Here is a 115,343-nt window from a genome sequence, read left to right on the forward strand (position 1 = left end):
CCACGGAATGACCGCCTGCAAATTACGTAAAATGTTAGGCTCATCATCCGCCAAAATCGCTTTTAGTCTCACAGGCTCGCCTCCTTTGTTTTGGGAATGACAATCTTCATCGTCGTCCCGTGTCCTTCCATGCTGCAAATAAAGATGCCATAATGCAGGCCGTACTGGATCCGTATGCGGTCGGCTACATTGCTGACGCCCAAACCTCTTCGCTCTTCATTGACATTCGCATCTAAAATTTCGTGAAAAGGCGTCTCCAGCTCTGTTTTATAATGAAATTTCGCTAACTTCTCATTGGAGATGCCGATTCCGTTATCCGAGACATACAGGCCGATCCGCTCCCCTTCATCGAGGACTTTGATCGAAATTACCCCCATGTAATCAATAGGTTCAAACCCATGCTGCAGCGCGTTTTCTACCAGCGGTTGGAGCGTAAGCTTCAGAATGCTGTAATCCAATATCTCCGGGTCCGATTCAATTTCATAACGGAATTGGTCTTCGAAGCGGAATTCCTGAATTTCGAGGTAACTTTTGAGATGATCCAGCTCTTGTTTAAGCGAAATCTCTTCCCTGCTCTCCATGCCGATCCGCAGCAAATTGCCAAGTCGATACACCATTTGACTAACTTTCTTCCCTTGGTTTTGGATCGCAAGCACATTGATGGACTCCAGTGTATTAAAAAGAAAATGCGGCTTGATTTGCGCCTGCAGCAGCATGAGTTCCGCTTTGTTTTTGCGGTCCTGCTGACGTTTGACTTCGTCCAGAAGGTCCTCGACCCTCTCAACGAGACTATTAAAGCCTCTGACCAGCGCCGTAGTTTCATCCTTGCCGCTTTCCTCCATACGTGTCGTCAGGTCGCCGCGCTCTACTTTTTTCATGGAACCCAGCATGCGCAGAATTAACTGAACAATGCGGCGAACGAATACTAAATTGTAGACCAGGGCAAAAAATAAGCATACAAATGTGATCCCGGCGACCAGCTTCATAATCGTTTCGATTTCTCCCGCCACGTATTTCCAAGACGTTATCGATACGACGCTCCAATCCTGCACGCCCATTTGATTAATATTTAAATGATAGAGAGATACCAGACTTTTTTCATTTTGAAAATTAGCTTGAAAGCTTCGGTTGCTTTGCTGTAGATCCAGCTTGCCCTGCAGCAGCTGAAGCACATTGGCGCCTTCCAAATGCTGCTTATTGTCATAGAAAATAAGTCCGCTTTTATTCACGAGCAAATAACGCTTAGAGCTGTCTTCGTTCGTATTAAAAGATTTAAAAATTTGATCCAGCTCATTAAATTTAAATTTCAACAGCATGTAGCCGAGATTGTCCATTGTCCAGAAATCTTTAACCATCCTCGCCTGATAAAACTCCCCACGGCCGGCTCCCAGCTCCTTGTATTCAGAGGGGCCAATCCACATGGGACTCCCATTCAGTTCCTTGATCTGTTCAAAAGCCGTGCTGCTCGACAACGTTTTCCATGGCAGCGCATTCCCGCTTGTTCTCCCCGCGCTGAAGGACTTGCCGACATTATTGTAAATGACGACTGATTGAATCGGCGAATATGTCAAAATAGAGCCGCGCAGCAGCGTATCGAACGTATTCAAATCATACGACGACGGAGCTTCTTCATTCGGCCTGACCTCATCGATCGTCCGATAAATGCCCTGAATGCTGTCTTTGACCATCCAGAAGTCTGAGAAATAATTCGCTTCCTTGAACATGTAATAAATGTTCCGGGAAATCGCTTGCAGCGTAACCTCGGTCAAGTCACCGTATTTCTTCTCAATGAGTTGTTGGGATACGGTGTAGACGGCGGTGCCCAGTACGAACAAAGGGATAATAATAAAAAATAAAAATCCGATAAACACCTTTTTGTTCAAATTCATCGACGTTTGGCAGACCCCTTCTAACCCGAATCAGGCACCATCCTGTGTGCTGGTGCCTTTCATTGCTTTTTATTATTATAATTGACCCGTCTTTACGTCACCTAGGGATAGGTTCGGATGGAGGAGGGATAAAATCCTCTATTCTAGTTCGGATCGAATTTCGGGTTCCACCGTCACTTCCACATTGCCTTTTAGCGCTTTACTGATCATACATGCCTGCTCAGCCCGATAGGCTGCTCTGCTTATTTTATCCAACTGATCCGGAAGAGTATGAGCGGGTACTGAAATGTACGGTCGGTGTATGATCCGATTCACCTTCATAGCTGGCGTATTCTCAACATAAATCTGCGATTTCAGCTCAAGGGAGGTAATGCCCTGCCGCTTAATCAGCATGCCAAGCGTTATGAGATAACAGGTTGCGGCTGCTCCGAGCAGCAGCTCTTCCGGATTCGTGCCGATGCCGGGCCCATCTAACTGGTTTGGCACTGAAATCGATGCGTCCAGATTACCCGCTTGAATGCGGCCTGTGCCGTCCAAACCGCCGGTCCACTCTGCTTTCAAATCAAATCGATGCTCACTCATCCGTATCACTCCTTATTTAATGTAGCCGCGGATTGCTCTTGGGGATTGCTGGACTGCGCTTTCGCTTGCGATTGCGTCTGGGCTTCGTCTCCGCCACTTATATGCAGCCCGATGACGCCTAAAATGATGAGAACAATGGAAATCACTTTCAAAGTGGAAACGGACTCGTTAAACCACCAGATGCCGATGATCGTTATAAGTGCCGTCCCTACCCCAGACCAAATGGCATAGGCCAATGAAACCTCAAGCTGCTTCAAAGCCAGTGTAAACAACGTGAAACATATGATGTAGCAAATCCCCATCACAACTGCCGGACCTACCCTCGTGAAACCAGATGACATCTTCATTGCCGTCGTGCCAATCGTTTCAAATAGGATAGCCAGCAGCAGAAATGTCCAATTCATATTCCAAATCATTTCATCCATCCTCTACTGATCTTGTTGCTCTCATTGTAAAGGAATGGAAGGCGTTTCACCAGTTCGTTCGGCGTGAAGTTGTCCGAGGGCAACAGAAGGAACAATAAAAAATGGCTGCACGCGGCAGCCATAGCTATTTTGACAAACCAATTAAATTTTAGGCAAATTTGTTACGAAGCCTGTCTGCCATCTTAAGGCATACCTCCCATAAGTCAGACACTGGCTCGTTAGAAAATGGCATCGTATGCATGTAACCGGGAGGCCCGAATTCCGGTGTAATCGTTGTAGATGCGAAACCTCTGCTTAATCGAGTCTTCCATATATGTTCCCACCACAGTTCATGTGCCTCTAGTTCCCGTTTATATTCAGGTGCATCAGGATGGGGAACTTGCGGTCCATGCGCGTAGCCTACCCTTGCATGGATATGTATGGTCCGCTCAAAGGCGATCTGCAAATTCTCCTGTTGATCCTCTAAAAGCGATTCACAAACGCAGCACCAGTGGCTGAAATCCGCTGTGATTTTCAAATCAGGGATGGCTTGGAGCAGTCTGGCCGTTGTCCACGGGGTGAACATGGCGCGATGCCGGTGTGTTTCATGGCCGACTGGAATGCCATAATGCTTCTCTGCTTCGACGGCATGCTCAAAAAATTGCAATTGCCGCTCCTCACTCATGTTATCCCGAGCACTATGGGAAATAATTAACGTCGGATCCAATGACGCCGCAGCTTCGAGATTTAACTTGAACGAGTCCTCATGATTCCCGGATGTACTAATAAGTGCAATATAGTCCAGATTATACTCCTGCAAGAGTTGAGCAAACTCTGTACGATGTTCCTTCATTGGGACTCCTGCTTCCACACCTGAATATCCCGCTGCCGCTATTTTGCCAAACGCTTCTCTATAAGTATAAGCTTCCATCCCCCACAACGATTTAAACAACTTCATTTGCATGGCCATTCCTCCAACATTCATTTATTCAAAGTTTAACGGAATAGGAAGCGTTGAATCCATGGATGCCCGTATGCTTTCATGTATTATAGTTCGTCATGCGTAAAAAACGAATCGCACTACTCATGAACCGTTGGTTCCCCCCTCACTGGAGAGGAAAAACCGTTGGAGGAGCTAACTTCTCCTCCGTAACTTAGCTTGTTAAGAGCCCAGTAGGAGCGAATTTTGGGGGTGGAGAACACCCAGCTTGGTCTACGATATACCCTTGAGGAACTACAGTCCTCTATTCGAGCAGATGCAGCCCGTTTCCGTGTTTCAACGGAACTACAGGGCTTTATTTGACCGCCTCATCCCGGTTTCATTAAGAAAACGGGCAAATAGTGGCTCACAGTTCCCCTACACTCGGAAAAAGGTCTATTTTGATGAAATAGCGCCATGTAGTTCACCTAGGACAGGGAGAGACTCCAGAACCGCAACCCTTACATTGAAAAAACCGCCCCCGCCCTGTAATCAGGGCAAGAACGGTTCTATTAGCGCAATGGATGAAGGCTGCTCACTTCGTGTGATAGGCTCTTCTATAGAATTGCGAATATTGATCTCTATGAAAATGCAAATTTCATGTGTTGGAATCAAAACAATGAAAGCCCTACCTCTCTTCCATCCTTGCGGCTCCAATGACCGCGCCAGTGCGAATTGCTTAACAAACACCTGCTGCCGAAACACGATGACACTGCCTCGGGTTTACCATAAAATGAGCTGATTTTACTGCGTCATTGGGAGAAATAACAAACAAGGAGAGGGGGTTACTTTCTACTCGCTAATCGTCCGTATGGGGGTAAATGAGGTTTAGCCTAAAGTGTTTATATGGTTCATTTCAATCAATCCATCTAATATACACGAAAGTTATGAGCGTGTCAATAGGACTATCCACAGTAAACTAGTTATGCTAGAATGGAAAATAATTCCAATCGGTTGTGAAGCACACGCCACTTTTCTAGATCCAGCATGGACTGCTGAATCCAGAGAGGCGGCTTATTTTATTCATATATGAAATGGAGTGTATTAACATGGATGAGCAATTTCGCATTGCATTAGTGAATTTTCTTACTAAGCATCTTGCTAAAAGGGAAGGAGAACGTCATCGCAGACTCAAAGAGGGCCATGGCCACGCTGAACAATTATTTCTTCGGCAGGTTTGGTGGCCAGCCTTCGGCGGCTTCACGGATTTGCACCCTGAGTACGAGGTGAAAGACTTTCGGGATGGGACTCGCTTTCTCGACTTTACTTTTATGCGGCACTCCCTGAAGCTAGCCATCGAAATTGATGGATACGGACCTCACGCCTCCCAAATGAGCCGCACCCAATTCTCCGACCAATGGATCCGCCAAAATCATCTCGTCATAGACGGTTGGAAAATCCTCCGCTTTTCCTATGATGATGTCAAAGACCGCCCCCGCATGTGTGAACAAATCCTGCAGCAATTCATGGGACGCTTTCTGGGCCGCGACGCTTCAACAAATGTGAAATTGAATTACGTGGAGAAGGAAGTCATTCGTTTTGCACTCAACATTGACAAAGCTATAAAGCCAAACGATGTATCGGCTTTGCTGGACGTTGGTTCACGTAAATCCTATCAAGTACTAAAAGCAATGACAGATAAATCGTTACTTAAGCCTGCCGGCAGTGGGCGAAAGTGTATTCGCGGTTACAATTTGCATGAACAAGCACAAGCAATTTGGGAGAAAAACAACCACTAAACCCTGCAGGAGCGAAAATTTCTGCTGAGGCGGCCATTTCGGACGGCTCGATCTCATTTTCCTCCGCTCCGCCTCCGGAGACAGCCTTTTTGGCTTTCTCGGGCGCAGTAATCCACGCCCCAAGTAACATAAAAACCGCGAGCCTAAGCCCGCGGTCAAAATTACACCGTAAATTTCTGCAGCGAAATTTGCAGCTCCTCAGCTAGTCCTGCCAGTGACTTAGCTGAATTCTCGATCTCCTCGGTCGTGGACATCTGCTGCTGGCTAGCCGCGGATGTCTCCTGGCTGACGGAGATGCCCGTTTCCGAAACGCTGCTGACAATGCCCATCACCTGCTCGATGCGGACATTCGCATCCACCAGCTGGTGAATGTTCTGATTCACACTCTCCACCTTCGCGTTGACTTCGTCAACGGAAGTCTCGATGTGAATAAACGACTCTTGCGCCTCGCCGGAAATCGTTAATCCGGCCTGCACTTTGCCAGCTCCATCTTGCATGGAGCTTACCGCGTGGTTGATCTGTCTCTGAATCGTCGAGACCAGATGCGTAATGTTGCGCGCTGATGAAGCAGATTGCTCCGCCAGTTTGCGCACTTCGCCAGCAACAACCGCGAACCCGCGGCCCGCTTCCCCCGCACGCGCTGCTTCAATCGCCGCATTCAGAGAGAGCAAATTGGTTTGCGTGGAAATTTCATTGATGACATTGACAATCTCCCCAATTTTGTGTGCATTTTTCCCTAAAGCTTCAATGACGCCATTTACTTCTTGCACGGCTTCCGAAATCTCGCCCATCTGGCCTGCGATCGATACGACAGAACGTTTACCGTTTTGCGCGGCAGCCGTGGCTTGTCCAACAAGTCTGGCTACTTCTTGCGCTGATTCATCAATCAGCTTCGTACTCGTAAGCATTTGCTGCACAGCTTCATTCGCTTGATTCACACCCGCAAACTGCTTCTCGAAATCCTCCGAAAGCTGCTGGCTGGAAGACGCAACTTGTTTGGCCGCTTGCGAGCTTTGCTCCGAGCTTGCTAGTAGCTCTTCAGAGCTTGCCGAAAGGGTTAACGCATTATCTGCGATTTGGGATACCAAGCTGCGTAGACTTCCTGTCATTACATTAAAGGAACCGGTCAGTTTACCGACTTCATCCTCATAAGGATAGTCTCCTTTTACAGAGAGATCTCCGCCAGCGGCTTTCTCCATATGCTCCTGCAATCTACGAATCGGAGTCGTAATAATCATATTTAATGCCATTGCGTTCACCGTCATAATAACAATAGCAATAACAATCGTAAGAATGATGAACCAGTGGGAGGTTTTAGAGTCGTTGCTGCTCGTTTTTTGGAAATTTTCAGCCGCGGTCTCTTTAAGCTGCACCAATTTATCGAGTGCCACGATCGTTTTATCCCCATGCGGAGACACTTCATTATTATAAACTTGGTAAGCCACTTGATTATTTTTGGTAGCATGATCGATCGTCATTGCAACGATCTCACGATACTTTTTATTCAGCTCTTCAAAATCCTTGAAAGCAGCCGCCTCTTCTTCCGTCAACCGAATACCTGACAACTTCGTGACAAGCTCCTGATTCATCGCGCTGTTTTCGTCAAGTTTGGCCTTGAGCTTACCTTTATATTTCACATCTACGGATAACATCATTTCGAGCAAATTTGATTCGGTTTCATTGAAGTTCGTTTTTAGCTGATTAATCCATTTGACAGATAACAGACTTTCCTCGTACATTCTAGTAGAATTACTAGACATCTTATCCATGAAGTAATAACCCGTAATACCTACAATAAGCAGGAATAAAATAGCAATAGCATTCATGAAGAGCAGTTTGTAACGCAGTTTAAGGTTGCGAAGGACGGACAGGTTGACTTTCACATTTCTTGCCTTCTTTTGTTGACTTACATTCAAACTCATGTTGAATTTCAAAGTCCTGTTCTCCTCCCGACATGCAGATAATCCTCTAACCAATGTTAGATTACCTTACACATAAATGATTAATTTACCTATGGTTTATTTTACAAACAAGTGAACATTATGTAAAGATAAAATTCGTCAAAAAACGTGCAGCTATAGAACTTTTTTCCTAGTAATTTACTACTATTTTCGCTACGGATCGGGGATATTTGCCAGATAATCAATAGTCTTTATTGTGAATCCGATTTCAGCCGATGGCAGAGGAGCTAACATCTGGAAGAAGAATAAAACTTATCCGGGGCAGAACCAAATTCCCTATGCGGCTAAAATAACGCAAAAAGCTGGCGAAGCCAAAGAGCTCGCCAGCTTTCTTATCTAGGAACATTCGGTTGCCATACGATTGGCCCCGTCTTAGATCACCGTTATTTGCTAAATGGAAAGTTTCAACCTCTCACGCTGTACAATCAAATACACGACAAAACCGGCAAGGATACACGCAATCCCCGTAATCGACAGGTCCGGTGACAGCCCATCCTTGGAAATTTGCGTATAGAGACCGACTCCGGCAAGCATCATCGCATTTTCCAGGAAGTTTTGAACCGCTATCGTTTTCCCTGAACCTATCATTCCCTGACCTCTATCTTGCAGCACGGCATTCATAGGTACAATAAACACCCCGCCGCTGAATCCTACAAGTAGAAGCAGCCCTATTGTTAGATACAAATTGGTGATAAGCGGGAACAGCAAGATGCAGATGATCATGAGAATGCCGAATATAAATGAATTATAATAACGCTTTGCTGGGACCAGCTTCGGTGTCATCAGCGCCCCAATCATGATTCCTACGCCGGTTACAGCGACAAGCATAGAGATTTGATCGACCGACTGGATACCAAGGTGAGCAGGCACCCATGCGATGATCGCCAACCGGACAACCGAGGACGTCATCCAGAACGAGCCCGTGCCAACAAGCGAGAAACGGGTAGCTCGGTCTTTTAACAAGAAACTCATGTCGGAAACGAACGTTCTCGCTGCCTTGCCATAGCGGATCGTCCTATCGCCTTGCATCTTCGGCATTTGCAGCGTCAGTTGCAAAGATAACAAATACAGGGCTAGGCAGGCGATCATCGAACCTGATAGCGACATTTTCGCCAAAATACCACCACAAACAGATCCCAGCAAAATGGCCATGATCGTATACCCTTCCATGCGCGCATTAGCTCTAAGCAGCTCATGATCGGAATGGGTAAGCGCAGGCAAAATACCGTATTTGGCCGGTGAATAAACCGCGGCGCCGATGCCGACGATCCCATAACTGACAGCCGGGTCCACATGAAGGAACATCGCGATAATACCGATGCTTTTGATGGCATTTCCAACGAGAAGTACGCGAGATTTGGAGTGCTTATCAGCTATCGCACCGACAAAAGGCGCCAACACGACGAAGGCAACTAGAAAAGAAGCTTGAACAACACCGATGTAATAGTCAGGAAAAGCATTCATCTTAATAATCGCCAACGTAATGAAGAGAATCATATTATCGGCAAAAGCGGAAAGAAATTGGGTCAAATTGAGCGTCTGAAGCGGTTTCATTTTCATATCATTTCTCTCCCTTAGGATGCATGATGCTCCTCAAGCGCAATCCGCTTAATGGTTACATAGTCTACTTTCCCACTGCCCAAAAGCGGCAATTTCTCTACATATCGCAGCTCCGAAGGCATATAAATCCCCGGATGCCCTTTCTGTTTCATCCATTCTTTAAGAGACTGCAGCTGCATGTCCGGGCTATTGTGGTACACCACAATTCGTTCTCCCTTTCGAGCATCCGGAACTGCAACGGCTGCGCAAACGGCTTGATGCGGCAGGCTTGGCAATACGAGTTCTTCGACCATTGGCAGTGATACTTTTTCTCCGCCAATCTTGGCAAAAGACTGCATCCTCCCTTGAATTGACAGGTAGCCTTCATCATCGATTTGCACAATATCGCCGCAGCTGTACCATTCTGGGCAAGGGACAAAGCCCTGTCCATGAATCAAATATCCTTTCATCACATTAGGACCTTTGACAAGCAAATTGCCGCCAAGCTCGATGCCATCCACTTTCTCGATTCGAACCTGAATACCTGGCAGTACACGGCCTACGGTTCCTTTTTTAACATGCATAGGCGTATTAAGCGAAATGACAGGCGCTGTCTCCGTGGTACCGTAACCTTCCATAATCCGAATGCCGAATTTATCGATCCAGGTTTGACGGACTTCCTCTTTCAGCTTCTCGGCGCCAGCCACGACATATTTCAACGCATAGGCAAAATCATAAGCATGTGCCGTTCTCGCGTAAGCCGATAGAAACGTTGACGTACCGAACAAAATGGTAATATTGCGATCGTACACTATCTCTGGAATAACTTTATAATGCAGTGGATTGGGGTACATGACCACTTTCATGCCCGAAAGTACCGGCAGCATCGTCCCCGCTGTTAAGCCGAAAGAGTGAAACATAGGCATCGCCCCAAGAAGGATATCCGCCGCATTGAAAGCAATCACAGCTTTGGCCTGCTGAAGATTAGCAAAAATATTGCGGTGCGTCAGCACAACCCCCTTCGGTTTGCTTTCACTCCCGGATGTGAAGAGAACGACCTCATTCTCCCCATCTCCGACTGGACCTTGCACTTTCATCAAGAGATTACGAATTCCTACCCATTTATGTTGAAAAGTAATACTCTCTCTAACCTCTTCAAGATAGATAACCGAGTAAACTTCACTGGCACTGTTGATAAAATCAGATAACCCCGCTTTCTCGATAAAAGCCCGAGACGTAATAATCGTCTTCGCCGAAACGGTTTCACAGGCATCCAGCATGGCGTGTTTTCCTGCCGTATAATTCAGAATCGCCGGTGTAATGCCTAAGCGGAATAAGGAAAATAAAGTCACGACATGCGCCGCCGCATTCGGCAATAGGACAGCTGTTCGCTTCTGGTTACCAAGCAGCTCCTTCAAACGCTCCGCCATCGTATAGCTGCTTAATAGCAGTTTGCGGTAACTTATCGACGTATCTGATAGGATGTCTTCACAAATAATTTTGGAAAAGCCATGCTGCTTGGCAGCTATGAGCATCTCATTGAATAAATTAAGCTCCGGTTTCATCCGGCTTTCCACCAAATGACTCTGCATTCGGCTGCCGATGAACTCTGTTGCCCGCTCCTTCTGAACTCTTCTCGTCAGCTTTTCATTTACAGGCACTTGAAAAGACTCCCCAATTGTGAAGGTTACGGCCGGAAACCAAATCTGTTTCATTTTGCCACGAAGATACGATAATTTGGAATGCTCCAGTCCGTTAATCGCAATCGGCACCATGTGAGCCTGGGATCTTGACGCAATATAGCCAATGCCGCCGTACACCTTCATCATGCTGCCCGTGGTCGATATCCGCCCCTCCGGAAAAATGACAAGCGGCGTACCGCTCTGCACGGTTTTGAGCATTTTCCGTACGGAGTAAGGGTTGAGTGGATCTACTGGAATATGCGTACGGAAATGGAGCGGCCAAGCAAAACGTTTGGCCATTCGTGTATTCACGACAAAGGCCACTTCCTCGGGCAGAATCAACGCTAGCAGAACAGCATCCAACAATGAGACATGGTTAGGTATGAGCACTGTTTTATCTGTCAAATCAAGCTGCTGCATTCCCTTCACTTTTACGCGAAAACTAGCTAGTATAACAGGGCGCAAGATTGGAAGCAGAAGCTTTAACAGTACAATAAACAACCATTTGATCATGGTGACTCCTCCTAAGCGTTCGCATGGCAAATCTGAGAAAACCTTGGTACAACGTATTAAGCATCCGTTTATTTATTGGGCTTCTCTTAATACCAGGTCATAATCCCATTGTATGCATTTGCTGCGATTCTGATAGTACTAACTTTACCTAGTACTACTCTCAACCACCCGCTGGATTCGTACTGCAGCTACCTTTGTTTCACTCCTCTCCCACTATTAAAAAAGGACCACAGCATCCGTATGCAGCGGTCCCTTTTGCACGTTATTTAATTCGAAACTTCACTTGTTAGTGCTAGTGTATTCCCCTCGGAGTCCCGGAAGAACGCCATCCAGATATTCATATGATCCATTTTTGCAACGACATGTGGTTCGCTAATAAAGGTAACACCACGTTCGATGAAAGCTTCGTACACCTGTTTAATGTCTTCCACCTTATAATAGATGACCGATCCTGGATGATTAAATTCAGGTTTCTCCGGAAGGCTGAGCATCAGACGGATGCCATTGCAATCAAAAAAAGCCATTTGCCCAGCTTGAAACATAAATTTCATGCCCAAGGTGTCGCGATAAAAAGCAACAGCTCTTTCAACATCAACGACATTGATAGAAATTTGTGCTATTTGCGTTAAGATGTTCTCGTTCATAGATATCCCCTTCCAAACTGGTATACCCATATTTTACCACACTCGTATAAGGTGCGATAGAACATCCATCTGTACGTCCGTGCGCCTACCGCTTATTCGCCTTTTAATAAAGCGTTAAGCTTCCCTGGAAAATCCGTAATAATGCCCGTAACACCAGCATCGATCATCTTCTGAAAATCCCTTTCAACGTTCACTGTCCATGGATACGTGGCTAATCCTGCTTCTGCCACCGATACCCCATCTTCTTTTTCAAAATGATGATGTTGAGGGTGCAGAGAGTGTACCTCAACCCCGATTAGCTGGGCATAAGCCGCATGGTCAATCAGGTTGGCGCCATACAGAAGCCCAACTTTCACTTCAGGTTCGGCCAACTTGATCCGCTTAATCACTTTGTGATCGAAAGAGGAAATAACGACGTCTTCCATCCTGCCGCTTTCACGCAAAAAGGCGAGCAAGGCTTTCTCCATTCGCCCTTCATACGCATACTTCACTTCCACATTGATGAGGAAACCACGTGGCACAAGCTCAAAAACCTCACGCAGCAAAGGTACTCTTTCCCCGATGAAATCCTCGGAAAACCATGAACCGGCATCGAGTTCTTTGATTTCATCCCAGTTTTTTTCGCAAATTAGCCCAGAACCATTCGTCGTGCGATCCAATGTACCGTCATGACAAACGACAATTTCGCCGTCTTTCGTCAGGTGAACATCCAATTCAATACCTTCCGCTCCTTGCTCGAAAGCTAAAGCGAAAGATCTTAACGTATTCTCCGGTGCATCCCCGGCTGCTCCTCTATGGCCTATTACAAGTGGTTGTTTGCTCATTATACGTAACACTCTCCTAACCTCATTAACTGCTTACCCTCAAATTATAGTAGAGCAGCTCCGCTTTTGCCCAGTAAATCTTCGTAAATATTATGTAAACAACGAGGTGAAATTAACAAATCATTTAAACCTATTTAACATTGGTCAAATAACTGGACGTTAACCTTATAGAGATCGAACTAGCCTAATAATCTTTATGGAGGTCAATGCATGAGTACGCTGGACCAGGATTTAACCTTAACAAATGCACCAAAAAAAATAACAACACGTGCTGAACTCCCCCGTCGTTCTATGTTCTTCTCGAATTGGGCGGAGACGCTGCTTGGTTATATTTTCTTATTTCCGTCATTGCTGCTATTCGGTGTGTTTCTGTTCTACCCTTTGATTCAAACCTTTTATCTCAGCATGCATGAGACCGATCCCAGAGGTAGGGTGGCTTCCTTCGTCGGCTTCGATAACTTTACGGCTATCTTCACGTCGGAGAAGTTCTACAAAAGCTTGGAGGTCACAGGTTTATTCACCATTCTGACGGTACCGACAAGCATCGCCCTTGCGCTTCTGCTCGCAGCTCTCACACACAATCAGCTAAAAGGGATGCGTTTTTTCCAATTTATTTTCTCGCTGCCTGTCGTTCTGTCTGTGGGAACATCTTCTGTCATCTGGATGATGCTATTTCATCCTAGTGTCGGCATGCTTAACTACCTGCTGCAGCTTGTTGGCTTAGAGCCTGTGGCTTGGCTAACGGATCCTCGGTGGGCACTGCTTTCCGTGTCCTTGATGACTGTATGGATGAATCTTGGCTTCAATTACATCGTCCTGTTTAGCGGACTTCAAGGCATCCCGGATGAAATCTACGATAGCGCAAAAATCGACGGATCCGGTCCGGTTCGGACGTTTGTGCAAATCATTTTACCCCTGCTTTCACCTACGGTGTTCTTCGTCACGATTGTATCAATTATCGGTGCTTTCCAATCCTTCGGACAGATTCACATTCTGACCAAAGGCGGTCCGATCAACTCGACGGATGTGCTCGTTTATAACTTGTATCAAGATGCTTTCATTAACTTCCGGTTCGGAACTGGAAGCGCGCAGGCCCTAGTACTGTTCACCATCATCCTGATTTTCACCTTTGTGCAATTCAAAGTGTTCGAAAGGAATGTGCATTATCAATGAACCGTCCCTTACAAAAAACAGCCGTTTATGTTCTGTTGGCGATTGCAGCCGCACTTGTGCTGTATCCAATCTTTTACACATTTTCCGCTACGTTCATGACGCCAGATGAGGCTTCGGCTTATCCGCCGCGTTTCTTGCCAAGCAGTTTCTATGTGGGCAGTATAGTGGCCGTTTTTCAACTCGTTCCGATCGCCAAATTTATTACAAACAGCTTTATCGTTTCACTAATCATCATGATTGGGCAGCTGATGACCTCCTCGATGGCCGCTTATGCTTTTGCCAATATCCGGTTTAAAGGAAAAGCTTTCATCTTCTCATTATTCATGGCGACGATGATGATTCCTTGGGAAGTCACGATTATACCGAATTATCTAACGGTCAAAAAATGGGATTGGCTCGATAGCCTGCAGGGCCTAACGGTTCCTTTCCTGGCAACAGCTTTCGGTACCTTCCTGCTGCGCCAATTTTTCCTGCAGCTGCCCAAAGAATTGTTCGAAGCGGCGCGTATCGACGGATGTGGTCACATTCGCATCTTTTTCCGGATCGTGCTGCCTTTGGGAAGACCTGCGCTGGCTACACTAGCTGTCTACGCCTTCCTGAACGCGTGGAACATGTACCTATGGCCGCTGCTCATTACGAACAGTGAAGCAATGCGAACTGCACAAATCGGCATCGCCATGCTGCAATTCGAAGAATTAACCGTGTGGAACCTCGTTTTGGCAGGTGTCACCATCGTCCTCTTGCCATCACTTATTTTGCTCATCCTTGGTTTAAAGCAGCTCGTCCGTGGACTCACCGCTGGAGCTGTGAAAGGTTAATCTTGTTGGCTGCTCTGACAGGCTATATTAGCTGAATCAGATTTCCATAAATAAAAAAAGTTAAAAAAGGGAGAGAAACAAATCAATGAAATCTGTAAACATAAGAACTTCCGTTCTCGCAATGACAGCACTCACCATGGTGCTCACTAGCGCATGCGGCAAAGCCGAAGTAACGCCAGCTAGCAGTACTGCACCTGCAAGTTCAACTGCCGCTTCAGCAGCTCCGACCAAAGCCGCAGAGCCGGTCAAAGTCATCTGGTGGCACTCCATGAGCGGTGAACTTGGCAAAGCTGTTGACAAACTGGTTGCAGACTTCAATGCTTCCCAGAAAAACGTGCAAGTTGAAGCTGTTTTCCAAGGTACTTACGATGAAAGCTTGAACAAAATGAAAGCTTCCATGGATACAAAAAGCGGCCCATCCCTCATTCAAGTTTACGAGATCGGTTCCCGTTTCATGATCGATTCCAAGGCGATTACACCGGTTCAAAAATTCGTTGATGCCGATAAATTCGACCTTTCCCAACTGGAAGAAAACATTTTGAATTACTACAAAGTTGACGATAAATTGAATTCCATGCCTTTTAACACATCCAACCCAATCCTTTATTACAACAAAGATATGTTCAAAGCCGCTGGTCTAGATCCGGAGAAGCCGCCAACAACGTATGAAGAAATAACAAAAGCCGCGCAAGCGCTGAGCAAAGACGGTAAAGCCGGCGGATCCTTCGCGATTTACGGTTGGTTCATGGAGCAGTTTTTCGCTGGACAAGGCGCAGAATTCTTAAACAACGGAAACGGCCGTACCGCTGCAGCTACGGAAACTCTTCTTAACAATGAAGCAGGCGTCAAAACGTTGACTTGGTGGAAGGACATGGTCGATAACAAATCCCTAATGAACCTTGGCCGTAAAACCGATGATACGAAAAAAGCTTTCCTAGCTGGTCAAATTGCAATGACACTTGATTCTACAGCTTCTTTACGTGGTATTGTTACTGGTGCAGAAGGCAAATTCCAAGTTGGAACAAGCGTTATGCCTAAACCAGCTGATGCCAAAGACGGCGGTGTTGTTGTTGGGGGCGCAAGTCTCTATATCTTGAACAACAAATCCGAAGCTGAGCAAAAAGGCGCATGGGAATTCATCAAATTCTTGACGAATCCGCAAACACAAGCATGGTGGAACGTGAACACAGGATACTTCCCAATTACGAAAAAAGCCTATGATGAGCAAATTTTAAAAGATAATTTAGCGAAATTCCCGCAATTCCAAACGGCAATCGACCAACTGCACAACACAAAAGCGAACAAAGCAACGCAAGGCGCGGTCATGGGTGTATTCCCTGAAGCACGTCAACTCGTTGAAACAGCTATCGAAGAAGCACTCACAGGTAAAAAATCACCAAAAGATGCCTTGGATGCAGCTTCAAAAACCATCGCTGAGAAGCTAGCTGCTTATAACAAAACAGTAAAATAAAGCATTGACCTTTTCAAACAAGAAGCATATACTTTTATTCAACTTCTATATTCGATCGTGCCTATGATGAGAATCCAACTCGGAGGCGTTATCGCCAAGCATGCTTGTTGGATGTAGAGTCATGCTAAGTTAACCGGCACCGCCCGTTACCGCGGAACCAAGTGGAGAAACATGCACGTCATGTTTCTTAAATTGGGTGGCACCGCGAGCAAACGCTCCTCGTCCCAATCGGATGAGGAGCGTTTTTTTGTTGTCCATAATTCGGTTACGGGAGGCAATCACATGAACCAAACAAAACGCAGGTACAATTTCAATCCAGGACCGGCCGCACTGCCTATAGGCGTTCTGGAAGAAGCTCAGGAGCAATTTGTCGACTATGAGGGTAAAGGCATTTCTTTGCTTGAAATGTCGCATAGAAGCCGGGCAGTCGAGGAATTGAATCACGAAACGCAGCTTCTCTTACTTTCCCTGCTGGATTTGCCCAAAGGATATGAAGTGCTCTTCATGGGTGGTGGGGCAAGTACGCAATTCGCTCTTCTTCCGATGAATTTCTTAAGCCCCCAACTAACAGCTAACTATGCCTTAACAGGCAGCTTTGCAGAAAAAGCCTATAAGGAAGCCGCGTATCTTGGTCGTACCCATGTCGTAGCAAGCTCCAAAGCACAAGGTTATCGCGCCATTCCTGCCTGGGACGCACAGAATCTCAGCCCAGATGCTGCCTATGTGCATATCACGATGAACAATACCATTGAAGGATCGCGTTATGCGGAGATACCCGAAGTCGGCAATATCCCTCTCGTTGGCGATATGACCAGCGAAATCCTGAGCCGCAGGCTGGATCTCACGAAGTTCTCCATGATCTATGCCGGCGCACAAAAAAATCTTGGACCCGCGGGTGTCACCGTGGTCGTGATCCGCGAAAGCTGGCTGGAACAAGCTTCAGGCGAGATTCCGGAAATCATGCGATACAGCACATTTGCCAAGAACAAATCCCTGTTCAACACGCCTCCCGTTCACGCCATTTATATGACGAATTTGGTACTCAAATGGACGCAAAAGCAAGGCGGCGTGGAACAATTAGAACGCCACAATCTTGCAAAAGCCGGCCTCCTTTATGAGGTCATCGATGCAAGCCGCGGCTTTTATCAAGGCATCATCGATGAGAAAGACCGTTCCCCCATGAATATCACTTGGCGTATGGCTAATAGTGAGCTTGAACGCCGTTTCATCGCGGAATCCGAGACCCATGGCTTTGAGGGCTTGGCCGGACACCGCAGCGTTGGCGGTCTGCGCGCCTCCGCCTACAACGCGGTCCCTCTCGAAGCCTGCCAAGCTTTAGCGGACTTCATGCTTGATTTTGCCCGCAGAAACGGATAAACAAACAAAATAAAAGAGTCCCGTAGAGCGGCTTGCGCCATGCTCTCGGGACTTTTTATCTAAAGGTATTGGAAACCGCTCTGATGATGCTTATTTACCAAGTTGGTGAATCGGGTGTCCAAGCGCACCTTCAGCTGCATCCATGATCATTTCTGTCAATGTTGGATGTGCGTGGATCGTGAGTGCGATATCTTCCAGGTTAGCTCCCATCTCAACGGCAAGAGCAAGCTCTCCAATCAAGTTCGAAGCTTCTGGACCAACAATTTGACCACCAAGCAGTTGGCCTGTTTCTTTGTCGCCGACAAGTTTCACGAAACCTTGACCTGCGTTCAAAGAGTTAGCGCGGCCGTTAGCTGCGTAAGGGAATTTCCCGATCGTTACGTTGATACCCTGAGCTTTTGCTTCTGTTTCGCTCAAGCCTACGCCGGCAATTTCCGGATCGGAGAACACAACAGCCGGCATTGCTTTGTAGTCAACAATGCTGGAATGCCCTGCAATCGCTTCTGCCGCCACTTTTGCTTCATAAGAAGCTTTGTGAGCCAGGGAAAGACCAGGCACAACATCACCAATCGCAAAGATATGCGGAATGCTGGTTCTACCTTGGTTATCAACTTCAATCAAACCACGGTCCGTCATTTTCAGGTTGATCAGATCAAGACCAAGCTCGCCGTCTGTGTTCGGACGACGACCGACAGTTACAAGCACGTAATCAGCGGTAACTTGTTTCTCTTCGCCTTTCACTGTGAACGTTACGGTTACGTCGTTCTCTGTTTTCGTGCAGGATTGTGCCAGCGCTTCTGTATGAACTTCAACGCCAACTTTCTCCAGGTTGCGTGCTACAAGCTTCGTCAGATCTTTCTCGAAGCCTGGCAATACGTGATCCGAACCTTCCAGTACAGTTACTTTCGTACCAAATTTCGCATACGTTTGGCCAAGCTCGATTCCGATGTAGCCGCCGCCGATCACGATCATGCTTTTCGGAACTTCAGGCAAGTTCAAAGCTTCCGTGGAAGAAATGATTCTTCCGCCGAAAGGGAATGCTTTCAGCTCAATCGGACGGGAACCCGTCGCGATAATACAGTGCTTGAAGCGATAACGCGGAGCTTCTGCATCATTGAACACACGCGCTTCGTGCTCGTTGATGAACATCACTTCGCCTTGGAACGTTTGGATTTTGTTGCCTTTGAGCAGCGCGCCAACGCCGCCCGTTTGTTTAGCAACAATGCTGTTTTTCCAAGCTTGTACCTTTGCAAAGTCCACTTTCACGTTCTCTACAGAGATACCCATGCTGTCAGCGTGCTGCGCATGCTCATATGTGTGAGCAGCAGAGATCAACGCTTTGGATGGGATACAGCCGCGGTTTAAGCAGACGCCGCCCCATTCCGATTTATCTACAATAAGGACGCTTTGACCAAGTTGAGCCGCGCGAATGGCAGCTACGTAACCCCCTGGTCCTGCACCAATAACTAGCAAGTCAATATCAAGAGAAGCATCTCCTACTACCATGTTGTTACACCTCCAAGACGAGAAGCTCTGGATCAGCCAGGAGCTGTTTGATGTAGTTCAAGAAGCTTTGTGCTGTCGCTCCGTCAACGATACGATGATCGAAGCTCAAGGAAAGAGCCATTACCGATGCGGCAACGATTTGACCGTTTTTCACGACAGGTTTTTCAGTAATGCGGCCAGCACCCAGGATCGCAACTTCAGGGAAGTTGATAACCGGTGTGAAGAACATACCGCCTACGGAACCAATGTTTGTGATGGAGATTGTGCCGCCCTTCATCTCGTTTGGAGTCAACTTGCCGTCGCGTCCGCGAGTAGCCAAGTCTTTGATGGAAGAGGCAATCGACCATACATTTTTGCGGTCTGCATCATGGATAACAGGAACAAGCAAGCCGTTCTCTGTATCTGTTGCGATACCGATGTTGTAGTACTTTTTGTAGACGATTTCTTGCTTTTCTTCGTCGATCATTGCGTTCAACGCCGGGAATTGACGGCAAGCCGCTACCAGTGCTTTCACGATGAAAGGAAGGTAAGTCAATTTCACGCCTTTTTTCTCAGCAAGAGGCTTCGTGCGCTCACGCAGAGCGACTAACGCGCTCACATCGATTTCGTCCATCAGTGTCACGTGCGGTGCCGTGTACACGGATTTCACCATCGCGTTCGCGATCACTTTCCGGATTCCTTTGAACGGAACCCGCTCTTCAACGCGATCGCCCACAGCGACCTGCGTGCTAGCCGCAGGTGCTGCGCTGCCAGCTGCTTCCGCTGCAGCTGGTGCTGCTGCCGGAGCCGCGGCGTTGCCGGCTCCTGTAAAGCCGAGCACGTCCTCGCGTGTTACGCGGCCGTGCTTACCTGTAGGCGTCACCTCTGCGAGTGTGATGCCTTTTTCTCTTGCGAGCTTGCGTACGCTAGGCGTCGCAAGCACTTCGCGGCCGCCAGCGCTTGGCGCTGCTGGCGCAGGTGGAGCAGCAGCTACTGCCGGTGCTGCTGCAGGAGCCTCTGCTACGGCTACCGCTGTAGCAGCAGGTGCCGCTGCGGCTGCGGACGCAGCGTTGTTAGAGCTGCTGTGATGCATGGACTCAGCCGGCATCTCGCCTGTTACTTCGATTGTCATCACGAGCTCGCCAATCGTACAGATTTGGCCGTCTTTAACAGCGACGCTAACGACTTTACCTTCTACCGGACAAGGAACTTCAACAACAGCTTTGTCGTTTTGTACTTCCATAAGAATGGTTTCGTCAGTTACGGTGTCACCCGCTTTAACGAGCATCTTAACGATTTCGCCTTCATGTATGCCTTCTCCAAGCTCTGGGAACTTGTATTCAAACAATGCCACGTGTACTACCTCCTGTTACCTTCGACTATGAATTAGAATTCGAGTACTTGTTTAATACCGGCAATAACACTTGCTGGGCTAGGCAACCAAGCATCTTCGATTTGTGCGAACGGATAAACGGTATCCGGAGGCGCAATACGCAGAACTGGAGCTTCCAAGTGCAGGATTGCTTTTTCATTAATTTGAGCAATAACCTCTGCGGCTACTCCAGAAGTTTTTTGTGCTTCTTGTACGATAATTGCACGGTTCGTTTTCTTGATCGAAGCGACAATCGTGTCGATATCAAGCGGAAGCAGCGTACGAAGGTCGATGACTTCAACTTTCACACCTTGCGTTTTCTCGATCTCTTCAGCCGCTTTAACGGATGTATGAACCATTGCTCCGTAAGTAATGATCGTTACGTCAGAACCTTCACGAACTACGTTCGCTTTACCAAGTTCAATCGTGTACTCGCCTTCTGGTACTTCTGCGCGGAATGCGCGGTATAAGTTCAGATGCTCCATGAAGAAGACAGGGTCATTATCGCGAATCGCGGAAATGAGCAAGCCCTTCGCATCGTAAGGGTTGGAAGGAACAACAACTTTAATCCCCGGAGTTTGCACCAAAAGACCCTCTAGTGCATCCGTGTGAAGCTCAGCTGCTTTAACACCGCCGCCGTAAGGCGTACGGAATACGATTGGCGAGTTGTAACGGCCGCCGGAGCGGTAACGCATACGAGCTGCTTGCACACAAATTTGGTCAAGCGCTTCGTAAATAAAACCTACGAATTGAATCTCAGCGATTGGACGGAAGCCTTGAACGCCAAGACCTACAGCAAGTCCGCCGATAGCAGACTCAGCAAGAGGCGTATCGAATACGCGCTCTTCGCCGAATTCTTTTTGTAAACCTTCTGTAGCACGGAATACGCCACCAACGTGGCCAACGTCTTCGCCGAACAAAATTACATTTGGATCTCTTTCCAGTTCAACGCGCATTGCGTCTTTAATCGCTTGAATCATCGTCATTTGTGCCATGACTTCTCCGTGCCTCCTAAGAGTTTTTGCCAGATTTTATTTATACGCTTGTTTCTGTTCTTCGAGATGGGAAGGTGTAACTTCGAACATGGAATCGATTAAGCCCGGAACTGTCATTTTCTCAGTTTCCTCAGCCTTTTTAATGTGCTCAGCAACAGTTGCTTTTGCCTCTTCTTTCACTTTCGCCTCTTCTTCTTCGCTCCATAGACCTTTTTTGGTCAGGAAGATACGCATGCGCGTAAGCGGATCTTTCGGCTCCCAATCGGATTCCTCGTCTTTGGTACGGTATTTCGTCGTATCATCGGCCAAGGAGTGCGGACGGTAACGGTACGTCAATGCTTCAATCAATGTAGCGCCTTCGCCTTTGCGGCCTCTTTCAGCAGCTTCAGACACAGCTTGAACAACAGCCAGAACGTCCATACCATCTACTTGCACGCCTTTGATACCTGCAGCAAGTGCTTTATGAGCAACAGAAAGTGCTCCTGTTTGTTTGGAGTAAGGCGTTGTGATGGCATAACCATTGTTTTGTACAAAATAAATGGCAGGCAGCTTGAATGCTCCTGCAAAGTTCAAACCTTCGTAGAAATCTCCTTCAGAGCTTCCTCCGTCCCCTGTGTACGTAATCGCTACACGAGGTTGGTTACGTTTTTTGAACGCCATCGCTACACCAGTTGCGTGCAGAATTTGTGCACCAATGATGATTTGCGGCATAAGAACGTGAACATCCTGCGGAATTTGACCGCCATGTTGGTGTCCGCGGGAATATAGGAATGCTTGGTAAAGCGGAAGTCCGTGCCATACGAGCTGCGGCATATCGCGGTAACCCGGGCAAATAAAGTCATCTTTATTTAAAGCAAATTCACTACCGATCATGGAAGCTTCTTGTCCGGATACCGGCGCATAGAAACCAAGACGTCCTTGACGACCGAGATTTACGGCTCTTTCGTCCCAAACACGTGTGAATACCATTCTTCTCATTAACTCTCTTAATTGGTCATCGCTAAGTTTAGGCATTTTGTCGGGATTTACAACTGTGCCGTCTGGAGCCAGTACTTGTAAAGGCTCAACCTTTTCTGTGGTCACTTCGTAATTTGCTTGGCTGACAAGTGGCTTACTCATACCATTTCACCTCTTATATGATTTTGATGCCTGCTAGCTACACTTCTGTTATAGTATTATTATAAACCTGTTTTTGTGAATTGTACACCGCTATCCTTATGATATATGACCTTTTTTCGCGGAAGCGAATAGTACAGTTTAGGAAAATATATAATACAGTTAACATGAAATTTACAACTGCTATAATACACCTTACCCAATCCATTTCCAACTTACGCTTCACATACCATTTTTCCCCACAAGGATATAAAGGAGATTACTCGATGTCTGATGACGCTCGCTATTACCAAAGAACGATTGTGAAAGATGAACTCACCTCGGACCTGCTTCAAGAAACACGCCAACTTCGCGTTTATTTGCCTCCCGGTTACAATGAACTGCTCTCCTATCCGGTTATCTATTGTCAAGATGGCGAGCAATTCTTCAATTTCGGACGCATTGCCACAACCATTACCCGCTGCATATTAGATGAAGACCTGGAGCCAGCTATTGTGGTAGGTGTGGATGTGAACGCGGCTAACCGCACGTCCGAATATGCGCCGGAGGGTGAGCGTCATGACGCTTACTGCCGCTTTTTCGCCGAGGAGCTGCTTCCTTATGTGGAAAGCCGCTATCCTGTAAGGACGGAGCGCAGTGAACGCATTGTCGCAGGTGATTCTCTCGGTGGGACCGTTTCCTTGCATCTCGCCTTAGATTATCCTAGCCTTTTTTGCCGCGTTATATCCTTGTCTGGCGCATTTTTCGACATTACCCGCGAACGCCTTAAAGCGGTCGACGATTTATCCTGGCTTGAAATGTACATGTTGATCGGCTTGGATGAAACGGATGTCAAAACGGAGCGCGGAACCTTTGATTTCGTCAGAGAGAACCGTTTGGCCAAGGAAGATCTCGAAAGGAAAAATGCCGTGCTTCATTATATCGAGAAACCTGGCAAACATTTGTGGGGATTCTGGCAAGGGGAATTGAGCGCGGCGCTGCATTATTTTCTGGGGTAAAACTATCACATATAAAAAAAACGGTCCCGCTTCTGTCAGATGACGAAGTCAGACCGTTTTTTTACTGCTTGATCGCGTATCGAGCTTTCATCAGGTCCACCATATCGCCGATTTGCCCGTCCGTCGGATATCCTGGGATTGCTTCCGGAGTCTTCACTTGCAGCCCTCTCGCCATCATGACTTCAACCAAGTTCGCAGTAAACTGCTCAGCTGTTAAAGGAATATTCAAGCATTCCGCCAAACTCGCCATACTCCCCGGCGCCACGGCAGGGTACTCGCTTGGGTCTGCCGATTGCGCCGCGCGCTCGTAGAAGCCTCTAGCCAGCGCAGCTTTCGCCTCGCCTTCACCTTCGACGATAATAAACGCTTGGACCGACAAAGCCAGCTGCTGCCTGCGCTGTGCGATTCCGCAGAACTTACGGCCGCCTACACTGAGATCGAACTCTCCCGGGCAAAAGGACCCCATCACCTCACCTTGATCAATATGATCGGTAAGTTTGCTCATCACTTCACGGATCAGGCCCACCATGGCTTCAAAATCTTTGCGATGCTCCATATCCCCTGCTTCTTTCGGCAGCAGCAAAGAAACATTCACAACGCTTAGATCCAGCGGAACCGCTGCGCCTCCTGAATTTCTAACAGCCGTATCATACCCTTGGTCAAGCAACCATTGGTTAGCAAGTGCCGCTTCCGGGAGCCGGCTATCCCGCAGCCCCATGACAAAAGCTCGCGGATGCCGCCATATATGGAGAATCGGAGGCGCCATTTTCCCAATCGATCGGCAAAGAAGTTCTTCCAGCGTAAAAGCATATAAAATCGATCTTGAGGTCGTTTCCTGTGTTCGGTCAAGGATGACCATAGAAGAAGAATGGGGTATATTCGTCATTTACATAATCTCCTGAGCCTGCTATTTATGTTCATCTTCCGAATTGTAAGCGAATCTAGCGTTAGCCGCAATGTAAAAATCGCTGCTTTTCGCCAAAAAACATCAAAATTTAGGATACATTTCGAAGGAATTCCAAGTTTTGTGTCGAATAAAAATCTGTGTCGAATAAAAAGTGGAACATCAAATTTTTGTTAAGTAGGCGAGATCTTTGAACATTTTTGACGATTTACTCCTGAATATCCTTGTTTTAACCGTCCCCATTGTTTTAACTCACATCTTTTGGCTCGAAAAACCCGGCTCTCTAGACAGTTACGATAAATATCGTCAAGTATTTCTTCTATTTATCTGCACACTAGCCGCCATTTTTTGCGTGACCCATCCTTTTTTCAAACCCATAGGCAATCATTTCGATCTCCATATTATTCCCGTACTCATCGCTTTCTTATATGGCGGCATACGCTCAGGACTAGCGGTTTCCGGATTCATACTCGCCTATGTGTACATCATGAACGGCCCGAATTTCGTGTGGATCGTCACCTTACTAGCTCTTCTCATCCCCTTCATCGTGGCTTTCATTGCGCTGAGCAATTGGAAGCACCTAACCCCCAAAGTGATGTTTCCCACCCTGCTTGCTTTCATCAGTGCTCTAGCAACTTTCTGTATCACCCTGCTGTATAGAGTCGGTTCTTTTGCCACCGTAGATCGTACTTTTTTGCTATATGGAATAGCGTATTGTCTCGTTCATTTATTTACGATGTGGCTCCTTACATACTTAATTGCCCGAATCCGCGAAAATATCACATTGCGCCAAGAAATCCAGCGCTCTGAGAAGCTGAATGTCCTCAGTGAATTGGCGGCTTCAGTCGCCCATGAAATTCGCAACCCTATGACGGTAGCCAGGGGATTCATGCAAATCCTCAGTCAATCGCAGGTCACTGAAGAGAAGAAACATATATACACTGCCATGGTCATCGAAGAAATTGACCGCGCCCAAAGCATTATTACCGACTATTTGTCCTTTGCCAAACCCGAGGCAGAGAAGCTCGAGCCGCTTAACTTATCTGACTTGTCATTCAAACTAAGCAATCTGATACTTCCATATGCCGCACTGCGCGGGGTTGATGTACAATTCGATATGAAATCCCCGTTGGTCATCCAAGCAAATGAAGAAAAAATCATGCAATGCCTGCTCAACCTAACCAAAAACGGCATTGAGGCTATGACGGACGGGGGCGCACTGCAAATCATAGGCTTCAAACGAGGCCCTCACATTATTCTGCAAATTAAAGATACAGGCATCGGGATGACAGCCGAACAGATTAACCGCCTTGGAACCCCTTTTTATTCCACCAAAAACAAAAGCACTGGACTCAGCATGATGGTCTCCTATCGCATCATCCGCACGTTAGGAGGACTCATTGAAGTTACGAGCGAGCCCAACCAAGGTACCTGTTTTACGATATCACTGCCGGCCGTTTGATTGGCTCGCAAGGATATCCATGATCCCTTTGAACAAAGGTATGGCCTTGTTGCTTTCCGTTGGATCCGTATTTTTGATAACAACGGATACTGCATACTTGGGAGAAGCCACCGGGCCATATCCGATAAACCATTGATTCACTTTTTCCTGCTTGCCGACTATCGTTTGCGCCGTACCGGATTTCCCTGCGAGCTGCCACTTTGCATCCTTCAACCCTTGGCCGGTTCCTTCGGTCACGACTTCTCTCATCCAGCTCAAAAGCGTACGGCTTGTCGCCGCGGACACGTATCCCTCTTCATCCTTTCGCGTTTGTGGTTCAAATTTCTCCATCACGCGATCGGTCTGGTAGCGGATTTCTTGGACCACTCTCGGCGAGTAGCCTTTTCCATTATGCAGTAAAGTAACAATCATATTAGACGCCTGCAAAGGGGTCATCATCACGTCTCTTTGCCCGATGGCTGTCTGCATAAGAACACCTTCATCATCGTGCGGCGTATGAGCGCCAAAGAGCTGTCCAGTCTCTTCGCTATCTAATTGATGGAGAAGGATCTTCGTGTCCGTCTTCCCTGTCCATCCCACTTCATCCAGCACGCCAAGCTTATGCGCGAAGCTTTCCAGTTGGCCAGCCGTTAAGCGCTGCATGACTTTGGCAAACACGATGTTGCAAGACTGTGCGAACCCTTGCTCCAAGGTTAAGGGGCCATGTCCCTCTTTCCTCCAGCAGGTAAAACCATACTTGCCAAGAGCTCCTTCACAAGTGAATGTCTCTTTGGGATTAACCACACCTAAATCCAGCGCAGCAGCAGCCACAACGGTTTTGAAAATAGAGCCGGGAGCCGTTGCTTTAAGCGCATAGTTGCTCCAGCTTTTACTTGCAAGATCCACGGACGTGGGATCATAGTTGGGTCTGCTCGCCATGGCGACGATATCGCCTTGTGCGACTTCCTGAACGACGGCGGCACCATCCCGGATTTTCAATTTATCCATTAGCGCCTCAATTTGCTGCTGAACGTTTACATCAAGAGTCGTAACTAATTTAACGGGATAAAAAGCATTATTAGGCGCAATCATACGCGCATCCAGTCCGGTTAACGGCCTTTTACCGGCATCCATAAAATAAGAGATCGATGTCTCCCCGATGCCGCGAAGCCAGAGATCGAAGGTCTTTTCAAGACCCGCTCCGCCAATCTTCGTCGTTAGCGCAACCTTACCTTTTTCCAGATCCGCGCCGTATAAGTTCATTACACGATCCGGATTTTGCCCAATGAATCCGATTAGCTGCCGCGCAGTCATTCCAGTCGGGTAGCGATCTTCCATCTGCACCACCTTCACATTCGGCAAGTTCAGTGCTTCAATCTGCTCTTCCTGCCCATCCGTTAACATGGCAGGCTTGCCCCCACTGGCTTGACTCCACACTTGCGGTTCTTTCAGATCCTTGGTGAATCCACGCCAAGACTCCGCATTCGTCCGCAAAATCTGGACAAGTTGATTTACCTGCTGGGGGCTTGCTTGAAGATCATTATTGATGGGAAACACAACGAGGGATTTCACAATCTTCCCAGTCATCGGCTGCAAATTCCGATCTAATATTTCGCCTCTGCCGCTCTCCAGCACTAGCGCACGTTGTCTTTGAACGACTGAGTTTTTAAGCAAATTAACGCCGTGTGAACTGTAATTTTCCGTTGCTTCAATTTGTATCCAGAACAGCTTACCCGTTATGCCAATAAACAGGAGTACGATGGTAAGAAGAACAAGAAAAATACGGCGTTTTTCAAGTGAAGATAACTGTTTGACCCTCATACATCTAACTCCTAACGATATCATTCATCCTAAACTTAGATGTTATCAGTATCGTCACTCCTGCACGTAGACAAACCGTCGAAATACCTTCTTAGAAATAAAAAAAAGCCCACCCTCTTAAACAGAGAGTGGACTTCGAATTGTATACAACTAGACTTCGAATTTGGATAAGGTGTCGGTAAGCGATTTGGAAAGCAGATCCAGCTTGTCCGAAAGTTTCACTAAACCATCGCTGATGCTAAGCTGCTCGGAGCTCAAGGAAGCAACTTCCTCCGAAGTAGCAAGAGATTCCTCCGCTACCGCACTTACATTCGTCATAGCGTCCGAAAGAACGACTTGCGATTGTTCCAAAGTTGAGATCGAATCGCTGACCGTGCTGAGCTGCTCAATGAAGCCGCCCATGTGGTTCGTTACTTGTTTGAAAATAATATCGGCTTCCTTCACCGCCAGAATCTGTTCTTTGAAGATCGGCGTTGCTGTGGAAAGCACCTTCACCGTTTCATCGATTTCTTTCTGGATCGTTTCGGTAATTTGACCTACGACGTCAATCGATTGACGGGATTGGTCTGCCAGCTTCCGAATCTCATCCGCAACAACCATGAAGCCTTTGCCCGCAGCTCCGGCACGCGCAGCTTCAATTGTCGCATTCAAGGACAAGATATTCGTTTGCTTGGTCATATTATTCAGAACATCCAGGATTTTACGAATCGAACGTGTGCTGTCTTTCAAGTTGTCGACTTTATCCACCATGGAACGGATCATTTCTTCCGTCAAGTTCGTCTTCGAAATGAGCTCGGACATATATTTCGTTCCTTGCTCACTGGAGCTCTGCACGTCCGCTGCAGCTGTTCCCATCTCCAGGTTGGCTTCGATAACCTGTTTCATCTGGATACCAATATGATGAGTCAGCTCATTGCCTCTCTCGGATTCTGTCGCCAAACCTCCGGCACCGTTGGAGATTTCATCCGTAGCTACAGCAATTTCTCTAGCCGCAGTAGCCGTCACCTTGGAGGAGTTCGTTAACTCTTGCGCCGTTTCAAAAACCGCTTGCGCAGAGGTGCTGGTTTGTTGAACCAAAGTTGTAATCTGCTGCATCATCACATCGAAGCTTGCGCCCAACTGACCAATCTCATCTTGCGTTGTATAGTTGGCACGCACGGTTAACTTGCCTTTCGCGCCTTGCTGCATCAAGTTGCGAAGATTAATCAGCGGTCGTCCAATCATTCTGGCAACGAATAATCCGATTAACACTGCCGCAATAGCCGCAAATAAAGCGATTAAGAGCGTGTAATTGAAAATCTTCTTAGCATCCTTCACAAGCGAGCTAACTGGAATATCCCCGACTAGATTCCAACCGGATAAAGATGATTTGTAATAGGCTACCAAATGATCATCTTTTGTTACAAAAGAGCCATTTTCTTGATCCAATTGCTCTTTCGTTAACTGGATAGCTGCATCTTTTTCGAGCTCAGAAATATTCGCAGATGCAATATTCTTATTCTCAGCATTCGTAATGACAACCTTGCTGTCGTCTCCGAGAGACATGCCCGTAATTTCTTTATTCAAGAGATCCGTGCTAAGCTCCAACATTAACACGGCAGTCGTGCTGTTCGTTAGCGTATTTCTCATAAGACGGCCAATGGCAAATGTATTCGTGGAAGAACTGGAGTATCCTTTAACTTTACTATCCAACCACGCTACTTTTCCCCCATTGTCCACAATTTTCTTAAACCAATCGGTCGATCCTGAATTTTCGCTTAACGTGCTTCCGCCAGAACCTGTAATGACAATCAGCTTGCCGTCTGGTCGATAAAGATGAAGCGTTTTAATTGACTTGTTAGCGAAGGTCACCACATTTAATTTATCCGTTAATTGGCGAACAACTTCCAGTGATTCGTACGAAGTAGGATCTAACGTAGGAACTTTCTCCAGAAGGTCCTGCAGCTCTTTGTTCAGCATAATTTGTAAAGATGTGTCTTCGAACGTCTGATAAAGGAAATCCAGCTTCTGGCCTGCTTGTGTAACAGTTTGCAAGGAGGATTCTGCCACTTTGTTCTTAATGACATTTTTGGACACGCTGTAAGAAATCATACCCACAATGAGAACGAAGAACAAAATGCTGATAAAAAACATTAAAAACAGCTTCATGCCTACGGACTTCACCGGATTTTCCAGCTTAACCTGCCTCATTTCTTTGAAAGCGACTGTACCCATTTCCTTAGATGTCTTTCCTGCCGCTCCCGCCACGCGACCCCATGGCACATTTCGGAATGTTTGCGCGACAGCTTTGTTTACAAATGCGAGAATACTTTGGAGTCTCTTCTTCATCTTTTCACCGCCATTAGTTTCTGTTCATTGTACCCGTACTTTCGTCCTAAAATGAAAAGGGTTACAATTCATGTTTTTTATTCAATTCGACAACATTTAACAATTTCCTTTAATATTCGCTCTAAACGAAAATAAAAAAAAGAAACTTTCTCCAATATAACCCAGTCTGGAGAAAGCTTCCATGGTACTATTTTCCTGTTTTCTTACGCATCATATCCCACTTTTTTACAGGAGATTCTGTTTTTAGTTTAATGACTTGAAGCGGATGCCTTGCTGCATCCAGCTCCTGCCCCTCTTCATTCCAGATGACGCCAACCTTTTGTTTAAAATGCGTTCCTTCTGGTCCGAAGAATTCAATTTCCTGCCCCGGCTTGAAATGATTTCTTTGCTGAATCAGCGCAGTGCCTGTTGTCTCGTCATAGGACAGCACCAGACCGACAAAATCAAAGCCGACCACTTTATCCTCCGGTTCGAAAATATGATCTTCAGGTCCGGGCGTATCGTAGAAGAAGCCCTCGTTCAAAGGACGGTTCGCCGCTTTGTGGATCTCCTCCTGCCATACAGGATTGAGTTTGAAATGTTCCGGATCCTCAAAGTAAGCATCAATGGCTTGACGGTACGCATTAACAACCGTCGCTACGTAATGAATGCTCTTCATTCTTCCTTCGATTTTGAAGCTGTCTACACCGGATTCAATCATATCGGCAATATGCTCAATCATGCTGAGATCCTTCGATCCCATCGTAAAGGCATCATCTTCATCGCCAAACAAAGGCAAATCCGTCGCCAATGGCGCTGATTCCGGCTGATCTTTGGCAAACAGATCATATTTCCAACGGCATGATTGCGAACAGCCTCCGCGGTTGGAGTCACGATCCGTAAAATGATTGGAAAGCACGCATCTGCCGGAGTAGGAGCTGCACATCGCGCCATGAATGAAAGCTTCAATCTCAACATCGACATGCGCTTTAATTTGATCAATTTCTTCCATGCTGACTTCGCGAGCCAGAACGACGCGCTCAATGCCTTGGTCTTTCCAGAACTTCACGGTTTGCCAGTTCATCACCGACTGCTGCGTACTCACATGAACTTCCAGTTTAGGCGCCACTCTTCGGCAGGTTTCCATAATCAGCGGGTCCGCTGCAATGATGGCTGAAATCCCAACCTCTTGTAGTCCTCGTAGGTACTCATCCAGCCCTTCAATGTCCTCGTTATGTGCATAAATGTTCGTTGCTACGAACACTTTGGCTCCGTACCCATTCGCAAACTCAACCGCTTCACGCATTTCTTCAAGTGAAAAGTTGTCTGCGCTGGAACGTAGACCATACTTCTGTCCGCCAATATATACCGCGTCAGCACCGTAATGAATAGCAAATTTCAATTTTTCCAAATTGCCCGCAGGGGCAAGTAATTCCGGTTTATGCAGTCTAACACGCTTCCCTCTCGCTCGTGCTTCTAATGCTGTCGTCATCTCGAAAACGCACCTTCTTCCATCTATCAATATACCTGTTCTTTATAGAAAAACCCGTACGACAATTCGCGTTCAGGGTCCTGCAATTCTGTTATCGCATCCAGCCATTCTTGCTGGAACTCAAATTCTTCCGGGTTGGCGGCATAAGCGTCAATGACAGCACGGTAGCTGCGAACAACTGTTTCGTTATACGCGGTCGATTTCAGGAGGCCTTCGATTTTGAAGCTATCGATTCCGCCGTCCATAAGCTCAGGTAAATTCTCCAGCATGCAAAAATCCTCAGAACTCATGATGTGCGTACCGTTACTATCCTCATACACAGGGTAACGCTGATCACGGCGTTCGTGCTCGATAAGAAACAGTCCGCGTTCAATGGAACGATCCTCCGTTGATACGTCTTTCCCTTGGTGTTCGATATAATTTTTCACTAGCTCTCGCTTAGAGTGATAAATATTGGTAATCCCATGCACTTGAACTTCAACCGCTAACTCCGTATTCTCTTTAAAAGCCAATACCTGTTCCATGTTCAGCTCTCTAGCCAGCACAACGCGGGTTGCCCCTTGTCTGCCCCAATAATTCGCAGTTGCGAAATTGGTAGAAGTCATCTCCGCATTCCAGTGCAGCGCTAGCGGCTTTGGTAACGTGCGCGCAGCCATAAGGACAGCGGGATCACCAAAAATAACGCCATCCACATTGAATGCCTGCAGCTTGCTTAAATAGTCTGACAGGCCCTCCAAGGAGTTGTTGTCAAAAATCTTGTTCACCGACACATACACCTTTGCCTGTTTCTCATGTGCCCAAGCTACTGATTCTCCAATCTCCTCTAGCTTCATATTTCCAGGCAGTCGCATAGCATAACGCTCTTCTCCAATTATGACACTGTCCGCGCCGGCTTCAATCATTGTTTTCAATTCAGCGCTACTACCGCAGCTTATTACTAACTCTGGTTTTTTCACTTGCTTACCCTACCTTCTGTCAGCTTCCTAACGTGGTATTAATTCGCGGCCTTTTTACTTTCCGCAATATTTTTCTTGTGTTCTTCATAGGTCTCCGCGAACAAATGCCCTTTCGTGCCGTCTTTCTTTGTTACATAAAACAAGTACTTCGTTTCTTGCGGATAAATCGCGGCTTTCATCGAGGCAAGGCTCGGACTGGCAATAGGCCCCGGAGGCAGGCCTGTATTCAAGTACGTATTATAAGGGCTTTGTATTTGCAAATCCTTTTCCAACAACCGTTCCTTGGACTTATCAAACAAATATTGCACCGTTGCATCAATTTGCAGGGGCATGTTCTGTTTCAACCTGTTTTGGATAACGCCGGAAACAAGAGCCCGCTCTTCATCCACAACAACCTCTCGCTCAATTAAAGAAGCGATCGTCAGCATCTGATGCACGCTAAGTCCACGCTCTTTGAGTTTATCCTTCCAATCTGGCGGCAGCGTAGCAAGCTTCTTGTCCAATTGCTGCAGTGTTCGCTCAATGAACTCCTCTTCCGTCGAACCTTTTTTAAACTCGTACGTTTCCGGGAACAAATACCCTTCAAGCCGGTGTTTCAAATTCTTATTATCCGGAATGCCGCTCGCGGCGGTATCTACCGTCAAGCCTGCAGGCGCATCTGCCAGCTTCAAGAACACATCTTTATTCCATGGCGTCTGTTCACTTAATTTAGAAGCAATTTGTTCAACGGTGTATCCCTCAGGAATCGTTATACGAATAACCTCTTCCTTTACCGTTTCCCCTTTATTGAGCTTTTCAATCATCTCATCAAAGGTTAAGCCGGGCTTCATGTCATATTCGCCAGCTTGAAACCTGGAGCCTTGCTTTTTTACTTTTAAATAATACGTAAAAATGGATGAGTTCTTAATAAGGCCCTTTGTTTCAAGCTCTTTCGCGATTTGTCCAGATCCGGCGCCTGGGGGAATGGATACCCTCACTTCTTGCTCCGAGGCTTCAACCGGCTGCAGGCCGTTCGCAATATATAATCCTATACCGCTTGCTGTCCCGATAACAATAAGCAGAAACGTACCCACTATAAGAAGTGTTAGCTTCAGCTTCTTTGTTTTCGTCGTCTTCCCAGCGCTTTCTTGATCAAGCATGTTGTTCACGATGATCCTCCTAAACGTTATGCAGCAGCAAAAAACAAAACTCTGCTATCGCAAGCTCTCCAAGCAAACAAAAACGAGCGGATGCGCTCCGCTCGGTTGTTTGCTTCTTACAAGTCATCCTGCTCTGGAAATACCATCTCATCGTAGAGCTCCGAAACAGTTTCGTATTCGTCGTCATCTTCAATGGTTTCCAGCTCGTATTCGCCGTCCGCATTCTGCGTCACCCGGAAAACCGCAACCTCGTCTTCCTTCTTGAGTTCATCGGATTGCAAAACCGCATACATTCTATTGTCATAAACGAATTCTTTAAGAAGATGATAAACCGTTGATTCATTTTGCTCATCAAACAAAATAATATCATCCCCGTAAGCTTTGCGCAATACGTCAGAAAGCGTCGTACTCATGCTTCTTCTTCCTCATCGAATTCTGCCATTAATGTGTTAAACGTTTCTTCCACGATATTCCACTCTTCTTCATCGTCGATGGTGAACAGCTTCAAATCTTCGCCGTCATCATCTTCTTCATAACGGAAGGCATACACTTCGTCGGATTCTTCGTCTCCTCCGTCCGTAGGCACCACCATCATGTATTTCTTGTCAGAACCGTCCACTTCGAATTTCATGATAACCTCGAACTCTTCTTCGTTGCCTTCATCGTCCGGGATGTAAATGATTTCTGGTTCCTCTTCACGCAATTCTTCTTTGGACATGTTCATTCACCTCTTCATATTGGCATCCATATACCCTTGCAGGATGATTTGCGCGGCCATTTTATCAATGACCTGCTTCCGCTTCTTCCGGCTCACATCTGCTTCAAGCAGTGTGCGAGTCGCTGCCACGGTCGTTAGACGCTCATCCCACAAGTGTACGGGTACACTTAGTTTTTGTTCTAGCTCTTTTGAAAACTCGATGGCCAATTCGCCACGAGGACCAATCGTGTTGTTCATATTTTTGGGTAAGCCAACGACAATTTGTGTGACACCGTACTGCTCCACAATCGCAACCAGCCGGTCAATGTCTTCTCCTGGCTTACGACGATGTATGACTTCCAGCGCTTGTGCCGTCCATCCTAGCTCATCGCTCATCGCTACACCGATCGTTTTATCCCCGTAATCCAAGCCTATCCATCTCATGCGGTTCTCATTTCCTTCTATTTGTGTTGACCCAGATAAGCGCGAACCAACTCTTCAATCAGTTCATCGCGTTCCCGTTTACGAATGAGGCTGCGCGCATTATTATGCCGTGGAATATAAGCAGGATCTCCGGAAAGCAAGTACCCGACAATCTGGTTGATCGGATTATACCCTTTTTCCTGAAGAGCATCGTACACCGCTAATAACACATCTTTGGGCGATGTCTCTATTTCTTCTGCTTTCACGTTGAACTTCATCGTTTTATCCATGGAACTCATCAGGAGCACCTCACTTTCCTTGTGAAACCATTTGTAAAAATTTGATAACTGTTCGTGTATACTGGTTTATATTCTCTATGGGTTTAAAAATTCCTGTCCCCCAAAAAAATAATTATGCAAATTGCGACAGAAGTCCCTCAACACCGGAAAGCGCAGCCTGTAATTTGGAAGCGTCTTTACCGCCTGCTTGGGCCATATCCGGTCGGCCTCCACCGCTTCCGCCAACTGCTGCAGCTACTTCTTTAATAATTTTACCGGCATGGAAACCTTTTGCAACAAGATCCGGGGTAACAGCTGCAACCAAATTGACTTTATCGTCAGCCACAGCGCCTAGAACGATAACCGCAGATCCCAATTTTGCCTTCATTTCATCGACAATGTTGCGAAGTGAGTCCATATCCGCTGCGTTCACTTGGGCAGCTAGCACCGAAACACCGGCAGCTTGCTTCACTTGATCCGTTAAGGATCCCGCTTCAATGCGGCCAAGTTTGCCGCGCAGCGACTCGTTCTCACGTGCCTGCTCTTTCACTTGCTGCAGTGCCGCTTCGACACGCTTCGGAACGTCTTGAACGTTCGATTTGAGCATGCCTGCTGCTTCTTTGAGCAATTGCAGCTGCTGGTCAAGATATTCATACGCGCTGCGGCCAGAAACTGCCTCGATTCGACGTACGCCCGATCCGATACCGGATTCGCTCACGATTTTGATTAGACCGATTTGGCCCGTGTTCTGAACGTGACAGCCTCCGCACAGCTCTAAGCTGTAATCGCCGACTTGCACGACGCGCACGATATCGCCGTATTTCTCGCCGAATAGTGCCATTGCTCCCATCGCTTTCGCATCAGCAATTGGTTTCAATGAAATTTCGACATTGATGTTATTCCAAATTTGACGGTTCACGCGCTGCTCAACATCCTGCAATTCTTCGCTGCTAATGCTGCCGAAATGCGAGAAGTCAAACCGCAAACGATCCGGTTCTACCAGGGAGCCTGCTTGGTTAACATGCGAGCCCAGAACTTCTTTCAGCGCTTTATGCAGCAAATGCGTAGCCGTATGATTTTTGATGATATCGCCGCGCTCAGCAGATGCTACGATAGCCTCTACCGTGTCGCCTTTGCGCAGAACGCCAGACTCCACTACGACTTTGTGAACATGCTGCCCATGAGGCGCTTTAATGACATCTTCAACCTTCAGTGTAACCTGGCTGTTGCGGATGGTTCCGAAGTCGCTCACCTGACCGCCGCTTTCCGCATAGAAAGGTGTGCGGTCCAGAATAACCTGGCAAGTCTCGCCTACGCCAACGATATCCACAAGCTCGTTCTCATGTACGATGGCTTCAATATTAGCAGTAACTACCAATTCATTATATCCAACAAATTCGCTTTTAACCGTCAATTCGGACAGCGGGCCGCCTTGTACCTTCATTCCACCTTCTTTTTGACTAGCCGCTCTTGCACGGTCACGCTGTTCCTGCATCGAAGCGTCGAACCCTTCACGGTCAACCGTCAAACCTTTTTCTGAAGCAAAATCCTCCGTCAAATCGAACGGGAAACCATACGTATCATATAATTTAAAAGCATCCGGTCCGCTGATTTGATTCGTACCGGCTTGACGCGTCTTTTCGACCATCTCCGCCAGGATAACCAAACCATCGCTTAACGTTTCGTGGAAACGTTCTTCTTCGGTACGAATAACCTTCTCGATAAATTCATGTTTGTCTACAACCTCTGTGTAGTAAACGCCCATGATCTCACCGACGGTAGCAACCAGTTTGTACAGGAACGGTTTATCTTGCCCAAGCACTTTCCCGTAACGCACAGCACGACGCAGCAAACGACGGATAACATAACCGCGTCCTTCATTAGAAGGAAGTACGCCATCGCCTACGGAGAAGGCCACCGTACGAATGTGATCGGCGATTACTTTCAGCGCCACATCGTGATCATCGTTCACATGGTACGTTACACCTGTAAGCTCACAGGTTTTATCGATAATCGGTTTGAATAGATCCGTGTCAAAGTTGGAATCTACATCTTGCAGAATCGAAGCGAAACGCTCCAGTCCAGCGCCTGTATCAATGTTTTTGTTAGGAAGCGGTGTGTAGCTGCCGTCCTTATTATGGTTGAACTGTGTGAATACTAGGTTCCACACTTCCAAGAAACGTTCGTTTTCTCCCCCAGGCCAGCACTCCGGATCGGATAAATCACCGTATTTGTCGCCACGGTCATAGAAAATCTCCGTACAAGGACCGCATGGACCTTCGCCGATGTCCCAGAAATTATCTTCTTTGAGCTTGTAGATGCGCTCTTCCGGGATACCGATTTGTTTGTGCCAAATCTCAAAAGCTTCTTCATCATCTTCGTGCACCGTAACGGAAATACGATTCGGATCAAATCCGATCCATTGCGGATCCGTCAAAAACTCCCAAGCCCATGGAATAACTTCTTTTTTAAAGTAGTCACCGATAGAGAAGTTCCCTAACATTTCGAAAAATGTATGGTGACGGCGCGTTTTCCCGACATTCTCAATATCGTTTGTACGAATACATTTCTGAGCATTCGTAATACGCGGATTTTCCGGAATTTCCCGTCCATCCAAATATGGCTTTAACGGCGCAATACCGGCGTTAATCCAGAGCAACGACGGATCATTATGCGGAACAAGCGAAGAGCTGGGCTCTACTTTATGCCCTTTACTTGCGAAGAACTGCAACCATTTGGAACGAATTTCACTTGCCTTCATCTCACTCAAGCCTCCATATTTACCTATAATGTTTGAAAACAAACAAAAAACGCCCCTGTAACATACAGGGACGAATCATCGCGGTACCACCCTGGTTATTGCGTTTCCCTCCCACCGAACCTGCGGCAGAGGAAATCAGGCAATCTCCTTGTGCGGATCTGTAACGGGTCCATCCGGTGGAGTTCATCCACACTCCGAAATTAGCTTTCAGCCATCCTAGCACCGAGAGGTTCTTCCAGCCGGATTCGCGCAAAAGCCGCTCACCGGAACCTCATCTCTGACAGTGGACTATGACTTACTTCAATTTCATCAACGCTTTTGCAGTAGATCTAGATAAGGCAAATTATAACTTTATGCCTGAACCGTGTCAATATTGATCCCTGTTCATGGAACCAGTTTGGTGTGGGCATCGTAAGTACATTACAATACCGTTCCAACAAACTCGAGAGGAAGTGATGCTAATGGATTTATCAGCTCTTACGCTGCTAGCGCTAATTGCACCTGTTTTTGTACTCGTGATCTATATTATGGCCAAAACGCTCATTAAGAAAGAAATTCCGGATAGCCGATATAATCCTTTCGATTATATAACAGGTCAAACCCGCGTTGAATTTCAAGAGCAAAAAGAGGAAAAAGAAGAAAATACCGATCAAGGAGACGACAAAGATAAAGGATTAAAATCATAGTTGACAATCGTTCTCAATGGCGATATACTAAACTCATTGATAATGATTTTCATTATCGAATGAAGCAACATAGAATCAACGTTTAATTCATTCCGTAGCCCATTCGATGGTTTACGTATGCCACACCCTTTAATATCCTCAACCCTCGTGCAAAACCCCTGTGTACCATGATCCCGCAAGTCATGATGCACGGGGGTTTTGTGCGTCTATTTGTACGTCTTTTTATGATCCTAGCCCATCCTTAGATCCCGCTAAGTCGTGGGTTTATGGACATAATGCAAGAAAACATGCTGAATAATCACCTTCATGACCGCGAAGAACGGTACCGCTAGGATGAGTCCCACTATACCCGCTACTTCCCCGCCGACCAATAAGGCAAAGATAATAACAAGCGGATGCATATGCAGCTTTTTGCCTACCACTTGCGGTGAAATGACATTCCCCTCAAGAATTTGCACGGCTAAATTCACAATCGCGACAAAAAGCACCATTTTTAGCGAAATCGTTGAGGCCATAATGATCGCCGGCGCGGCTCCAAAAAACGGGCCAAGATAGGGAATAATATTGAAAACCGCCACAACACTGGCGAGTAAAAGCGCATACGGCATATCGATGAGCCAATACCCCAAGTAAGCAAGCCCTCCAATAATGACGCAAACCAACAGCTGGCCGCGAATATAATTCCCAAGCGCAGTATCGATATCGATGAGAAGCTTAACTGTTTTCTTGCGATGCTCCTTCGGTACGATGGCAAGCGCCGTCTTCTCGATGATTTGAAAGTCTTTCATGATATAAAAAGCAACGAATGGCACGATAAAAGCGATAAACAGCATGGAGATCGTGCTTCCAATTTGATTCATGTAGTTCGATATCGCCATGGAGATGCTATTTTCCAACTTCGTTAACGAGTGGTTAAAGCCGTCTCGCACACTGTCCGGCAGCAGTCTGTTCTGGTTAAATCCGTCCACAATGGATTGCGCGCGAATTTCCATCTGCGGCATGTGCTCGTTCAACTCCGCAATTTGAGTCATAAATACAGGAGTCATATTCATGATTATGACCGTGAGCGAGGATATAAAAACACAATAAATCAACAGCACGGCAATCGTTCTCGGAACTTTGCGCTGGTTCAGCATGTTCACGACCGGGTTCAAGATATAGGAAATAATTACCGCGATGAAAAATGGCGCTAATATCGCTTTTAAAAAAGTGAATAAGCTTAGTAAAATTGGTTTGATCAGCAGCAGCATATAGATACAGGCCAGTGCCAAAAGCAAATACACCAGCCCTACAAACCATCGATTTCTCCAAAAACGTTCCATCTCGTCCACCTCAGTGATTCTAAATATATCTACGCTCATACAGTATATGTACATGCTGGTCAAATTAACCTTGTAGACGAAAACAAAGAGACGCCACTTCACAAGCACGGGTGTGCCCATAAGTAACGTCTCCTGTTTGCTATTATGATTAATTTGCGTGTTCTTGGATCAATGGCATTTCTTCTTCAAAAAATAAATCATCCAGAGAACTTAGCGTTCCGTCTTCTTCTACTTGATACACGGACATTTTCTCTCCGTTGACGCTGAGTTCGATAAAGCAACCCCAGCAATAAAACTGGTGGGAACCGATCTTTCCAATATCTTTGGAATTACAGTTTGGACAACGCATCTTGCTCACCCTATTCTTCTTTGGATACGAAGAGTTCTTCTACTTCCTGAGAGCAATGTACAGGCACTATAATGGCATCTTCACCTTTGGTTGCCGAATCCGGCATGGGAAGCCATTTACGCCCTTCCTTTAAATCAGAAATAAACCCTTCGGACAATTCATAACCTACTATTTGTTTACCCCAATCTTGGGTTAAATAAACATCTTCTACCACGCCTAATTTGTCTCCGCCGACAGTAACGACTGGAAGACCTTTAATCGGGTGGCTTCCTTCCAGAAAAGCATGGCATTCAACTGCCTGCTCAAACTCGACTATGACATTTTCGTTCGGTATGGTAACGGCATCTTCACCTGCAGCGACAACTCCATCCCACGGTACGTACCGTAAGGAGGAAAACCACATCTTTGCTTCTAGAATAATGCCTCGTATGTTCCATTCAGGGTCAATCATCAAATCTTTCACTTGGCCTAATTGTTTACCGGAATCTACCGTCAGAACGGGAAGTCCGATTAAATCATGCGCTCTGCGCAAGGTGCTTTCCTCCTAGAACCACCCGGTACTAATTATTACGCAGCCGTTTGACAATGGTTGCAATTTTCTGGGCAGCTGTTTCAATTTGATCTTTAGAATTCCCCATTCCAAAGCTAAATCGAACGGCAGAGGCTGTAACATTTTCTGGGAGTTTCATTGCTTGTAAAACGTGAGACACTTCAAGTGAACCTGAGGTGCACGCAGAACCGCTTGCTGCAGCCACATCTTCCAGGTCAAGACTCATAAGCAGCGTCTCTGTGGATACGCCAGGAAAGCTGATGTTCAGAATATGCGGAACTTGTTGTTCGGCATGTCCATTTATCGTAAATTGATCACGGCCTATTTGCTGCTCCAAGCTAGCAATCATGCACTGTCTAAGCTCTGCAGCTTGCTCGTAAAGGGTTTCCGTCATAGGGAGAATCATCTCCATCGCCTTGGCAAACCCTGCTATGGCAGCTACATTCTCCGTTCCCGCGCGGCGTTTTCTTTCCTGCGCACCGCCAAATACATGAGGAACCAGCTTCGTATTCTTGGACACATACAATGCACCCACACCATTAGGACCATATATTTTATGAGCAGACAAGCTAAGCAAATCAACCGGCAGTTCATGAAGATTCAGCGGTAATTTACCTAAAGCTTGAACGGCATCAACATGAAAAGGAATATTCCGGCTTCGTGCTAACCGGCCAACTTCTGCAATCGGTTGAATCGTGCCTATTTCATTATTCACATACATGATAGAGATGAGAGCCGTATCGGGACGAATAGCCGACTCCACATCTTCGACTTGAATAAGACCAGTCGGACCTACTGGAAGGTAAGTGACCTCGTAACCGAGGTTCTCCAGCCGCTCACAGGGATGCAGGACAGCATGGTGCTCAATCTCTGTCGTAATGATATGTTTCTTGCCATTATTGTTCGCATGGATGATCCCAAAGATCGCCATATTGTTGCTTTCAGTCCCGCCGCTCGTAAAGATGAGTTCACCAGGCAGACAGCAAAGTGACTTCGCCATCGCGTCACGAAAGCGGTTCAGTGCTGTTCTCGTCGCTCTGCCGAAGCTATGCGTGCTGGAAGGATTGCCAAAATAAGCTGTATAAAAAGGAAGCATAGCTTCCATAACGTCGGGATGCACCGGCGTGGTCGCCGCGTGATCAAGATAAATTGGATTCATAAATCACCTTAAATGTAAAACATGTAATTGTCGTGCTGACCTGCGTCTTCAAAGGAAATCAGGTTCGCAAGCGTTGTAGAATCAAGCACTTCCGCGATGCTATCGCGGATACGGATCCATAAATCGCGCTTCGCCGGGTCATCTTCCTCCGTAAAGTCGACAGGACTAATCGGTCCTTCCAACACGCGAATCACTTCACCCGCTGTCACTTGATCAGCAGGCTTGGAGAGAATATATCCACCGTACGCTCCACGAATACTTTTGACCAATCCCGCGTTACGCAAAGGAGCAACTAGCTGCTCGAGATAATGCTCGGATAGCTGATGCTTTTCGGCAATACTTTTGAGTGAAGTCGGACCTTCACCAACTCGATTGGCCAACTCCATCATGATCGTTAGACCATAGCGGCCTTTTGTGGAAATTTTCAAAATTTACACCTCATTCAACATTTATGCCATCAAGGGGGCTAATTGATATTACGAAAAATTGTGAGTTGTTTACCTACTGCTTTGTCCACATTCAGACAGTATGCTCGTCCCTATCTAGGTAAACAGCGTTTCCATTTTTAACAAAAACATTCCTAAACATCCGTATATCGTATCTATGTTATCATAATTCCTTGTTCTGTGGGGGAAAAACAATGACATTCTCATGAAATATTTTAATTTTTAACTAGAGAGATGTATAATAGGAAGAGTTTCAAAGATAAACGACTAAGTCTCACAGGATAGAAAAGAGGAACACAAGCCATGAATAAAAAAACACGTGTCATTCTGGGTATGTCCGGGGGTGTCGATTCTTCTGTTGCCGCACTGCTCTTGAAAGAGCAAGGCTATGAAGTCATCGGCATTTTCATGAAAAACTGGGACGATACCGATGAGTTTGGCAATTGCACAGCCGAAGAAGATGCAGAGGATGTCCGAAGAGTATGCGACCAGCTCGGAATCCCTTTTTATACAGTTAATTTTGAAAAACAGTACTACGATAAGGTGTTCGCTTATTTCTTGGACGAGTACACCAAAGGTCGCACGCCGAATCCGGATGTGATGTGCAACAGAGAAATCAAATTCGGTGAGTTGCTCCAGAAAGTCATAGACTTAGGCGGCGACTATATCGCTACTGGCCACTATGCCCAAGTGAAAGAACAAGACGGCGAGTATGTGCTCCTGCGGGGCAATGACCCTGGCAAGGATCAAACTTACTTCCTCAACGTGCTTACGCAGCAGCAGCTGTCCAAAGCGATGTTCCCGATCGGCCACCTGCCGAAACCGGAAGTACGTAAAATTGCCGAAGCAGCCGGTCTTGCAACAGCAAAGAAAAAAGACAGCACAGGCATCTGTTTCATCGGAGAGCGCGATTTCAAAGAGTTCCTCAGCCAGTACTTGCCTGCCAAACCCGGCAATATGGTTGATATCCGCAATGGCGAGGTTAAAGGCCGTCATGACGGGCTGATGTACTACACGCTAGGTCAAAGACAAGGTCTTGGCATTGGTGGTTCAGGCTCAGGCGAGCCATGGTTCGTAGTGGATAAAAACTTGGAAACCAACGAATTGTTGGTGGTTCAAGGCGAGCAGTACCCTGGACTTTACTCCAAAGGGTTAACAGCGACAGATGTAAACTGGATTTCTCCGAAGAAACCTCAAGGCTCATTCGCCTGCACAGCGAAATTCCGTTACCGCCAGCCTGACCAAGGCGTCGTTCTGACTTTTCAAGAGGACGGAACTGTTGAAGTAGTTTTCGATTCGCCGCAGAAAGCTGTCACGCCTGGACAATCCGTTGTTTTCTATGACGGTGAGGTTTGTTTAGGTGGCGGTGTGATTGATAAAGTTCATAAATAATACAAGACAAAATAGATGGTTCAAGAAAGAAGGATGATCAGTTTGATTAAAATGATTGAGGCGGACATGAAGGCTGCTACGTACGAGGATGTGACAAAAATCGTGAAAGAAGTCGGCATTCTACCTCTCTCTTCTTTCATACCGGATCATCCTTCACTTGAATCCATGACAACACAAGGGCAATGGCATACCGGGTTGGAGACGGATCCTTGGCTTTGGCGGGACCGCCTGCCAGGTGACGGATTTGCCGCCTATGGTCGTTTTTTCGCTAAGAAACCTTTATTAATTTCAGCGGACCTTTTCCCTTTGGTAAAAAATCTGTTGGAAGATCCCTACTCCGTGGAAGAACGCTATGAAGACGGGCTGCTTCCCAAATCAGCCGTCGAGCTCTTCCAGGCGGTTGAGGCGAACGAAGGCATTGATGTTAAAGAACTTCGGGCTGTTACCGGAATGAAAGCCAAAGAGTCCAAAAGTGAATTCGACCGTGCGCTCATTGAGCTCCAGAGCAAAACGGATCTTGTGATTGCAGGCATCAGCGAGCGTTTGAATGCCAATGGGACAAAAAACGGCTGGAACAGTACCTGCTATATGACAGCCCTGCATTGGATGGAGCTTCACGGCCTAGCGGTGAACTCATTACCAACACCTGAAGCGAAAAATCAGTTTAGAACTTATATTCAGGAGCGTTATAGCTCCAAGGCTGTTCAATACCTTGGGAAGATTTTTAAGTTATAAGGAAAAAAAAGCAAAGGGCCTCTTCTTCTTAGGAGGTTCTTTTTTTATCCCCTCAATCTGCAAAAAGTGCCCTAATTTACCTCAGCATCTATAAGTATGCCTCCTCGCGCCTACGCGAACCCTATAGGCGAAAGGTGTGAGCGAATGAGTAAACTCTCAGCCGTGCTTCTCCTGCTTGGACTAAGCTGGTGCGGCACAGCACAAGCGAGCATGGAAGATGACATCCTGGAAGCTATAGCCCGACAGCCAGCTCCTTCTCAAGATCCTGACCCCCTCTATGCCAAATGGAGCCGAGTCGCATTCCATGAAGCTGGCAAAGTATACACGTTGCTAGATTATAAGTATTTGGGACATTCCCGTGTAGCGCCAGGGGTGGATCAGCAGCAATTTCGCTTCTGGGTTCGACATCAGGGCGTTGAATTCCCGCTGATCGTATCCATACGATATGACCCTGTGTCGGAAAAACTTTTTACCATTCAAATGGAACAAGAAAGAAGAGGGAACTTACAGATCTTATAGATCTGCAGGCTTCCCTCTTCTTTTGTGCTGATTCTGCCGCATCTTGTCTTCCGTTCCCTGCTCGCTGGCCGCAAAGATGATTTCATGTTTAATTTCATCCGGTAAATACTGCTGCTGCACATAATGCCCCGGATAATCATGCGGATACATATATCCTTTGTGCCCGAGCTTCTCCGCTCCTTTGTAGTGCGTATCGCGCAAATGAAGCGGCACGTCCGCAGATTTAACGCGCTCCATCATCTGTTCGGAACGCGAGATTGCAATCGGGATGGAATTCGATTTGGGACTCTCCACCGCGAATAAAATTGCCTGGGAAATGACGTACTTCGATTCCGGCCAGCCAATCTTGTGGTACGCGTCCATGGCCGTCACAGACTGCACCATGGCCTGTGGGTTGGCCAGGCCGATGTCTTCACTACTAGCGACGATAAGGCGCCGCAGGAAGGTCATAGGGTCCATGCCGAGCTTCTCGACGGCATACAAGAACCAGAACAGCGCGGCGTCACTGGAGCCGCGTACGCTCTTGTGAAAAGCGGACAAGACGTCATACTGCGTCGACTCGTCCGCTTTCACGATGGGGCGGCGGATCGACTCTTCCGCCACCTCCAGCGTGATCCGAACCGTACCATCCGGTTCGGGCGAGGTCGTGAGCGCTGCCAGCTCCAGCGCGTTCAAAGAGCGGCGGATGTCGCCAACGGCCATCTGCGCGATATGCTCCAGCGCCTCCTCGTCCACGTGGAGGCGCATGAAGCCGAGCCCCTTGTCGGGATCGGCGATGGCTCTTCGCATGGCGATGAGCGCATGCTCCGCCGTGAGGGGCTCGAGCTGAAACAGCGTCGAGCGCGACAGCAGAGCCCCGTTCACATGGTGAAACGGGTTCTCTGTGGTCGCCCCGATGAAGATGAGGATGCCCTGCTCTACGGCAGGGAGCAGCGCATCCTGGCGCGAGGTGTTGAAGCGGTGCACCTCGTCCAAGAACAAAATCGTCTTGCGGCCGTACATCGCTTTATTGGTCTTGGCGAGCTCGATGATCTCTCGCACATCTTTGACCGAAGCATCGACCGCGTTCAGCTTCATGAACTCTCCCTTTGTCCGGTTCGCGATGATATTGGCGAGAGTTGTCTTCCCTGTGCCCGGCGGACCATAGAGCAGGATGGAGCTCACCTGATCGGCTTCAATGGCTCTGCGCAGCAGCTTGCCTTTGCCGACAATTTGCTCTTGCCCGATGTATTCGTCCAGCGTTGTTGGCCGCATACGGTCGGCGAGCAGCTTGCCGGTCGGTTCTTGCGATGAGGCATATGTAAACAAGTCCATGTTGGTTATTCCTTTGCTTTGGGTTTAAATAGACTGTTTCCATTATACGCCTCATGGGGTAGACTGTCATGTCTTGTGTGAGGTGGCTACTGAGCTGGTGTTTAAAATGAAATTCTTCAATTCCTACAGTAAACAGCTAGGAATTACTTGGAAATTGGGCATTCTGTCGGAATTTGCTGCTTGTTGAGAATTTCTCTGGTCTAACGGACTGAGGTAACTCTATTTGCTGCTTTTGGGACAAATTTTACTTCTAACGGACTCACGAGTCGTTAAACGCCTTGGAATTGCCTGAAACTACAACAAAACCATTAAATAACGCCTCCTCAGTCCGATAGTTCTACAATTCTAGCTCATTTGGCTAAAATAACGGCTGCTGAGTCCGTAAAAAGAATGGCTACTCTCTAAATAACGTGAGGTAGGTGTAGAGCTGGGTCGAGGGGTTTACATCTAGCGCTTGCAAGCTGCACGCGGCTCCCGAATGCAGCAACTCCTTGTTCCAAAGCACCACGCCTCCCCACCACTTTCCAAAACAGAAAGGGGCTACCTCAACAGATCATCCCTGACCTGTTAAGATAGCCCCTCATCTTTATTTCTTCGAACCAATCTCCAGAAGATCTTTCACGGCCACGCTGACCATGATCAATCCCGCCACCGGAGGAACGAAAGCGTTGCTCGCCGGAGGCTGCTTCGCTTTGCGAATTTCTGGCGCATTCGCTGGTACGATTTGTTGCGTAACGTCTTCACGCGGCTTCATCGGCTCTTCGGTGGAAAAGACGACCTTTACGCCTTTTTTGATGCCTTCTTTGCGCAGCTTCTGGCGCACGACCCGAGCGATTGGATCCATGCTTGTTTTGGAAATATCCGCAACTTTGAATTGCGAAGGGTCCATTTTGTTAGCGGCTCCCATGCTGGAGACGATCGGAATCTTCCGCTCCAGGCACTGTTTGATCAGATGAATTTTATAGGAAATGGTGTCACTGGCATCGAGCATGTAATCGATGTGATGAGCGAACACTTCCTCGTAGGTTTCCTCTGTATAGAACATCCGCATCGAAATAACATCGCATTCCGGATTAATCAGTTTGATCCGATCGCGCATCAGATCAGCTTTGGGCTGCCCTACGGTCGTTGTAAGGGCATGAATCTGACGGTTAATATTCGTGATGTCGACAACGTCCTTGTCGATCAGAATAAGCCGTCCGACCCCTGTACGCGCCAATGCTTCTGCAGCGATTGAACCGACACCGCCAATGCCTAGGACAGCGACGGTGCTATTTTTCATAATATCTAGACCTTCAGGGCCAATGGCTAGTTCAGTCCGAGAAAATTGGTGAAGCATAGAAACACGTCCTCTTCTATGTTCTTAGGCTTTAGCAGGTTGCTTAAGCGCTAAGCGAATCGACAATTGATCAAGCTGTTTGTCATCTACAGTTCCCGGTGCATCCATCAACAGGTCCGTCGCGCTTGCTGTTTTCGGGAATGCAATCGTTTCTCTCAAGTTGGTACGGCCTGTGATCAGCATCACCAAACGGTCGAAACCGAAGGCGAAACCGCCATGTGGTGGCGTTCCATATTCGAACGCATCAAGCAAGAAGCCAAATTTCTCTTGTGCTTCTTCATTTGAGAAACCAAGTGCTGCGAACATTTTCTCTTGCACTTCACGTTGGTAAATACGCATGGAACCGCCGCCTACTTCATAACCGTTCAAAACAAGGTCATACGCTTGAGCGCGAATTTGACCTGGGTCTGTGTCAAAGAAGTGAATGTCGTCTTCATTAGGACGCGTGAACGGATGGTGCTCTGCGACATAACGTTTGGCTTCTTCGTCGTATCCAAGCAGCGGGAAGTCTACGACCCATGCATACTTGAACTTGGAGTCGTCGATAAGTCCGAGTTGACGACCGATTTTCAGACGAAGGTTGCCTAGAACATCGGCTACGACTTTCTTTTTATCCGCGGAGAAAAGAAGTAGATCTCCTTCTTCAGCGCCTAGACGCTCTGTCAGAGCAGCAATTTCAGCTTCGTTAAAGAATTTCACGATAGGCCCTTTGAATTCGCCGTCTTTGACTTGAATCCAAGCTAAGCCTTTGGCCCCGTAACGCGCCGCGAATGGCAGCAGGTCATCGATCTCTTTACGGCTCCAAGTACCGCAGCCTTTGGCATTCAGCGCTTTCACTTGGCCTCCGCCTTTAACCACATTCGCAAATACTTGAACGCCGGAAGTTTGCACGATATCCGATACATCTTCAAGCTCTAGCCCGAAACGAAGATCCGGTTTGTCTGAACCGTATTTCGCCATCGCATCCGCATACGTAATCCGTTGGAAAGGACGCGGAATTTCGACTTGTGCCGTCTCTCTCATCAAGTTCACGACAAGCTCTTCCAAAATATCCAGCAATTGATCTTGCGCCAGGAAGGAAGTCTCAATGTCGACTTGTGTAAATTCCGGTTGACGGTCTGCACGAAGGTCTTCGTCGCGGAAACAACGTGCGATTTGGTAGTAACGTTCCAGACCACTAACCATCAATAGCTGTTTGAAAATTTGTGGAGATTGCGGCAGCGCGAAAAATTCACCCGGGTGAACACGGCTTGGCACCAAGTAATCACGAGCGCCTTCCGGTGTGCTTTTTGTCAAAATCGGTGTTTCCACTTCTACGAATCCTTGGTCATCCAAGAAATTACGGAAAATTTTGGACGCTTTTGAGCGAAGCATTAACGTTCTTTGCATTTCCGGACGGCGAAGGTCCAAATAGCGGTATTTCAGACGAACGGCTTCATCTACTTCCACACCGTCTTCAATGAAGAACGGAGGTGTTTTGGCTGCATTCATGATTTCGATTTCCGTTACTTGAATTTCAATTTCACCTGTCGGGATATTTTTATTAACCGTTTCGGCATCACGCTCTACGATTTTCCCTTTTACAGCAAGCACATATTCGTTACGTGCACGGTCAGCAATCGCTAGAGCATCCCCTGAGAAATCCGGGTTAAATACGGTCTGTACAAGCCCGCTGCGGTCGCGAAGATCAATAAATAATACCCCGCCTAAGTCACGTCTTCTTTGTACCCACCCGTTTAGAATAACAGTCTGTCCTACCTGATCTTTCGTAAGCTGCCCGCAATGATGTGTTTTGAGCATCATAATGTTGTTGCCTCCTCATGAGTAATTAATCATTAAATACTATCTATTCGAATAGTGTCTTTGCAGCATTTGAAGCAAGATCCACTAAACTTACAATGACTTGAGAACCTGTTTCCATCTGCTTCAGCGTAATTTCGCCGCGGGCTAACTCATCGTCTCCGAGAATCGCCACATATTTCGCTTGAAAACGATCTGCTGATTTCATTTGCGCCTTCAATTTGCGCCCTTGGTAGTCCTTCTCGGCTTTGAGGCCTTGAACCCTTAACTGGTGCAGCAGCTTCGTGACTTCCTTCTCGGCAGGCTCGCCTAATCCGATCAGGTATACATCAAGCGGCTCCGGTTTCGGGATCTCAACACCTTGCGCCTGCAGCACAAGCAGAATGCGTTCCAGACCTAGCCCCAAGCCTACCCCTGGCTGATCCGTGCCATGCCCGCCAATTTGCTCAACGAGACCGTTGTAGCGCCCGCCGCCGCCAATTGTATCGATAGCCCCAATACCGGCTGCTTTGTACTCAAAAGCGGTGTGTGTGTAATAATCAAGCCCGCGCACTAGGCGAGGATTCACCCGATAGGGAATGTCCATAGCGGTTAAGTGCTCGCGAACCTGTGCAAAGTGTGTCGAACATTCTTCGTCCAAATAATCCAGAATCTCAGGAGCGCCTACCCCATACTTCTGATCGGTTTTGCAGTCAAGGATGCGCATCGGGTTGCGATCATAACGGGACTGGCAATCTTTGCAAAGCAAGTGTTTCACTGGTGCAAAAAATTCCTGCAGCTTCTCGCGGTAAACCGTTCGAACGGAAGGCGTGCCCACGGAGTTAATTTCAACGGTTACTTCTTTTAACCCAATTTCCTTGTAAAACGTGTATCCCAGTGCAATGACTTCGGCGTCAATGCTTGGATCTACGGATCCGAAAGCTTCAATCCCGAACTGGTGGAACTGACGGTATCTTCCGGCTTGCGGCTGTTCATAGCGAAACATCGGTCCCACATAGAACAGCTTCGTCAAATCTGGCACTCCATATAGCTTATTTTCTACATAAGCCCTAACAACGCCGGCTGTCCCTTCCGGACGCAAGGTCATGCTGCGATCGCCTTTATCCATAAAGGTGTACATTTCTTTCTCGACAATATCCGTCGTTTCTCCGACACCTCTGGAGAAAAGCTCCGTACTTTCGAAAATCGGCGAACGAATTTCTTTGTAGTTAAATCGTTGACATAAGTCTCTTGCTTTGCTTTCCAGGTACTGCCACTTCTCCACTTCGCCGGGAAGCAGGTCCTGCGTGCCTTTTGGCTTTTGAATGCTCATGTGTTCAACCTCCCTTTATCTGTCGCTCTTGGTTATATAACAAAAAAATCCCCCACCCCCGACGTTCGTCAGGGACGAGAGATTTGATTAACAAATTCACCCGTGGTACCACCCACATTCAGATCGTCTGTTCTCGCACCATAGGCACAATAAACAGAAATCTGCTCTTTACGGTTAACGCCCGCGAATACGCACTGCCACTACTAGACGGTCATAAATCGACATGTCGTTCCCAACAGGTCCTCGGGGAGGTCTTTTCGTTCGCTCATCATAGGAAGCTCGCAGCCTGGACTTCCTTCTCTGATAATGTGGAGGCGAAATACTTTATCCCTTCAACGGATCACAAAGGTATTGAATTATTGTTTATTGTAAACATTGGCAGAAGTAAAGTCAAGAGATATACGTCCACTTGACTTAGCGCCGCCTTCATCTAATTAATGAGAGTCTGCCCATTTTTGCAACTCGTCCATAACAGGCTTAAGTCCTTTTCCTTTAGCTGTCAATTCATACTCAATACGAACCGGAGTTTCCGGGTACACGTGTCGGACAATGATCTCTGCAGCCTCAAGTTCTTTAAATCTCTCCGAAAGCATGCGATCGCTCATACTTGGGATAAGCACGGATATATCTTTAAACCGCTTCGGCCCCGTCAACAAGACATGTACGATGAGCCCCGTCCAACGCTTTCCCAGAAGTTCAAATGCATTTTCGAATTTCGGGCACAGTTGGTAGTCTTCCATATAAATCATCTCCTTATAAACAATTTTAACATAGTCGCTTGACAAAAGTAAGTGCTGCGTAATAATATACTAACATAAAGTAAGTAATTAAATAAAATTTATTTAAAGAGGAGTAGTTAGTCATGGCTTTAGGTCTTCTTCTTATTCGTTTGGTGTTAGGTTTAACAATAGCCGCGCACGGCACACAGAAAGTATTTGGATGGTTTGGTGGGTATGGACCAAAAGGCACTGGAGGCTTTTTCGATTCCATCGGCATTAAGCCCGGTGTCCTGATGGCCGTCGTTGCCGGTTTGTCGGAAATTGCAGGCGGATTGCTCTTTGCTGCAGGGCTTTGGACACCATTTGCGGCTGCACTTATTATCATTACTATGCTTGTTGCTATTGTAAAGGTTCATAACAAAAGCTATTGGTCCACTTCTAATGGGTTCGAGTACAATTTGCTTTTGATTGTGGCGGCACTGGGCGTCGCGCTTATCGGTGCAGGCGACTATTCTCTGGATGCTTTATTGTAAAAAATGAAGAAATGGGCTATCTCCTTAAGTCAGAAATGACTCGATGGATGATAGCCCTTTTCTATTTCGATGGCGAAACATGAGCCCATCTTACAAAAGAAAATAGCCTGCAGCACGAGTGGCGGCAGGCCTCTAGACAATATATAAATTAAAGGGGGTCGAGCTTTATTATATCCATGGTTGATTAACGCAGTATGAAATTTAAATTACAATTTCATTACAGTGTTTTCCCTGTATTTTCAATCATTTTCATTTTGCTCCCCTCGTATATTCAGCCTTTTTTCCACATATACATTACAACAAGGCAAATGGCCTTGAATTTATCATCAGGAGGCTGTAACAATGACAACACAAAACGAGTTTCAAGAGGAACGGCAGGATCTAGTGGTGCTCTTCTCTGAGGAATCCGAAACCGAAGCTGAAGTTGAAGACGATGTAGCCGAAGAAGCTGAAGCAGCCGAAGAAGAGGCCATTGAGGATTCGGACGAAGCCGAAGAAGCTGAAGAAGCAGCTGAGGAAGAAGAAGTCGAAGCGGAAGAAGAAGCGGAAGTTGATGCCGACGAGGAAGCCGAAGTAGATAGTGATGATTCTGCCGAAGAAGATGCGGAAGAATCTGCGGAAGCCGAAGAGGATGCATCAGAAGCTGACTGAATTTTGTAAGCGCAGTCAAAACTTCCATTGGCTTCGAAAAAAAAGATAAGAGCCTTATCGCCACATGCAACTACGGCGTAATAAGGCTCTTATTTGTTATTTATTAAGGTTTGCCGGTTAGGCCAACCTTCAGATCTTTGATAAGCAAGTATACGTCACCGTTCGTTAACTTTTGATTGTCTGCTATTAGCTTCAATGAAGCATCGGTCAACAGCTTATTCTCTATTAGCTTTGCTTGCGCCTCTTTGGATGTAGCCGTCAGTCCCAAAGCTTGTGTTATCGTATAAGTGGCTTGTTCAAGCGATAACGGGATTTTATCAGCATTCTCCATCTTCGCGATGGCCTGCGATACATCCCCTTTGAAGGCATCAGGCTTCATTTTTTTCGCGCCGCTCACGAGATTGACCATCCGTTTCGGATTCGCGGGGTCATCCAAGTGAAAATTGTTGTCGTACGCACCGGAAGCCAAGCCAAGCATAAGAGCGGATTTCAGCCCCTCGTAAGCTTTATGCTCCATAAAAGGCTGCGGCTTGAGCGTTATCGGATGAATCTCCATCCCTTGTTTGTTCAACTGCTCCTGCAGCTTCGCAATCACTTCTTTGGATGCCGATAGCTGGCGGAACGTCATCTTCTCCTGCTTCGCGAACATCGCTGCAGCTCCTGCGGCTTCCCCTTCGGCCATGCCTGTAGGCATAACGCGCGCGCTTCCATGCGGCAATGTATCGTAACTGGCGGCTCTACCTACTACAAGCAGTCCATCCACCTTCTGAGGCACTAGGCTGCGGAACGGGATCGCGTACTGCTTCGGTTTACACACAACGTTACCGTTATCGGTGGGAGAGATCCTTTGAATATCCACTGGATAAGAACCGAATCCAATTCGGTCCCATTGATCATTGTTCGTACAAACGTCAACAATGCTCAGTCGGTATTCCCCTTGCATATGACGCGTTTCCCGAACATATAGCTCTGGTGCAGATCCATCTAGTTCAAGGCTTGCAAATTCAGGGAAGTTTTTTTGCATATAAGATAAAATATTAGGCAGTTCTTTTTTCCCGATGTCAAAAGCTTCTTGAACAGCTTTCGGATCAAAGGTATCAACTCCGAAAATTTGCAAGGCATTAATAAGGACGGTATTGTCATTTTCCCTACCCATATTAAGCCCTCTCATCTTGGCTCTTTCTTTGTTAAGAGGCGGGTACTTACTCATCTCCCCATAACCAAATACACTTACATCATTGACTCCTGTATCCGGATTATTATCCCCGTTCAGCCTTGTGGCCATCAGGTTCCAAACTTCCGGTGTTACGTTTTTCAAACGAAACGCAAGCGTCACGGCCATTTTGGAATTCGGATCCCCGATATCCTCGTGTCCGATCGTAAACGGCACTCCTGCTGCTGCCGCTAAATCTCCATCCTGCGTCGCATCGATAACCGAAGCTGCCTTCACGACTTGCGTACTGCCGTCTTCGAGTGTAATCGTAGCGCCTTGCACAGCCTTTTTATCTTGAGAAAGGAGCGGATCGATCTTCTTCGTTTTGAGCAGTACATCGATTTTAGATTCATTTTTAACCAAATCATAGAACGCATTCGCGGCTGTATTCACATCGAAGGAATCCCCTTCAATTTTGGCATACCACTCGGAGAAGAAGCCTTTGTTGAAGACATCATCTTTCCCTAAAAGGTTCTTGTTTGGAGCATAGTTCATATCAATGGAGTTAATCCAGCCCAGTGTCATTAGCCCTCCCAGAATCTCACGATTCCGTCCATCCACCAGAAGGGTAGTTAACCCATTACGCGCAGCCGAAACAGCCGCAGCAACCCCCTCAGGATCGGTACCAACGACAATGACATCATACGCTTCTTTTGTTTTCTTTACGGATTTCACTTCTTCAATTTCTTGCTTCGCCTTAGTCTGTCCACCGCTTATGTGGTGTTTATATTGATAATACAAAGACGCCGCAGCCCCCAGCACCGCGAGCAGAATCAAGATTCCCATCAACCAAAGCCATCCTTTGGAAGCGGAATTGTTACGATTCGGATTTGCCATTAAAACGAAAGCACCCACCTTGTCCCCTGCTTTTCATACAGCTTACCGGTTGAAGGTTTGATAAGCTTTCTTGAGCAGTCGATTATTTTGTCAACCAAAAACATCACTTGTTAGTTTACCACATTTTAAAGGCGTAGAGAAATCCTGCCACATTGCCTCATCCTACAAATAAAGCCCCGCATTGCTGACGAGGCAGCGCGAGGCTTTACGATTAACGATATGATTTCTTGGGAATGCTTTTCATTTTCTCCTGATCGGATGTGAACTCTGCGCTAATTTCAACGTCGGCTAACGCCGGTGCCTGACTCATCCGTTCGGCAAGTGTTGTATGCAGCAGTTGCTGCTCTGGCGCCGTCATGGCTTTGTGCTTGATCGATTGACGCATCTGGATGCTCCTAACTGCAAGAATATACAGTTTTAGTATATCCAGACTGTCCTCATCTTATCCTTTGCGCAAGAAGCAACCCGACTATTTACTATCGATGATCAAAGTAACAGGTCCCCAATTCGTAAAAGAAACATCCATCATTTCGCCAAATGCGCCTGTTTCCACTTGCAAGCCCTGAGCGCGAAGCAGCTCGTTGAACTTATCATACAACGGTTGTGCAATCTCAGGTCTAGCTGCTGACATGAAGTTGGGCCGTTTCCCTTTGCGGCAATCCCCATACAAAGTAAACTGGGAAACGGACAAAATTTGGCCGCCTGTCTCCAGCACGGAAAGATTCATTTTACCGGTCTCATCTTCAAAAATGCGCAGTCCGGCTACTTTGTCCGCTACATATTTCGCATCCTGCTCGGTATCGTCGTGGGTGATGCCGACTAGCAGCATCAGACCCTGCTCGATCTGTCCGACAGATGCTCCATTCACAGTTACTTCGGCGCGCTTGCACCGCTGAACAACTACTCTCATGGTTTCTCTAAATCTCCTCACGTTCGTTCACAGCCGCAAGCTTAGCTTTGCATAATGCGCTGAACGGAATAAACGTCTCTTACACGTTTGATCCTCTCGACAACGGATTGCAGATGATCAATATTTTTGATCAAAATGGTCATATGAACCGTTGCCATCTTGTTTTTATCCGATCGGCCTGAAACCGCTGAAATACTCGTTTTGCTTTCTGAGACAGCCTGAAGCACTTCGTTCAAGAAATCTCGACGGTCATGGCCTGTAATCTCAATTTCCACATTGAAATTGGATTCGATGGCTTCACACCAATCAACCTCAATGACCCGTTCCTCTTCCCCCATACTTGTAGGGATATTCGTACAATCCGCCCGGTGCACGGACACGCCGCGTCCTCTTGTAATGTAGCCGATGATCAAATCACCGGGAACCGGATTACAACAGCGGGCAAAGCGCACAAGCAAGTTGTCCACGCCCTTCACCTTTACGCCGTTGGTTGGACGGCTTTTCCGTTCGGTTGCGCTTGGCGACTTAACTTCTTTAACCTCCGTAGTGAGCTGAAGCACCTGAGCTTCTTCGGCTTCCTTACGCAGCTTCTCTGTAAGCTTCGTACAAATTTGAGCGGCTGTAATCCCGCCAAACCCGACGGCAGACAGCATGTCTTCAATGTCGTTAAAATTGAACTTTTTTGCCGCTTCGAGCATTTTCTCATCGCTCATCAGTGTCGGCGGATCAATGGCCAACCGCTTGAGCTCGCGCTCAATCATGGTTTTCCCTTTTTCGACGTTCTCTTCGCGCTTCTCTTTCTTGAACCACTGCTTGATCTTACTGCGGGCGTGGGACGATTGCGCGAGTTTGATCCAGTCCTGACTTGGTCCATAAGAATGTTTGGACGTCAAAATTTCAATGATATCCCCTGTTTTCAACTTGTGATCCAAGGGGACGATGCGGGAATTGACTTTGGCGCCAATTGTTCGATTACCGACCTCCGTATGAATACGGTAAGCAAAATCCAAAGGTACTGAACCGGCCGGAAGCTCGATGACCTCGCCTTTTGGCGTAAACACAAAGACAAGATCGGAGAAGAAGTCCATCTTCATGGATTCCATAAACTCTGAAGCATCATTCGTTTCATGCTGAAGCTCCAAAATTTCACGGAACCAGCTCATCTTGTCTTCAAACGTGCCTGATGGAACAACGGAGCCGCCTTCTTTGTAGGCCCAGTGTGCAGCAATACCGAACTCGGACGTTCTATGCATTTCCCAAGTACGAATCTGAACCTCCAGAGGTTCCCCCTTGGGACCAATCACCGTTGTATGGAGAGACTGATACATATTCGGCTTAGGCATAGCGATATAATCTTTGAAACGTCCAGGCATCGGTTTCCACAATGTATGAATAATACCCAAAGAAGCGTAGCAATCTTTGATGCCATCGACAATTACGCGCAGCGCCATGAGATCATAGATCTCATTAAACTGTTTGCCGCGGGAGCTCATTTTTTTATAAATACTGTAGAGATGTTTGGGCCTTCCGGAGATATCTCCCTGGATTCCCATCTCATCCAGCTTTTCTTTGATACTGTGGATCACATCTTCAATATATTGCTCACGCTCGGTTCGCTTCTTCTGCATCAGATTCACGATCCGGTAATACTGCTGAGGATTCAAATAACGGAGAGCGATATCCTCCATTTCCCACTTGATGGTGGAAATCCCGAGCCTATGTGCAATCGGACAGAAAATCTCCAGCGTTTCCTCCGCTATGCGGCGCTGGCTTTCCTCCGATTGGTACTTCAATGTGCGCATGTTGTGCAGCCGATCCGCCAGTTTAATCAAAATAACGCGGATATCCTGCGCCATAGCGACAAACATTTTGCGGTAGTTCTCATTCTGCTGCTCTTCCTTGGATTTGAACTTAATCCGTTCGAGCTTCGTCAAGCCGTCTACAAGCATTGCGCAGGTTTTCCCGAATTTATCTAGAACAGTTTCGAGTGAAACTGTTGTATCTTCAACGACATCATGCAGAAGCGCCGCGATCACCGAAGTGACGTCCATCTGCATGTTCACCAGTATATCTGCAACAGCGAGTGGATGCAGAATATAGGGCTCCCCCGATTTGCGCACTTGGCCATGATGGGCTTCATCCGCGAATTCATAGGCCTCCCGTATCCTCTGCAAATCATTCTCTTTCAGATAGGTGGCTGCCTTCTCTAACAGCTGCTCTATACCCATGCATCTACCCATTCCCTTTAGAGGTTGTTTAAAAAGCGAACTTTTCAAACGCTCATCTTTAGTCGATTTTTATTCATTATGCCTGCAAGGCAGGCTCCGCGTCAACTATGCCATGCTAACCTTTCGACAAAAAACATCATTTTGCCTAAAATCCTTTGAAATATTCCTTCCTTACGGCCTATATCTATGTACAAAAAAGAATCGAATATGACATTCGATTCTTCGCTTATTTTAATATTGAACTAAGGAAACCACATCTATACCATTAAACTTATTTCTGCCTTCCAAATAGGAAAGTTCAATCAAGAACGCTGCCCCAACAATATCTCCGCCAAGCTGTTGAATCAAATCGATCGACGATTGGATCGTTCCGCCTGTTGCCAGCAGGTCATCGGCAATTAGAACTTTTTGACCAGGCTTAATGGCATCCTTGTGCATGGCTAGTTTATCTTTGCCGTATTCCAAGGCATAATCCACTTCAATGGTCTCGCCTGGCAGCTTACCGCTTTTGCGAATCGGAATAAAACCTACGCCAAGCGCATAAGCCAGCGGAGCGCCGATGACGAAGCCGCGAGCTTCCGGTCCCGCGATGACATCAATTTCTTTCTCTTTGACCATTTCTTTCAATTGATCAATGGCTTCTTTGTAAACAGCACCGTTTTGAAGAAGCGTGGTGATATCTTTGAAACGGATTCCCGGTTGCGGGAAGTCTGGGATAACGCGAATGTACTCTTTGAAATTCATATAATTTCCTCCAATATGTGGTTTTCTTGCTTGATATGCTGGGCAATCCACTGCTCTAATTCTTTGGCTGAAGAATACATCACAACAGATTCAACTTCTTGACGATTCATTCTATGCTGATAAATGCGGGATGCTGTAAGATCTTTCTTGGCAGGTGATGCATGCAGTTTAACGAAAGCCCCTTGTCTTTCAATAAACGCTAACTCCTCAAACACGGATAAAATGAATTGAATCATTGCTGGTGACAAGCCCGATCTTTTGCTGAATGAGGCCATTAGACGGGCATCCTGCACATTCAACGAACCCTCTTTTTGCAATGTGCCGTACATCATCTTGAACATCTCACGAGAAGGCAAGGTGCTTCCGCTATCAGGTCCTAACTCTGCGAAAACCGGATAACAACGCATCATGCCAAGGGCTTGCTGTAACACACCTTGTAAGCTGACTAAACTCCTTGGGATCGTGTACAGAATGATATCCTTCATATGAGCAAAATCCAGCTGACTGGCTGTTTCATTGCCTGGCCGTAGAAGGCCGCTGTCTTGAACGACCCAGTAAGGGATCGCTTCGCCAATTTGAAAAGCTGTGGCAGCAAAAGCTTTCACATCCGTTTCGTCGAAGAGCACGATACCAGGCACTTGATTCTTCGCGTTGCTTGTTGCCAGGTTATTTTGAAGCATATTCAGCTTGGCGCTTAATTGACCCGCTCCACGCCAATCAAAGAGCTGCATATGCGTGATCTTCAAATCCTGCATAACAATTTGCGGCTTGCGGACGCCGTTCCACTCATTGATGGACAGCTCGCCAAGCACGTCGACTTTTGCTGCTTGAGTGATGAGTCCAGCCAGACTGCCTTTGCCGAATCCAACGGCTTCCACCGAGCAGCTTACTTCATCTTTGGCCTGAGAGAGCGCGAGCTTCAGATGCTGCTTCTCTTTGCCCATGGTCCGGATGTCATCCAGCGATAAATCGGTGAACATGAACCTGGGCGCGGGATTGCCCATGCCAAATGGCGCAAGCTTCTCCAACCCTTCGATGCTGGCAATCGGAACATCGGGCAAGCTGCATACAGCGTCTGCCTTCAACAGCGGGATATAATCCTGCTCCGTCAATGTCGCAGCTGCAAGCTCATTCAGCTTTTGCGTGAAAGCCTCCAAATGGTCTTTGCTTAAACTCATTCCAGCTGCTGCTTGATGGCCTCCATAGTGGTCTAGCCACTCTTCACAGACGGTCAAAGCCTTGTGTAAATCAAAACCGGCAATGGAACGTGCTGATCCTTTGGCAATTCCTGTCTGCGGATCTATACTGAGCACCAGGGTCGGCCGGTAAAATTTATCCACGATTTTGGAGGCTACAATGCCGACAACGCCCACATTCCAGCCTTCCTTCGCAACGACGATCACTTTGTCCAAACCTTTGGCCTGCTGCTCCTCTGCGAGAACAAAGGCTTCTTTCACCATCTCTTCAACGATAAGTTGACGCTCTTTATTCAGCATATCCAATTCAAAAGCAATTTGCTCCGCCTCGGTTTCATTGGACGTCGTCAACAATTTAACCGCGATATCCGCTGCTTCCAGTCTTCCACTGGCATTGATTCTTGGTGCGAGCGAGAAGCCGATGTGACCTGCTGTCACTTCCTTGCGTTCAATGCCTGAGACGCCAATAAGCGAACGGAATCCTGCGTAAGCCGAGTCCTGCATGCGCTGCAGACCTTGTTTGACAATTAAGCGATTCTCGCCATTCAGCGGCATTAAATCCGCTACTGTGCCAAGCGCCGCAAATTCCAGCAGTTCCTCTGGCAGCCTATCCAGCAAAGCGTGTGCCAGCTTCAGAGCAACACCGACACCGGCAAGGTGCTTAAAAGGATAAGGACAGCCGGGCTTCTTCGGATTGATCACAGACAGAGCCTGTGGCAAGTGCTCCGGAGGCTCGTGGTGATCCGTCACGATGACATCTATGCCTAACTCTTCACAGTAGGCGATTTCTTGAACGGCACTAATGCCTGTGTCCACGGTAATTAATAGATCTACGCCTTGCTCTTTGGCCAAATCAATCGCTGAGCGATTCAGACCATAGCCTTCACGAATGCGATGCGGGATATACGTATCGAACCGGGCGCCTAAGCCTGTGAGCAAATGATGCATGAGCGAAGTGCTGCTAACGCCGTCTGCATCATAGTCCCCATATATGCGAATAAATTCGTTGTTCTGCAGTGCTTTCCGGATACGTTCAACAGCCGGGAGCATGCCGTCAAGCAAATAGGGATCATGATAATACTGAACTCCGCCGTGCATGAATTGTTCGGCTTCAGGTACCGTCCGAATGTCTCGGAGAACAAGCAGTCGGGCCACAAGCGGGTCGATCTGCAGCTCGCGCACAAAAGTTTCTATGAGCATTTCATCCGCATGGCCAATGCTCCATCTTGCCTTTGGTGCTAGCACTTGTGTGTCCTCCTTAGCGTTTTGCTGTGCAAAACTTTCTTCGTGCTTATTACAAAATTAATGAATAACGGACGGGAGCTCGCTGAGCTCTGAATCCGTAGAATGTTTGTAGGGATAGCCGGCATCATAAGGAGCCACGTGCACAAACACATCCGAAACATGATGGAATCTTTTCATCAGCTGCTGTTTAATCCTTTTGGAAACTTCATGCCCTTCCCAAACCGTTACCCTTGGATTCACGCTGATTTTGACCGTAACCACCACATAATGTCCGTGCTCTCTGGCTCTTAAGTCATCTACAGTGATTACACCTTTAATCAACTGCACAACGGCAATCAAATCGTCAGCATCCTCTTGCTGTAGAACGTACTCTTGCTTCCTATGTAAAGCTTCCTTGACAAGCGAATACCCCATTTTCAAGATCATAAGAGAAATGATAATTCCTGTTATCGGATCCAAATAGGAAAGGAATGGGACCTGCAAAACGTTGGCGAGTGTTGCGCCGAATACCCCGATCAGAGCCACAATAGTAGAGTATATATCGGAACGGTGCCCTCTGCTATTAGCAATTAATTCCTGAGAGCCTATACGTTTGCCTAACCGGCTCACGTATTGATACATGATTTCTTTGACGACTAGCGAAAGTCCAAGTGCAGCGAGCGCGTAATTCTTGTCAGTATGTTCCTCGGCAGACCCTAAGGCATGAATCGCTGAAATCCCCATCTCGATTCCTATAATAAGAACGATAATAGCCAACAGAATACTTGCAATAGACAGATTCTTTTCTGGACTTTGGGCATCCAACTCCTCTGGAGGCTGCTGATCTGATCTCACCCGAATCAGTGCTGCGGATGAAGCTATGGCTCTTGATGCCGAATGTGCGGCATCCGCTAACAAGGCTGAGCTCTGCGCCATAATCCCAACAATACCTTTCAGACACGCAAGAGCTGCATTACTGGCGATGCCGCCCCATACCGCAAGCTCCGTTTTTTGAAAACGCTCGTCTTTCACGCTGACACTCCCCCTGAACGGATACAAAGGCCGCGCAACATTCACGCGGCCAGTTATTATGGTTATTACGCTGCAGCTTTCTTTTTAGAACTCCGTAACGATTTTCTTTTCAAGAGGTACCACAGAGAACAAGCAATAACGATGGAGGAGTAAGCACCGCTCGTTAATCCGACCAGCTTCGCAAGTGCGAACAGCTTGATGGACTCGCTTCCGAAGATGTACAAGCAGCCAGCGGCAATTAATACCACGAGAACGGTATTGATATTACGCGCCATCGTCTGCCAAATACTGTCGTTAACCAAGGCAACGAGGTCTTCGTCCGTTTTGAGCTTAGCGAATCTGAGATTTTCACGGATACGGTCAAAAATAACGATTTTATCATTGATGGAATAACCGATCGTCGTCAAAACCGCCGCCAAAAATGGAAGATTGACTTCCAGACGGAAAATCGCAAAAACCGCGATAACCATGAATGCGTCGTGAAGAATGGCAATAATCGCAGCAATCGCAAAACGCCATTCGAAACGGATACTGACATACACACAAATCAATACGCTGGCAATCGCTACCGCATATACGGCTTTCAACAGCAATTCTTTGGCCAACTGAGGATCTACGGTATTAATCTCTTTGGAAACATCAACGCCGTAAGCCGTTGCAAATGCTTTCTGAATTTTATTCACCGCGTCGTCGTTCAGCACGTCATCGAAGCGGATTGAGACGCGATCACTGTTATTCCCGCCGATTGTCGGGTCCGCATGGTGCGATTTCACATCGCCGCTCGTTGACAGACCGTTCAGAATCTCATCGACTTTGGCTTTATCCAACTGCTTGCCTACGACCAGATCGATATTCGTTCCTGCTTTGAAATCGACCCCGAAGTTCATCCCCGAAAACAGCATGACAGCTAATCCTATGATAAGAAGAGCAATCGAAATGCCAAAAAATTTGTTGCGCGATCTTACAAAATCAAACTTATTCTTAGAGTCCACGGATTTCTGCCTCCTTCACGCCGAAATAACTTGGCTTTTTCAGCAAGTTGCCTCGTATGATCAGATGAAGCAGCCATCTGGAGAAAAGAACGTTGGTTAAGATACTAATGATAATACTTAACATTGTAATAACCGCGAATCCGCGGATTGCGCCGTTCCCTACATAGTAAAGAACAATACCGGCAATCAAGTTCGTAACGTTAGCGTCCATGATTGTACGGAAGGAATGCTTGGAGCCTGCTTTCAAAGAGGAAAGGATGCTCTTGCCCGCGCGAATTTCTTCACGGATTCTCTCGTATGTAATAATGTTCGCGTCAACTGCCATACCTGCTCCCAGTACTAGGGCCGCAATACCCGGCAACGTTAAGGTTGCATTCATAAAGTCGAAGACCGCAAGAAGAACCCAAACGTATGTAATTAGCGTAAACGCCGCAACAAGCCCCGGTGCACGATAGTACAGTACCATGAAAAGGAAAATCAGGATCGATGCAATCAGCCCAGCGCGCGCTGTTTGGTGCAAGGATGCTTGTCCTAACGTCGCGTCAACACGTTGAATATATTTTTCCGTTAACTTTAGCGGCATAGCCCCCAAGTTAATCATTTTCGCTACTTTAGTCGCTTCCGTTACACTTGTTTGTGTAATGATAGCGGAATCACTGTCGATCGGGAAATTAACGGATGCCGTCGATTGCACTTGATCATCCAGATAGATGGACAATGTGCTTCCAACAAGCTTTGTCGTAACTTCCTTGAATTTCTCTCTGCTTTTCATTTTGATCTCTACGATCGGCTGTTTCGTATTCGGATCGTAGCTTAATTTCGCTGCGTTCTCCACGAAATCGGTACCATTCATGTAGACTGTCCCATCCGGACCTCTGAAGGTAAGAACAGATGGCTTGGACATCAAAGTTCTAACTTCTTCCTCGTTCTCCACGCCTGCCAGACGCACACGAATCCGGTCTGATCCTTCTGGATAGACTTCAGGCTCTGCTACACCAAGGGAGTCAGCCCGTTTGGCAAGACTTTCCGCTGCTTGCGTAAGCGTTTCCTGCGTTAAAGGCTGCCCAGCCGTTAGAGGCTCCGCGGTGTACAAAATTTCAAATCCGCCTTTTAAATCCAAACCAAGCTTGATTCGTTCTACAAGTCTAGGGCTTGTTGCTCCGATTGCGCCGAGAACAATAACAACCGTTAGAAAAAAGAACGATATTCTTTTCCAATCCAGCATCTCTTGCTTGTCTCCCTTCGATACTCAATATGCCTATTATATACAGGTCTGAAAATCGAGTCAATTTAAGTCGTTACATGAAAAAATAAGCCCTATTCTTAGAATTGGGCCCCTCTATACATGCTTATCGTTAGCCAGTTCATAAACTGGGTCGATTTCAGTGATAAAATGTCATTCACGATTTGATGAAGAGAAGGGACACCCGTTTTACGGTATTTATCACTCACACAATCCCAGATCTCTTTTCCAGTGACATGTTCATAGCCAAGCAGCACAAACTCCTCAACTTTGCTTAGACAGAGATTCTCGATGACCTCGCTCAATTCAAAATCGGAAAGTGTAACTTCCGCTTCTTCCTTGTCCGCGTGATGGGGGGCTGACTCACTTTCCTCTATCTGTTCGCTTGCCTTGTCCTCAGGATGATGAGGAACTTGATCATTATCTTCTCCATTCATAGAGAGATCCTCCTAAGGTCAGTTTATCATGGTTAACTTGACATATTATTCGATATTCACACCCCAATTTCCTGCTAGCTTTAACCTGTCCATAAAATGTTAGCATGAGCCTGACCAACTCTCGCATATCCATAAGGTAAGACAAGTATCGGAAGAGGGTATGGCATGACCAAGCAGTCATTTATCAGGGGCACGATGATTCTTTTGGCCGCAGGCATTTTGAACCGTATTCTCGGCTTCATCCCTAGAATTACTTTACCTCGTGTCATCGGCGCAGAAGGCATTGGCCTTTATCAAATGGGCTGGCCTTTCCTTTCCGTCATCTTGACGATCATAACGGGAGGCATACCTATTGCCATTGCCAAGCTGATTGCCGAGGCTGAAGCCGAGCATAATGAATCGAGAATTCGCAGCATTCTTCGAATTTCTTTAGTGATCACAATTGGCTTGAGCATCCTATTCACCATTGCTTGCGTCGCAGGAGCCTCTTGGATCACCTCCCATTTGTTAACCGATTCACGCGTTTATTACACCTTCTTGTGCATGAGTCCAATGATCCCGATCATCGGGGTTTCCGCTGTTTACCGCGGATACTTTCAAGGCAGACAGAATATGATTCCCACGGCCACGTCACAGATCATGGAAACGCTGATTCGCATTGTGATGGTGCTTGTCTGCTCGTATGTCATGATCCCATACGGGATCGAATATGCCGCCGCCGGCGCCATGGTAGGCGTTCTTGCCGGTGAGATTGGCGGTCTAGCCGTTCTGGCCATCCATTTCAGGTACGATAAGAAATCATCACCGAAACTTCCTGTCGCTCAGATCGGTACAACGAAAACGAATGGCCGATTGGCTAACTTACGGCGGATATTACGCATTTCCATTCCGATTACGGGCAGCAAGTTAATTGGGGCAAGCTCTTATTTATTCGAATCTATTCTCATTGCGCAAAGTCTAGCCATTGCAGGCATTGCCACTTCTCTGGCAACAGCGCAGTACGGTGCGCTGCAAGGTATGATTATCCCTATCATTCTGCTTCCGAGCGCACTGACGATGTCTTTATCGGTCTCGCTGGTTCCATCCTTAAGCGAAGCTGCTGCTCGCAAAGATATGAAAACGATCCATGCACGCCTGCACCAATCCTTAAGGCTGGCTTTAGTCACGGGTGCTCCGTTTGCTGTCATCATGTTCGTCCTGGCCGAACCCATCTGCAGGTATATGTACAATCAACCCGATGTTGGTATCATGCTCAAAATGATGGCTCCAATTGCCATATTCATCTATTTCCAGGCACCCCTGCAGTCGACTCTGCAAGCTTTGAACAAACCCGGATCCGCTTTAATCAATACCTTGATAGGCTCTACCGTCAAACTGATCCTCATTTATTGGCTGGCCAGCAAGCCGGAACTCGGCATTCAAGGAGCTGTTTTTGCGATCAATGTAAACATTGTGTTGGTTACGCTCCTACATTGGAACAGCGTTGTGCGTTTGTTGAAGTTTCGTATGGAGGGCAGTGATTTCGGCAAAATTGGAGCGGCTATGGTCCTCTCAGGTCTATGTTGTTACTTCATCATGTACATGCCATGGACTACCATTGAATGGCTCCGTTTTGTATCTTCGACTCTCGTAGGGTTTATTGTTTATTTGTTTTCGATTACGGTTTTCCGATTGATTCGTTTAAAGGACCTGACTCGGGTTCTGAACATGGGCAAAAAAATTATCCGCTAGCCTATCTTTTGCGGTCAAGAAACATTCTGCCTCTGTGATCAATGGAGCAGTAAAACACTTCTTTGAAATCGCGCGCTCCCTTGAATTGAAGCTGGTTTTTTAGCCAGAATCTCGTTTTGCCTATTTTCTCTAAGTTATCGTCCTGTACTTTGCCGTCCATAATGAGAGGCAGCGGTAGACCCTCATATCGAATCGTGCCTTTCAGGCCTTGTTCGTCAATCGCTGTCTCTTTCGCTTTCAAGCTTTTCTCCACTACGCTTAACTTCCCCGAGGGCTCAAGAACGGCAAACTCCACGTCTGCGACATTCATGATCTTATTTTGCCTGAGCTGCTGCATCAAGTCATCCAGGTTGTAACGGTGTTTCCTCATTTCTTCACGGTCGATCAATCCTTGTTTGATGATCACGCTAGGTTTCCCGTCAAATAGAATCCGGAGATTTCTATTTTTTAATGTGACATAGGCGATGATGATTTGGATCAGCACCAGTGTCGCCATCGGGACAATCCCATCCATGATTGGCTTCTTTACATCTTCAAGCACGAACACGGCAATCTCGGCAATCATAATCGAAATAACCAGATCAAACAGCGATAACTTCCCGATTTCCCGCTTCCCCATCAGACGGAGCATTAGAAAAACGACAAAGTAGATCAGCACGGTACGTAAAAAAATGGTCAGAATATCCATCGATAGCCTCCCTGATCTAAGCTTCTTGCTTGTTCTCGGAGTTCACTGGTATTCTGACCGCTCATGCACTTCATCATGCAGATTTTACGTATTCAATTGTTGGGAATTACAACAGAAATAGCTTGAAATAGATCGTAGCTACGATGAATAAAACCAAGGAGATCGGCCCTGCAATCATGAAATAATTCCGGGGATTAAACCCTCCTCCTTCTTGCTCCGCGAGTGCTGCGGCATACATGCTTGATATCGAACCGAAGAGCGTAACCCCGCTTCCAATCGCGGTTCCAATAATGATGGACCACCACAGAGGTTGAATGGATGTTTGAGAAAAACTCTGCATTTCTGTTCCTATATGTTCTATCACAGGAATCATCGCCGCGGTGTATGGCACATAATCCACAACCGATGAACCAAACCCCGTCAACCATAACAAAAGCATGGATAAAAATGACATGGAGCCTTGGCTCAATTCCAATCCTCTAACAGCGATGAATCCCGATATCCCGGCATACGTTAGTCCGCCAACCATAATAAACAATCCTAGAAAAAACAATCCTTGTGTTTCTAGTACCCCACTCCAAAAGGAACGGTAGTCTCTCTTTTTGAAAAGCTGAATGAGGTCCTGATAGTTAAGCGCGATTAGCGCTACTGCCCCACTTGCAGCAATATAGGAGGCTTGCCACCCCAAAATACCTTGCAGTAAAAAAGCAAGCAGCGTTGCCCCGGCAATGGCGTTGCCACCGATAAATTGGACGCGGTCTTCCGTTAAGTAGGTTTCGGGCTGCAAACTAAGCACCTCCCGCTTGTACGTTTCAGGAATAATCATTTTCCTTCCATAGAGAAACCAGATTGCTAGATAGACGATGGCCAACATGAGAATAACAAGCGGTCCGATTTTGATCAGCATCTCCCCTGTTGTTATATGCTCAGCTGCACCTATCAACCTATTGGACCAATTGCCCATAAGCGTTGCTGCGCCACCGAGATTCGCCGATAACAAGACAGAAATCAAAAAAGGTACAGGCGACAGTTTCATCATCTTCGTCGTTTTGAGCAGGATTGGAACGATAACAGCGACGGTGAGCAAAGCGTTTAATAAGGCAGAACTTACAGCGGCCAGTACCGACAAACCTATTAATATCGTAAAAGGCTGTAACCGAAACACGCGTATGATTTTGCTTGCAGCGAATGCGATAAGTCCTGTTTTCTGAAATAGACCGGCAATCACAAATAAACTAACAAGAAATAAAAGAACATGCCAATTTGCGTATGTTGTAAGCGCCTTTCCAATTGGAACAATGCCCAGAAGAAGCATCAGGATGGCTCCTCCAAGCGCCGTATACATACGGTCCCACTTCTCAATCAAGATACAAATATAAGCGGCAACAAAAATAATAAGTGCTGCAATAGCCTGCCACAGAGCGGGTCCTTGAGAAAATTCCATCATAATTATTCACCTTCCCTTTGAACAGTCTGTACTAATTCTATGTGCTTGGCCATACAATGATGATAATGAAAAGAACGAATTAAGAAAGGATTGGTGCCTGTGAACCCCATGAAAACGGTCAGTCAGGTTCGAATAACATCACCATTATTTTCCGGACTTGCCTATTCATTAAGCATGATGACAATTGGGACAATAGTAACATCATTATTTTTGCTGCTAACTAGCACACAAGAGAGTTCCTTGCATACGTTAACTACGATTATCCATGCTGCAGCACTGTTTATTGGAGGCTGGGTTTCAGGCAAAAGAGCCGGTAACCGCGGCTGGTACCACGGGGGACTCGTCGGATTCGTCTATTTTATCCTTATTTTCTTGGTTGGCTTTCTAGCTTTTGACGCAGGATTGAATCTTCAATCCCTGCAATTGCTCGGTATTTTATTTGCAGCAGGAGCACTTGGAGGCATCCTTGGCGTTAACACGACGAAATAAGACGTTTCCGTGAAAATTCACTATCCCCCTTTGATTGTGGTATACTATCATAGTTATATTCGCAATAATTTCCAATATTAGGGGGAAAACACCATGAGCCCGTTTCAGTCTATGACACATGCGACGGTCTATATAGTAATTACTGTCATCGTCTTTCTAATTGCCGCAACACGCAAAAATCCGTTCGTTATCGCCGGAAGCTTCGTTCAAGAAATATTTACATCCCGCAAGTATTTAATCCACTTCGCAGCACTCATCACAATCCTTTTTTTCAACAAACTTGAGATGTGGGTCGAGAAACGAATTGACTATAAAGCTGATTTTACCAAATCCATCTATAGCATAGAAGGAAACTTTGTTTCTGCGATTCAACATTTCTTCCACAATGATATATTGACCGTGATTAGCAGTTATTTCTACGTCGTGATCTTTCCATCCGTCATGATTGCATCCATTGCTCTTTATACATTTCAGAAAAATTATAAATTATTCTACGCGATTTGTTACGCGCTCATGTTCAACTATATGATAGCCATTCCGTTTTATCTGTTCTTTCCAGTTAACGAAGTCTGGTCGTTTCATCCCAATGTTAAGCTGCTTATTCTCGATGTATTCCCAACCTTCGAGCAGGACTATCGCCCACTGTCGGGATTGGATAATTGCTTCCCTAGCTTGCATACGTCGATCTCCGTATCGATGGCCGTCATTGCTGTGAAGAGCCGCAATACATTTTGGAAAATTTTCGTTCCGATCTCCTCAGCTTTTATCATTTTCACGATTTTCTATCTCGGTATCCACTGGTTATCCGATATGTGTGCCGGTGTCGTGCTAGGTGTTGTAGCCGCAAGATTGGGACTGCGCATTTCCGAAGGACGCCTGGTTTTTGGAGAACAAGTACTGCTTAAACGATCTTTCAAAAATAATGAGCTTTAAAAGCCAAACAAAAAGCGAGAGCCTGATGAAGGTTCTCGCTTTTTTATTTTATTCCTTTGCTGTTGTTTGTGAAACAGCATTGATGGCAGAACGATCAAAAGTCATTTTCGTTGCATCGTTGACACGAAGCACACAAATGTCGTCAGTGATCTCCATAATCGTGCCGTGAAGACCGCCAATCGTAACGACCTTATCTCCTTTTTTCAAAGAGCCGAGCATTTGATTGCGTGTTTTCTGTCTTTTTTGCTGTGGACGAATAAGTAAGAAATAGAGAACCACGAACATGAGCACTAACGGCCCGTATGTATACAAATATCCTACCGCGCCAGTATTCGCAGTTTCAGCTGCCAATTGAAACATAGGTATCCTCCTCTCTTAAAATCCTCTTTCATTATCATTCAGCCCATAAGAGGCAAAGAATTCATCACGGAAATCGAGCAAGCGATCTTCCATAATGGCCCCTCTGACATCGCGCATAAGCTGTAGCAGAAAGTGAAGGTTATGAATCGTTGTCAATCTGATTCCAAAGGTTTCATCCGCTTTAATTAAATGACGAATATATGCTCTGCTGTAATTTGTGCAAGTATAACATGAACATTTGGGATCCAGTGGGCCAAAATCCGTTGCATGCTTCGCATTCCGAATCACAAGACGGCCTTCGCTTGTCATGCAAGTCCCATTTCGGGCGATCCTTGTAGGCAGTACGCAGTCGAACATGTCGATCCCGCGGATAGCGCCTTCAATTAAGGCATCGGGTGAACCCACACCCATCAGATAACGCGGTTTGTTAGCCGGCATCAACGGTGCTGTATAATCAAGCACTTCATACATCAAATGCTTGGGCTCTCCAACGCTCAGTCCACCAATAGCATACCCCGGGAAATCCATGGAAGTCAACTGCTCCGCGCTCATTCTGCGCAGGTCCTCGTGCATCCCGCCTTGGATAATGGCGAATAAACCTTGATCTTCCGGTCGGCTGTGACTTTTCAGGCAGCGCTCGGCCCAGCGTGTCGTACGTTCCAATGATTTCTTCACATAATCGTACTCTGCCGGGAACGGAGGGCATTCATCGAAAGCCATCATAATATCGGAACCAAGCGCGTTTTGGATTTCCATGGCTACTTCCGGCGAGAGAAACAGCTTGTCACCATTCAAATGGGATTTAAACGTAACGCCTTCTTCGGTAATTTTGCGCATGTTGCTCAGGCTAAACACTTGGAACCCACCGCTATCCGTTAAAATAGGGCGATCCCAGTTCATGAATTTGTGCAATCCGCCTGCGGATTTCACGATCTCATGTCCAGGACGAATGAATAGATGATACGTATTGCTCAAAATAATTTGAGCATCCATCGTTTTCAACTCTTCCGGACTCATCGTTTTCACCGTAGCCTGCGTACCCACCGGCATGAAAGCCGGCGTTTCAATAACGCCATGCGGGGTGTGAACCCGACCCAAGCGGGCGCCGGATTGTTTACAAGTTTTGATCGGTTCGTACGTTACTGCTGCTGCCATTACATCCACTTCCTATTCTAAGCTTCCTCTAGTCTTTGTTTCTATTTAGTAAATAAGCATTGCGTCTCCAAAGCTAAAAAAGCGATACTCTTCTCGGACAGCCTCTTCATAAGCTTGCATGATATGCGTCCTTCCAGCCAGAGCGCTAATCAGCATGAGCAGGGTTGATTTCGGCAAATGGAAATTCGTTAACAGAGCATCCACGACCCCGAAGCTATATCCCGGATAAATAAAGATACTCGTCCAACCCTGCGAAGGCTGGATAACTAATGGCTTCCCATCTTCCGCTCCTCCTTGCTCACGACTGATACCTGCGGCGGTTTCCAACGTTCGGGCAGATGTTGTTCCTACAGCAACAACACGTTTCCCGTTCGCTTTGGTTTCATTGATCGCCGCTGCGGTTTCAGCGGAAAGCACGTAATACTCCGCGTGCATTTGATGCTCTTCAATGGTGTCTACGGACACAGGACGGAATGTGCCTAATCCCACATGCAGCGTAACGAATGCAAGACGAACCCCCTTCGCTTGCAGCTTCTCCAAGTAAGCTTCTGTGAAATGAAGCCCTGCTGTTGGCGCCGCGGCCGAGCCCTCGTGTTTCGCATACACGGTTTGATAGCGTTCCCTCTCCGGCAGCTGTTCCTTAATATAAGGAGGCAGGGGCATCTCCCCTAATCGATCCAAAATTTCATTAAAAATGCCCTTATAGCTGAATTGAAGAACACGTGCTCCCATCTCTCCAACTTCAACGACCTCCGCCGTCAGCAGAGGCTCTTCCTCCTGGTTCACTCCAAAAACGGCCACAGCCCCCAGCTGCATGCGCTTCCCAGGCTTTACCAAGGCCTCCCAACGGTCCTCACCGAGCTGTTTCAAGAGCAATAGCTCAACCTTGGCTCCCGTGTCTTTCTTCATGCCAAAGAGCCGTGCTGGAATGACTCGTGTATCATTCATCACGAGCAAGTCCCCGGCTTCCAGATAATCAATGAGTTGTTCAAAAGTCTGGTGACCAATTGCTCCGGTCTGTTTATTCAGCGTAAGCAGTCTAGACGCTGTGCGATTAAGCAGCGGCGTCTGGGCAATCAATGATTCAGGTAATTCAAAGTCAAATGCTTGTACATCCATGAGTGTGTATTCATTCCTTAGTTATGTTGACTCCAGTATAATATGTCTGAAGTATTTTTTTATAATCATAGCCTTGTTCTGCAAAACCTCTTGCTCCCCATTGGGACATTCCTAATCCATGGCCATATCCTGTGCCGCGGAATACGAATTGTTTGCCTTGCGTTGGTGTTACCGAAGGTGTGTTTGGGGTTCCAATTGGATCCGTTGGTTTAGCCAACCCTGTGGTGCCTAATGCGGTCAAATCCGTTTTCTTGAGCGAGGTCGGCTGGGATTGATTACCGGAAAGCACGTAGACGGAGTCATTGCTTGTAGTGCCCGTCCCGGCACTTCCGCCCCCCACGATCGCCAGATTGGCTCCTTGCGGGGTACTACCAGTATAACTTCCTGCTCCTTCAATTTCAAACAGGGTGCTGGGCAAGCCGCCAAGCACAGTGCGCAGGGCGTCAGGATATGGCACTTTTACTACAACGCCATTTGCTTTGAGCTCTGTAACCCTTCCAGACGGACCGCGTGCAGATATCTCCAGGGATGTTAGTTCACCGTTGATTTGTACCCCTGCCGCTGTTAATTTGCTCTTCATCTCACTCGGCGTATAAGGGCCTCTCATCCAAGAGTAAGCATTAGATTCTTTTTCCTGCCCTATGACGAGTACTTTTTCCTTAGCTGCAAGCTGATCAATAGAAGGATTCGCTGTATTGTCCACGTACGGCGCCAAACGGACATTGACGTTTTGATCGGTAGACTCGTAGTAAGGGGTACCGTTCTTGTCTTTCTGGCCGGTATCCTTCAAGTACTCCGCGGAGACATAGCCCAAACGGCCATCCGTCAATTGAATGCGATACCATGTTGCTTTGCCATTTTCCGCTCCTTGATCAGGACTAGCCACGCTGCGCAAATAACCCACAGGATTTCCCCAAACCTCGGATGGATCTGCAGTTTTCCCACCGGAATTCGATGAGAACACAGGTGAAATCAACCCGCTTTTATCCGAAATGACTTCATCTTTCGTGGCATCAACCGCTTGATTTCCTGCCGGGAACTCTTTTTGCATACCGTAATAAGCTTGATCTAACGTCGTATCCGTCACTTGAGCGATTTCGTATTTATTTCCCTGTTTAATGGCAAACGTGCGGGCCGCGACCGCTTGAGCCTTTAATGCCTCTGCTGGCCATCCGGAGCCAAGTTCCGCACCTAAAACGCCATATAAGTAGGACTCCATCGGCACTTCATTTACCAATGCTAATTTATTCTGATATGTACTGATTTCCATGTCGCCACGATATTTGCGATCTGCTTTTTCTTTTACAGTTATTGCTTCACCTTTGGAGTGAACCAACGTTTTTTGCTGACCAGCTCCTGCTGTGAAATGCGGGACAGGTGTAGTTCCATTCGTCGACGCGGTTACGTCTGATTTGCGAATAAGATAGGACGCCTTCGTATTGGCGGCTTGCAAAGGAATGGCAGGAACCGCAAGCATAGCGGCCTGTTTTACCGTTTCTAACTGAGCAGGACTCGCTTCGTTGCCAATCCATACACTATATGCCGGCTTACCTGTGGCATCATCTTGCAAGGCTACATCTGCTTGAATTCCAGCTCCAGAATAAACAGCCGCTTGCTGCAAAGCAGCAGCCTCTGACGCAAACGTACCCGCGCTTAAATGGAGCGGCCCTGTCACTGCAGGAGGGGCTTGCTTCGTGAACGAAGCCACTGTCACATCTTTTAGCGCTTGAGCTGAAGCGCTTTCTGCCGCCTCCATCGTAGGGAAGCTGCCGTAAAATACCTGAAACATTGTTTTCCCTTGTTTCACCCGGCTTAACACGTAACCATCCGCTGACATGGTGGCGAGTTTCGCACTTAATCCTTTAGCAGCAGCGAAGTCCGTCGTTTCCAGCATCATGACACTGTACTGATCCAATGACATGCGGATGGTGCTGTCTTGGAGAGTGAGCCAGAGCTGATCGGCGGCACCGGCTGAACTGCGTACATTGATATCCATTCCGCCAGTCGAGCTGAGTGTCGTAACCGGTTCTATTAATTTATATTTGGCAGAATCTATGAATAAGGCAACACGTACTTCATCCAAATGCGATATTCCCGCTGCATGCGCAGGGATCGTCAACACTGGAACTGTTCCAAACGTTAAAGCAGCCGTCGTAATCAAAGCTAGTGTTCTGGGGGCTAACAGCTTTTTTGTTCGTTTCATTCGACAATATTTCCTTTCTTTTGCAGCATTCTACTAAGTTAGACTCTAGCAAAGCGCAGAAGTTTTGTTTTTTAGTAGAATAAAATGGTAAGACTTTAAGTTGCTGCTCAGGTGTATGCTGTCGTTCTAGGAAATGAAACCTCAGACGTCGCTCGCGTAGGCTCATCTCGTAGCGGTCTCAGGAGCCGTTATTGGGGCAAATTCGGCTGGATTTGAGGCGCTAACGGACTGAGGTGACGTTATTCACGGACTTTGTCACTGTTTTGAGCATATTCATGCTCAATAGCGGCATCTGAGTCCGTTAGATGCTAATTTTGCGACAAAAGGTGCAAATAGGGTCATCTCAGTCCGTTAGTCGGCGGCTTGCGCTCGCAAGGGGGAGCTTGTAGCTGGCGCTTGCAAGGAGTAAACAGTAGTAGGTGCATAGGGGGAAAGGTAGTTGGTGACCGCTGGGAGTAAACGGCATCTGGTGTACGCAGGGAAAGTAAGTTTGTGGTCGAAATAAGCTCAACTGTCGAAGGAAACATCGCCAATAGTAACTAACTAGTTAAAGTGCATAAACCCATCAGTAGGCGCTCAAGCATAAGTCTCGTCATACCCACCAATATGCGATCAAACGTAAGTCTCCTCATACCCACCAGTAGCTGCTCAAACCCATCAAATGACAATTCTCCGCCGCCAAGTAGCGCCTCTTTCTGTAACGGACTCAGGGGACGTTATTTGGGCAAATTTGGCTGGGTTTGAGGCACTAACGGACTGAGGGGACGTTATTCACGGACTTTGTCGCTGTTTTGAGCATATTCATGCTCAATAGCGGCTCCTGAGTCCGTTAGATGCTAATTTTGCGACAAAAGTGGCAAATAGGGGCATCTCAGTCCGTTAGCCGGCGGCTCGTGCTCACAAGGGGTAGTCAGTAGTTGGCGCTCGCAGGGAGTGAGCAATAGCTGGTGCACAGAGGGAAACGGTAGCTGGGAACCGCAAGGGAAAAACTAGTACCCCGCAAGGGAAAGAAGTTTGTGGTCGAAATAAGCTCAACTGTCGAAGGAAAAACCTCGCCAGTAGTGGCCAACTAGTTAAAGTGCCCTAAACCCCACCAATATGCGCTCATGCGTAAGTCTCCTCATATCCACCAGACACGACAGCAACAAGTAACAAAAAAAGGGAGCCTCCCGGCTCCCTCTCAAGTTCCTCATGACCGCTGTTCCGGCACCGGCAAGCCCAAATGATGGTAGGCCTGCGGCGTAACGATTCGCCCTCTCGGCGTACGCTGCAAAAATCCAATTTGCAGCAAATACGGCTCGTAGACGTCTTCGATCGTCTGACTCTCTTCACCGATGGTGGCAGCGATCGTCTCCAGCCCTACAGGGCCGCCCTGGAAGCTCTGGATGATCGCCCTCAGCATCTTATGGTCGATCTCATCCAGACCCAGGTCATCGATCTGAATGCGCTTCAGCGCCTCTTTGGCGATGTCCAGCGTGATGATGCCATCGCCCTTCACCTGCGCGAAGTCGCGCACCCGCTTCAGCAAGCGGTTCGCGATACGCGGCGTGCCACGCGAGCGCATGCCGATCTCGCGCGCGGCTTCACCGACGATGCCGACCTGCAGGATGTCGGCCGTCCGGGAGACGATGTAGGTGAGCTCCTCCACCGTATAAAACTCCAGCCGGCTGACGACTCCGAAACGGTCGCGCAGCGGCGCAGACAACAAACCGACGCGCGTCGTCGCGCCGACAAGCGTAAACGCCGGCAAGTCCAACCGCACCGAGCGTGCGCTCGGCCCCTTGCCGATGATAATATCAAGGGCAAAATCCTCCATCGCCGGATATAACACCTCTTCCACCGTACGGTGGAGGCGGTGAATTTCGTCGATGAACAGCACGTCGCCCTCCTGCAGGTTCGTCAGGATGGCAGCCAAATCGCCCGGCCGCTCAATGGCGGGGCCGGAGGTTGTTCGGATGTTCACGCCAAGCTCGTTGGCGATGATATTGGACAGGGTCGTCTTCCCGAGCCCGGGCGGTCCATAAAGCAGCACATGATCCAGCGCTTCCTTGCGCATTTTGGCGGCTTCGATATAAATCTTGAGGTTCTCCTTAGCCTGCTTCTGGCCGATATATTCAGCCAAATAACGGGGACGCAGACTGTACTCTATGACGTTGTCCTCCATCATCAAATTAGCCGATATAATCCGGTCATTATCCATGGTGATCCTCCTACGAGCTTTCCCTAGGAAAGCTTTCTTCATTGGCTAATACTTGCTACATCGTATACAAGGCTTGCAGGGCAAGCTTCATCAAAACATCTGTAGAATCCGAAGGATTTGCTTTGGGCTTCACTTGCAGCCATGCGCGGTCCACTTCCGCTTCCGTGTAACCAAGCGTCATCAGAGCCTCTTTCGCTTCCGTCCAAACTTGGCCGCCCTCCGTAATTTGGGCTGAACCCACAACGCTTAAAGCAACAGCAGCTTCAGGACTCGAGAACGTCACTGAACCTAATTTGTCCTTAAGGTCCAAAATAATCCGCTGCGCCGTCTTTTTGCCGATGCCTGGCAGCTTCGTCAGGAAAGCCAAATTTTCTTGGCTAATTGCCAAAATAACAGCTTCCGGTCTTCCACCTGCAGCAAGGATACCCAAAGCCACTTTAGGTCCAATCCCCGTCACATCCAGCAGCAAACGGAATAAAGCCTGCTCATCTCGCGAGACAAAACCGAATAGTAAATGAGCGTCTTCCCTCACGTGATAATGAATGAACATCGTAACTTCTTCATTATCCTTATGCGAAAGCGCATAGGGATTAGGACAAAATACTCGATAACCTACGCCGTTCACATCCAGCACAGCATACTCGCTCTCGCGAAGCGCCACTTTTCCTCGTAAGAAATCTATCATCTTTTTCTGACCTCATTTATTCTAGATTGCAAAGCAGAAGAATGTGCATGGCAAATAGCAATCGCCAGAGCATCAGCTACATCATCAGGCTTAGGCACCTGCGATAGTTTGAGTAATATTTTGACCATTTCCTGGACTTGCTTCTTCTCCGCATTCCCGTAGCCGACAACGGATTGTTTGACTTGAAGAGGCGTATATTCCGCTATGGGCAGACCTGCCTGAACACCGGCTAGAATCATGACACCACGTGCTTGGCCTACGGTAAATGCCGTCGTTACATTTCGGTTAAAAAAAAGCTTCTCTATGGACATTGCGTCCGGTTTATACTTTTCTATCAATTGCGTTGTAGCGTCGTAGACATCCTTCAGTCTCAGACCTGGATCGGTATGTGCTTCCGTCTGAATTGAACCATATTGCACAGGAACAAGCTTGCTGCCAATTTTATCAATAAAGCCAAAACCTACAATCGCGATCCCCGGATCAATCCCCAGAATACGCACAGCATTTCTCTCCCATCTAAAAAAAGCGAACATATGTAGTCATTTCTCATTATAGCAGATAACAAAAAAAAGAGATAGACTCGGGATTCCCCCTTATCTACCTCACTTTTTTGCTCCATTATGGTCTTGTCATCGCTTTTTCTGTTTCTTCCACGGCATAATCGCTGAATGTTGATAATACGCTATTATACTCCTCCATATCAGAGATGCGAATGCCCTCACGCAGCTTTTCCACCGTATCCGGGGGCAGGCTGCTTTCCAAATGCTTGATGTTTAGTTGGAAAAATGTCCGTATCACGTTATCTTTGGCAGGAGTGCCGTTAAACAACGAGAGATTGCTGCTTCCGTCAATGCCGAATACCGCTTTCTCTTTGCATGCCGGAGACAAATCTTCAATATTTTCGGTAAATGTAACCTCTCCGCTTGGACTGACGCTGAGCAGCCAGTTCGGATGTTTCATTTGCATATCAAGCAGCTGCTCTGAGGTTTGCTGACCGAGTGTGCTCTTCTCTTCACCGCAAACGTAAGATTTAAGCAGGTAGCTTTCCCTGGTATCTGTAATCCGCTTCAGCGTTGCTTCCGCTTCTTTCAGACGCTCATCGTCTTCCGGCGTTAATTGAGCCATCGTAGCTTGAGTCGGAGAATGGTCTATACCTGAAAAACCATCTGTCGCGTAGCCAATAAAGCAAACCGTACCTACAAGGAAGATCATCCCTAATGTCAACCAACTGCGTTTCCAGCGCAGCCTTCTTTTCCAATGCTTCAAAAAACGTTGTACATTCACTGGTATCCCCTTCTATTCTCTTTTTTCGTATTGTTTCCATTTGCATGAGACGCTATACATCATTTACCATAGGGAGAGTAGCATCAAACCAATCAAGACGGACGGTGAAGCTCTATCATGAAAGGTAAAAGACGAATCAAGCGTACAACACTCCTGATTATTGGAGTTGTCCTATTATGGGGAGCCGTTGCTATTTGGAATGAAGTACTCAAAATTGAAAAAGGCGTGCCTACACCTCGCTCAACTTCAGCCTCATTTCCGACCACTGACATGAAAAGTAACCAAACATCCATAAATTCGGCAAATAATGGGAATGTTCTGAGTATAAAATAACTATAAAATTTGACTGTTGCCACAGAAATGATATAGTCAGAAGTAGATGAAATATTCTCATACTTATTCATGAAAAACGATATATATCTGAAAAGGCTGCCAGCTGATTTTCTTCAAGAAAATGCTAAGCCTGATCTTTCGAAGACAGTTTTCTTACGAAAACGCTAAGGAGGGGAAACACCATGAATGTCGCAGAACTTCAATTAATTCAATTATCCAGACGAGGCGATCGCAACGCTTTCGTTGAATTAGTCGAGTTATACCGGAATAAAATACAAAAGCTTGCATTCCGCATGCTTCATAACAGGCCTGATTCGGAGGATATCGTTCAGGAGACATTTATTCGCGTTTACTTGAATTTGAATCACTACGATGAAAGCCAGAACTTCTCTACCTGGATTTATCGGATCGGCAAAAATGTCGCGATTGATTTGTTGCGCAAAAAGCGGCCTGTTCAATCCCTAGATGCTGAGCTGAGCGATCACGACGATGATTACAGCTATTACAGTAAACTCGCAAGCCAGGATCAATCGCCGGAGCACGCTGTGCTGCAAACAGAAATCCAAGATCACATGCACACTTCCATTAATAAGTTGGCCGACAAATATAAAAGCGTCATTACGCTTTATTATCTGGAAGAGCTTTCGCTTCAAGAAATTAGCACCAAGCTTAACTTGCCGATTACAACGGTAAAAACTCGTCTGCACCGCGGGCGGGAGCTGCTCCGCAAGAAATGGGGCATGAATTTCGTCGTTGGCCTTATGGTCTTCTTCACCATCGGAATGATTGCATAATGGTTCCGTCAGCTAAAATAATAAAAAGCCTCCCCATCCACGGACTGTGGACTTAGGAGGCTTTTTTGTTATTCAGAAATTAATCCAAGGAACATTGGGTCTGGATTCCTGGGAGTCTAAAACTGCTCTTTGCTGACGTCTTACGAAGGCATTGAGCGCGTCTGTTCCGGTCGATTTCGCTTTTTTGGAAGCACCGCCGCTATGTTTGGCTTTCCCTGACTTGTTCGTGCGAATATCGATTTCTACGACTTCATCTTTGTCGCTTTCTTTCGTAAGTTCATGCGTATGAACTTGCGGCATCATTGGCGACTCGAAAGGCGCTTGATAGTGAGCTCCGGCATAAGGGATTCCATATGGACCCGGTTGAAAAGCAAACGGATTATGCCCGGATTGCCCCATGTCAAAAGGAGATCCTTGCGGATATAAGTCAGGCATGTAAGGCATATTCGGCATCGTGTTCATGTCAGCCATGTTCGGCATCGACGGCATCGTGTTCATGTCAGCCATGTTCGGCATCCATGGCATTGTGTTAATGTCAGCCATGTTCGGCATCGATGGCATCGTGTTCATATCAGCCATGTTCGGCATCCATGGCATTGTGTTCATGTCAGCCACGTTTGGCATCGACGGCATTGTGTTCATGTCAGCCACATTCGGCATCGATGGCATTGTGTTCATGTCAGCCATGTTCGGCATTGATGGCATGCCGTGATGGTAGCCATGATGCTGCCCTTCCCATGGATTTCCTAATGGGTTAGCAGCAAATCCTTCTGGTCCTGTCATCCATGGCTGCTCCATGATGGCAGGGCCCCCACAGCCGCACCCCTCGTTGCTCACAGGGAATGTGGGCATCTGAGTATGATGAGGCGCTTGTTCCCACGGCTGCTGTTGATACGGCATAAATGCCGGATGCGCCGCTGCTTCTTGCTGATTAGCCTCTGGATAAGCGAATACTTCCGTCGCAGTAATATGAAACTGCTTGAAAGGATGAGTGGCTGGCTGCTCGTATGGTTCTTGCAGCGCAATATCCTCTGGCTCTCCACTTGGCACTTCAGGCATCAAAGTCTGCTCTGGGGCAGTCGCAGGAACAGTAGGCATTGGTTGCATTGGTTGCATTGGTTGCATTGGTTGCATTGGCATTGGCATTGGCATTGGTTGCATTGCCTCTGGCATCGTTTCTTCCGGAGCCGGGATATATGGCGGCGGGCTTGCATCGCTTGGCGTCGTCGGCTGTGCCTCCGGCATATGATCGAAAGGCATCGTCGACGCTTTTGGAGGGGAATGATGCGTCGTGTCCGCAGCTCCATGATGCATTTTGGGAACAAAAACAACTTCCCCTGTCATAAGTACGTTGGGATTCTTCAGCTGCGGATTAGCCCCAATCATCGCCTGTAGAGGTACATCCCAGGCTTTTCCAAGCTTCCATAAGCTGTCTCCCTGCTGAACAATGTGCTTGTAAACGAACTCAGACGCAGGCGGATCGACCGGCTTCGGTTTGGAAGGGATCTTCACCTTCATGCCGATGTCCAGCACATTGGGGTCTGCAATTTGCGGGTTGAATGCAATGATCTGATCCAATGTACTATGATATTTTTTTGCGAGCTCGTACAGGGTATCTCCCTTTTTGACAATATGGATTTTCAACACCTTACCTCCTTTTTTCGTTAGAAAAAACTGGCTTTGGAAGCTTATTCACAAGCAATTTTTCATAAACCCTGCTAGCTAAGCCACCTACATATTCACAATGATATTACATCTTATGCACGTTTCTAGGCTTTTGCCCCTTTCGGACAAAAAAAATCCCCCGCGCTGGAGAGCCGGAGGATCTTAGAGTTAATTCGTATAGGGATAGCTAGGATAACAGCCTAATATGCGGACCTGACACCCAATCGCTTCAATTTCTTGAATCGCCGATGGGAGCAGAACGGAGTCCAAAGAGCCCGCTATATCAATGTAAAAATAATAAGTGCCCAATTTTTTCTTCGTTGGCTTGGACTCAATTTTGGAAAGATTGATTCTCCGCCAAGCGAAGGCTGAGAGCACCTGGTGAAGAGCGCCCGGATAATCTTCCGGCAGCGTGACAAGAATTGTCGTCTTCATGTCCTCCGAGGATTTCAGCTCGGAAGCTTCCTTGCCGACCAGCAAGAAACGTGTCATGTTGTCTTTGTGGTCCTGGATTTCTTTTTGCAGCATAGGCACGCCATAGTTCGTAGAAGCAATGGCCGTTCCGATGGCCGCAACCGAAGGATCCTGAAGAGAAGAAACAATCCGTACTCCTTCTGCCGTAGAACTGACTTGTTCAAATTCCGCTCCGCTTAAATATTGCTTCATAAAACGGCTGCACTGTGCAGGCACGACGTGATGAGACAGCACCTTGCGGATATACCCAAATGGATTCGAATCATCCGTTCTCCCCTCAGGAGCAGGGTACCCGATGAGATTCATATCGATGGGAAACACCCATTCCGCCCGAATCGGAAGATCCACTTCATGAACGAGCCAGTCCACATGCAGATGAACGGAGCCTTCAAGTGTATTTTCGATGGGGATAACGCCCAGATCCGTTTCACCGGACGATGTTGCGTTGAAGACTTCGGAAATTAACTTATAAGAAACGTAGGTAAAGTCCTCGCCCAAAAAATGGCGGGTAGCCTCTTCCGAAAAAGTGCTCGGTCCAAGAATCGCGACTCGCTTCATGCATGAACCTCCTTGTCTACGAAGGACTGGAGATCCCCGTCGTTTTCCTGCAGCGCAGTCGTTATTACACCTTCACGGCTTGGCTTTAACCACAACGTCTGTGCCTCGATACCTTCCTTAGCCAGCGTCTCTTTCAAAAAACCTTCCAGCTCCGCCTTGCGGCCGCTTCGCTGGTCCACCAGCGCTAGCATGGTTGGCCCTGCTCCGCTTAGTGCAACCCCAAGCGCGCCGTGATTCTCGGCTTGCTCGAGCAGCGTCTTCATGCCGGGAATAAGAGGCGCGCGATACGGCTGATGCAGCGCGTCCTTCATGGCATGACGGATCATCCCCAGGTTGCCTGTGATAAGTGCGGCAACAAGCAGCGATGAGTGGCTGAGGTTGAACACCGCATCCTTCATGGCTACCTGCTTCGGCATAACGCCTCTCGCCTTCTCTGTAGCCAATTGGAAGGCTGGAATCGCCACCAGCACCTCCAGGTTCGGGTCCGGCTCGATCCGGATGGATTCCGCCTTCTCTCCGTCCCAGAACGCAACCACGATGCCGCCAAAAAGGCTTGCTCCTACATTGTCAGGATGCTTCTCCAGGCGGCTTGCAATTTGGAACAGCTCATATTCTGTGAGCTTATTGCCAATCAGTGCATTGGCTCCGGCCAGAGCGCCAACAATCGCCGACGCGCTGCTGCCCAGTCCGCGGGTTAGCGGAATATCGCTGTACATCGAGATAGACAGCTCCGGGTGGGAGACGCCTGCTTCTTGAAATACCATTTGCGCAACTTTATAAATGAGATTCGTCTTGTCCGTTGGAATCCCGTGCATTTGATCACCGATCAAATCAATCGTGGTTTGCTCCGAGATGGCCATATCAATCCAGGCATATAAATTCAAGGCCATCCCCAGTGAGTCAAAGCCAGGACCTAAGTTTGCCGTACTTGCCGGCACTTTCACTCTTACCTTTTGCACTGCCTTATAACTCATTTCGAAATTGCGCCTCTTTTCAATAGATTAGCCTTCAACGCGGTAGACGCTTTTGATGGCGTGGATAACGTCCATGGATTCAAACTGCTTCAGCACATTTTTCATGCTGGCTTGGTTGGCGTCATGTGTAATGATGATAATTTCAGCTTTCGGGTTGTGCTTGTTCGGATGCTGGAAGACGGACTCCAGGCTGACTTCATGCTCAGCAAAAATTTGCGTAATTTGCGCAAGCACACCAGCTTTATCTTCAACGTGCAAAAGAATGAAGTTTTTGCATGCGATTTGCTCATCCGTTTTCAGTTTCTTCTCCTTGTAAGGGGCAAGCACCCTGCGTCCACTCACACCAAGCTTCAAGTTCTGGACAACGGCAACCAAATCCGCTACAACAGATGTGGCTGTAGGCAGTTCGCCTGCGCCGGCTCCGTAGAACATTGTCTCGCCAACCGCTTCGCCCGTCACGTACACGGCATTGAACACGCCATTTACGGAAGCAAGCGGGTGAGAGCTCTTCACCATCGTAGGCTGAACGCTTACGGAGATATGTCCGTCATGATTTTCAGCAATACCAAGCAGCTTCACTTCGTATCCTAATTTCTTGCCGTATTGAATGTCTTCTTTTGTTACTTTAGAAATTCCTTTTGCTTCGACATCGCTAAGGCTAACATTGGCATGGAAACCAAGTGTGGAAAGAATCGTCATTTTGCGGGCAGCGTCAAGTCCTTCAACATCGGACGTCGGGTCAGCCTCTGCATAACCAAGCGCTTGGGCTTCTTTCAGCACATCAGCGTAAGCCGCGCCTTCTTGGCTCATTTTGGTTAAAATATAGTTCGTTGTTCCGTTAACAATCCCCATGATCTTCGTAATACGGTCAGACGAGAAGCCCTCTACGAGTGCACGGATGATCGGAATACCGCCGGCAACACTTGCTTCATAGAAAACGTCACAGCCGTGCTCAGCTGCTTTCGCCAAAATTTCAGCACCGTGCATCGCCATGAGATCCTTATTCGCCGTCACAATGTGCTTTCCGTTGCCCAGAGCCGTTAGAATATGATCTTTCGTAGCGGAAACGCCGCCCATCACTTCAACAACGACATCAATTTCGCTATCGCTGATAACATCCCAAACATTTTCAGTCAGCTTGTCCGCGTCTACGGAAATGTTGCGAAGCTTTGATTTATCTTGCACCAAAATTTTGGCAATTTCGATCGCAGAGCCTGTCTGACGGTGTAAATCCTCTTGATGTCCTTCAATAATACGTACGACACCTGTTCCTACTGTGCCTAGTCCCAGTAATCCAACCTTGATCGGTTTCATTTCGTTCGTCCTCCCGAATAGTAGTATGTTTATCTTAACTGCCCTGACCGATAATCACGGCACGCTTAACTCCTTCTTGCGACTGCAGCCGGTCCAAAATCTGACGAATCTCTTCCCCCATCGTTGAGGTTTCAACAGAAATGACGACATTGGCCATCCCTTGCAGCGGAATCGTCTGATGAATCGTAAGCACATTCCCTTCCAAATTAGCTATAAGCGCAAGAACGCGGGACAAAATCCCCGACCGATGCTCCAAATCCATCGAAATCGTTACGATACGCTCTCTTTCCAGCTTATTTAGCGAATGAATGCCATCTTTGTACTTATAAAAAGCGCTGCGGCTGAGTCCAACCTGTTCCACGGCATCATGAATCGTCTTCACTTCACCCCGAGCGAGCAGCTCTTTGGCCTGTACCGTTTTCAGTACACCTTCTGGCAAAATATCTTCCCGGACTAAGTAGTACCTCTCAGGACCGGTGTGCTTGATCGTTTGTAGAAACTCTTTGCTTTCCGGCACGACCTTACCGTCCTCTCTAGAAAGACTATTGTTTACCTATAGAGGACATTATATCGAATCGTGAGGTCTGAAGCAATAGGCAAATTGCTCTGAAACTACCTTCTTTGCAGGAGCTAGTTTACTTGTGCTAAGCTGAGTGTACTAGAAAAAGAAAGGGATCGCCACCATGATTACATTGCGTATGATGTCTACCGCTCTCCTATGGAACAGCCGGAATGAATTGCTTATGATGAAACGCTCTTTAACGCGCACACTGTCCCCTGGACTGTGGGCTGCCATCGGGGGTCATTTAGAGCCAGATGAACTAAACAACCCGCGTGCCGCGTGCTTACGTGAAATATGGGAGGAGACTGGCATAGAACACGATGAAATCCAAGAACTTCGCTTGCAGTATATTTTACTGCGTTTGAATGGACAAGAAGTTCGGCAGCAGTTTTTCTACGTCGGCTACACCGATGTGAATCCCCGTATCACGACCCCTGAAGGTGAGCTGCACTGGGTTCCGAAAGATCTTGTTCTAGAACGTCCTCTTCCATTTATTTTCAGCAATTTGCTGGAGCATTATTTAGTTGCTGGACCTACTACAACCCCCTGGATCGGCTCTGCTGGCGTAAGCGAACAAAGCAATTTACCTACCATTCATTGGCATCCATTTGTTGATCCTATGGAAGTATAAAAAAAAGCAGACTTCGATTTCGAAGTCTGCTTTTTGAATTTTAAAGTGCGCTGCCGCCATATAAGAAGCGGTATTCCCAGTGACGATTTTCAAAGGAATCAATGCGAACTCCGCCGCTTTCCTTGGAATACGTCGATAAAATCTGCCCATTGCCTAAGTATATGGCCACGTGTGAGATTGTTTGTTTCGATTTATCGATACCGCTGTAATTTGACTTGCTTGTCCCTTTGTAATCCATGAAGAACATGAGATCGCCAGGTTTCAAATCATGCCAATCGGTTTTGGCGTTACCGAGTGATTTCACATAACTCCCTTGCCCTCTGGAGTCGCTTGGCAATTTCAACCCAATCCCGTCCAAGAAAGCTTGACGAACGAAGTCAGAGCAGTCAAACGTGTTGGTATTATCACGGCTAGACCCATATTCATAAGGTGTTCCTAAATATTTTTTGCCGGCCGCAATCACTTTTTGCGCTTTTTCACTGGCGGTTCCGCCGCTTGTACCACCGTTATTGTTTGAATCTCCTGGCGATGTTACACCTGAAGTTTTAATGTACTTGGAATCTGTGCTTACATATCCTTCCTGGCCATCGGACGCTCTTACTTTGTACCAATAACTGTTCACTTTGGACAAGATGGTCACTTTCTCGCCTGCCTTCAAGTAACGAATACGGGCAGCATCCGTACTTGCACCTTGGCGGAAACTGACGGAGCTTACAATTTGTCCCGTTGACGTTGAACCGCTGTTATTATCGGAACCGTCCGGCGTTGTCACGCTAGACGTTTTTATGTATTTGGAGTCGGTGCTTACATATCCTTCCTTGCCATCGGATGCTCTTACTTTGTACCAATAGCTATTCACTTTGGACAAGATGGTTACTTTCTCGCCTGCCTTCAAGTAGCGAATACGGGCAGCATCCGTGCTTGCACCTTGACGGAAACTGACGGAGCTTACGATTTGACCCGTTGTGGTCGTCGTAGCGGCCGAAGCTTCTTTGGCCATAGGAACGGTAACTGCGCCGAAAATAAGTGCTGGAACCAGCGCTAGGGTGAGTATTTGTTTTTTCATGTTGTATGCCTCCTTAGCGTTCTGCTTTTCACGTTGTGCATCGACTTTCGTGATCTTGCTTGTGCCAGGTCGTCCGGCACCGAAAGCGTTGCCTCTTATATCATTTCGCAGGGGGGAGCTTGTTTCAGAGGGTAGAAATAAAAAAAAGACCATTTTTGCCGAATTAACCGCAGAATGGTCTTTTTATCCAATTTTTGAAGAGGAATCGTTGTGAGGATAGTCTTGCAGTGTGAAACGATGACTCTGATCCACCCATTTCTGCATCACCTTCTGAGCTTCTCTCCTTTGCAATAAAGATTCCGCTAATTGAAAGCCTTCCTCATAACTTCCCACCTTATCGAACCAAGTCAATCTCAATCCAGCATTAAAAATAACGTGATCACGCTCCCGCTTCAGCTCTTCGGTATTCTCACCGCCGATAATACGGCGCAGCGATGAGAGCTGCTCAGCCTTGTCCATGGGCTGCAGGGGGCCGCTTAGAAAGCCGAATTTCTGCGGTTCCACCACGCGCGACTCGTCTCCCCAAGGGGTCACGATGCGGATTGTGCTGTTTTGGTAAATCGGCAAATCTTCAGAGCCCTCGATACCGTTCACCAGATAAATGCTTTGTACGCCGGATCTCATAGAGATGGGAATGAGCGACTCCATCGTTTTCCGCTGATTGACGCCAATAATCATATTCATGGACTGTACAGGATTCATCACTTTCTCAATCATATCGATGACCGTTCTCAGCCCTATCTGTTCACGAACCTGTTTCAACTTTCCAAGCGGTGGACAGAGTTGATCGGTATCCAGGAAGCCAATGTGCAAATGAAACAGCATGGTTTCCCAAGCTTTGGCCGATAAATCCATGGCAACGCCGAAGCTTTCCAAAATTTCTTGCATGGCTGTTCCCTGTCTTGACGGGAGAGAATCGCCTCCATGCAGCACTTGGGAGAAACCTACTGAGGCAAGCAAGAGACTAACAGGTAATGTAACGGGAAAAAATTGACGCCCTTCCGTAGGGCCTGCACAATTAAGCGAATCCGCAAATGGATGATAAGGTTGGGCATAGCTGTGAAAAACGTCAATAAACGCCCTCATCTCTTCATCAGCTTCACCTTTCATACATAGCGCCATCAAGAAAGCTGCACATTGCGCGTCGGTAGAATTTCCTCTGGCCATTTCATGCGCTGCTTCCAAAGCTTCTTCGTACGTGAGATCGCGCGTGGTTCCCTGCTGGCCCGAACCGATCGCTTGAATCCATCTTTTCATCGTTCATCCTCCTTCCTATTAGAGCTCCAGCCCTTAAAATTAATGTCATGTTTAATAACATAAATATTGTTTTTATAAGGAAATCGTAATACTTTCCAATTTATATGTCAAGTATTGTGACATTAATCAGGGCGCGCCACAACAAAAAAACACCCATCCCAAAGGATGAGTGTTCCCATTAGCCTTTTTCATCAAACTCAAAATCAAAATCACCGATCTGAATCGTCTGTCCATGCACAGCGCCCCGGCTGCGCAAATCTTGATCAATCCCCATGTTCCGCAAAATGCGGGCGAATCGCGCGACGCCGTCCTGCGTGCTGAAGTTCGTACGTTTGATCAACTTGTCAATCGAAGAACTCTCGATCACGAAGACATCGTTTACGCGACGAATCGTGTAATCATTCTCTTCTTGTTTCTCGAAGCGATACACTTTACGCTCTTCTTTCTCTGCTACGCCTTCCACTTCAGGCGCTTGCGGAATGCTCTCTACGATTTCAGAAATCTTATAGAGAAGCTCCTGCACACCACCACGTGTTAAAGCGGAGATTGGATACACCTCAAACTCTTTGCCATCTGCAGCAAGCTGTTCCTTGAACAAAGCAAGATTGTCCTCGGACTCCGGCATGTCCATTTTATTAGCAACAACGATTTGCGGACGCTGCTCCAATTTAGCGTTATAGAGCTTTATTTCCTCATTGATCATCAGGAAATCTTGATAAGGATCGCGTCCATCCGCTGCGGACATGTCCACGACATGTACGATAACTCGCGTCCGTTCCACATGACGCAGGAACTCATGCCCAAGGCCCACGCCTTCGTGCGCTCCTTCGATCAAACCGGGAAGGTCCGCCATAACGAAGCTGCGTCCGTCGCCGACATCGACAACCCCAAGATTCGGGGTAAGGGTTGTAAAGTGGTACGCTGCGATTTTGGGCTTCGCGGCAGAAACAACCGACAGCAGCGTAGATTTCCCTACGCTAGGGAAACCGACTAGGCCGACGTCCGCCATCACTTTCATCTCCAGCACAACCCAGCGCTCTACACCTTCCTCGCCGTTCTCGGCAATCTCCGGCGCTGTGATGCGCTGTGTGACGAAACGCGTGTTGCCCCGGCCGCCACGGCCGCCTTTGGCCACAACGACTTCCTGGCCATGGCGCGTCAAGTCTGCGATGATTTCTTGCGTATCATCGTCAATCACGGTTGTCCCCGGCGGGATGCGAACGATCATGTCCTCCGCGTTAGCGCCGTGCATGGATTTATTGCGGCCCTTCTCGCCGCGATCCGCCTTAAAATGCTTCTGATAGCGGAAATCCATCAGGGTACGAAGACCCTCGTCGACGCGAAAAATCACATCGCCGCCATTGCCTCCGTCACCGCCGGCTGGACCGCCTTCCGGTACATATTTCTCGCGCCGAAATGCAACTAAACCATCGCCGCCGTCGCCGCCTTTTACAAAAACCTTCGCTTTATCTACAAACATTTCTACACCTCAACTAAGATGGGACTTTGGTCAATGAAAGCCCAAGATCCCTCTATTATGTAAGAAACGGCAGTCGTACCGTGATAACCGCTTCTTCCTCTTGCCAATCGCTATTCTCAAGTGAAGATGAATGGGCATGAGAGCGCAACATTTCCTTCACTGCGTTTTCCAGCTGGTCCCTGCGATAAGGACCTTGATATACGAAATCAAGCAGTAAGCCATCTTCTTGAAGCTCAAATTCCAAGCTTAGTTTGCCGCTCTCATCGTCACTTGTTGCCGCATGCGCCTGCACGCATTCAACCGTTTGCCTGACTAATCTCTCAATCAGTCCGCTTCGCAAAGGAAGCTGTCCCAAATTTATCTCTTCGTCTAAGGCAACTTCGAGCTCTAAGGACTTTGACTGCACTCGGAACAACAGCAAGTAAGCAATTAAAGAGGGGATACCCAGCTTGGATAGATTGCTTTCCTGCTGCATAGTCATTTTTATTTTTTCCATATAAGGCTGTAAATTATCAAACTTCTTCAACTGAATATAACCAAATAAAATCTGGGTATCGTTCATCCAATCATGACGCAATCGGTTGATGACCTGTATCAAATTCCTCTGAGCAAGCTCTTCCTGCTCCCGAAGTTCTTGGTGCTGTTTCTCTCGAACGCTGCTTTCCTGCAATTTAAAAGCTGTGTAACCGCAAATGACGACGATTAGGAGTAATGCCACCCTGACAATCCAGGGTTCTAGAAATAACATTCCCGTTAACCCAATGAGCACAAGTGCCAATAAATAAGCCTGTGCGCTGCTCACTCGTTTCATTCCCGTCCGCTCCGTTCTCCCTGCTTTGTAACCGTTTATCCAGTATAGCATGGCCATCTTGCAAACGTCACCAAACAAATGAGAAAACCTCTGCCCTTGGCCATCCATAATGACTGACCGCGATTAGAGGTTATCTTCATATGAGGAAAAAATCCCTGACGGGCTTATCGCTCGCCAGGGATTCTCATTACGCTTCTAGAGCTGCAGCCACAGGAGCTACATCAACTGGGTATACACTCACTTTTTTGCGATCGCGGCCAAGACGCTCGAATTTCACTACGCCTGGTACTAAAGCGAAAAGTGTATCATCCGAACCAATGCCCACGTTCGTTCCTGGGTGAATTTTCGTACCGCGTTGGCGATAGAGAATGCTTCCTGCAGTTACGGTTTGACCGTCTGCACGTTTAGCGCCAAGGCGCTTAGAGTGGGAGTCACGTCCGTTCTTTGTGGAACCTACACCCTTCTTGGAAGCGAAAAACTGGAGATCCAATTTCAACATGATGTTATCCTCCTTTGTTATAGATTGTTTTAATCGTTATATAGTCACCGTAATTGTCTGCAATGGTTTCTAGCATGACGACCATCGATTCCAGAATCACTTGAATCTGGCTCCATTTCTCCGGTACAGTCCGTGCGCTGTCTGGTATCGTAATATCCATAAAGCCGCGTTCCATCTCGTGAATAGGAATGACCCCCGTTAAGGATTCAATCGAATTATATGTACCGAACGTTACCGCCGATACTGCAGCACAGACTAAGTCTTTGCCTGGTACGTCAAATTCAGCATGGCCTTCCACTACAAAAGATACAATTTGAGGTGAATCCGGTACTAGACGCTTTATGGTCACGTAGATCATAAGCTCGCCTCTTACGCTTGGATTTTCTCAACTACAACTCTTGTGTATGGTTGACGATGACCTTGCTTTTTGTGGTAGTTCTTTTTCGGCTTGTACTTATACACGATAACTTTCGCGCCTTTGCCGTGTTTCTCCACTTTCGCGGAAACTGCAGCACCGGATACCAATGGAGCACCTACAACTACGCCGCTCTCTTTGGATACCATAAGCACACGATCAAAAGAAACAACTTCACCTTCAGCTGCGTTCAATTTCTCGATGTAAAGAACATCGCCCTCTTGAACTTTGTACTGTTTACCACCTGTTTCAATAATTGCGTACATTTTCATGACCTCCTCATGTCTCAGACTCGCCTTGTCCAGGTGACGGTCCGGATGAATATCCAACCGTGCTTCAACCCGTTTCGTGCGGTTACAGCATGCCTAAACAACACACTCCGAGTATTATATCACAGAAACATTTTGATATGCAATGTTTTATTTGCGTTTTCGCGTCATTTCCAGCAAGCCTAGCTTCGTCCAGCCAACGATGATCGTTTTGGAACGATCCTTGCGCACAGCCTGCGTAATGTTCTCCATAACCGCCGCGCGGTTGACTTCCGAAATCATATCAATAAAATCAACGATAATAATGCCTCTAATATTCCGCAGGCGCAGAAGCCTTGGAATCTCACTTGCCGCTTCACGATTAATATCCGTGACTGTTTGCTCCAAATTAATCGATCCGGTATATCTGCCTGTGTTCACATCAATAACCGTCAACGCTTCGGTCTGATCAATAATCAAGTAGCCGCCGCTTGGCAGCCATATCTTCCTTCTAAAGCTTACATTCAACTCTTCCGTTACGCCAAAATGATCGAACAGCGGAGTCTTCCGGTCGTAGAAAGCGATTCGCCCCCGCCAACTCGGGTGCTGCTTGCGAAGCAGCTGTCTCATCTCTTCGAACACTTTGGAATCATTAAGCCAAACTTCGTTCACTTCCGAAGTAATCACGTCACGGGCTAAGCGCGGTAAGAGATCCAGATCTTGATAAAGCTGCGCAGGAGACTCTGCGCTTTGTGCTTTGGATTGAATCATTTGCCACAATTCACGCAAATTTTGCAAATCGTCGCGGATCGCTTCTTCGCTTTGGCCAAGAGAACCCGTCCGGAGGATAACCCCTTCGCCAGGGAGCAAATTGCCTTCTGCCAGCTGCTTGAGGCGCTGTCTTTCGACTTCCAGGTCAATTTTACGGGAAATTGCGATGTAGTCAGCACCTGGCATATACACAATCCAGCGGCCAGGAATTGAAACATGCGTCGTTACTCTTGCTCCTTTGGTGCCTTGCGGGTCTTTGGATACTTGTACCATAAGCAATTGCCCAACTTCAGCAAGCTCCGTTATTGAGGGTTTAATCTTAGGTTGCTTGTCCAAATGGACAGGGAGGAGATCGTCTATATAAAGAAAGGCATTTTTCGCAAGTCCAATATCGACAAATGCCGCCTGCATGCCGGGAAGTACGTTGACGATGCGACCCATGTAGATGCTGCCTGCTCGTTGGGAATCAAGCGGATACTGCGAATCATACTCAACAAGGCGACCTTCTTCCAGCAATGCCGCTTGTGTAAGCTCCGGTGCGCAGTGAATTATAAGTTGCTTCATACACGTTCACCTCACCAGTTATTTTACATGAAAAGATCGGAAACTGCACTCCCCGGTTTTTTTCCATCCAAATAACCGCTCACCAACTGCTGTTCAGGCAATATAGCTTGAATGCGTCCCGCCTCGTTGACAATGTAAATTAAATGGTATTTTTCCCGCATAAAAAGCTTCAACGTATCGGCCATTGTCCGCTGTTTCGTTATGACGATCGGCTGCGCCAGAGTACCGCGACTCAGCAGCAGGCTTACCCGGCTCCCGCGGCCAATCAGAAAGCGAAAAAAGTGATACGGCAGCTGCCGGTACGCATACCAATTTGACACTAGCAGAAAAATGCCGATCACTAATATATTCAGCGGCAGCTGCCCGCTAATCAGCTGTAGAATTGCCATCACAATGATGCCAAGACTTAAGAACATCGATATCCAAACCGAATATAAAATCGTGTTATGGTACGACAATAAATACCCAAGTAAGGACTGCATCACTTTTCCGCCATCCAGCGGCATGACCGGAAGAAGGTTGAACAGACAGATCATGATGTTAGCTTCAATAAAGTAATCCCACCAACTCGCGGCCCCAACCTCCAGCCACTTCATAAGAAGCGCCAGAATAATCAGCCATACGTGCTGCAGCGGCCCGGCTAGAGCAACCACGAGCTCCTCCCAGGTCGGTACACTTCCTAGCTCATCAACAACAAGCACACCGCCGAAAGGGAGCAATTGAACCTCCCGCACCCGCCAGCCGAAGCCGTTAGCAGCAGCTAGATGACCGAGTTCATGAACGAGAACGATACCAAATAAGGTAATCGCCTCAAGAAAATAGCCCGTCAAAGCAGAGCCTATTAGAACAAGTGTAAATAAAGGGTGAAACCGATAGGTCGTTCCGGCTAATTTAATCAAAGGAGATCACATCCGTTGGGTTCACAGGGCGGCCATCTCTCGTAAACGCGACATAAAGTGTGCCTTTGGCCGGATCTTTCTTAGAGGCTTTGCCGACGAGTTCTCCTACCTTCATCCAATCTCCTGTTTCAACGCTAACCTCGCTTAACCCCCCGTACAGGGACTGCATTCCTCCTGGATGGCGGATGATAACCGTTGTACCCGTTTCAGCCGAAACTCCGGAGAAAACGACTTGTCCCGTGTCCAGCGCATAGACAGGCGCATACTCCGCCGTATTTAGCGTGACGCCAAGTTGGTTGGTCCCATCGAACGGCTTGATGATACTCCCTTTTACTGGGGCATACAGGGTCCGCTTAGAGGTACTTACCTTTACAGCCTCGTCCCCTACACGATTAAAGCTCGGAATAAAGGACGGCGAGCCACCGAATTGATTCGTATACCAAGTCGATAAGGCGTTGAAATCATAAGACTGTGTTAACGAAGCCGCAACGAACTGCTTGCCTTTATTCGCCCATGGCTGATTCAACTGAAACATGCCGTACAGAGAGGCAAAAAGCACACAGCTAACCAACAGCTTGACCGCTATTTTGCGTGGTGAAGGAGGCGCAAATAGCCCTCTCTCTCCATCTTCCGGTGGTCCGCCGCCGCTTAGCGTCTTGTCCATCAATATTTTCTCCTGCCAAGCATATTCGGGATCTTCCATACGCCTTTTCCAGTCCGCATCCACATAAAGCGGAAGCTCCACCTGCTGCTGCCGTGGCGGCGGCACAGGCACATGTTCCATCACTCTGGTTGCTCTCGCCGGACTTTCCTTGACGTTCGCAAGCTCAGATGATTCGCGCAAATGGCGAAGCCGTTCCAATCGCCTTTGTTTCACTTTATCTTTGACTTCCATGGAAGCCCCTCCCAAACGTTTTCCTCCCGGAAAACAATCTTCATATCGCTGTATTCACAATTCTCGCATAGTACAGCCTATGAGAAGAAGGACAAGATTATGTGATAATCCGCAGGGAAACGCCTCCGATCGGACAGAAAAAAGCCCTGGCTAATCGCCAGGGACTTATCCTTTTTAAAACAATTCCGGTTCACGATCCTGATGGAGCTTAACGCTCATCACCAGGCCAAGCGACAGCATGTTGATCAAAAGCGAGGTTCCCCCATAACTAACGAATGGCAGGGTGATTCCCGTTAATGGCATAATGCCGATCATCATGCCCACATTTTCAAAAATTTGAAAGACGAACATAGAGACAACGCCAACCACGATATAAGCTCCGCTAAGCTGAGTGCTTTGAATGGAGATCAGAATCATGCGATAGATAAGCAAGAAATAGATGAGCAGCAGAACGGCAGAACCTCTGAAGCCGAATTCTTCCCCCACTACAACAAAGATGGAATCCGAATAAGCAAAAGGAATGAAGTTACTGTGGACAGAAGTCCCCTTGAGATAACCTTCCCCTTCAAGACCGCCTGAACCGATTGCTCGAATCGCATTTTTCACTTGATAACTATCATCTTCCGTTACATCTTGCGGGTATAGGTAGGTGTCGATACGGTCCATCCAGTGGCTGAAGCCGTACGCTTTGAGTGTTTCAAACAAACTTGTATGAAACGTCTTATAAAGGGTGAGCAGCAAGAAACCCAGCCCTGCAAAGATAACGACGCTCAACAAAACGTGCGTGTATTTGATGTTCCCGATCCAAAGCATACCGAGCAGGATAATAACGAAGATGATCGCATTCCCCAAGTCCGGCTGAATCAAGACGAGAATAAACGGAAGCAGAACAGCCGCGCATACAGGGATCAGATCGTTTTTGATTTGCAGCAGCTCACCGCCGCGTTTGGCCAGCAGCGCTGTCACACAAATGATCAAAATCAGCTTCACAAGTTCCGCCGGTTGGAAGGTCAGGCCTCCCGGAAGTTCAAACCAGCCGCGCGCTCCGTGAATTTTTTTACCGAAAAAATAAACGGCCACCAAAGATACGATACCGATACCGTACAAAACTGGAGCAATCCGTATGAGTACACGATAATCAAAAAGGCTGCAGGCTAGAAAGGCAAGTAATCCAACGGCATAGAGAATAAGAATTTTGGATATCGAGATGACAATGGACGGATGATCCACGGACGCACTGTAGACCGTCATTGTGCTGATAACCATGAAGGCGAACAAAATAACAACAATAGGAATGTCGATGTTTTTCAGTTTTGCGAGCACAGCAAGATCATCCTATTCCGATAAACTTTTTCATACGTTTGACCCAGCCAGTCTTGTCTTCGAGCTGCATGAGAGGCACCGTGTCGCCCAAGATCCGGCGAGCCACGTTTCGATAAGCAATCGCAGCGCGGGACGATGGGTTCATCACGGTCGGCTCACCTGCATTGGCCGCCTTAATGACATGTTCGTCATCTGGCACAATGCCGAGCAGATCGATGGCTAGCACTGAGCAGATTTCGTCAATATCCAGCATCTCGCCTTTTTTCATCATCATTGGGCGAATCCGATTAATGATGAGCTTCGGCGAAGAAATTTTCTCATTCTCCAGCAGTCCGATAATGCGATCGGCATCCCGTACAGCAGCGTTCTCCGGAGTCGTTACAACGATCGCTTTGTCAGCGCCCGCTACCGCATTTTTGAAGCCTTGCTCAATGCCTGCGGGGCAGTCTATGATGACGAATTCAAAGTCTTTTTTAAGATCAAGAATAATATCTTTGACTTGCTCCGGCGATACCGCATGCTTGTCCTTCGTCTGAGCGGCAGGCAGAAGATACAGTTCTTCGAAGCGCTTATCTTTGATTAAGGCTTGTGGTAAACGGCAGCGTCCTTCCGCGACATCCACAAGGTCATAAATGATTCGGTTCTCGAGTCCCATGACGACATCCAAATTGCGCAGGCCAATATCGGTGTCCACCATGCATACTTTTTTCCCTAAAAGCGCCAATGCTGTTCCAAGATTTGCTGAAGTCGTTGTTTTGCCAACGCCGCCTTTTCCCGAAGTAACAACGATTGCCTCTCCCATATGTTCTCACCCCACGCGCTATTTTCTATAACGTATATAAGTCTATAATTTCAAATTCGAATCAGGAGAAATCCGATGAAGCTGATGAAGCTTATCGATTTCCATTTTACCATCTTTCACATAAGCAAACTCCATAAAAGCCTCTTCAATGCCCCATTCATCCGGAGAACGGCTAATAATTCCAGCGATCCGCAATTGGGTCGGTCGCATATGAGAAGCGGCAATAATCGCTTTATCATCGCCGTCAATCCCGGCATGCGCCATTCCGCGAAGCGAGCCCATAATGTAAATGTTCCCGGTAGAGGTAATTGTTCCGCCTGGATTAACATCGCCTAAATAAAGTAAATCCCCCTCATGATGGAGGGTTTGTCCCGAACGAATCATGCCTCTTAGCGTTGACATTCTTGCAGCAGGTTCTACGACTACTTCCTTCCGAGGTTCGCTTTCGATCGATTGAATCAGCAGATTGCCCTTTTGTTTAATGACAGATCTGATTTCTTCTTTCTGCTCCTCGGTTGCTTCCCTGCTGCCTAATTTAACGTGCACATGAATAATCGGTCCGGTCAGTATTTGCTGATGGGTTTTCTCCAGCTTATGCTGCAGCTCTTTCAGCAAATCTTGCCACTCACATGCATCGTTTAGTAAAAAAACAAGGCCATCCTTGACCCCTTTTATCATCACATGGTGCTTAGCTACAGACATAATTGAATGACGACCTCCCAACCTATACATTTCGGCTCTTGTCGTGGATTCTCCTGCTAACCGCCTGGAAAATTAATCTTCGGTATTCGCAGGTACGATCCGCTTTCCTTCGAGCAGCTTGCGAATCGGTACGTAGCAAATCAAGGCGAAAAGCAAATTAAACAGCACGCTTGGGAGCATGTAATGGGTGAGAGCAAATTTCAACTCAATATCAATAAGCTTAAACAAGTGGTTAATGCCAAAATCGATGAACTCAAACAACAGCAGACCGACGCCTATAATGAGCAGATTATAAAAGATGAGGTTAGGCTGCCTGCGCTGCGCCAGTCCCGCCAAATACCCGGTCAGTCCCATCCCAAAGGAATACACGCCGAGCATCGCCCCATAATAGTTAAAATCATGCAGCAGACCGAACAAAAGCCCATAAATCAGTGCAGAATGTCGATGATGGAAAAGTCCGATGAACAAGATAAAGACCAGTGTAAAATGGGGGGTAACATGAACGCTGCTTTGCCATGCAGATGGGATCAGCCAAACCACAATGGAGCCTTGCAGGATAAACAAGCCTAATAGAATGAGCCACAGCAAATGTCGAGTCACGTAACGGCTCACCTCATTTCACTTCCGGAACTTCGACGACGAAGACTTCGCGAATACGGTTAAACGAAGCTTTGGGCTTCACCATAACTTTGTAGGTGATTCCGAATTCCCCTGGACCTATGGAAGAGATCGTCCCTACTTCAATTCCCTTAGGGAATACTTGCCCCAAGCCTGATGTAATAATCGTATCCCCGACTTTCATGTCGTCCGCATGTTCCACCTTATTCATCACGAGTTCCCCTGTGTTGCTGTCATAAGACTCAATCATGCCGAACGGTTGGCTCGCATTGCCTTTCACAGTGACCGCTATCGCTTTGGAGTTGTTGTCGGAATCCGTGATTTCTTTCAACAGCTGCACATTGGAATGAAAGCCGAACACTTTACTCACTCTGCCAACTAATCCGTCGACCGTCATAACCGCCATGTTCTCTTTGATGCCGTCCTTGTCGCCTAAATTAATCGTCACTGTACTGTTGTACGGATCATTATCCACCGTAACTACCTCCGCAATCCGATACGTGTATGCGTTGGCTTGACGCTGTCGTTCTGTAAAGCCCAGGGCTTCCATCAGTCGCTTATTTTGCGATTCCAGATCGTTCAGACGTTGGGTATCTCGCGCATACTGCGTCAAGGTCAGCTTCAGCGTCTTATTTTCTTCATAGATGACTCTAAGCTGCCGAATGTCTTCAAAGAAACCCGCTACCTGCGCAGCGGGCTTGTAGAAGAGTCCTTGCGTCCACGATACCGAGTCTTTGAGGAATTTCTCCGGCCATGTCATCGGTCCCCGGTTTCCCAGCGTTAATCCCATCAATATAAAGAAGCAGACTAAACCGAACATCAGGAAAATCAGCCTCTTGTTTCCCATGAATTTGAACAAAATGAGCACCTTCTAACGAATTCTTGACGAATATTAACGCTTATAGCGTGAACCTGAACCTGATTTATTTTTAAATAAATGAATATTTTCTAAGGCGCGACCTGTCCCAATCGCTACGCAATCAAGCGGATTCTCTGCAACCAGAACGGGCATGCCGGTTTCTCTGGCAAGCAAGCGATCCAAGTTGCGCAGCAAACCGCCACCGCCGGTTAACACAATTCCGCGGTCCATAATATCCGCTGACAGTTCGGGCGGACACTTCTCTAGCGTAACTTTCACAGCTTCAACGATCGCATTAACCGTATCCGTCAATGATTCTGTGATCTCATCAGAGGTTACGCTCATTGTCTTCGGCAGACCGGAAACAAGGTCACGTCCACGGATTTCGAGTGTTTCCGGCTGTTCCATTGGAAGTGCAGAACCAATCTCCATCTTGAGCGTTTCCGATGTGCGTTCCCCAATCATCAGATTGTATGTACGTTTAATGTATTGAATGATGGCCTCGTCCATTTCATCCCCGGCAATGCGGATGGAACGGCTCGTCACAATACCCCCAAGCGAGATAACCGCTACTTCTGTGGTTCCCCCTCCGATATCGACAACCATGCTTCCCGTTGGTTCCCACACAGGAAGATCTGCGCCGATCGCTGCCGCAAACGGCTCTTCAATCGTATAGGCTTCACGCGCTCCGGCTTGTTTCGTTGCGTCTTCCACCGCACGTTTCTCTACGGCCGTGATGCCAGAAGGCACACAAACCATCACATTAGGGTGACGTTGGAATAACCAGCGCTGTTTTTGAGCCTGTCTCAAAAAGTAGCGAATCATGGTTGACGTTGTTTCAAAATCAGCAATAACGCCATCTTTCATTGGGCGAATCGCACGAATGTTGCCTGGCGTGCGGCCGATCATTTTTTTGGCTGCGTCTCCAACAGCCTCGATTGTTTTCGTATCCGTACGTAGAGCAACCACCGATGGTTCTCTAACGATTATTCCTCTGCCTTTTACATAAACCAGTGTATTCGCTGTACCTAAATCAATTCCCAGATCTTTCGTAAAGCCTCCAAACATGGCAGTTACTCCTTTCCTATTGCCAACCTATTATATTACATAAAGCCTTCTTCCTTCAAACTTATGAATCTCTGATCACCTATGATAACATGATCCAACACTTCAATACCAATAATAGTTCCCGCTTCCACCAAACGGTGGGTTAGCTGTATATCTTCCGGGCTTGGTGTGGGATCTCCGCTAGGATGATTATGTACACAAACAATAGACGCACTGCTTCTTTTTATCGCTGCACGGAAAACTTCGCGGGGATGGACGATGGACGCGTTCAAGCTGCCCATGGAGAGTGTTTCTTGCGCAAGCACATGATTTTTCGTATTCAAAAACAAACAAACGAAATGCTCCTTCTGCAAATATCGAAGCTCCTCGCTCATTAAATTCGCGATATCCTTCGGTGATCGAATCGTAATCCGCTCTGCGAATGTGCTTTTGGCAATTCGTCGACCGAGCTCGATACCGGCTAGAATTTGCAGCGCTTTGGCATCACCAATGCCTTTGATTTGCGTAAGCTGATCCTTGCTCATGTCCACAAGGCTGCGCAATCCTCCGGACTCGCTCAAGATGCGGCTTGCCAGACGAACCGCTGACTCCGAAACCGTTCCTGTTCGAAGAATAATCGCCAACAGCTCGGCGTGGCTTAACGCCTCAGCTCCATATTGAAGCATTCGCTCTCTTGGTCTTTCTTCTGTCGGTACTTCACGAAGCATTAAACTTGTGACTTCCATCAATTCCCCTCTTTCCATCTGTAGGTTGTGTTACTTATCCGTATCCCATTCATCGCGATAAGGGTCTTAAAACGACACAAAACCCCCGGATTATAAGATCCGAGGGCTTCTAGGATAACTGCTCATTATTCAATTCCGGGCATCCGTAAGCTTTGATTCGTTCCAGCATACCGCCGATGGTATAACCATCGAAGTATAATTCCATCTGCTTTTCGGCGTCTGCGAAAACGTTGCCCATCAATTTATCCATTTTGGATGAAATGATACAATCGTTATTCTTCTCATCGCCGGAACACCAGCTTGGCTTCAAAGAACCATGACAAGTTAATCGGTAAATTTCACCGAGCGTCACGTCATCCGGATTACGGCAGAGAATGAATCCGCCCCCGATGCCTTCTTTGGTTGAAACGTAACCTGCTTTTCGCAGAAAGCCCATAACTTTGCGTATACGAGCAGAATGTGTGGATACATTCGTAGCAATTTCTTCACTGGTTGCCATATGATCAGGCAAATTTGCAAGAAATACGAGACTGTGGACGGCTATTGTAAATTCGCTGTTCATGGCCAATCCTCCCTGAAGTTGCGATGTCATGTCGCTTACTGTCATTGTAACCGTTACAGATTGCACAGTCAATGTGTGAACGATTAGAAAGGAGATTATAACACTTGAATATCGAAGGTTAAGAGCAAATCACTAAGCAAGGAAAGCGGCAAGCCAACAACTGTAAAATAATCCCCTTCAATGGCTTCGACGATGGTAGCGCCAATCCCTTGAATCGCATAGGAGCCGGCTTTGTCCTTAGGCTCGCCTGTCGCGATATATCGACGAATCTGCTCGTCTGACATGGCTTTCATCTTCACATTCGTTACGCTGTGAGAGACCACCTGCTTGCCTGTAGCTGCATCGATGCAAGCCACTCCGCTGTATACCTGATGCGTTGTGCCTTGCAGACCTTTCAACATCCGGAAGGAATCCTCTTCATCCACAGGCTTGCCAAGAACCTCATTATGAAGCACAACAACCGTATCAGAACCAACGATAATCCCGTGCTTTTCACTGGTCTCCAGCATCTCGCGAACCGTTGACGCCTTGCGTACCGATAGAACTTCTACTAGTTCTGAAGGCGTTATTTTTCCTTCTACGGTCTCATCCGCGTCGCTCACCCGAATGATATAGGGTAGTCCAAGTCCTTGAATCAGCTCCTGCCTCCGCGGCGAGGATGAAGCAAGAATTAATCTTTGCTCGTGGTTTGGTGAAATATTCAACAGAAACAACTCCTAGCTTATGATAATGTCCGTATAGGATTCAATGCCAATTACAACTTGCGATACAGGAGGAAAGCACCCACTAATCCAAGAATACTGCACAAATTTAGTCTCACCAGAAGATGCAGCTCATATTTCACAACCTGCAGATCTGCCTTTGGATCCCAAGTAATCGAGGCCGATTTGGTTAAAAAAGATAGAGCAGGCACAGGAGTCAGCAGCTGGCCGACGATAATCCCGGTTATCAATCCGATGATTAAAAATATGACTAAGGTAAAAGTGCCTTTTTTCATCGCTGTCATCCTCTCTTCTATGTACAAGCCCTATTATACGGGCACACTCTAATTTTTTCCATGAAAATGTAACCGGATGGTGATTCTTACCTGCTTACATCCTTAGCTGTTCCTAGTAAGATAGATTTTGGAGGTACTTCAACTTATGACTTTACTTAAAAGACTTATTTTGCTCACCTTTATACTTACGATAGCGTTTCCTTATCAAGCTTTTGCCTATAAAATCGTTCTTGATGCCGGACATGGCGGAAGCGACCCCGGTGCCTTGGGCGTGAACGGTTTGAAGGAGAAAGATGTCAATCTCGACATCACGCAAAAGCTGCGGGACGAGCTAACGAAGCGAGGTTACGAGGTCGTCCTGACAAGAACCGATGACACGTATTGGTCACTCGCGGAGCGCGTGAATTTCACCGATGCCTTGCAAGCGGATTTATTCGTATCCGTCCACGCCAATTCACATCCGAACGGCATAACCAGAGGCAGTATGGTGCTTTACTACGACAACGATTACCCCCAAGAAGATTATCCCGCAAGCGACAAAATGAAACAGTTGACACCCTACAGTAAAGATTTGGCCCAGCATGTTCTGGATTCCTTGGTTTCGGCAGCCGGCACGAAGAACTTAGGTTTAGTTCCAAGCGCGGTTTACGTAGCGAGAATGGGCAGCATTCCAAGTATTCTTGTGGAAACTGCTTTTGTAAACCAACCCAATGATGCAGCATTGCTTGCAAGCGACTCCGTTCGAGCGAAAATGGCCGTTGGGATTGCGAACGGCATTGCGGGCTATGCGCCGCCCTTGTTCACAGATACCCTTGGGCATTGGGCAAGAGAGTCCATTCTGCGTATGAAAAATAAAGGCATTATTGACGGAATATACAATCAGTATCAACCGGATCGCGCTTTGAAAAGAGCGGAATTCCTCACATTGATGGATCGGGCGTTTTCATTCGATAAACTCGCAACGGCTTGTACGCCAAGTGGAACCGTCACCTCAGCGGTATATAGCTGCCAGACGGCTGATCAAACGTACAAAGACTTGCCGGCTTCTTACTGGGCAAGCCCTATTTTCGCCAAAGCGCAACAATTAAATCTGCTTCAAGGATATGCCGATGGAACGATTCGCCCTGAACAACCGATCACCCGTGGCGAAGTCGCTTATCTTTTCGACCGCCTCATTCAATTGTCTACAAAAAGCGGTGGGCAAAGCCCGGCCCCTAAGGCAACTTTTGACGATGTGCCAGCGGATTTGTGGAGCGCCAAAGCCATTTATACGTTGAAACAGAAGGGTATCATTAACGGAATCACTGATACTTCGTTCAAACCGGAGCAAACGATGACACGCGCAGAGATGGCTGCCCTGTTAGATCGTTACTTCACAAAATAAAAAAGCAGGTGATCTTCAAAGCTCCGATGAGCTCTGAGGACACCTGTTTTTTTCAAGTTAAGAAACGCTTATTTTCTTCAGCAGATCTTTCTGTGCCAGAATGTACTGCATCATGGATGTTTGAGCTTGCCAGAGCATCGCCGTGGAAGGGCTTTTCTTGTACTCATCCATCGATTGCACGGCACTGTTCAAGGAGGAAGTCATCTTTTGGACGATAGGCTTGGCGTCATCGCTTAAGCCTTCATTTAGCGCCGTAGACAACGTAGTCAACGATTGGTGAGAAGTGTGAATCGTTTGCAGCGAGCTATCCGAAAGCGCGCTAGGCTTCGTTTCAGCCAGATGAATAAGTGCCAATTCATTGATTGTATTCACAAGCTTATTTGCTTCCGTTAGGAAGGCAGGCACTGAATCGGGTTTTTGGCCGCCCCAACGAATTCCTGTCACTGCCGGGATGTCTAAGCTTTTGATATACACTTCTATCGTTTTATCCACGGTTTGGACTTGTTGTCTCAAGGCTGTGGCGTCGTCTTTGTTATTGGCAAATCCTACAAAAACCGTGGGCTTATCCGAACTGTCCAGGGCGGATGCCAAGCCTTTCTTCTTCAGCGTATCCTGGATGGCTTGAGCGCCCTGCATGGAGCTGAACACCCCATTTTGCAGGAATGTATAGGATTTAGCCGGAATTTGAACCGGTGTGACAGCGCCAGCCGTTGCAGGCAAGCCAGCTGCTTGATCTGTGCCTGTTTTGGTAGCACCCCCCGGCGCTTTCGAAGGAACAGCCGCTACGTTAGCGGAAGGAACAGCAATCGTAGTCTTGCCGGGCGCTGTGTCCGTCGGGGTGCGGTCAGATGGCGAGAACATCGAGAGGACAAAGAATCCGAAAGCGACTCCCGTCACGACAGCTCCTGCTACGGAGGTTGCAATACGAATCCAAGGCGCACCGTTTGATTTAGCATATCTAGTGCCAACTTCCGGTTCGATATAAGGCCCCTTAGGCGTCCAGCTCGACCATTCATCACGATTTTGCTCTGTTATCGGCTCTGGTCTTTGGACAGGAACCTCTGTCCTCACTTGCTGTTCCCGGATGGCCTGAGACTCGCGGATAATTCGCTCGACTCTTTCGCCTTCTGTCTCAATCTGGCTGTTCCAGCTGCCGAAATCCGTAGTAAACATATTCAGCGCATGCGGTTCAAATAAGCTCTCTACTTGCTCTCTCTCAGCTTGTTGATAGGATGTTATCTCCTCTGAGTTTTGCCCGTCATTGGGAGGATTCGTTACAACCTTATACTCTTCCTGATAGAGTGGAATCACCTTTTCTTCAGGACCGGGTACTCGCGACGCTTTACGGTTCGATTCTGACGGCTCCTTGGTGTCGAAACGATACGTGATTCTTGCTTTACTCATTCCATTCACTCCTCATAAAATGTATTTGGAAACGGACCCGCCGTCATCTTGTCCAAATCTTCTGTTACTAGATTATGATTGAGAGAATTGAAATATGTTTGGTTAAGCAAAAAAAGACCGCCTCCAGCCAATTGGCTTACAGCGATCTTTCCTCTAACCGTTCGTCTCGTATTTCTTGCGCAGTGACTTCGCTAAACCGTCGGCCGCTTTCCAAATATCCCCGGCACCCATCGTCAGCACCAAATCACCTGGCTGTACATGATCGATTAAATACCCAAGAACATCTTCCCTTGTGGCGATGTGCTGAACATTAGGATTGCTATTGCTCTTGATCAATTCAACTAGTTTAGCTGAATCTACTCCTTCAATCCGCTTCTCGCCCGCAGGAGAATAAATATCGGTAATAATCACCTCGTCCGCCTCATCAAAGGAGCGGCTGAATTGCTCAAATAAATAATAGGTACGCGTATAGCGTTGAGGTTGGAAAACGGCAATGATCCGTTTGCCTGTTGCCTTGGCAGCAGAGATTGTTGCTTGTATCTCAGTCGGATGATGCGCATAGTCATCAATGACCAGGATGTTCTCTACTTCCCCGAGCACCTGGAATCTACGCTTCGCCCCCCGGAACTCTTGAATAGCCTCAGCAATTTTCTCAAAAGGCAGTCCCGCTTCCAGGCATGTGATCAATGTCGCCAATGCGTTATATACGTTGTGCTTCCCTGGTACAGATAAGCTAACCTGCCCAAGCAGCGAGCCTTTGTTGTGAACGTTAAACGTAACCTTGCGGTCGCCTAACGAAATGTCGCTGGCTACATAGTCAGCGTCATTATCTATTCCATACGTGATGACTTCGCTTTGAATAGCTGGAATCATCTCACGTAAAAACATATCATCTTGACAAACAATCGCTTTTCCGCCAGGTCTTACTTGGCTGAGGAATTGCTTATAAGCTTGCTTTAAATTCTCGAAGTCGCCATTATAGTTCTCTAAATGGTCAGCTTCAATGTTATTTACTAGAGCAAGCGTTGGATGATATTGAAGGAACGTACCATCGCTTTCATCGGCTTCCGCTACAACGAATTCACCCTTGCCTGCTTTGGCATTGCTGCCCACATTCATGATTTCGCCGCCGATAATATAAGTCGGATCTATTCCGCAAATTTCCATAACCAAAGCGATCATTGAGGAGGTCGTCGTTTTGCCGTGTGCTCCTGCAACCGCAATGCCTTTGCGTTCGTTCATAAGTCTTGCCAGCATCTGTGAGCGGTGAATGACCGGAATGTTTAATTCCTCCGCCGCTTGCATCTCCACATTATCTTTGGATAAGGCTGTCGAATAAACAACCAAATCAGCACCTGATACATTGCGAGCTTCATGCCCTATGAAAACTTGCGCACCCTTCGCTTTTAACTTTTCCGTTAACTCTTGGTGTGCCAGGTCGGAACCGGAAATCCGGTAACCCATTTCAAGCATGACTTTGGCAATAGCACTCATGCCGTATCCGCCGATGCCTATAAAATGTACGTGTTCTGCTTGACTCACGCCGTTCTCACCATCCTTTTTCAGAATCGGTTTGATAGGTAATCCAAGAACGAACATCAGAGATTAAATACAGCGTGCCGGATACGACCGCCAGATCATCCTGCTCAGTTCTGCTTGTAAGGATTTCTAATGCCCGCTTCCAATCGCGCTCAACCACGATATCCACCTGACGGCCCATATCATGAAGAAGTTCACGTGCTAGCTCCGCGAGCATCTCGGCATCCCCTTTTTTATGAAAATCGGGTTCCGTAATGATAAGTGTATCCACCAATGGTAGTATATGCCTGAGGTAGCCCGTATGATTCTTTGTCGAAAGCATTCCCATCATGAGATTCAGCTTTCGGTAGCTATAGACGGTTTGAAGCGCTGCAGCAAGTGTCGCGGCACCTTCAGGATTATGCGCACCATCGAGCAATACACGAGGCTCGTTCGAAATCATCTCAAGCCGTCCAGGCCAGCGAGTCTCTTTCAGCCCTTTGTACAAATCCTCATCGTCCACAATGCATGCATAGTATTGACGAAGTACTTCCAGCGTCATCACGGCTACAGCGGCATTTTTCAGCTGATGTTCGCCATTCAGCGAAATCGGCACGCCCGGAATCGGCCGGAATGGACCCGTGAAATCAAAGGTCTGAAGATCCAATTGACTCGTCACATTCGCGTAATTGAATTGATCTCCAAGCGAGTAAAGCGTCGCTTTCTTGGCTTTCGCCGTTTGTTCGATAACACTCCAGCCTTCATGAGGCTGGGCTGCCGTAATAATAGGGACACCGGCTTTAATGATACCCGCTTTTTCAGCAGCTACTTTTTCGATGGTATCTCCCAGAATGTCCATATGGTCATGACCCACATTGGTAATGACGGTTACGACCGGATTCACGATATTCGTGCTATCCAGCCTTCCCCCCAAGCCTGTTTCCCATACGACGTAATCGGGATAAGCCACCTTGCCGAAGTACATAATAGCGAGCGCCGTAGAAATTTCAAACATCGACGGAGCGCCGAGTTCGGTTTCAGCAATCTCGTCAATCACAGGCTTCATGTCATTCACCAGTCTAAGCAGATCAGCATCTGGAATATCCTCACCGTTCACTTGGATACGATTCGTATACTTCTCCAAATACGGGGACGTGAACGTCCCCACATCATACCCGCATGCCCGCAAGACAGAGGTTAAATAAGCGCATGTAGAGCCCTTGCCATTCGTACCCGCCACATGAATGAATTTCAATCTGCGTTCAGGGTGACCGAGTTTCTCCATCAACATCTGCATCCGTTGGAGTCCCGGTTTGATACCGAGTTTCTCCATCCGCCCGACAATCCAAGCGATCGCTTCTTGCGCGCTTTGGAAAGCAGCCGGATGGTTGTCTTTGAATTCGTTCATCGATCTCATCCTCATTTACTATATGAATCACCTTGTATACGTAACTAGGCAATCGTTGGTTTTATTGAAATTATCCCTTTAATTCCGCTAAACGAGCAATCACTTTATCCCGCTTATCCGCATAATCTGCAAGCTTAGCCTTTTCTTCCTCGATCACCTTCGCAGGCGCTTTGGCCACAAAGCCCTCATTGCCCAGCTTTTTCTCGATACGTTCAACTTCCCCGTGCAGAGTTTGCAGTTCTTTATCCAAACGCACGAGTTCTTGCGCGATATCGATCAGCCCTGCCAACGGCAAGAACAGCTCTGCTCCTGTGATGATTGCGGTCATCGCTTTCTCCGGTGCGCCCATTTCGGCGTCGATTTGCAGCAGGGATGTGTTGCAGAAACGCTTCAGGTACTCTTCGTTCCTTTGAAGAATACTTTGCGTCTCACTGCTTGCCGGTTTGACCAACAGCTCAACCTTTTTGCTCATCGGAACGTTAACCTCTGCGCGGATGTTACGAACGGAACGGATGGCATCCATCAGCAGCTCCATCTCGCGAACAGCATCCGGAGACTCGAACGCCGGGTTCTCAGTCGGCCAAGAAGCAAGCGTAATCGTTTCGCCTTCATGCGGCAAATGCTGCCAAATTTCTTCGGAGATGAACGGCATGAACGGATGAATAAGGCGCTGTGTACGATCAAGCACGTAAGCTAATACGGATTGCGTCTTCTTCTTCGCAGCTGCATCTGTGCCGTATAGGCTCAATTTACTGAACTCAATGTACCAATCGCACAGGTCATCCCAGATGAAATTATACAGCAAGCGGCCGGTTTCACCGAATTCATAGCTGTCGATCAAGCGAGTTACATCGCGAACTGTTTCATTCAAACGATGCAGAATCCAGCGATCGGCTGTGCCAAGTTGGCCAGTCAGGTCGATATCTTCAGCCTTAACGCCTTCAAGATTCATAAGCGCAAAGCGGGATGCATTCCAGATCTTATTGGCAAAATTGCGAGCCTGCTCCACTCGCTCTATGCGGAAACGGAGATCTTGCCCTGGCGTGCTGCTCGTAGATATCATATAGCGCATAGCATCTGCGCCATACTTCTCAATTATTTCTAGCGGATCTACGCCGTTACCAAGAGATTTGGACATCTTACGGCCTTCGGAATCGCGTACAAGTCCGTGCATCAACACGTCTTTGAACGGAATTTGCTCCGTAAATTCAAGGGCCGTGAAGATCATGCGAGCTACCCAGAAATAGATAATATCATAACCCGTTACTAGAACATTCGTAGGATAGTAACGTTTAAGGTCTTCCGTATCGTTCGGCCAGCCCAATGTAGAGAACGGCCATAGAGCTGAACTGAACCATGTATCAAGAACATCGTTATCTTGTTTCAGATTCGTGCTTTGGCAGTGTGTACATGCTGAAGCGTCCTCACGGGATACTGTAATTTGGCCGCAATCCGCACAGTGCCAAGCTGGAATGCGGTGACCCCACCATAGCTGACGGGAAATACACCAATCACGAACATTCTCAATCCAGTTCAAATAAATCTTCTCAAAGCGGTCTGGTACGAAATTGACCCCTTTGCCTGATTTTTGCGCATCGATCGCTTGATCGGCAAGCGGCTGCATTTTTACGAACCACTGCGTGGACAAGTACGGCTCGATGACTGCCCCGCTGCGCTCACTGTGGCCTACTTGGTGAACATGCTCTTCGATTTTGATCAGAACGCCTTGTTCTTTCAGATCAGCAACGATTTGCTTGCGGCATTCGAAACGATCTTTGCCTTGGTAAGGGCCCGCATTCGCATTCATCGTACCCGTTTCATCCATGACAAGAATTTGCGGCAGATCATGGCGTTTTCCTACTTCGAAATCGTTCGGGTCGTGAGCAGGTGTAATTTTCACAGCGCCGCTTCCGAATTCTTTCTCAACATACTCGTCTGCAATAACCGGAATCTCGCGGTTTACAATTGGAAGCAGCAATTTCTTGCCGATCAAATGCTTGTAACGCTCATCCTTCGGATGTACAGCAACCGCCGTATCTCCAAGCATCGTCTCAGGACGCGTTGTAGCGACAACAATGGAATCCAGGCCGTCTGTCGTTTTGTAAGACAAATGGTAAAGTGCGCCCTGAACCTCTTTATATTCAACTTCAATGTCTGATAACGCCGTGCGAGCCGCAGGATCCCAGTTAATAATATAGTTTCCGCGGTAAATAAGTCCTTTTTCATACAAGCTGACGAAAACTTCACGAACGGCTTGGGACAACCCCTCATCCAGCGTGAAACGCTCACGGGAATAATCCAAAGAAAAGCCCATTTTAGCCCACTGCTCGCGAATCGTGTTCGCATACTGCTCTTTCCATTCCCAAACTTTCTCCAGGAACTTCTCGCGTCCCAGATCATAGCGGGATTGGCCATCTTCGCGAAGCTTTTGTTCCACTTTCGTTTGTGTCGCAATGCCCGCATGGTCGGAACCAGGCAGCCATAGCGTGTCATACCCTTGCATCCGCTTCGTACGAACCAAAATATCCTGAAGCGTGAAATCAAGCGCATGCCCGATATGCAGCATACCTGTTACGTTAGGCGGCGGAATCACAATGGTGTAGGTTTCCGCGTCCGGACGACCGCCCGCTTTGAAAAACTCATTTTTAATCCAGTAATCGTACCACTTTCGCTCCGCTTCTTTGGGGTCGTACGTGGTAGGCATTTGCAATTGCTCTTTCGTTTCATTCGCTTCGGTCATAAGATTACCTCCATTACTGTTATCTCTGTTAAATAGGCTTTTGAGGCCTGTCATTAAGCTCGTCTGCTAGGTTAAATCAAACAAAAAAAGCCCTCCGCCCGCAAAGGACGAAAGGCTTGCTTCCGTGGTACCACCTTTATTCCGCGCAGCTTCAATATGAAGCGCGTGGCTCTCAAACAGATAACGGCTGCGGCCGGCAAATGCTAAGTGAGCAACTCCGCGGATCGCGGGCGCTTCCCGTCACATTCACAACTCCAGGGCGACTTCGTTCGGTTGCTTCCTATGGAACCTTTCAGCGCTGCAGTTCCACTCTCTGAAGGGCATTCCGCCTACTACTCCCTATCAACGTTTCCAATATTACTCAAAAGGATTACATCATATGATAACGAACATTTGAAATAGAGTCAATATATCATTCAAGTATTACCGTTTATGAGTAAAATATGCCGCTTTCAAAAAAGATGTTCCGCAACAAATGAAGAGCCCCCAGCCGTGAAAACGGCCAGAGGCTCTTGCCTATGTATCCAGCTTATTATCTAGGGAGATAAATAACCTGCCCTACGGAAATCTCTTGATCGCCGAGCCTGTTCAATAGCTGCAGCTCACGCGGGTTGAGCTGATAGCGCTTGGCAATCGTCTCTAACGTTTCTTCTTTTTGTACGATGCACATTTTCAGCTTTCTGAACTCTTGCGAATTCGTTTGGTTCTGAAGAAACAGGCGCTTCCACTCAACGGCATCTATCCGCGACTCCTCGGCGAGAGCAGCTTGCGCTTCCTCCTCAGCCCGCCTCTTGTCCGTGAGGTACGAGCCCGCTTTCGAGAGCAGCGACTTGAGGCCGTACGGGTTGAGATCGACAGCCTCGTTGGCCTTCTTCCCGAACGCAACTTTGAGATCCTTTTTCTCCTCCGTAACAACCGTGCTGTCCGAATGGGGGCTCACCTTCAATTCCGTTTGCTCAATATCTACGACTGCCGAGCCGCCGTCCTCACAGTCGTCTTCCTCAATCGACGAAGGGTGCAAAAGCTCAGGAACGGGCTCTTCATTCACTGGCATTTGTGTAGGCATTTGTGTAGGTGTTGGCATCTGTTGTTCTATTGGCTCCTGAACCTGGGGAGTCGGCTGCATATAAGGCATTGGGATCGGTTGAATCGACGGATTCTCTTGAATCGGCTGAGTCGGATAGTTGGCAGGCGGCGGCTCGTACCGTGGGAAATTAATCTCATGCACGAACGTAACTTCCTCTTCCTCTCGCCAGCTCTCGACCGGAGCCGAAACAATTTCGACGCCCTGCAGAGATAACACACCTGTTACATTCAAACTTCTTGCTGATAATAAATCAATGTCAAAATTCTCAATATCCACTTGAATGTCTTCTACACGATGAATGCGATTCAGGGGCAGTGTGATCTCTACCGGAATCAAATGTTCAAGTAGTCGCGGTGCGCCCCCTTCTTCGCTGGCATAGTTGCCTGTAAGCAGCAAGTTTCCTTTAAGGATCGCCTGATTATCCAAAGTAAGCACCTGAATGTGAGGAACCAATTCTACATCATTCAACTCTTGTATCCCCGCTAAATCCTCCTGCAAATGAACACGTTCGTAGATATCGAATCTCAGACCTGGTTGTTGTTCAGACACCGGATTAATCCTCCCTTCCATCAAACCCGGATGCCGAAGGCATTCTCGGATTGCTGGTCCATTTACTTGTTTGTCTTTCTAAGTATATGGGTGGTAAGGGCGAGGCATGACTACATTTTTGTTGTCGACTCGACTTTGTCCAGCAATTGCCGGAAATCAAGCGGAAGCGGCGCATGAACCTCAATCAGCTTTTGTGTAATAGGATGTTCGAACGTAAGCTTCTCTCCATGCAGGGCTTGGCGATGAAACAAACGGGAAGATCCCCCGTACAAGACGTCGCCAACAAGCGGATGCCCCAAGTGGCTTAGGTGTACCCGAATCTGATGCGTACGCCCTGTTTCCAATTCCAGTTCCACAAGCGCAGCTTGGTTCAATTGGCGAAGCACTTGATAGTGCGTCACGGCTTGATCGCCGCCTGCTGTCACTCTGCGTTTGCCCGATTGATGCCGGTCTTTGCCGATTGGCGCGTCCACTGTTCCTTGCTTTCTTTTGAAAATTCCTTGGGCCAGAGCGACATAACGACGATCGATCCGTTTATCGCGCATGGCTTCATCAAGCAGAACATGTGCCCATTCATTTTTGGCATATAAAACAGCGCCAGTCGTATCCTGGTCCAAACGATGGATATGCCGCACGGCGCAGGCTTGACCGGTCGATTCATAATAATAGGCTACGGCAGAAGCCAGCGTACCGCCTTGACCTGCTTCGGAAGGATGCACCGACATGCCTGCCGGCTTATTAACGACAAGGCAGAAATCGTCCTCGAACAGGACGTCGACGGCTTGGCGTTCAGCTCGGAACGCAGCCTCTTCGTTCGCAAACACATGAAGCCTTACCTGATTGTCTTGCACACGGATACGCCCTTGGGAAGCCAAGCGCAGAAAATACTTGCGCGGAACCGGCAGCAAAGCAGCAATTTCATCAACGCTACCTGGCTTCAAGGGTTTCCATGTTTCACTCGGGAGAGGAAGTTCCAGCCATTCCCCGCTGCGTTTCCACACGGTCATGAACGTGTCCCTCTATGAAAAGAAATGACGATAGCAAGTAGAATCAGTAGAAACAAGAAGGTCAAAGCCATTAAATCTATAGGAAAATCAAAAAAGTAGTAACGTTTCATGGATCAATAACTCCTTATGGATATTGGATATGAATACTGGATGGCGTACATTTTATTTTAACAATTACCAATATCAATTGCATGCAAAAATATGATAATATAAGTCTAGTATTGATTTTTTTCGACATTGAATCATCAAATAGAATACTAGAGCAGGAGAGGAACAACTTGGGCAGTTCAATTTTAGATCATTTTCGCAACTATAGTTGGTTGAAGCGCACTTTACTTGTTATAGCTGTATGTACATTCCTTACTTCAAGCTTTTTATTTCTGACCCCACCGGGGACATTCATTCGCGAGTATTTAGCCAAAACGGTCATCACCACGCAGCACCGGGATTGGGCCTGGATCTTCGTAGGCGCCCAGCGCAGAGACCAGATGGTTCTTGAAATGCAAAATTTAACAGAAGTTAACTCGGTAGAAAAACAAGATTTGCAAGCTGTTCAGTTCAATACGAACCGTTCCATAGAAAGCCTCGTGAAGGTTGAAGATATTTCCGGTCAATTCTGGAAAGGTAAAAAGATGTATGTTTACGATCCGCGTACGATTCGCGTTGTCGTTCCTGATAAGCAAGGCGAAGGCGAAAGAATCACCTCCATGGTTCAGCGCACAGGCGCTGTCGCAGGCGTCAACGGCGGAGGATTTAACGATCCGGACGGTTTAGGAAACGGATTTGCCCCAATTGGAGCTATTATGTCCGGCGGGGAAATTCTTTATACCGACCAAGAAGGCAGCATTCCACAGCATATTGTTGGGTTTACCAAAGAAGGTACGCTCATTATTGGAAAATATACGATTGACGATCTATTGAAGCTAGGCGTTACAGATGCGGTTTCATTCTATCCGCGTGTTATCGCAAACGGCAAACCGCTTATTACAAGCGGAGATGGCGGTTGGGGACGCGCTCCTCGTACGGCTGTAGGCCAAAAAGCAGACGGCACCGTTATTTTCATCGTCATCGACGGCCGTCAAACTCACAGTGTGGGTGCAACCCTGAAAGAAGTACAGGATATTTTCCTGGCAGACGGCGTTATTAATGCAGGCTTCCTGGATGGCGGAGCTTCTTCCGAGATGGTTTACAACGATGAGTTGATCACGAGTCCTTCCAGCCGTTATGGCGAGCGCCGCTTGCCGTCAGCCTTCCTTGTTTTCGATCATCCGGATGAAGTAAAAGTGAAAAATGTTTGGGCAGGACTGACCACCATCGATCCAGGCGGCGCTTACGATCACCCTGATTTCTTGAAAGAACAAGCTGAACTCAAGGCGCATCCGCCAAAAGCAACACCGAAACCAACAGCTACTCCGACACCGTCC

Annotated in this window: 106 protein-coding genes and 1 other annotated feature (2 of these 107 only partly in view); of the genes, 20 read left to right on the top strand and 86 right to left on the bottom strand. The window is 47.3% G+C overall.

Features of this window, described 5'->3' with window-relative positions:
* From ACKTT9_RS31645 to ACKTT9_RS31665, 5 genes are all read right to left on the bottom strand, one after another.
* Positions 1 to 72 carry the 5' end (the start) of a response regulator gene (locus ACKTT9_RS31645; RefSeq protein ID WP_407869146.1) on the bottom strand. The gene continues 1,554 nt to the left of window position 1, outside the view, so the window shows 72 of its 1,626 coding nt (coding positions 1–72); it begins with the start codon at positions 70 to 72; the stop codon falls past the left edge of the window.
* Positions 69 to 1,889 carry a sensor histidine kinase gene (locus ACKTT9_RS31650; protein WP_407869147.1) on the bottom strand — a complete coding sequence of 607 codons (1,821 nt, stop codon included), beginning with the start codon at positions 1,887 to 1,889 and terminating at the stop codon, positions 69 to 71. The genes ACKTT9_RS31645 and ACKTT9_RS31650 overlap by 4 nt, the downstream gene beginning before the upstream one ends.
* Positions 1,890 to 2,027: 138 nt before the next feature.
* Positions 2,028 to 2,471: an OsmC family protein gene (locus ACKTT9_RS31655; RefSeq protein WP_407869148.1), complete on the bottom strand. Its 444-nt coding sequence runs from the start codon at positions 2,469 to 2,471 to the stop codon at positions 2,028 to 2,030.
* A 5-nt stretch (positions 2,472 to 2,476) separates the two neighbouring features.
* Positions 2,477 to 2,887, bottom strand: coding sequence for a DMT family transporter (locus ACKTT9_RS31660; RefSeq protein ID WP_407869149.1), 411 nt, complete (start codon positions 2,885 to 2,887; stop codon positions 2,477 to 2,479).
* A gap of 157 nt (positions 2,888 to 3,044) precedes the next feature.
* Entirely contained in the window at positions 3,045 to 3,839 is a 795-nt protein-coding gene (locus tag ACKTT9_RS31665; RefSeq protein ID WP_407869150.1) for a sugar phosphate isomerase/epimerase family protein, read from the bottom strand.
* 1,064 nt (positions 3,840 to 4,903) lie between these two features.
* On the opposite strand from ACKTT9_RS31665, the gene ACKTT9_RS31670 reads away from it, so the two are divergent.
* Positions 4,904 to 5,593, top strand: a complete 690-nt coding sequence (locus ACKTT9_RS31670) for a DUF559 domain-containing protein (protein WP_407869151.1) — start codon at positions 4,904 to 4,906, stop codon at positions 5,591 to 5,593.
* Between the two features lie 161 nt (positions 5,594 to 5,754).
* Here ACKTT9_RS31670 and ACKTT9_RS31675 read toward each other — a convergent pair whose 3' ends face one another.
* The 5 genes from ACKTT9_RS31675 to ACKTT9_RS31695 all read right to left on the bottom strand — a co-directional run bounded on the left by ACKTT9_RS31675 (position 5,755) and on the right by ACKTT9_RS31695 (position 12,756).
* Positions 5,755 to 7,527 (bottom strand): methyl-accepting chemotaxis protein, encoded by a 1,773-nt coding sequence (locus ACKTT9_RS31675; RefSeq protein WP_407869152.1) that lies wholly within the window; start codon positions 7,525 to 7,527, stop codon positions 5,755 to 5,757.
* A 417-nt stretch (positions 7,528 to 7,944) separates the two neighbouring features.
* The gene (gene lplT / locus ACKTT9_RS31680) at positions 7,945 to 9,114 is read right to left on the bottom strand and encodes a lysophospholipid transporter LplT (protein ID WP_407869153.1); all 1,170 of its coding nucleotides are present in this window, start codon (positions 9,112 to 9,114) and stop codon (positions 7,945 to 7,947) included.
* A 14-nt stretch (positions 9,115 to 9,128) separates the two neighbouring features.
* A complete protein-coding gene (locus ACKTT9_RS31685; RefSeq protein WP_407869154.1) occupies positions 9,129 to 11,288 on the bottom strand; it encodes an AMP-binding protein in 2,160 nt (719 codons plus the stop codon).
* 266 nt (positions 11,289 to 11,554) lie between these two features.
* Positions 11,555 to 11,932 carry a VOC family protein gene (locus ACKTT9_RS31690; RefSeq protein ID WP_407869155.1) on the bottom strand — a complete coding sequence of 126 codons (378 nt, stop codon included), beginning with the start codon at positions 11,930 to 11,932 and terminating at the stop codon, positions 11,555 to 11,557.
* Between the two features lie 92 nt (positions 11,933 to 12,024).
* On the bottom strand, positions 12,025 to 12,756 hold the full coding sequence (locus ACKTT9_RS31695; RefSeq protein WP_407869156.1) for a glycerophosphodiester phosphodiesterase: 732 nt from the start codon (positions 12,754 to 12,756) through the stop codon (positions 12,025 to 12,027).
* 291 nt (positions 12,757 to 13,047) lie between these two features.
* On the opposite strand from ACKTT9_RS31695, the gene ACKTT9_RS31700 reads away from it, so the two are divergent.
* The 4 genes from ACKTT9_RS31700 (at position 13,048) to serC (ending at position 17,595) form a co-directional block, all read left to right on the top strand.
* Positions 13,048 to 13,929: a carbohydrate ABC transporter permease gene (locus ACKTT9_RS31700; protein WP_379170959.1), complete on the top strand. Its 882-nt coding sequence runs from the start codon at positions 13,048 to 13,050 to the stop codon at positions 13,927 to 13,929.
* The gene (locus ACKTT9_RS31705) at positions 13,926 to 14,747 is read left to right on the top strand and encodes a carbohydrate ABC transporter permease (protein ID WP_407869157.1); all 822 of its coding nucleotides are present in this window, start codon (positions 13,926 to 13,928) and stop codon (positions 14,745 to 14,747) included. Before ACKTT9_RS31700 ends, ACKTT9_RS31705 begins: the two co-directional genes overlap by 4 nt.
* An 85-nt stretch (positions 14,748 to 14,832) precedes the next feature.
* Positions 14,833 to 16,218 (top strand): ABC transporter substrate-binding protein, encoded by a 1,386-nt coding sequence (locus tag ACKTT9_RS31710; protein WP_407869158.1) that lies wholly within the window; start codon positions 14,833 to 14,835, stop codon positions 16,216 to 16,218.
* A gap of 282 nt (positions 16,219 to 16,500) precedes the next feature.
* Positions 16,501 to 17,595 carry a 3-phosphoserine/phosphohydroxythreonine transaminase gene (serC, locus tag ACKTT9_RS31715; RefSeq protein WP_407869159.1) on the top strand — a complete coding sequence of 365 codons (1,095 nt, stop codon included), beginning with the start codon at positions 16,501 to 16,503 and terminating at the stop codon, positions 17,593 to 17,595.
* Positions 17,596 to 17,685: 90 nt separating this feature from the next.
* Here serC and lpdA read toward each other — a convergent pair whose 3' ends face one another.
* Genes lpdA through pdhA form a run of 4 tightly spaced genes read right to left on the bottom strand, consistent with a single transcriptional unit; the run spans position 17,686 to position 22,566 of the window.
* Positions 17,686 to 19,101, bottom strand: a complete 1,416-nt coding sequence (lpdA, locus tag ACKTT9_RS31720) for a dihydrolipoyl dehydrogenase (RefSeq protein ID WP_127455367.1) — start codon at positions 19,099 to 19,101, stop codon at positions 17,686 to 17,688.
* Positions 19,102 to 19,105: 4 nt separating this feature from the next.
* Positions 19,106 to 20,434 carry a dihydrolipoamide acetyltransferase family protein gene (locus ACKTT9_RS31725; RefSeq protein WP_127455366.1) on the bottom strand — a complete coding sequence of 443 codons (1,329 nt, stop codon included), beginning with the start codon at positions 20,432 to 20,434 and terminating at the stop codon, positions 19,106 to 19,108.
* A gap of 32 nt (positions 20,435 to 20,466) precedes the next feature.
* Positions 20,467 to 21,447, bottom strand: coding sequence for an alpha-ketoacid dehydrogenase subunit beta (locus tag ACKTT9_RS31730; protein ID WP_407869160.1), 981 nt, complete (start codon positions 21,445 to 21,447; stop codon positions 20,467 to 20,469).
* A 36-nt stretch (positions 21,448 to 21,483) separates the two neighbouring features.
* On the bottom strand, positions 21,484 to 22,566 hold the full coding sequence (gene pdhA / locus ACKTT9_RS31735) for a pyruvate dehydrogenase (acetyl-transferring) E1 component subunit alpha (RefSeq protein WP_127455364.1): 1,083 nt from the start codon (positions 22,564 to 22,566) through the stop codon (positions 21,484 to 21,486).
* Between the two features lie 263 nt (positions 22,567 to 22,829).
* On the opposite strand from pdhA, the gene ACKTT9_RS31740 reads away from it, so the two are divergent.
* A complete protein-coding gene (locus ACKTT9_RS31740; RefSeq protein ID WP_407869161.1) occupies positions 22,830 to 23,561 on the top strand; it encodes an alpha/beta hydrolase in 732 nt (243 codons plus the stop codon).
* Between the two features lie 61 nt (positions 23,562 to 23,622).
* Here the strand turns inward: ACKTT9_RS31740 and ACKTT9_RS31745 are convergent, their stop codons facing one another.
* Complete coding sequence (locus ACKTT9_RS31745; protein WP_407869162.1) at positions 23,623 to 24,447, bottom strand: biotin/lipoate A/B protein ligase family protein; 825 nt, start codon at positions 24,445 to 24,447, stop codon at positions 23,623 to 23,625.
* 208 nt (positions 24,448 to 24,655) lie between these two features.
* On the opposite strand from ACKTT9_RS31745, the gene ACKTT9_RS31750 reads away from it, so the two are divergent.
* On the top strand, positions 24,656 to 25,927 hold the full coding sequence (locus ACKTT9_RS31750; RefSeq protein WP_407869163.1) for an ATP-binding protein: 1,272 nt from the start codon (positions 24,656 to 24,658) through the stop codon (positions 25,925 to 25,927).
* Here ACKTT9_RS31750 and ACKTT9_RS31755 read toward each other — a convergent pair.
* The 10 genes from ACKTT9_RS31755 to alaS form a co-directional block, all read right to left on the bottom strand.
* Positions 25,910 to 27,727, bottom strand: a complete 1,818-nt coding sequence (locus ACKTT9_RS31755) for a peptidoglycan D,D-transpeptidase FtsI family protein (protein ID WP_407869164.1) — start codon at positions 27,725 to 27,727, stop codon at positions 25,910 to 25,912. The genes ACKTT9_RS31750 and ACKTT9_RS31755 overlap by 18 nt on opposite strands.
* Before the next feature lie 150 nt (positions 27,728 to 27,877).
* Positions 27,878 to 30,055 carry a methyl-accepting chemotaxis protein gene (locus ACKTT9_RS31760; protein ID WP_407869165.1) on the bottom strand — a complete coding sequence of 726 codons (2,178 nt, stop codon included), beginning with the start codon at positions 30,053 to 30,055 and terminating at the stop codon, positions 27,878 to 27,880.
* Between the two features lie 187 nt (positions 30,056 to 30,242).
* Entirely contained in the window at positions 30,243 to 31,526 is a 1,284-nt protein-coding gene (locus tag ACKTT9_RS31765) for a peptidase U32 family protein (protein ID WP_407869166.1), read from the bottom strand.
* A 26-nt stretch (positions 31,527 to 31,552) separates the two neighbouring features.
* Positions 31,553 to 32,482 (bottom strand): peptidase U32 family protein, encoded by a 930-nt coding sequence (locus ACKTT9_RS31770; protein WP_407869167.1) that lies wholly within the window; start codon positions 32,480 to 32,482, stop codon positions 31,553 to 31,555.
* A 38-nt stretch (positions 32,483 to 32,520) separates the two neighbouring features.
* Entirely contained in the window at positions 32,521 to 33,621 is a 1,101-nt protein-coding gene (mltG, locus tag ACKTT9_RS31775; RefSeq protein ID WP_407873155.1) for an endolytic transglycosylase MltG, read from the bottom strand.
* A gap of 116 nt (positions 33,622 to 33,737) precedes the next feature.
* Entirely contained in the window at positions 33,738 to 34,034 is a 297-nt protein-coding gene (locus ACKTT9_RS31780; protein ID WP_407869168.1) for a DUF1292 domain-containing protein, read from the bottom strand.
* Complete coding sequence (locus ACKTT9_RS31785; RefSeq protein ID WP_056610485.1) at positions 34,031 to 34,339, bottom strand: DUF1292 domain-containing protein; 309 nt, start codon at positions 34,337 to 34,339, stop codon at positions 34,031 to 34,033. The genes ACKTT9_RS31780 and ACKTT9_RS31785 overlap by 4 nt, the downstream gene beginning before the upstream one ends.
* Before the next feature lie 6 nt (positions 34,340 to 34,345).
* Entirely contained in the window at positions 34,346 to 34,762 is a 417-nt protein-coding gene (gene ruvX, locus ACKTT9_RS31790; protein ID WP_127455357.1) for a Holliday junction resolvase RuvX, read from the bottom strand.
* 17 nt (positions 34,763 to 34,779) lie between these two features.
* Positions 34,780 to 35,040: an IreB family regulatory phosphoprotein gene (locus ACKTT9_RS31795; protein ID WP_028555746.1), complete on the bottom strand. Its 261-nt coding sequence runs from the start codon at positions 35,038 to 35,040 to the stop codon at positions 34,780 to 34,782.
* A 112-nt stretch (positions 35,041 to 35,152) separates the two neighbouring features.
* Complete coding sequence (alaS, locus tag ACKTT9_RS31800) at positions 35,153 to 37,780, bottom strand: alanine--tRNA ligase (RefSeq protein WP_407869169.1); 2,628 nt, start codon at positions 37,778 to 37,780, stop codon at positions 35,153 to 35,155.
* 461 nt (positions 37,781 to 38,241) lie between these two features.
* Here alaS and ACKTT9_RS31805 point away from each other — a divergent pair, with 461 nt between their 5' ends.
* The gene (locus tag ACKTT9_RS31805; RefSeq protein ID WP_407869170.1) at positions 38,242 to 38,466 is read left to right on the top strand and encodes a DUF3951 domain-containing protein; all 225 of its coding nucleotides are present in this window, start codon (positions 38,242 to 38,244) and stop codon (positions 38,464 to 38,466) included.
* Positions 38,467 to 38,717: 251 nt separating this feature from the next.
* Here the strand turns inward: ACKTT9_RS31805 and ACKTT9_RS31810 are convergent, their stop codons facing one another.
* From ACKTT9_RS31810 to cymR, 5 genes are all read right to left on the bottom strand, one after another.
* Positions 38,718 to 39,788: an AI-2E family transporter gene (locus tag ACKTT9_RS31810; protein WP_315953571.1), complete on the bottom strand. Its 1,071-nt coding sequence runs from the start codon at positions 39,786 to 39,788 to the stop codon at positions 38,718 to 38,720.
* A 148-nt stretch (positions 39,789 to 39,936) separates the two neighbouring features.
* Positions 39,937 to 40,137: a hypothetical protein gene (locus tag ACKTT9_RS31815; protein WP_079419326.1), complete on the bottom strand. Its 201-nt coding sequence runs from the start codon at positions 40,135 to 40,137 to the stop codon at positions 39,937 to 39,939.
* A gap of 10 nt (positions 40,138 to 40,147) precedes the next feature.
* Positions 40,148 to 40,669, bottom strand: a complete 522-nt coding sequence (locus tag ACKTT9_RS31820) for a PRC-barrel domain-containing protein (RefSeq protein WP_157319179.1) — start codon at positions 40,667 to 40,669, stop codon at positions 40,148 to 40,150.
* A gap of 28 nt (positions 40,670 to 40,697) precedes the next feature.
* Positions 40,698 to 41,846 carry a cysteine desulfurase family protein gene (locus tag ACKTT9_RS31825; RefSeq protein WP_407869171.1) on the bottom strand — a complete coding sequence of 383 codons (1,149 nt, stop codon included), beginning with the start codon at positions 41,844 to 41,846 and terminating at the stop codon, positions 40,698 to 40,700.
* A gap of 8 nt (positions 41,847 to 41,854) precedes the next feature.
* The gene (cymR, locus tag ACKTT9_RS31830; RefSeq protein WP_127455352.1) at positions 41,855 to 42,274 is read right to left on the bottom strand and encodes a cysteine metabolism transcriptional regulator CymR; all 420 of its coding nucleotides are present in this window, start codon (positions 42,272 to 42,274) and stop codon (positions 41,855 to 41,857) included.
* A gap of 321 nt (positions 42,275 to 42,595) precedes the next feature.
* Between cymR and mnmA the strand changes: the two genes are divergently transcribed.
* The 3 genes from mnmA (at position 42,596) to ACKTT9_RS31845 (ending at position 44,938) form a co-directional block, all read left to right on the top strand.
* A complete protein-coding gene (mnmA, locus tag ACKTT9_RS31835; RefSeq protein WP_407869172.1) occupies positions 42,596 to 43,684 on the top strand; it encodes a tRNA 2-thiouridine(34) synthase MnmA in 1,089 nt (362 codons plus the stop codon).
* Between the two features lie 42 nt (positions 43,685 to 43,726).
* Complete coding sequence (locus ACKTT9_RS31840) at positions 43,727 to 44,419, top strand: hypothetical protein (protein WP_407869173.1); 693 nt, start codon at positions 43,727 to 43,729, stop codon at positions 44,417 to 44,419.
* Between the two features lie 144 nt (positions 44,420 to 44,563).
* Entirely contained in the window at positions 44,564 to 44,938 is a 375-nt protein-coding gene (locus ACKTT9_RS31845) for a DUF3889 domain-containing protein (RefSeq protein ID WP_407869174.1), read from the top strand.
* On the opposite strand, the gene ACKTT9_RS31850 is transcribed toward ACKTT9_RS31845, so the two are convergent.
* The 5 genes from ACKTT9_RS31850 to ACKTT9_RS31870 all read right to left on the bottom strand — a co-directional run bounded on the left by ACKTT9_RS31850 (position 44,933) and on the right by ACKTT9_RS31870 (position 51,443).
* Complete coding sequence (locus ACKTT9_RS31850) at positions 44,933 to 46,252, bottom strand: replication-associated recombination protein A (RefSeq protein ID WP_407869175.1); 1,320 nt, start codon at positions 46,250 to 46,252, stop codon at positions 44,933 to 44,935. The two genes, ACKTT9_RS31845 and ACKTT9_RS31850, sit on opposite strands and share 6 nt — an antisense overlap.
* 586 nt (positions 46,253 to 46,838) lie before the next feature.
* Positions 46,839 to 47,591 carry a ThiF family adenylyltransferase gene (locus ACKTT9_RS31855; RefSeq protein WP_157319184.1) on the bottom strand — a complete coding sequence of 251 codons (753 nt, stop codon included), beginning with the start codon at positions 47,589 to 47,591 and terminating at the stop codon, positions 46,839 to 46,841.
* A gap of 24 nt (positions 47,592 to 47,615) precedes the next feature.
* Positions 47,616 to 49,394 carry an aspartate--tRNA ligase gene (gene aspS, locus ACKTT9_RS31860; protein ID WP_407869176.1) on the bottom strand — a complete coding sequence of 593 codons (1,779 nt, stop codon included), beginning with the start codon at positions 49,392 to 49,394 and terminating at the stop codon, positions 47,616 to 47,618.
* 43 nt (positions 49,395 to 49,437) lie between these two features.
* Positions 49,438 to 50,703, bottom strand: a complete 1,266-nt coding sequence (gene hisS, locus ACKTT9_RS31865) for a histidine--tRNA ligase (protein ID WP_127455346.1) — start codon at positions 50,701 to 50,703, stop codon at positions 49,438 to 49,440.
* A 434-nt stretch (positions 50,704 to 51,137) separates the two neighbouring features.
* Entirely contained in the window at positions 51,138 to 51,443 is a 306-nt protein-coding gene (locus ACKTT9_RS31870) for a helix-turn-helix domain-containing protein (RefSeq protein WP_127455345.1), read from the bottom strand.
* Between the two features lie 122 nt (positions 51,444 to 51,565).
* On the opposite strand from ACKTT9_RS31870, the gene ACKTT9_RS31875 reads away from it, so the two are divergent.
* Both ACKTT9_RS31875 and ACKTT9_RS31880 read left to right on the top strand, forming a co-directional pair.
* Positions 51,566 to 51,955, top strand: coding sequence for a DoxX family protein (locus tag ACKTT9_RS31875; protein ID WP_407869177.1), 390 nt, complete (start codon positions 51,566 to 51,568; stop codon positions 51,953 to 51,955).
* Positions 51,956 to 52,297: 342 nt separating this feature from the next.
* Entirely contained in the window at positions 52,298 to 52,606 is a 309-nt protein-coding gene (locus tag ACKTT9_RS31880; RefSeq protein ID WP_157319188.1) for a hypothetical protein, read from the top strand.
* A gap of 103 nt (positions 52,607 to 52,709) precedes the next feature.
* On the opposite strand, the gene ACKTT9_RS31885 is transcribed toward ACKTT9_RS31880, so the two are convergent.
* The 10 genes from ACKTT9_RS31885 to ACKTT9_RS31930 form a co-directional block, all read right to left on the bottom strand.
* Complete coding sequence (locus ACKTT9_RS31885) at positions 52,710 to 54,656, bottom strand: FAD-dependent oxidoreductase (protein WP_407873156.1); 1,947 nt, start codon at positions 54,654 to 54,656, stop codon at positions 52,710 to 52,712.
* 211 nt (positions 54,657 to 54,867) lie between these two features.
* Positions 54,868 to 55,041 carry a hypothetical protein gene (locus ACKTT9_RS31890; protein WP_157319189.1) on the bottom strand — a complete coding sequence of 58 codons (174 nt, stop codon included), beginning with the start codon at positions 55,039 to 55,041 and terminating at the stop codon, positions 54,868 to 54,870.
* A gap of 84 nt (positions 55,042 to 55,125) precedes the next feature.
* Positions 55,126 to 55,566 (bottom strand): D-aminoacyl-tRNA deacylase, encoded by a 441-nt coding sequence (dtd, locus tag ACKTT9_RS31895; protein ID WP_407869178.1) that lies wholly within the window; start codon positions 55,564 to 55,566, stop codon positions 55,126 to 55,128.
* 41 nt (positions 55,567 to 55,607) lie between these two features.
* On the bottom strand, positions 55,608 to 57,794 hold the full coding sequence (locus tag ACKTT9_RS31900) for a bifunctional (p)ppGpp synthetase/guanosine-3',5'-bis(diphosphate) 3'-pyrophosphohydrolase (protein ID WP_157319190.1): 2,187 nt from the start codon (positions 57,792 to 57,794) through the stop codon (positions 55,608 to 55,610).
* Between the two features lie 231 nt (positions 57,795 to 58,025).
* Complete coding sequence (locus ACKTT9_RS31905; RefSeq protein ID WP_157319191.1) at positions 58,026 to 58,538, bottom strand: adenine phosphoribosyltransferase; 513 nt, start codon at positions 58,536 to 58,538, stop codon at positions 58,026 to 58,028.
* Positions 58,535 to 60,979, bottom strand: a complete 2,445-nt coding sequence (gene recJ, locus ACKTT9_RS31910) for a single-stranded-DNA-specific exonuclease RecJ (RefSeq protein WP_407869179.1) — start codon at positions 60,977 to 60,979, stop codon at positions 58,535 to 58,537. Before recJ ends, ACKTT9_RS31905 begins: the two co-directional genes overlap by 4 nt.
* A 57-nt stretch (positions 60,980 to 61,036) precedes the next feature.
* A complete protein-coding gene (locus ACKTT9_RS31915) occupies positions 61,037 to 61,990 on the bottom strand; it encodes a cation diffusion facilitator family transporter (protein ID WP_407869180.1) in 954 nt (317 codons plus the stop codon).
* Between the two features lie 65 nt (positions 61,991 to 62,055).
* Positions 62,056 to 62,982: a protein translocase subunit SecF gene (gene secF, locus ACKTT9_RS31920; protein ID WP_407869181.1), complete on the bottom strand. Its 927-nt coding sequence runs from the start codon at positions 62,980 to 62,982 to the stop codon at positions 62,056 to 62,058.
* Complete coding sequence (secD, locus tag ACKTT9_RS31925; RefSeq protein ID WP_407873157.1) at positions 62,972 to 64,204, bottom strand: protein translocase subunit SecD; 1,233 nt, start codon at positions 64,202 to 64,204, stop codon at positions 62,972 to 62,974. Before secD ends, secF begins: the two co-directional genes overlap by 11 nt.
* Positions 64,205 to 64,305: 101 nt before the next feature.
* On the bottom strand, positions 64,306 to 64,662 hold the full coding sequence (locus ACKTT9_RS31930) for a post-transcriptional regulator (RefSeq protein WP_407869182.1): 357 nt from the start codon (positions 64,660 to 64,662) through the stop codon (positions 64,306 to 64,308).
* 165 nt (positions 64,663 to 64,827) lie between these two features.
* Here ACKTT9_RS31930 and spoVB point away from each other — a divergent pair, with 165 nt between their 5' ends.
* Positions 64,828 to 66,393 carry a stage V sporulation protein B gene (gene spoVB, locus ACKTT9_RS31935; protein WP_407869183.1) on the top strand — a complete coding sequence of 522 codons (1,566 nt, stop codon included), beginning with the start codon at positions 64,828 to 64,830 and terminating at the stop codon, positions 66,391 to 66,393.
* 1 nt (position 66,394) lies between these two features.
* Here spoVB and ACKTT9_RS31940 read toward each other — a convergent pair whose 3' ends face one another.
* Together ACKTT9_RS31940 and ACKTT9_RS31945 are read right to left on the bottom strand one after the other, a co-directional pair.
* Positions 66,395 to 67,081 (bottom strand): DUF421 domain-containing protein, encoded by a 687-nt coding sequence (locus ACKTT9_RS31940; RefSeq protein WP_127455334.1) that lies wholly within the window; start codon positions 67,079 to 67,081, stop codon positions 66,395 to 66,397.
* A 106-nt stretch (positions 67,082 to 67,187) separates the two neighbouring features.
* Positions 67,188 to 68,528, bottom strand: coding sequence for an SLC13 family permease (locus tag ACKTT9_RS31945; protein WP_407869184.1), 1,341 nt, complete (start codon positions 68,526 to 68,528; stop codon positions 67,188 to 67,190).
* Between the two features lie 108 nt (positions 68,529 to 68,636).
* On the opposite strand from ACKTT9_RS31945, the gene ACKTT9_RS31950 reads away from it, so the two are divergent.
* Together ACKTT9_RS31950 and ACKTT9_RS31955 are read left to right on the top strand one after the other, a co-directional pair.
* The gene (locus ACKTT9_RS31950) at positions 68,637 to 69,017 is read left to right on the top strand and encodes a TIGR04086 family membrane protein (protein ID WP_246238978.1); all 381 of its coding nucleotides are present in this window, start codon (positions 68,637 to 68,639) and stop codon (positions 69,015 to 69,017) included.
* A 93-nt stretch (positions 69,018 to 69,110) separates the two neighbouring features.
* Complete coding sequence (locus tag ACKTT9_RS31955; protein ID WP_407869185.1) at positions 69,111 to 69,950, top strand: phosphatase PAP2 family protein; 840 nt, start codon at positions 69,111 to 69,113, stop codon at positions 69,948 to 69,950.
* A gap of 48 nt (positions 69,951 to 69,998) precedes the next feature.
* Here the strand turns inward: ACKTT9_RS31955 and yajC are convergent, their stop codons facing one another.
* The 8 genes from yajC to ACKTT9_RS31995 form a co-directional block, all read right to left on the bottom strand.
* Entirely contained in the window at positions 69,999 to 70,310 is a 312-nt protein-coding gene (yajC, locus tag ACKTT9_RS31960; protein WP_407869186.1) for a preprotein translocase subunit YajC, read from the bottom strand.
* Positions 70,311 to 70,325: 15 nt separating this feature from the next.
* Positions 70,326 to 71,465, bottom strand: coding sequence for a tRNA guanosine(34) transglycosylase Tgt (gene tgt / locus ACKTT9_RS31965; RefSeq protein ID WP_127455329.1), 1,140 nt, complete (start codon positions 71,463 to 71,465; stop codon positions 70,326 to 70,328).
* Between the two features lie 45 nt (positions 71,466 to 71,510).
* Positions 71,511 to 72,584 carry a tRNA preQ1(34) S-adenosylmethionine ribosyltransferase-isomerase QueA gene (gene queA / locus ACKTT9_RS31970; RefSeq protein WP_407869187.1) on the bottom strand — a complete coding sequence of 358 codons (1,074 nt, stop codon included), beginning with the start codon at positions 72,582 to 72,584 and terminating at the stop codon, positions 71,511 to 71,513.
* Between the two features lie 10 nt (positions 72,585 to 72,594).
* The gene (locus ACKTT9_RS31975) at positions 72,595 to 74,787 is read right to left on the bottom strand and encodes a SpoIID/LytB domain-containing protein (RefSeq protein WP_407869188.1); all 2,193 of its coding nucleotides are present in this window, start codon (positions 74,785 to 74,787) and stop codon (positions 72,595 to 72,597) included.
* A 1,189-nt stretch (positions 74,788 to 75,976) separates the two neighbouring features.
* Positions 75,977 to 76,987, bottom strand: coding sequence for a Holliday junction branch migration DNA helicase RuvB (ruvB, locus tag ACKTT9_RS31980; protein WP_127455327.1), 1,011 nt, complete (start codon positions 76,985 to 76,987; stop codon positions 75,977 to 75,979).
* Between the two features lie 55 nt (positions 76,988 to 77,042).
* Positions 77,043 to 77,672: a Holliday junction branch migration protein RuvA gene (ruvA, locus tag ACKTT9_RS31985; protein ID WP_127455326.1), complete on the bottom strand. Its 630-nt coding sequence runs from the start codon at positions 77,670 to 77,672 to the stop codon at positions 77,043 to 77,045.
* The gene (ruvC, locus tag ACKTT9_RS31990; RefSeq protein WP_127455325.1) at positions 77,669 to 78,172 is read right to left on the bottom strand and encodes a crossover junction endodeoxyribonuclease RuvC; all 504 of its coding nucleotides are present in this window, start codon (positions 78,170 to 78,172) and stop codon (positions 77,669 to 77,671) included. Before ruvC ends, ruvA begins: the two co-directional genes overlap by 4 nt.
* 118 nt (positions 78,173 to 78,290) lie before the next feature.
* The gene (locus tag ACKTT9_RS31995; protein ID WP_407869189.1) at positions 78,291 to 78,956 is read right to left on the bottom strand and encodes a BofC C-terminal domain-containing protein; all 666 of its coding nucleotides are present in this window, start codon (positions 78,954 to 78,956) and stop codon (positions 78,291 to 78,293) included.
* Between the two features lie 515 nt (positions 78,957 to 79,471).
* Between ACKTT9_RS31995 and sigW the strand changes: the two genes are divergently transcribed.
* Positions 79,472 to 80,083, top strand: coding sequence for an RNA polymerase sigma factor SigW (gene sigW / locus ACKTT9_RS32000; RefSeq protein WP_127455323.1), 612 nt, complete (start codon positions 79,472 to 79,474; stop codon positions 80,081 to 80,083).
* A 72-nt stretch (positions 80,084 to 80,155) separates the two neighbouring features.
* Here the strand turns inward: sigW and ACKTT9_RS32005 are convergent, their stop codons facing one another.
* The 5 genes from ACKTT9_RS32005 to ACKTT9_RS32025 form a co-directional block, all read right to left on the bottom strand.
* On the bottom strand, positions 80,156 to 81,727 hold the full coding sequence (locus ACKTT9_RS32005) for a LysM peptidoglycan-binding domain-containing protein (protein WP_407869190.1): 1,572 nt from the start codon (positions 81,725 to 81,727) through the stop codon (positions 80,156 to 80,158).
* Positions 81,728 to 81,916: 189 nt separating this feature from the next.
* Complete coding sequence (gene pheA, locus ACKTT9_RS32010; protein ID WP_407869191.1) at positions 81,917 to 82,780, bottom strand: prephenate dehydratase; 864 nt, start codon at positions 82,778 to 82,780, stop codon at positions 81,917 to 81,919.
* Positions 82,777 to 83,754 (bottom strand): homoserine kinase, encoded by a 978-nt coding sequence (thrB, locus tag ACKTT9_RS32015; protein ID WP_407869192.1) that lies wholly within the window; start codon positions 83,752 to 83,754, stop codon positions 82,777 to 82,779. Before thrB ends, pheA begins: the two co-directional genes overlap by 4 nt.
* A 27-nt stretch (positions 83,755 to 83,781) precedes the next feature.
* A complete protein-coding gene (locus ACKTT9_RS32020; protein ID WP_127455320.1) occupies positions 83,782 to 85,068 on the bottom strand; it encodes a homoserine dehydrogenase in 1,287 nt (428 codons plus the stop codon).
* Positions 85,069 to 85,102: 34 nt separating this feature from the next.
* A complete protein-coding gene (locus tag ACKTT9_RS32025; protein ID WP_407869193.1) occupies positions 85,103 to 85,585 on the bottom strand; it encodes an ACT domain-containing protein in 483 nt (160 codons plus the stop codon).
* A gap of 166 nt (positions 85,586 to 85,751) precedes the next feature.
* On the opposite strand from ACKTT9_RS32025, the gene ACKTT9_RS32030 reads away from it, so the two are divergent.
* Positions 85,752 to 86,261 carry an NUDIX hydrolase gene (locus tag ACKTT9_RS32030; RefSeq protein ID WP_407869194.1) on the top strand — a complete coding sequence of 170 codons (510 nt, stop codon included), beginning with the start codon at positions 85,752 to 85,754 and terminating at the stop codon, positions 86,259 to 86,261.
* Between the two features lie 40 nt (positions 86,262 to 86,301).
* Here the strand turns inward: ACKTT9_RS32030 and ACKTT9_RS32035 are convergent, their stop codons facing one another.
* The 20 genes from ACKTT9_RS32035 to ACKTT9_RS32130 form a co-directional block, all read right to left on the bottom strand.
* Entirely contained in the window at positions 86,302 to 87,327 is a 1,026-nt protein-coding gene (locus tag ACKTT9_RS32035) for an SH3 domain-containing protein (protein ID WP_407869195.1), read from the bottom strand.
* A gap of 183 nt (positions 87,328 to 87,510) precedes the next feature.
* Positions 87,511 to 88,584: an anthranilate phosphoribosyltransferase gene (locus tag ACKTT9_RS32040; protein WP_407869196.1), complete on the bottom strand. Its 1,074-nt coding sequence runs from the start codon at positions 88,582 to 88,584 to the stop codon at positions 87,511 to 87,513.
* A gap of 178 nt (positions 88,585 to 88,762) precedes the next feature.
* A complete protein-coding gene (gene obgE, locus ACKTT9_RS32045) occupies positions 88,763 to 90,064 on the bottom strand; it encodes a GTPase ObgE (RefSeq protein ID WP_407869197.1) in 1,302 nt (433 codons plus the stop codon).
* Positions 90,065 to 90,119: 55 nt separating this feature from the next.
* Positions 90,120 to 90,932 (bottom strand): Spo0B domain-containing protein, encoded by an 813-nt coding sequence (locus tag ACKTT9_RS32050; protein ID WP_407869198.1) that lies wholly within the window; start codon positions 90,930 to 90,932, stop codon positions 90,120 to 90,122.
* 130 nt (positions 90,933 to 91,062) lie between these two features.
* Positions 91,063 to 91,374, bottom strand: coding sequence for a 50S ribosomal protein L27 (rpmA, locus tag ACKTT9_RS32055; RefSeq protein ID WP_127455314.1), 312 nt, complete (start codon positions 91,372 to 91,374; stop codon positions 91,063 to 91,065).
* Between the two features lie 4 nt (positions 91,375 to 91,378).
* Complete coding sequence (locus ACKTT9_RS32060; protein WP_127455313.1) at positions 91,379 to 91,732, bottom strand: ribosomal-processing cysteine protease Prp; 354 nt, start codon at positions 91,730 to 91,732, stop codon at positions 91,379 to 91,381.
* 11 nt (positions 91,733 to 91,743) lie between these two features.
* Positions 91,744 to 92,055, bottom strand: coding sequence for a 50S ribosomal protein L21 (rplU, locus tag ACKTT9_RS32065; RefSeq protein ID WP_127455312.1), 312 nt, complete (start codon positions 92,053 to 92,055; stop codon positions 91,744 to 91,746).
* 12 nt (positions 92,056 to 92,067) lie between these two features.
* Positions 92,068 to 92,155: a sequence feature (ribosomal protein L21 leader region), on the bottom strand.
* 53 nt (positions 92,156 to 92,208) lie between these two features.
* On the bottom strand, positions 92,209 to 93,372 hold the full coding sequence (locus ACKTT9_RS32070) for an Rne/Rng family ribonuclease (protein ID WP_407869199.1): 1,164 nt from the start codon (positions 93,370 to 93,372) through the stop codon (positions 92,209 to 92,211).
* A gap of 23 nt (positions 93,373 to 93,395) precedes the next feature.
* Complete coding sequence (locus ACKTT9_RS32075) at positions 93,396 to 94,271, bottom strand: M50 family metallopeptidase (protein ID WP_407869200.1); 876 nt, start codon at positions 94,269 to 94,271, stop codon at positions 93,396 to 93,398.
* Positions 94,264 to 95,166 carry a peptidoglycan DD-metalloendopeptidase family protein gene (locus ACKTT9_RS32080; RefSeq protein ID WP_407869201.1) on the bottom strand — a complete coding sequence of 301 codons (903 nt, stop codon included), beginning with the start codon at positions 95,164 to 95,166 and terminating at the stop codon, positions 94,264 to 94,266. The genes ACKTT9_RS32075 and ACKTT9_RS32080 overlap by 8 nt, the downstream gene beginning before the upstream one ends.
* A gap of 174 nt (positions 95,167 to 95,340) precedes the next feature.
* On the bottom strand, positions 95,341 to 96,489 hold the full coding sequence (locus tag ACKTT9_RS32085; RefSeq protein ID WP_181646267.1) for an FtsW/RodA/SpoVE family cell cycle protein: 1,149 nt from the start codon (positions 96,487 to 96,489) through the stop codon (positions 95,341 to 95,343).
* 7 nt (positions 96,490 to 96,496) lie between these two features.
* The gene (gene minD / locus ACKTT9_RS32090) at positions 96,497 to 97,291 is read right to left on the bottom strand and encodes a septum site-determining protein MinD (protein ID WP_127455307.1); all 795 of its coding nucleotides are present in this window, start codon (positions 97,289 to 97,291) and stop codon (positions 96,497 to 96,499) included.
* A gap of 42 nt (positions 97,292 to 97,333) precedes the next feature.
* Positions 97,334 to 97,993, bottom strand: a complete 660-nt coding sequence (minC, locus tag ACKTT9_RS32095) for a septum site-determining protein MinC (RefSeq protein WP_157319213.1) — start codon at positions 97,991 to 97,993, stop codon at positions 97,334 to 97,336.
* Positions 97,994 to 98,065: 72 nt separating this feature from the next.
* On the bottom strand, positions 98,066 to 98,593 hold the full coding sequence (mreD, locus tag ACKTT9_RS32100; protein ID WP_127455305.1) for a rod shape-determining protein MreD: 528 nt from the start codon (positions 98,591 to 98,593) through the stop codon (positions 98,066 to 98,068).
* 13 nt (positions 98,594 to 98,606) lie between these two features.
* A complete protein-coding gene (gene mreC / locus ACKTT9_RS32105; RefSeq protein WP_309491798.1) occupies positions 98,607 to 99,479 on the bottom strand; it encodes a rod shape-determining protein MreC in 873 nt (290 codons plus the stop codon).
* Positions 99,480 to 99,503: 24 nt separating this feature from the next.
* Positions 99,504 to 100,538, bottom strand: coding sequence for a rod shape-determining protein (locus ACKTT9_RS32110; protein WP_127455304.1), 1,035 nt, complete (start codon positions 100,536 to 100,538; stop codon positions 99,504 to 99,506).
* Positions 100,539 to 100,573: 35 nt separating this feature from the next.
* Positions 100,574 to 101,263, bottom strand: coding sequence for a DNA repair protein RadC (gene radC / locus ACKTT9_RS32115; RefSeq protein WP_157319215.1), 690 nt, complete (start codon positions 101,261 to 101,263; stop codon positions 100,574 to 100,576).
* Positions 101,264 to 101,372: 109 nt separating this feature from the next.
* Positions 101,373 to 101,825: an Rrf2 family transcriptional regulator gene (locus tag ACKTT9_RS32120; RefSeq protein WP_127455302.1), complete on the bottom strand. Its 453-nt coding sequence runs from the start codon at positions 101,823 to 101,825 to the stop codon at positions 101,373 to 101,375.
* Between the two features lie 95 nt (positions 101,826 to 101,920).
* The gene (locus tag ACKTT9_RS32125; protein ID WP_407873158.1) at positions 101,921 to 102,523 is read right to left on the bottom strand and encodes a Maf family protein; all 603 of its coding nucleotides are present in this window, start codon (positions 102,521 to 102,523) and stop codon (positions 101,921 to 101,923) included.
* 56 nt (positions 102,524 to 102,579) lie between these two features.
* Complete coding sequence (locus tag ACKTT9_RS32130) at positions 102,580 to 102,822, bottom strand: DUF4321 domain-containing protein (RefSeq protein WP_127455301.1); 243 nt, start codon at positions 102,820 to 102,822, stop codon at positions 102,580 to 102,582.
* A gap of 145 nt (positions 102,823 to 102,967) precedes the next feature.
* On the opposite strand from ACKTT9_RS32130, the gene ACKTT9_RS32135 reads away from it, so the two are divergent.
* A complete protein-coding gene (locus ACKTT9_RS32135; protein ID WP_407869202.1) occupies positions 102,968 to 104,206 on the top strand; it encodes an N-acetylmuramoyl-L-alanine amidase in 1,239 nt (412 codons plus the stop codon).
* A gap of 57 nt (positions 104,207 to 104,263) precedes the next feature.
* Here ACKTT9_RS32135 and ACKTT9_RS32140 read toward each other — a convergent pair whose 3' ends face one another.
* From ACKTT9_RS32140 to ACKTT9_RS32165, 6 genes are all read right to left on the bottom strand, one after another.
* Complete coding sequence (locus tag ACKTT9_RS32140) at positions 104,264 to 105,610, bottom strand: SPOR domain-containing protein (protein WP_407869203.1); 1,347 nt, start codon at positions 105,608 to 105,610, stop codon at positions 104,264 to 104,266.
* Between the two features lie 153 nt (positions 105,611 to 105,763).
* The gene (gene murC / locus ACKTT9_RS32145) at positions 105,764 to 107,152 is read right to left on the bottom strand and encodes a UDP-N-acetylmuramate--L-alanine ligase (RefSeq protein ID WP_407869204.1); all 1,389 of its coding nucleotides are present in this window, start codon (positions 107,150 to 107,152) and stop codon (positions 105,764 to 105,766) included.
* A 7-nt stretch (positions 107,153 to 107,159) separates the two neighbouring features.
* Positions 107,160 to 108,545: a bifunctional folylpolyglutamate synthase/dihydrofolate synthase gene (locus ACKTT9_RS32150; protein ID WP_407873159.1), complete on the bottom strand. Its 1,386-nt coding sequence runs from the start codon at positions 108,543 to 108,545 to the stop codon at positions 107,160 to 107,162.
* Between the two features lie 61 nt (positions 108,546 to 108,606).
* The gene (locus ACKTT9_RS32155) at positions 108,607 to 111,276 is read right to left on the bottom strand and encodes a valine--tRNA ligase (protein ID WP_407869205.1); all 2,670 of its coding nucleotides are present in this window, start codon (positions 111,274 to 111,276) and stop codon (positions 108,607 to 108,609) included.
* 532 nt (positions 111,277 to 111,808) lie between these two features.
* Positions 111,809 to 112,912 carry a LysM peptidoglycan-binding domain-containing protein gene (locus tag ACKTT9_RS32160; protein ID WP_407869206.1) on the bottom strand — a complete coding sequence of 368 codons (1,104 nt, stop codon included), beginning with the start codon at positions 112,910 to 112,912 and terminating at the stop codon, positions 111,809 to 111,811.
* Between the two features lie 110 nt (positions 112,913 to 113,022).
* Positions 113,023 to 113,919, bottom strand: a complete 897-nt coding sequence (locus ACKTT9_RS32165) for an RluA family pseudouridine synthase (protein ID WP_407869207.1) — start codon at positions 113,917 to 113,919, stop codon at positions 113,023 to 113,025.
* A 278-nt stretch (positions 113,920 to 114,197) separates the two neighbouring features.
* Here ACKTT9_RS32165 and ACKTT9_RS32170 point away from each other — a divergent pair, with 278 nt between their 5' ends.
* Positions 114,198 to 115,343 carry the 5' portion of a phosphodiester glycosidase family protein gene (locus tag ACKTT9_RS32170; RefSeq protein ID WP_407869208.1) on the top strand. It continues 363 nt past the right edge of the window, so only the first 1,146 of its 1,509 coding nucleotides appear in the window; the start codon lies at positions 114,198 to 114,200; its stop codon lies beyond the right edge, outside the window.

This window comes from Paenibacillus sp. P36, from assembly GCF_045866505.1.
Classification (GTDB): Bacteria; Bacillota; Bacilli; order Paenibacillales; family NBRC-103111; genus Paenibacillus_E; species Paenibacillus_E chondroitinus.

Excerpts from the sequence above, each read along its gene's own strand:
- ACKTT9_RS31650 (WP_407869147.1), bottom strand. The coding sequence starts at position 1,889 with ATGAATTTGAACAAAAAGGTGTTTATCGGATTTTTATTTTTTATTATT.
- ACKTT9_RS31655 (WP_407869148.1), bottom strand. The coding sequence starts at position 2,471 with ATGAGTGAGCATCGATTTGATTTGAAAGCAGAGTGGACCGGCGGTTTG.
- ACKTT9_RS31660 (WP_407869149.1), bottom strand. The coding sequence starts at position 2,887 with ATGATTTGGAATATGAATTGGACATTTCTGCTGCTGGCTATCCTATTT.
- ACKTT9_RS31665 (WP_407869150.1), bottom strand. The coding sequence starts at position 3,839 with ATGCAAATGAAGTTGTTTAAATCGTTGTGGGGGATGGAAGCTTATACT.
- ACKTT9_RS31670 (WP_407869151.1), top strand. The coding sequence starts at position 4,904 with ATGGATGAGCAATTTCGCATTGCATTAGTGAATTTTCTTACTAAGCAT.
- lplT (WP_407869153.1), bottom strand. The coding sequence starts at position 9,114 with ATGAAAATGAAACCGCTTCAGACGCTCAATTTGACCCAATTTCTTTCC.
- ACKTT9_RS31685 (WP_407869154.1), bottom strand. The coding sequence starts at position 11,288 with ATGATCAAATGGTTGTTTATTGTACTGTTAAAGCTTCTGCTTCCAATC.
- ACKTT9_RS31690 (WP_407869155.1), bottom strand. The coding sequence starts at position 11,932 with ATGAACGAGAACATCTTAACGCAAATAGCACAAATTTCTATCAATGTC.
- ACKTT9_RS31695 (WP_407869156.1), bottom strand. The coding sequence starts at position 12,756 with ATGAGCAAACAACCACTTGTAATAGGCCATAGAGGAGCAGCCGGGGAT.
- ACKTT9_RS31700 (WP_379170959.1), top strand. The coding sequence starts at position 13,048 with ATGTTCTTCTCGAATTGGGCGGAGACGCTGCTTGGTTATATTTTCTTA.
- ACKTT9_RS31705 (WP_407869157.1), top strand. The coding sequence starts at position 13,926 with ATGAACCGTCCCTTACAAAAAACAGCCGTTTATGTTCTGTTGGCGATT.
- ACKTT9_RS31710 (WP_407869158.1), top strand. The coding sequence starts at position 14,833 with ATGAAATCTGTAAACATAAGAACTTCCGTTCTCGCAATGACAGCACTC.
- serC (WP_407869159.1), top strand. The coding sequence starts at position 16,501 with ATGAACCAAACAAAACGCAGGTACAATTTCAATCCAGGACCGGCCGCA.
- lpdA (WP_127455367.1), bottom strand. The coding sequence starts at position 19,101 with ATGGTAGTAGGAGATGCTTCTCTTGATATTGACTTGCTAGTTATTGGT.
- ACKTT9_RS31730 (WP_407869160.1), bottom strand. The coding sequence starts at position 21,447 with ATGGCACAAATGACGATGATTCAAGCGATTAAAGACGCAATGCGCGTT.
- pdhA (WP_127455364.1), bottom strand. The coding sequence starts at position 22,566 with ATGAGTAAGCCACTTGTCAGCCAAGCAAATTACGAAGTGACCACAGAA.
- ACKTT9_RS31740 (WP_407869161.1), top strand. The coding sequence starts at position 22,830 with ATGTCTGATGACGCTCGCTATTACCAAAGAACGATTGTGAAAGATGAA.
- ACKTT9_RS31745 (WP_407869162.1), bottom strand. The coding sequence starts at position 24,447 with ATGACGAATATACCCCATTCTTCTTCTATGGTCATCCTTGACCGAACA.
- ACKTT9_RS31755 (WP_407869164.1), bottom strand. The coding sequence starts at position 27,727 with ATGAGGGTCAAACAGTTATCTTCACTTGAAAAACGCCGTATTTTTCTT.
- ACKTT9_RS31760 (WP_407869165.1), bottom strand. The coding sequence starts at position 30,055 with ATGAAGAAGAGACTCCAAAGTATTCTCGCATTTGTAAACAAAGCTGTC.
- ACKTT9_RS31765 (WP_407869166.1), bottom strand. The coding sequence starts at position 31,526 with ATGACGACAGCATTAGAAGCACGAGCGAGAGGGAAGCGTGTTAGACTG.
- mltG (WP_407873155.1), bottom strand. The coding sequence starts at position 33,621 with ATGCTTGATCAAGAAAGCGCTGGGAAGACGACGAAAACAAAGAAGCTG.
- ACKTT9_RS31780 (WP_407869168.1), bottom strand. The coding sequence starts at position 34,034 with ATGAGTACGACGCTTTCTGACGTATTGCGCAAAGCTTACGGGGATGAT.
- ACKTT9_RS31785 (WP_056610485.1), bottom strand. The coding sequence starts at position 34,339 with ATGTCCAAAGAAGAATTGCGTGAAGAGGAACCAGAAATCATTTACATC.
- ruvX (WP_127455357.1), bottom strand. The coding sequence starts at position 34,762 with ATGAGATGGATAGGCTTGGATTACGGGGATAAAACGATCGGTGTAGCG.
- ACKTT9_RS31795 (WP_028555746.1), bottom strand. The coding sequence starts at position 35,040 with ATGAGTTCCATGGATAAAACGATGAAGTTCAACGTGAAAGCAGAAGAA.
- alaS (WP_407869169.1), bottom strand. The coding sequence starts at position 37,780 with ATGAAGGCAAGTGAAATTCGTTCCAAATGGTTGCAGTTCTTCGCAAGT.
- ACKTT9_RS31805 (WP_407869170.1), top strand. The coding sequence starts at position 38,242 with ATGGATTTATCAGCTCTTACGCTGCTAGCGCTAATTGCACCTGTTTTT.
- ACKTT9_RS31810 (WP_315953571.1), bottom strand. The coding sequence starts at position 39,788 with ATGGAACGTTTTTGGAGAAATCGATGGTTTGTAGGGCTGGTGTATTTG.
- ACKTT9_RS31815 (WP_079419326.1), bottom strand. The coding sequence starts at position 40,137 with ATGCGTTGTCCAAACTGTAATTCCAAAGATATTGGAAAGATCGGTTCC.
- ACKTT9_RS31825 (WP_407869171.1), bottom strand. The coding sequence starts at position 41,846 with ATGAATCCAATTTATCTTGATCACGCGGCGACCACGCCGGTGCATCCC.
- mnmA (WP_407869172.1), top strand. The coding sequence starts at position 42,596 with ATGAATAAAAAAACACGTGTCATTCTGGGTATGTCCGGGGGTGTCGAT.
- ACKTT9_RS31845 (WP_407869174.1), top strand. The coding sequence starts at position 44,564 with ATGAGTAAACTCTCAGCCGTGCTTCTCCTGCTTGGACTAAGCTGGTGC.
- ACKTT9_RS31850 (WP_407869175.1), bottom strand. The coding sequence starts at position 46,252 with ATGGACTTGTTTACATATGCCTCATCGCAAGAACCGACCGGCAAGCTG.
- ACKTT9_RS31855 (WP_157319184.1), bottom strand. The coding sequence starts at position 47,591 with ATGCTTCACCAATTTTCTCGGACTGAACTAGCCATTGGCCCTGAAGGT.
- aspS (WP_407869176.1), bottom strand. The coding sequence starts at position 49,394 with ATGATGCTCAAAACACATCATTGCGGGCAGCTTACGAAAGATCAGGTA.
- hisS (WP_127455346.1), bottom strand. The coding sequence starts at position 50,703 with ATGAGCATTCAAAAGCCAAAAGGCACGCAGGACCTGCTTCCCGGCGAA.
- ACKTT9_RS31870 (WP_127455345.1), bottom strand. The coding sequence starts at position 51,443 with ATGGAAGACTACCAACTGTGCCCGAAATTCGAAAATGCATTTGAACTT.
- ACKTT9_RS31875 (WP_407869177.1), top strand. The coding sequence starts at position 51,566 with ATGGCTTTAGGTCTTCTTCTTATTCGTTTGGTGTTAGGTTTAACAATA.
- ACKTT9_RS31880 (WP_157319188.1), top strand. The coding sequence starts at position 52,298 with ATGACAACACAAAACGAGTTTCAAGAGGAACGGCAGGATCTAGTGGTG.
- ACKTT9_RS31885 (WP_407873156.1), bottom strand. The coding sequence starts at position 54,656 with ATGGCAAATCCGAATCGTAACAATTCCGCTTCCAAAGGATGGCTTTGG.
- ACKTT9_RS31890 (WP_157319189.1), bottom strand. The coding sequence starts at position 55,041 with ATGCGTCAATCGATCAAGCACAAAGCCATGACGGCGCCAGAGCAGCAA.
- dtd (WP_407869178.1), bottom strand. The coding sequence starts at position 55,566 with ATGAGAGTAGTTGTTCAGCGGTGCAAGCGCGCCGAAGTAACTGTGAAT.
- ACKTT9_RS31900 (WP_157319190.1), bottom strand. The coding sequence starts at position 57,794 with ATGGGTATAGAGCAGCTGTTAGAGAAGGCAGCCACCTATCTGAAAGAG.
- ACKTT9_RS31905 (WP_157319191.1), bottom strand. The coding sequence starts at position 58,538 with ATGAATTTCAAAGAGTACATTCGCGTTATCCCAGACTTCCCGCAACCG.
- ACKTT9_RS31930 (WP_407869182.1), bottom strand. The coding sequence starts at position 64,662 with ATGAATGGAGAAGATAATGATCAAGTTCCTCATCATCCTGAGGACAAG.
- spoVB (WP_407869183.1), top strand. The coding sequence starts at position 64,828 with ATGACCAAGCAGTCATTTATCAGGGGCACGATGATTCTTTTGGCCGCA.
- ACKTT9_RS31940 (WP_127455334.1), bottom strand. The coding sequence starts at position 67,081 with ATGGATATTCTGACCATTTTTTTACGTACCGTGCTGATCTACTTTGTC.
- ACKTT9_RS31945 (WP_407869184.1), bottom strand. The coding sequence starts at position 68,528 with ATGATGGAATTTTCTCAAGGACCCGCTCTGTGGCAGGCTATTGCAGCA.
- ACKTT9_RS31950 (WP_246238978.1), top strand. The coding sequence starts at position 68,637 with ATGAAAACGGTCAGTCAGGTTCGAATAACATCACCATTATTTTCCGGA.
- ACKTT9_RS31955 (WP_407869185.1), top strand. The coding sequence starts at position 69,111 with ATGAGCCCGTTTCAGTCTATGACACATGCGACGGTCTATATAGTAATT.
- yajC (WP_407869186.1), bottom strand. The coding sequence starts at position 70,310 with ATGTTTCAATTGGCAGCTGAAACTGCGAATACTGGCGCGGTAGGATAT.
- tgt (WP_127455329.1), bottom strand. The coding sequence starts at position 71,465 with ATGGCAGCAGCAGTAACGTACGAACCGATCAAAACTTGTAAACAATCC.
- queA (WP_407869187.1), bottom strand. The coding sequence starts at position 72,584 with ATGGATGTACAAGCATTTGACTTTGAATTACCTGAATCATTGATTGCC.
- ACKTT9_RS31975 (WP_407869188.1), bottom strand. The coding sequence starts at position 74,787 with ATGAAACGAACAAAAAAGCTGTTAGCCCCCAGAACACTAGCTTTGATT.
- ruvB (WP_127455327.1), bottom strand. The coding sequence starts at position 76,987 with ATGGATAATGACCGGATTATATCGGCTAATTTGATGATGGAGGACAAC.
- ruvA (WP_127455326.1), bottom strand. The coding sequence starts at position 77,672 with ATGATAGATTTCTTACGAGGAAAAGTGGCGCTTCGCGAGAGCGAGTAT.
- sigW (WP_127455323.1), top strand. The coding sequence starts at position 79,472 with ATGAATGTCGCAGAACTTCAATTAATTCAATTATCCAGACGAGGCGAT.
- pheA (WP_407869191.1), bottom strand. The coding sequence starts at position 82,780 with ATGAAGCGAGTCGCGATTCTTGGACCGAGCACTTTTTCGGAAGAGGCT.
- thrB (WP_407869192.1), bottom strand. The coding sequence starts at position 83,754 with ATGAGTTATAAGGCAGTGCAAAAGGTAAGAGTGAAAGTGCCGGCAAGT.
- ACKTT9_RS32020 (WP_127455320.1), bottom strand. The coding sequence starts at position 85,068 with ATGAAACCGATCAAGGTTGGATTACTGGGACTAGGCACAGTAGGAACA.
- ACKTT9_RS32030 (WP_407869194.1), top strand. The coding sequence starts at position 85,752 with ATGATTACATTGCGTATGATGTCTACCGCTCTCCTATGGAACAGCCGG.
- ACKTT9_RS32035 (WP_407869195.1), bottom strand. The coding sequence starts at position 87,327 with ATGAAAAAACAAATACTCACCCTAGCGCTGGTTCCAGCACTTATTTTC.
- ACKTT9_RS32040 (WP_407869196.1), bottom strand. The coding sequence starts at position 88,584 with ATGAAAAGATGGATTCAAGCGATCGGTTCGGGCCAGCAGGGAACCACG.
- obgE (WP_407869197.1), bottom strand. The coding sequence starts at position 90,064 with ATGTTTGTAGATAAAGCGAAGGTTTTTGTAAAAGGCGGCGACGGCGGC.
- ACKTT9_RS32050 (WP_407869198.1), bottom strand. The coding sequence starts at position 90,932 with ATGGCCATGCTATACTGGATAAACGGTTACAAAGCAGGGAGAACGGAG.
- rpmA (WP_127455314.1), bottom strand. The coding sequence starts at position 91,374 with ATGTTGAAATTGGATCTCCAGTTTTTCGCTTCCAAGAAGGGTGTAGGT.
- ACKTT9_RS32060 (WP_127455313.1), bottom strand. The coding sequence starts at position 91,732 with ATGATCTACGTGACCATAAAGCGTCTAGTACCGGATTCACCTCAAATT.
- rplU (WP_127455312.1), bottom strand. The coding sequence starts at position 92,055 with ATGTACGCAATTATTGAAACAGGTGGTAAACAGTACAAAGTTCAAGAG.
- ACKTT9_RS32070 (WP_407869199.1), bottom strand. The coding sequence starts at position 93,372 with ATGAAGCAACTTATAATTCACTGCGCACCGGAGCTTACACAAGCGGCA.
- ACKTT9_RS32080 (WP_407869201.1), bottom strand. The coding sequence starts at position 95,166 with ATGGAAGTCAAAGATAAAGTGAAACAAAGGCGATTGGAACGGCTTCGC.
- minD (WP_127455307.1), bottom strand. The coding sequence starts at position 97,291 with ATGGGAGAGGCAATCGTTGTTACTTCGGGAAAAGGCGGCGTTGGCAAA.
- minC (WP_157319213.1), bottom strand. The coding sequence starts at position 97,993 with ATGTCTGTAGCTAAGCACCATGTGATGATAAAAGGGGTCAAGGATGGC.
- ACKTT9_RS32110 (WP_127455304.1), bottom strand. The coding sequence starts at position 100,538 with ATGTTTGGAGGCTTTACGAAAGATCTGGGAATTGATTTAGGTACAGCG.
- radC (WP_157319215.1), bottom strand. The coding sequence starts at position 101,263 with ATGGAAGTCACAAGTTTAATGCTTCGTGAAGTACCGACAGAAGAAAGA.
- ACKTT9_RS32120 (WP_127455302.1), bottom strand. The coding sequence starts at position 101,825 with ATGAACAGCGAATTTACAATAGCCGTCCACAGTCTCGTATTTCTTGCA.
- ACKTT9_RS32130 (WP_127455301.1), bottom strand. The coding sequence starts at position 102,822 with ATGAAAAAAGGCACTTTTACCTTAGTCATATTTTTAATCATCGGATTG.
- ACKTT9_RS32135 (WP_407869202.1), top strand. The coding sequence starts at position 102,968 with ATGACTTTACTTAAAAGACTTATTTTGCTCACCTTTATACTTACGATA.
- ACKTT9_RS32140 (WP_407869203.1), bottom strand. The coding sequence starts at position 105,610 with ATGAGTAAAGCAAGAATCACGTATCGTTTCGACACCAAGGAGCCGTCA.
- ACKTT9_RS32150 (WP_407873159.1), bottom strand. The coding sequence starts at position 108,545 with ATGAGATCGATGAACGAATTCAAAGACAACCATCCGGCTGCTTTCCAA.
- ACKTT9_RS32155 (WP_407869205.1), bottom strand. The coding sequence starts at position 111,276 with ATGACCGAAGCGAATGAAACGAAAGAGCAATTGCAAATGCCTACCACG.
- ACKTT9_RS32165 (WP_407869207.1), bottom strand. The coding sequence starts at position 113,919 with ATGACCGTGTGGAAACGCAGCGGGGAATGGCTGGAACTTCCTCTCCCG.